The sequence below is a fragment of the Bacillus sp. DE0042 genome, from assembly GCF_007680225.1.
Classification (GTDB): domain Bacteria; phylum Bacillota; class Bacilli; order Bacillales; family Bacillaceae_G; genus Bacillus_A; species Bacillus_A wiedmannii.
On record NZ_VEJP01000010.1, the window covers coordinates 74,082 to 189,424 of the forward strand.

100 protein-coding genes and 2 pseudogenes (1 of these 102 only partly in view) are annotated in these 115,343 nt (G+C 35.3%); 68 read left to right on the forward strand and 34 right to left on the reverse strand.

The annotated features are described in order from the left end of the window. Positions 1-780, forward strand: partial view of a M4 family metallopeptidase gene (locus FS802_RS27110; RefSeq protein WP_000730372.1) — the 3' portion only. Its footprint begins 921 nt before the window's first position; the window shows 780 of its 1,701 coding nt (coding positions 922-1,701); the start codon falls outside the window, past its left edge; its stop codon occupies positions 778-780. 63 nt (positions 781-843) lie between these two features. Here FS802_RS27110 and FS802_RS27115 read toward each other — a convergent pair whose 3' ends face one another. Beyond that, positions 844-1,392, reverse strand: coding sequence for a TVP38/TMEM64 family protein (locus FS802_RS27115; protein ID WP_098654554.1), 549 nt, complete (start codon positions 1,390-1,392; stop codon positions 844-846). Between the two features lie 399 nt (positions 1,393-1,791). On the opposite strand from FS802_RS27115, the gene FS802_RS27120 reads away from it, so the two are divergent. Continuing rightward, positions 1,792-2,310: an RNase A-like domain-containing lipoprotein gene (locus FS802_RS27120; protein ID WP_064477118.1), complete on the forward strand. Its 519-nt coding sequence runs from the start codon at positions 1,792-1,794 to the stop codon at positions 2,308-2,310. A gap of 15 nt (positions 2,311-2,325) precedes the next feature. Then, entirely contained in the window at positions 2,326-2,598 is a 273-nt protein-coding gene (locus FS802_RS27125; RefSeq protein WP_000288799.1) for a hypothetical protein, read from the forward strand. Positions 2,599-2,637: 39 nt separating this feature from the next. Here the strand turns inward: FS802_RS27125 and FS802_RS27130 are convergent, their stop codons facing one another. From FS802_RS27130 to FS802_RS27140, 3 genes are all read right to left on the reverse strand, one after another. Next, positions 2,638-3,900 carry a VanW family protein gene (locus FS802_RS27130; RefSeq protein WP_098707818.1) on the reverse strand — a complete coding sequence of 421 codons (1,263 nt, stop codon included), beginning with the start codon at positions 3,898-3,900 and terminating at the stop codon, positions 2,638-2,640. Between the two features lie 234 nt (positions 3,901-4,134). After that, positions 4,135-5,151, reverse strand: coding sequence for an LCP family protein (locus tag FS802_RS27135; protein WP_282914420.1), 1,017 nt, complete (start codon positions 5,149-5,151; stop codon positions 4,135-4,137). Between the two features lie 185 nt (positions 5,152-5,336). Further along, positions 5,337-6,515 (reverse strand): NupC/NupG family nucleoside CNT transporter, encoded by a 1,179-nt coding sequence (locus FS802_RS27140; RefSeq protein WP_098654556.1) that lies wholly within the window; start codon positions 6,513-6,515, stop codon positions 5,337-5,339. Between the two features lie 91 nt (positions 6,516-6,606). Here FS802_RS27140 and gloA2 point away from each other — a divergent pair, with 91 nt between their 5' ends. From gloA2 to aspA, 3 genes are all read left to right on the forward strand, one after another. After that, positions 6,607-6,993 carry an SMU1112c/YaeR family gloxylase I-like metalloprotein gene (gene gloA2 / locus FS802_RS27145; RefSeq protein ID WP_001017670.1) on the forward strand — a complete coding sequence of 129 codons (387 nt, stop codon included), beginning with the start codon at positions 6,607-6,609 and terminating at the stop codon, positions 6,991-6,993. A 107-nt stretch (positions 6,994-7,100) separates the two neighbouring features. Next, entirely contained in the window at positions 7,101-8,399 is a 1,299-nt protein-coding gene (locus tag FS802_RS27150; RefSeq protein WP_098654557.1) for a hemolysin family protein, read from the forward strand. Positions 8,400-8,570: 171 nt separating this feature from the next. Beyond that, positions 8,571-10,004 carry an aspartate ammonia-lyase gene (aspA, locus tag FS802_RS27155; RefSeq protein WP_098654558.1) on the forward strand — a complete coding sequence of 478 codons (1,434 nt, stop codon included), beginning with the start codon at positions 8,571-8,573 and terminating at the stop codon, positions 10,002-10,004. A gap of 41 nt (positions 10,005-10,045) precedes the next feature. On the opposite strand, the gene FS802_RS27160 is transcribed toward aspA, so the two are convergent. Continuing rightward, complete coding sequence (locus tag FS802_RS27160; protein ID WP_000109124.1) at positions 10,046-11,665, reverse strand: L-lactate permease; 1,620 nt, start codon at positions 11,663-11,665, stop codon at positions 10,046-10,048. Between the two features lie 824 nt (positions 11,666-12,489). Between FS802_RS27160 and FS802_RS27165 the strand changes: the two genes are divergently transcribed. After that, positions 12,490-12,777 (forward strand): ArsR/SmtB family transcription factor, encoded by a 288-nt coding sequence (locus FS802_RS27165; protein WP_000081429.1) that lies wholly within the window; start codon positions 12,490-12,492, stop codon positions 12,775-12,777. A 191-nt stretch (positions 12,778-12,968) separates the two neighbouring features. After that, positions 12,969-13,148, forward strand: coding sequence for an acid-soluble spore protein H (locus FS802_RS27170; RefSeq protein WP_000382684.1), 180 nt, complete (start codon positions 12,969-12,971; stop codon positions 13,146-13,148). A gap of 38 nt (positions 13,149-13,186) precedes the next feature. On the opposite strand, the gene FS802_RS27175 is transcribed toward FS802_RS27170, so the two are convergent. Both FS802_RS27175 and FS802_RS27180 read right to left on the reverse strand, forming a co-directional pair. After that, positions 13,187-14,536, reverse strand: coding sequence for a peptide MFS transporter (locus FS802_RS27175; RefSeq protein ID WP_000338304.1), 1,350 nt, complete (start codon positions 14,534-14,536; stop codon positions 13,187-13,189). Positions 14,537-14,915: 379 nt separating this feature from the next. Further along, positions 14,916-15,881 carry an ABC transporter substrate-binding protein gene (locus tag FS802_RS27180; protein WP_000673897.1) on the reverse strand — a complete coding sequence of 322 codons (966 nt, stop codon included), beginning with the start codon at positions 15,879-15,881 and terminating at the stop codon, positions 14,916-14,918. Positions 15,882-16,053: 172 nt separating this feature from the next. On the opposite strand from FS802_RS27180, the gene FS802_RS27185 reads away from it, so the two are divergent. Genes FS802_RS27185 through FS802_RS27195 form a run of 3 tightly spaced genes read left to right on the forward strand, consistent with a single transcriptional unit; the run spans position 16,054 to position 18,947 of the window. Continuing rightward, positions 16,054-17,058 carry a FecCD family ABC transporter permease gene (locus tag FS802_RS27185; protein ID WP_000925204.1) on the forward strand — a complete coding sequence of 335 codons (1,005 nt, stop codon included), beginning with the start codon at positions 16,054-16,056 and terminating at the stop codon, positions 17,056-17,058. Further along, on the forward strand, positions 17,055-18,113 hold the full coding sequence (locus FS802_RS27190; protein ID WP_098707819.1) for a FecCD family ABC transporter permease: 1,059 nt from the start codon (positions 17,055-17,057) through the stop codon (positions 18,111-18,113). Before FS802_RS27185 ends, FS802_RS27190 begins: the two co-directional genes overlap by 4 nt. A gap of 12 nt (positions 18,114-18,125) precedes the next feature. Then, a complete protein-coding gene (locus FS802_RS27195) occupies positions 18,126-18,947 on the forward strand; it encodes an ABC transporter ATP-binding protein (RefSeq protein WP_001167945.1) in 822 nt (273 codons plus the stop codon). A gap of 32 nt (positions 18,948-18,979) precedes the next feature. Here the strand turns inward: FS802_RS27195 and FS802_RS27200 are convergent, their stop codons facing one another. Next, positions 18,980-19,711, reverse strand: a complete 732-nt coding sequence (locus FS802_RS27200; RefSeq protein WP_098202070.1) for a class I SAM-dependent DNA methyltransferase — start codon at positions 19,709-19,711, stop codon at positions 18,980-18,982. A gap of 213 nt (positions 19,712-19,924) precedes the next feature. Here FS802_RS27200 and FS802_RS27205 point away from each other — a divergent pair, with 213 nt between their 5' ends. The 3 genes from FS802_RS27205 to FS802_RS27215 are packed head-to-tail and all read left to right on the forward strand — an operon-like array spanning position 19,925 to position 22,606. After that, entirely contained in the window at positions 19,925-21,115 is a 1,191-nt protein-coding gene (locus FS802_RS27205) for a glycine C-acetyltransferase (protein ID WP_000095906.1), read from the forward strand. A 44-nt stretch (positions 21,116-21,159) separates the two neighbouring features. Continuing rightward, entirely contained in the window at positions 21,160-22,125 is a 966-nt protein-coding gene (locus FS802_RS27210) for an L-threonine 3-dehydrogenase (RefSeq protein WP_000723139.1), read from the forward strand. A gap of 58 nt (positions 22,126-22,183) precedes the next feature. Further along, on the forward strand, positions 22,184-22,606 hold the full coding sequence (locus FS802_RS27215) for an NUDIX hydrolase (protein WP_046953824.1): 423 nt from the start codon (positions 22,184-22,186) through the stop codon (positions 22,604-22,606). 37 nt (positions 22,607-22,643) lie between these two features. On the opposite strand, the gene FS802_RS27220 is transcribed toward FS802_RS27215, so the two are convergent. The 3 genes from FS802_RS27220 to FS802_RS27230 form a co-directional block, all read right to left on the reverse strand. Further along, the gene (locus FS802_RS27220; protein WP_098707820.1) at positions 22,644-24,527 is read right to left on the reverse strand and encodes a vWA domain-containing protein; all 1,884 of its coding nucleotides are present in this window, start codon (positions 24,525-24,527) and stop codon (positions 22,644-22,646) included. A gap of 3 nt (positions 24,528-24,530) precedes the next feature. Then, positions 24,531-25,424 (reverse strand): ATP-binding protein, encoded by an 894-nt coding sequence (locus FS802_RS27225; protein ID WP_000892965.1) that lies wholly within the window; start codon positions 25,422-25,424, stop codon positions 24,531-24,533. A 127-nt stretch (positions 25,425-25,551) separates the two neighbouring features. Next, positions 25,552-27,081, reverse strand: a complete 1,530-nt coding sequence (locus FS802_RS27230; RefSeq protein WP_000743019.1) for a cardiolipin synthase — start codon at positions 27,079-27,081, stop codon at positions 25,552-25,554. 386 nt (positions 27,082-27,467) lie between these two features. On the opposite strand from FS802_RS27230, the gene FS802_RS27235 reads away from it, so the two are divergent. Together FS802_RS27235 and FS802_RS27240 are read left to right on the forward strand one after the other, a co-directional pair. After that, entirely contained in the window at positions 27,468-27,803 is a 336-nt protein-coding gene (locus FS802_RS27235) for a hypothetical protein (protein ID WP_001106373.1), read from the forward strand. Between the two features lie 490 nt (positions 27,804-28,293). Further along, positions 28,294-29,997: a putative bifunctional diguanylate cyclase/phosphodiesterase gene (locus FS802_RS27240; protein ID WP_000893358.1), complete on the forward strand. Its 1,704-nt coding sequence runs from the start codon at positions 28,294-28,296 to the stop codon at positions 29,995-29,997. Between the two features lie 31 nt (positions 29,998-30,028). Here the strand turns inward: FS802_RS27240 and FS802_RS27245 are convergent, their stop codons facing one another. Continuing rightward, positions 30,029-31,426, reverse strand: a complete 1,398-nt coding sequence (locus FS802_RS27245; RefSeq protein WP_000448428.1) for an amino acid permease — start codon at positions 31,424-31,426, stop codon at positions 30,029-30,031. Between the two features lie 449 nt (positions 31,427-31,875). Here FS802_RS27245 and treR point away from each other — a divergent pair, with 449 nt between their 5' ends. From treR to treC, 3 genes are all read left to right on the forward strand, one after another. After that, positions 31,876-32,586, forward strand: a complete 711-nt coding sequence (gene treR / locus FS802_RS27250; protein ID WP_000987247.1) for a trehalose operon repressor — start codon at positions 31,876-31,878, stop codon at positions 32,584-32,586. A 140-nt stretch (positions 32,587-32,726) separates the two neighbouring features. After that, on the forward strand, positions 32,727-34,154 hold the full coding sequence (gene treP / locus FS802_RS27255; protein ID WP_144525614.1) for a PTS system trehalose-specific EIIBC component: 1,428 nt from the start codon (positions 32,727-32,729) through the stop codon (positions 34,152-34,154). 13 nt (positions 34,155-34,167) lie between these two features. Then, a complete protein-coding gene (treC, locus tag FS802_RS27260) occupies positions 34,168-35,829 on the forward strand; it encodes an alpha,alpha-phosphotrehalase (protein WP_098654564.1) in 1,662 nt (553 codons plus the stop codon). Positions 35,830-35,861: 32 nt separating this feature from the next. On the opposite strand, the gene gerKC is transcribed toward treC, so the two are convergent. The 3 genes from gerKC to gerKA are packed head-to-tail and all read right to left on the reverse strand — an operon-like array spanning position 35,862 to position 39,556. Then, the gene (gene gerKC / locus FS802_RS27265) at positions 35,862-36,986 is read right to left on the reverse strand and encodes a spore germination protein GerKC (RefSeq protein WP_000486842.1); all 1,125 of its coding nucleotides are present in this window, start codon (positions 36,984-36,986) and stop codon (positions 35,862-35,864) included. Continuing rightward, positions 36,967-38,073, reverse strand: a complete 1,107-nt coding sequence (locus tag FS802_RS27270; protein ID WP_000185782.1) for a GerAB/ArcD/ProY family transporter — start codon at positions 38,071-38,073, stop codon at positions 36,967-36,969. The genes gerKC and FS802_RS27270 overlap by 20 nt, the downstream gene beginning before the upstream one ends. Then, positions 38,054-39,556, reverse strand: coding sequence for a spore germination protein GerKA (gene gerKA / locus FS802_RS27275; protein WP_098654566.1), 1,503 nt, complete (start codon positions 39,554-39,556; stop codon positions 38,054-38,056). Before gerKA ends, FS802_RS27270 begins: the two co-directional genes overlap by 20 nt. Before the next feature lie 405 nt (positions 39,557-39,961). On the opposite strand from gerKA, the gene FS802_RS27280 reads away from it, so the two are divergent. The 16 genes and pseudogenes from FS802_RS27280 (at position 39,962) to FS802_RS27355 (ending at position 59,150) form a co-directional block, all read left to right on the forward strand. After that, positions 39,962-41,785, forward strand: a complete 1,824-nt coding sequence (locus tag FS802_RS27280; RefSeq protein WP_098707734.1) for a GAF domain-containing sensor histidine kinase — start codon at positions 39,962-39,964, stop codon at positions 41,783-41,785. A gap of 1 nt (position 41,786) precedes the next feature. After that, a complete protein-coding gene (locus FS802_RS27285) occupies positions 41,787-42,428 on the forward strand; it encodes a response regulator (protein ID WP_000590680.1) in 642 nt (213 codons plus the stop codon). Positions 42,429-42,818: 390 nt separating this feature from the next. After that, complete coding sequence (locus FS802_RS27290; protein WP_144525616.1) at positions 42,819-47,060, forward strand: S8 family serine peptidase; 4,242 nt, start codon at positions 42,819-42,821, stop codon at positions 47,058-47,060. 258 nt (positions 47,061-47,318) lie between these two features. Further along, positions 47,319-47,918 (forward strand): TasA family protein, encoded by a 600-nt coding sequence (locus tag FS802_RS27295; RefSeq protein ID WP_000023371.1) that lies wholly within the window; start codon positions 47,319-47,321, stop codon positions 47,916-47,918. A gap of 202 nt (positions 47,919-48,120) precedes the next feature. Beyond that, positions 48,121-48,807 (forward strand): CPBP family intramembrane glutamic endopeptidase, encoded by a 687-nt coding sequence (locus FS802_RS27300; RefSeq protein ID WP_144525645.1) that lies wholly within the window; start codon positions 48,121-48,123, stop codon positions 48,805-48,807. 23 nt (positions 48,808-48,830) lie between these two features. Continuing rightward, entirely contained in the window at positions 48,831-49,802 is a 972-nt protein-coding gene (locus FS802_RS27305; protein WP_144525618.1) for a phosphotransferase enzyme family protein, read from the forward strand. A 159-nt stretch (positions 49,803-49,961) separates the two neighbouring features. Beyond that, positions 49,962-51,422, forward strand: a complete 1,461-nt coding sequence (locus FS802_RS27310; protein WP_000387179.1) for an alanine/glycine:cation symporter family protein — start codon at positions 49,962-49,964, stop codon at positions 51,420-51,422. Continuing rightward, positions 51,367-52,287, forward strand: coding sequence for an amino acid ABC transporter ATP-binding protein (locus FS802_RS27315; RefSeq protein WP_144525620.1), 921 nt, complete (start codon positions 51,367-51,369; stop codon positions 52,285-52,287). The genes FS802_RS27310 and FS802_RS27315 overlap by 56 nt, the downstream gene beginning before the upstream one ends. 12 nt (positions 52,288-52,299) lie before the next feature. Then, positions 52,300-53,130 carry a glutamine ABC transporter substrate-binding protein GlnH gene (gene glnH, locus FS802_RS27320; RefSeq protein ID WP_144525622.1) on the forward strand — a complete coding sequence of 277 codons (831 nt, stop codon included), beginning with the start codon at positions 52,300-52,302 and terminating at the stop codon, positions 53,128-53,130. A gap of 97 nt (positions 53,131-53,227) precedes the next feature. Further along, positions 53,228-53,884: an amino acid ABC transporter permease gene (locus FS802_RS27325; protein WP_001112680.1), complete on the forward strand. Its 657-nt coding sequence runs from the start codon at positions 53,228-53,230 to the stop codon at positions 53,882-53,884. Further along, positions 53,885-54,529 carry an amino acid ABC transporter permease gene (locus tag FS802_RS27330; protein ID WP_000345967.1) on the forward strand — a complete coding sequence of 215 codons (645 nt, stop codon included), beginning with the start codon at positions 53,885-53,887 and terminating at the stop codon, positions 54,527-54,529. A gap of 204 nt (positions 54,530-54,733) precedes the next feature. Then, positions 54,734-56,152 carry an amino acid permease gene (locus FS802_RS27335; RefSeq protein ID WP_144525624.1) on the forward strand — a complete coding sequence of 473 codons (1,419 nt, stop codon included), beginning with the start codon at positions 54,734-54,736 and terminating at the stop codon, positions 56,150-56,152. Next, the gene (locus FS802_RS27340; protein WP_144525626.1) at positions 56,136-56,513 is read left to right on the forward strand and encodes an OsmC family protein; all 378 of its coding nucleotides are present in this window, start codon (positions 56,136-56,138) and stop codon (positions 56,511-56,513) included. The genes FS802_RS27335 and FS802_RS27340 overlap by 17 nt, the downstream gene beginning before the upstream one ends. 62 nt (positions 56,514-56,575) lie before the next feature. Next, a pseudogene (locus tag FS802_RS27345) lies at positions 56,576-57,011 on the forward strand (HIT family protein). 179 nt (positions 57,012-57,190) lie between these two features. Beyond that, on the forward strand, positions 57,191-57,748 hold the full coding sequence (locus FS802_RS27350; protein ID WP_098654574.1) for an RNA polymerase sigma factor: 558 nt from the start codon (positions 57,191-57,193) through the stop codon (positions 57,746-57,748). Continuing rightward, entirely contained in the window at positions 57,714-59,150 is a 1,437-nt protein-coding gene (locus tag FS802_RS27355) for a DUF4367 domain-containing protein (protein ID WP_098654575.1), read from the forward strand. The genes FS802_RS27350 and FS802_RS27355 overlap by 35 nt, the downstream gene beginning before the upstream one ends. A gap of 28 nt (positions 59,151-59,178) precedes the next feature. On the opposite strand, the gene FS802_RS27360 is transcribed toward FS802_RS27355, so the two are convergent. Continuing rightward, positions 59,179-60,132, reverse strand: a complete 954-nt coding sequence (locus FS802_RS27360; RefSeq protein ID WP_098654576.1) for a helix-turn-helix transcriptional regulator — start codon at positions 60,130-60,132, stop codon at positions 59,179-59,181. Between the two features lie 108 nt (positions 60,133-60,240). On the opposite strand from FS802_RS27360, the gene FS802_RS27365 reads away from it, so the two are divergent. Then, positions 60,241-60,765, forward strand: a complete 525-nt coding sequence (locus tag FS802_RS27365; protein ID WP_098707739.1) for a dihydrofolate reductase family protein — start codon at positions 60,241-60,243, stop codon at positions 60,763-60,765. A 186-nt stretch (positions 60,766-60,951) separates the two neighbouring features. After that, positions 60,952-61,374: an e9imm peptide gene (locus tag FS802_RS27370; RefSeq protein WP_098654578.1), complete on the forward strand. Its 423-nt coding sequence runs from the start codon at positions 60,952-60,954 to the stop codon at positions 61,372-61,374. 236 nt (positions 61,375-61,610) lie between these two features. Here the strand turns inward: FS802_RS27370 and FS802_RS27375 are convergent, their stop codons facing one another. Together FS802_RS27375 and FS802_RS27380 are read right to left on the reverse strand one after the other, a co-directional pair. Beyond that, positions 61,611-62,981, reverse strand: a complete 1,371-nt coding sequence (locus tag FS802_RS27375) for a sensor histidine kinase (protein WP_098654579.1) — start codon at positions 62,979-62,981, stop codon at positions 61,611-61,613. An 11-nt stretch (positions 62,982-62,992) separates the two neighbouring features. After that, positions 62,993-63,670 (reverse strand): response regulator transcription factor, encoded by a 678-nt coding sequence (locus FS802_RS27380; protein WP_098079410.1) that lies wholly within the window; start codon positions 63,668-63,670, stop codon positions 62,993-62,995. Between the two features lie 174 nt (positions 63,671-63,844). Here FS802_RS27380 and FS802_RS27385 point away from each other — a divergent pair, with 174 nt between their 5' ends. The 4 genes from FS802_RS27385 to FS802_RS27400 all read left to right on the forward strand — a co-directional run bounded on the left by FS802_RS27385 (position 63,845) and on the right by FS802_RS27400 (position 67,521). Beyond that, positions 63,845-65,092: a cell wall-binding repeat-containing protein gene (locus FS802_RS27385; RefSeq protein WP_144525628.1), complete on the forward strand. Its 1,248-nt coding sequence runs from the start codon at positions 63,845-63,847 to the stop codon at positions 65,090-65,092. A 155-nt stretch (positions 65,093-65,247) separates the two neighbouring features. Further along, the gene (locus tag FS802_RS27390) at positions 65,248-66,699 is read left to right on the forward strand and encodes a SulP family inorganic anion transporter (RefSeq protein ID WP_000487883.1); all 1,452 of its coding nucleotides are present in this window, start codon (positions 65,248-65,250) and stop codon (positions 66,697-66,699) included. A 65-nt stretch (positions 66,700-66,764) separates the two neighbouring features. Next, positions 66,765-67,187, forward strand: coding sequence for a universal stress protein (locus FS802_RS27395; protein WP_000277996.1), 423 nt, complete (start codon positions 66,765-66,767; stop codon positions 67,185-67,187). A gap of 208 nt (positions 67,188-67,395) precedes the next feature. Then, positions 67,396-67,521, forward strand: a complete 126-nt coding sequence (locus FS802_RS27400; protein WP_000453509.1) for a DUF4027 family protein — start codon at positions 67,396-67,398, stop codon at positions 67,519-67,521. A gap of 100 nt (positions 67,522-67,621) precedes the next feature. Here FS802_RS27400 and opp4A read toward each other — a convergent pair whose 3' ends face one another. The 6 genes from opp4A to glpT all read right to left on the reverse strand — a co-directional run bounded on the left by opp4A (position 67,622) and on the right by glpT (position 74,879). Further along, positions 67,622-69,397 (reverse strand): oligopeptide ABC transporter substrate-binding protein, encoded by a 1,776-nt coding sequence (opp4A, locus tag FS802_RS27405; protein ID WP_000182624.1) that lies wholly within the window; start codon positions 69,395-69,397, stop codon positions 67,622-67,624. 12 nt (positions 69,398-69,409) lie between these two features. After that, on the reverse strand, positions 69,410-70,315 hold the full coding sequence (locus tag FS802_RS27410) for an ABC transporter permease (protein WP_000880734.1): 906 nt from the start codon (positions 70,313-70,315) through the stop codon (positions 69,410-69,412). Between the two features lie 17 nt (positions 70,316-70,332). Further along, positions 70,333-71,298: an oligopeptide ABC transporter permease gene (gene opp4B / locus FS802_RS27415; protein WP_033657692.1), complete on the reverse strand. Its 966-nt coding sequence runs from the start codon at positions 71,296-71,298 to the stop codon at positions 70,333-70,335. A gap of 14 nt (positions 71,299-71,312) precedes the next feature. Continuing rightward, positions 71,313-72,239 carry an ABC transporter ATP-binding protein gene (locus tag FS802_RS27420; RefSeq protein ID WP_001196372.1) on the reverse strand — a complete coding sequence of 309 codons (927 nt, stop codon included), beginning with the start codon at positions 72,237-72,239 and terminating at the stop codon, positions 71,313-71,315. Continuing rightward, positions 72,226-73,245 (reverse strand): ABC transporter ATP-binding protein, encoded by a 1,020-nt coding sequence (locus tag FS802_RS27425; RefSeq protein ID WP_000795364.1) that lies wholly within the window; start codon positions 73,243-73,245, stop codon positions 72,226-72,228. The genes FS802_RS27420 and FS802_RS27425 overlap by 14 nt, the downstream gene beginning before the upstream one ends. A gap of 284 nt (positions 73,246-73,529) precedes the next feature. Beyond that, positions 73,530-74,879, reverse strand: coding sequence for a glycerol-3-phosphate transporter (glpT, locus tag FS802_RS27430; RefSeq protein WP_098654581.1), 1,350 nt, complete (start codon positions 74,877-74,879; stop codon positions 73,530-73,532). A 272-nt stretch (positions 74,880-75,151) separates the two neighbouring features. On the opposite strand from glpT, the gene FS802_RS27435 reads away from it, so the two are divergent. The 10 genes from FS802_RS27435 (at position 75,152) to inhA2 (ending at position 86,434) form a co-directional block, all read left to right on the forward strand. Further along, positions 75,152-75,610, forward strand: coding sequence for a MarR family winged helix-turn-helix transcriptional regulator (locus tag FS802_RS27435; RefSeq protein ID WP_001132358.1), 459 nt, complete (start codon positions 75,152-75,154; stop codon positions 75,608-75,610). A gap of 19 nt (positions 75,611-75,629) precedes the next feature. Beyond that, positions 75,630-77,243, forward strand: a complete 1,614-nt coding sequence (locus tag FS802_RS27440; RefSeq protein ID WP_098654582.1) for an MDR family MFS transporter — start codon at positions 75,630-75,632, stop codon at positions 77,241-77,243. Between the two features lie 137 nt (positions 77,244-77,380). Beyond that, positions 77,381-78,352, forward strand: coding sequence for a ribose operon transcriptional repressor RbsR (gene rbsR / locus FS802_RS27445; RefSeq protein WP_000104028.1), 972 nt, complete (start codon positions 77,381-77,383; stop codon positions 78,350-78,352). 13 nt (positions 78,353-78,365) lie between these two features. Further along, complete coding sequence (gene rbsK, locus FS802_RS27450; protein ID WP_144525630.1) at positions 78,366-79,262, forward strand: ribokinase; 897 nt, start codon at positions 78,366-78,368, stop codon at positions 79,260-79,262. Beyond that, complete coding sequence (rbsD, locus tag FS802_RS27455; protein ID WP_144525632.1) at positions 79,259-79,654, forward strand: D-ribose pyranase; 396 nt, start codon at positions 79,259-79,261, stop codon at positions 79,652-79,654. The genes rbsK and rbsD overlap by 4 nt, the downstream gene beginning before the upstream one ends. A gap of 18 nt (positions 79,655-79,672) precedes the next feature. After that, entirely contained in the window at positions 79,673-81,157 is a 1,485-nt protein-coding gene (rbsA, locus tag FS802_RS27460; protein WP_098654584.1) for a ribose ABC transporter ATP-binding protein RbsA, read from the forward strand. 2 nt (positions 81,158-81,159) lie between these two features. Then, positions 81,160-82,095 (forward strand): ABC transporter permease subunit, encoded by a 936-nt coding sequence (locus FS802_RS27465; protein WP_001074645.1) that lies wholly within the window; start codon positions 81,160-81,162, stop codon positions 82,093-82,095. A 14-nt stretch (positions 82,096-82,109) separates the two neighbouring features. Continuing rightward, entirely contained in the window at positions 82,110-83,036 is a 927-nt protein-coding gene (rbsB, locus tag FS802_RS27470; protein ID WP_000758981.1) for a ribose ABC transporter substrate-binding protein RbsB, read from the forward strand. A gap of 34 nt (positions 83,037-83,070) precedes the next feature. Then, positions 83,071-83,718 carry a fructose-6-phosphate aldolase gene (fsa, locus tag FS802_RS27475; protein ID WP_098654585.1) on the forward strand — a complete coding sequence of 216 codons (648 nt, stop codon included), beginning with the start codon at positions 83,071-83,073 and terminating at the stop codon, positions 83,716-83,718. Between the two features lie 316 nt (positions 83,719-84,034). Further along, positions 84,035-86,434 (forward strand): M6 family metalloprotease immune inhibitor InhA2, encoded by a 2,400-nt coding sequence (gene inhA2 / locus FS802_RS27480; protein WP_098654586.1) that lies wholly within the window; start codon positions 84,035-84,037, stop codon positions 86,432-86,434. 283 nt (positions 86,435-86,717) lie between these two features. Here inhA2 and FS802_RS27485 read toward each other — a convergent pair whose 3' ends face one another. Next, complete coding sequence (locus FS802_RS27485) at positions 86,718-87,896, reverse strand: MFS transporter (protein WP_098654587.1); 1,179 nt, start codon at positions 87,894-87,896, stop codon at positions 86,718-86,720. Between the two features lie 226 nt (positions 87,897-88,122). Here FS802_RS27485 and bdhA point away from each other — a divergent pair, with 226 nt between their 5' ends. The 6 genes from bdhA to FS802_RS27515 all read left to right on the forward strand — a co-directional run bounded on the left by bdhA (position 88,123) and on the right by FS802_RS27515 (position 94,411). Then, positions 88,123-89,175 (forward strand): (R,R)-butanediol dehydrogenase, encoded by a 1,053-nt coding sequence (gene bdhA, locus FS802_RS27490; RefSeq protein ID WP_000645835.1) that lies wholly within the window; start codon positions 88,123-88,125, stop codon positions 89,173-89,175. A 118-nt stretch (positions 89,176-89,293) separates the two neighbouring features. Continuing rightward, positions 89,294-89,638 carry a potassium channel family protein gene (locus FS802_RS27495; protein WP_000948235.1) on the forward strand — a complete coding sequence of 115 codons (345 nt, stop codon included), beginning with the start codon at positions 89,294-89,296 and terminating at the stop codon, positions 89,636-89,638. Positions 89,639-89,902: 264 nt separating this feature from the next. After that, positions 89,903-90,754 (forward strand): phospholipase CerA, encoded by an 852-nt coding sequence (gene cerA / locus FS802_RS27500; RefSeq protein ID WP_000731006.1) that lies wholly within the window; start codon positions 89,903-89,905, stop codon positions 90,752-90,754. Between the two features lie 72 nt (positions 90,755-90,826). After that, positions 90,827-91,828: a sphingomyelinase C gene (gene sph, locus FS802_RS27505; RefSeq protein ID WP_098654588.1), complete on the forward strand. Its 1,002-nt coding sequence runs from the start codon at positions 90,827-90,829 to the stop codon at positions 91,826-91,828. Positions 91,829-91,937: 109 nt separating this feature from the next. After that, positions 91,938-93,110 carry an amino acid deaminase/aldolase gene (locus FS802_RS27510; RefSeq protein ID WP_098654589.1) on the forward strand — a complete coding sequence of 391 codons (1,173 nt, stop codon included), beginning with the start codon at positions 91,938-91,940 and terminating at the stop codon, positions 93,108-93,110. After that, entirely contained in the window at positions 93,098-94,411 is a 1,314-nt protein-coding gene (locus FS802_RS27515) for a D-arabinono-1,4-lactone oxidase (protein ID WP_098654590.1), read from the forward strand. Before FS802_RS27510 ends, FS802_RS27515 begins: the two co-directional genes overlap by 13 nt. Positions 94,412-94,418: 7 nt before the next feature. Here FS802_RS27515 and FS802_RS27520 read toward each other — a convergent pair whose 3' ends face one another. Continuing rightward, the gene (locus tag FS802_RS27520) at positions 94,419-95,570 is read right to left on the reverse strand and encodes a VanZ family protein (protein WP_000128049.1); all 1,152 of its coding nucleotides are present in this window, start codon (positions 95,568-95,570) and stop codon (positions 94,419-94,421) included. Between the two features lie 172 nt (positions 95,571-95,742). Here FS802_RS27520 and FS802_RS27525 point away from each other — a divergent pair, with 172 nt between their 5' ends. Continuing rightward, on the forward strand, positions 95,743-95,946 hold the full coding sequence (locus tag FS802_RS27525; protein ID WP_001268332.1) for a hypothetical protein: 204 nt from the start codon (positions 95,743-95,745) through the stop codon (positions 95,944-95,946). Positions 95,947-96,065: 119 nt separating this feature from the next. Here FS802_RS27525 and FS802_RS27530 read toward each other — a convergent pair whose 3' ends face one another. After that, the gene (locus FS802_RS27530) at positions 96,066-96,878 is read right to left on the reverse strand and encodes an undecaprenyl-diphosphate phosphatase (protein ID WP_000434544.1); all 813 of its coding nucleotides are present in this window, start codon (positions 96,876-96,878) and stop codon (positions 96,066-96,068) included. A 134-nt stretch (positions 96,879-97,012) separates the two neighbouring features. After that, positions 97,013-97,516: pseudogene (locus tag FS802_RS32135) on the reverse strand (methyl-accepting chemotaxis protein); the annotation flags it as partial. A 661-nt stretch (positions 97,517-98,177) separates the two neighbouring features. On the opposite strand from FS802_RS32135, the gene FS802_RS27540 reads away from it, so the two are divergent. The 5 genes from FS802_RS27540 to FS802_RS27560 all read left to right on the forward strand — a co-directional run bounded on the left by FS802_RS27540 (position 98,178) and on the right by FS802_RS27560 (position 102,241). Beyond that, on the forward strand, positions 98,178-99,434 hold the full coding sequence (locus FS802_RS27540) for a 3D domain-containing protein (protein ID WP_144525634.1): 1,257 nt from the start codon (positions 98,178-98,180) through the stop codon (positions 99,432-99,434). 112 nt (positions 99,435-99,546) lie between these two features. Continuing rightward, entirely contained in the window at positions 99,547-99,765 is a 219-nt protein-coding gene (locus FS802_RS27545) for a helix-turn-helix transcriptional regulator (RefSeq protein ID WP_000154014.1), read from the forward strand. Next, a complete protein-coding gene (locus tag FS802_RS27550; protein ID WP_061675087.1) occupies positions 99,758-100,231 on the forward strand; it encodes a hypothetical protein in 474 nt (157 codons plus the stop codon). The genes FS802_RS27545 and FS802_RS27550 overlap by 8 nt, the downstream gene beginning before the upstream one ends. Before the next feature lie 116 nt (positions 100,232-100,347). Continuing rightward, positions 100,348-100,980 (forward strand): class A sortase, encoded by a 633-nt coding sequence (locus FS802_RS27555; RefSeq protein WP_001041721.1) that lies wholly within the window; start codon positions 100,348-100,350, stop codon positions 100,978-100,980. Positions 100,981-101,119: 139 nt separating this feature from the next. Beyond that, positions 101,120-102,241 (forward strand): YHYH domain-containing protein, encoded by a 1,122-nt coding sequence (locus FS802_RS27560; RefSeq protein WP_000813418.1) that lies wholly within the window; start codon positions 101,120-101,122, stop codon positions 102,239-102,241. A gap of 30 nt (positions 102,242-102,271) precedes the next feature. Here the strand turns inward: FS802_RS27560 and FS802_RS27565 are convergent, their stop codons facing one another. Further along, on the reverse strand, positions 102,272-103,657 hold the full coding sequence (locus FS802_RS27565) for a peptide MFS transporter (protein WP_000446267.1): 1,386 nt from the start codon (positions 103,655-103,657) through the stop codon (positions 102,272-102,274). A 252-nt stretch (positions 103,658-103,909) separates the two neighbouring features. Here FS802_RS27565 and brnQ1 point away from each other — a divergent pair, with 252 nt between their 5' ends. Both brnQ1 and FS802_RS27575 read left to right on the forward strand, forming a co-directional pair. Beyond that, positions 103,910-105,211 (forward strand): branched-chain amino acid transport system II carrier protein BrnQ1, encoded by a 1,302-nt coding sequence (brnQ1, locus tag FS802_RS27570; protein ID WP_098098648.1) that lies wholly within the window; start codon positions 103,910-103,912, stop codon positions 105,209-105,211. Between the two features lie 130 nt (positions 105,212-105,341). Further along, positions 105,342-107,063, forward strand: coding sequence for a DUF2339 domain-containing protein (locus FS802_RS27575; RefSeq protein ID WP_144525636.1), 1,722 nt, complete (start codon positions 105,342-105,344; stop codon positions 107,061-107,063). A gap of 35 nt (positions 107,064-107,098) precedes the next feature. Here the strand turns inward: FS802_RS27575 and FS802_RS27580 are convergent, their stop codons facing one another. After that, positions 107,099-108,646 (reverse strand): DNA-binding protein, encoded by a 1,548-nt coding sequence (locus FS802_RS27580; RefSeq protein WP_098654593.1) that lies wholly within the window; start codon positions 108,644-108,646, stop codon positions 107,099-107,101. A gap of 169 nt (positions 108,647-108,815) precedes the next feature. Next, positions 108,816-110,207, reverse strand: coding sequence for an amino acid permease (locus tag FS802_RS27585; protein WP_098654594.1), 1,392 nt, complete (start codon positions 110,205-110,207; stop codon positions 108,816-108,818). A 280-nt stretch (positions 110,208-110,487) separates the two neighbouring features. Between FS802_RS27585 and FS802_RS27590 the strand changes: the two genes are divergently transcribed. The 3 genes from FS802_RS27590 to FS802_RS27600 all read left to right on the forward strand — a co-directional run bounded on the left by FS802_RS27590 (position 110,488) and on the right by FS802_RS27600 (position 112,550). Further along, positions 110,488-111,780 (forward strand): NCS2 family permease, encoded by a 1,293-nt coding sequence (locus tag FS802_RS27590; RefSeq protein WP_098654595.1) that lies wholly within the window; start codon positions 110,488-110,490, stop codon positions 111,778-111,780. Positions 111,781-111,916: 136 nt separating this feature from the next. Then, the gene (locus FS802_RS27595) at positions 111,917-112,117 is read left to right on the forward strand and encodes a helix-turn-helix transcriptional regulator (RefSeq protein WP_000301181.1); all 201 of its coding nucleotides are present in this window, start codon (positions 111,917-111,919) and stop codon (positions 112,115-112,117) included. 4 nt (positions 112,118-112,121) lie between these two features. Next, positions 112,122-112,550: a hypothetical protein gene (locus FS802_RS27600; RefSeq protein WP_048562931.1), complete on the forward strand. Its 429-nt coding sequence runs from the start codon at positions 112,122-112,124 to the stop codon at positions 112,548-112,550. A gap of 39 nt (positions 112,551-112,589) precedes the next feature. On the opposite strand, the gene FS802_RS27605 is transcribed toward FS802_RS27600, so the two are convergent. From FS802_RS27605 to FS802_RS27615, 3 genes are read right to left on the reverse strand one after another with little or no spacing between them, the layout of a single operon-like run. Then, entirely contained in the window at positions 112,590-113,027 is a 438-nt protein-coding gene (locus FS802_RS27605) for a GNAT family N-acetyltransferase (RefSeq protein WP_098654596.1), read from the reverse strand. 14 nt (positions 113,028-113,041) lie between these two features. Next, the gene (locus FS802_RS27610; RefSeq protein WP_000926994.1) at positions 113,042-113,299 is read right to left on the reverse strand and encodes a DUF4022 family protein; all 258 of its coding nucleotides are present in this window, start codon (positions 113,297-113,299) and stop codon (positions 113,042-113,044) included. A 53-nt stretch (positions 113,300-113,352) separates the two neighbouring features. Continuing rightward, entirely contained in the window at positions 113,353-115,182 is a 1,830-nt protein-coding gene (locus FS802_RS27615; protein ID WP_000399985.1) for a monovalent cation:proton antiporter family protein, read from the reverse strand. Between the last annotated feature and the right edge of the window lie 161 nt (positions 115,183-115,343).

The window sequence follows — 115,343 nt, forward strand, 5'->3', positions numbered from 1 at the left end:
GCAGATAATGTTTTCAATGCAGCGTATGATGCAGCGGCAGTAGATGCTCATTACTATGCAGGTAAAACATATGATTACTATAAAGCTACATTTAATAGAAATTCTATTAATGATGCAGGAGCGCCGTTAAAATCAACAGTTCATTACGGAAGCAATTATAATAATGCATTCTGGAATGGCTCACAAATGGTATACGGAGATGGTGATGGTGTAACATTTACTTCATTATCTGGTGGAATTGATGTAATTGGTCACGAATTAACGCATGCTGTTACGGAAAACAGCTCTGATTTAATTTATCAAAATGAATCAGGAGCGCTAAATGAAGCAATTTCTGATATTTTTGGTACTTTAGTAGAATTCTATGATAACCGAAATCCAGATTGGGAGATTGGTGAAGATATTTATACGCCTGGTAAAGCGGGAGATGCGCTTCGTTCTATGAGTGATCCGGCGAAATATGGTGACCCAGACCATTATTCTAAGCGTTACACTGGTTCAAGTGATAACGGTGGAGTTCATACGAACAGTGGTATCATTAACAAACAAGCTTATTTATTAGCAAATGGCGGTACACATTCTGGTGTAACTGTAACTGGTATTGGTAAAGATAAGTTAGGTGCAATTTATTACCGTGCAAACACACAATATTTCACGCAATCTACTACATTTAGCCAAGCTCGTGCTGGTGCAGTACAAGCTGCAGCTGATTTATATGGTGCGACTTCTGCGGAAGTAGCAGCAGTGAAGCAATCATTTAGTGCTGTTGGTGTAAACTAAGGGTTTAAGAGAGTATTATTAATAAAATACTTCAAAAATAAAGAAGGAGCCTCTGCTCCTTCTTTATTTTTTTCTCCATTTTTTCCACAAATAAAACAATCCAACACCCCCCGCGATTGTTATAATCCACTTCGCTTCATTCGTTCCATTCATGACATGATAGGCAGAATATACTTCGATTAACAAAGCCGGTATTTTACCTATTGTGCTGGCAATACTGAAAGAGAGTAATGACATTCTTCCTAGAGCGGCAAACAAAGTAACGATACTTGATGGGATGAAAGGTATGAATCGAAACGATAGAACGAGTAGAAAGGCTTCTCTACCTTCTACATAAAGTAGGCGTTCTACCTTTGGATACTTATTTACTTTGTTGTGAGTGAATTTCTGAAGGCCTATACGATAAATATAAAACGAGATAATAGCCCCTAATGCCTCACCTGCGATCGAAATAATGGTCCCGTTTGTTACACCAAAGAGCTGTATGTTAATGGCGGTCAAAAAAATACTAGGGATAAAACCTAAAAGACTGATGATGATGTTAATTAAGATACTAAGTGGAATTGCGATTGAATAATAGTCTGTTAAGAAGTTTTGAATTGTTTCAGCCATTGTTTAAAATCCTTTATCTTTTTTTTGCATTACACCATATTTCCATTGTGTAGGCAAGTGCAAATTTACATAATGTAGGAAACTGTTGATAAAACAGCGTTTGTATACCTTGTATAGGTATTGGGTATACAAAATTAGGGGTATATTTTTTGGTTTTAAAAAAACCGAACAAATCCTGTATTTACAGTGTTTTTTCGGTTTTTTAAGTGGTGTTTTAAGTCGGGAAATAATCGTAAAAATATAGGGGTATATTTCGGAGAGGGTCCAAAATAGTAGTTTGATGAAATTAGGGTGGTAATATGGCAAAATTGATGAGGAATTTTAAAAATGTATATGTTTTTTCGTTGTGAAATTGACTTTTAGTGAAGTTACGATAATAATCATGGAAGAGGTGATATGATGAAACGAATAAGTAGTCTTCTCTTGAGTAGTTTATTGGCATTAATGCTGATCTTAAGTGGATGTGCAGGAAAAGAACAAAAAACAGAGAAACAAACAGGGAATCAATCGACATCAGTAGAAAAAATTAGTGATAATATTTTAGATGAAATGGAAGGGCCACCTAAAAATGGTCATACGATTGAAAGACATGTAGGAAAATCAGAAGAGGATTTGAAGAATCGCTTGAAGACAGATAAAGTATCAGCGGCAAGTACATACTATGATAAGGAAACAGCGACGAAAGCTGTAAAAGATAGTTTGAAGCAGCATGATAAGGAAATTCAAGATTGGTTAAAAAATTCTAAAGAGGCTCGTCTCGTATTAAATACAACTCATTCATTCCCAGTTGGAAAAACGGTAATAAAGAAAAATATGAATGTAAAAGACAAGTTAGTAAAAACTGTTACTGTTTTGGCGAGAGATAAGTCAGGAGATTTAGGATATAAGATCATTACTTCTTATCCATCTGATAAATAAGAAGGGGGAGTAAATATGTATACGACATTACAATATTTTCTCAAATCGTATTGTACGTTAAGTATCCATGAGGATGAAATAGTAGGCGTGATGGAAGAGTTTATAGAGCAAGAAGATGAAGAAATTGTTTTGAAATTACGCGATGAATTATTATATATGAAGAAAAAAAACGCTTGGGAAGAGGCGTGCGTATTAGCTGCGAAGCAAGGAAATCGCATGTGGTCTTTAGAAGAAACGAAAGACCATCTTGAAGCTTTTTTACTATTATTGCAAAAGAAAAAGGCGTGAATAGATCACGCCTTTTTTGTTTGCCAATTTGATGGTGTCTCATTGTGTTGGCGCACTTTTATATACGCTTTTTGAAATTTGTCCATTTGATACTACTTCACCGTTTTGTGTTACTTTTTTATACGTAACCGCTGTTATTTTATCACCAGTTCTACTAACTACTTGAGAAGAAACTTCAACATCTTTACCAGTATTTGTACCAAAAATGCGAGTAGTAATACTACCGCCATTTGAAAATGCTTGAATATAAATATGATTGCCTGTATTGTTTTTAAATTTTAAATCCGGACCATAATCTGCCACTGCTGCATCTTGCCCAAGTGGTAAATAATTTACGGGCATAGAATGATTGCTTCGAGAAACAATTCCTAAATCTGCTCTTAAAGCTGCGCTATATAAAGTGCTACTAACTTGGCAAACGCCTCCGCCTGCACTTTGTATAACTTTACCTTGTGAAAATACTGCTGCGGATTTATAACCATGGGCAGCATCTGTTACGCCGACACGGCCATTAAAACTAAACGTTTCATCAGGTGCGACGATAACTCCGCTTAAAGTATTAGCTGACTTATTTACGTTATAGGACTGGTTTCCATTCCGACCAGCCATTGGAGTTGAATATTCAGCAATTACTTCTTTAATCCCCATTTTCTGTATATCTTCTGTAGAACGCTCAGGTTTTAAGAGTGTAACTGGTAATGTAACGTCCGATGAGCCAGAAGTAATGGCCTGCTGCGTTAAATCAGTTAATTTTCCTTTATCAATTTTTTCTCCATTTTGACTTTGGCTAATATTTACTGTAGAGCCTTCAACACTTAATTCTGCATTAACAGGATTTTTTAATGTGTCATTATATTTATCCTTCATAAAGCTTTCATAAGCAGTTGTATTTAATTGAGCTGTTAATTTATAGTCACGTTTTAATTCACCGTTTTCGGCCTGCTTCCGCATTTGGTAACGATTCATTGCGTTTCCTTCTTGTTCTTTAAAGATTTTGTCGATAATATCTTTTTCTTTATAATTTATACCTAAATCTTTCCATGTGTAAGTTTGTTTATCATTTTGGAATATGTAGGTAAGAGATTTTTGATCTAATTCAGTTACCTTTTGATTAATAATTGCTTGAATATCTTTTTTATTTTTTCCATCGAGAGAAATACCTTCAAATGTAGTATTTGGTAATGCAGTAGTATCTAATTGATTATTTAGTTTGGATACATATTGATATCCACCAACACCGCCTACACAAAGTAATATGCCTCCAGTAATTGCAGAACCGATCAGTATTTTACTTAGCTTCATTTATTTCCCCCCAGAAATTTTTGTATAAATATATGTATTACATTTTTTGTATAAAAATGATGAAAATAACATTATGTATGTACTAGTATACTATTATTTCCACTATGTGTGTAATGTTTTTATAAAAAATGTTACACTGTTGTAATAATTGTCTCTTTTTGTCACAATATGTACGAGAAATATGTTGAAAATTATAATAAAAAGGCTGTCTAGAAAGATCTAGCAGCCTTTTTATTATAATTTTTTATGTTCATTTTTATTCGTAACACCGAGATGTTCTTGTAGTGTTGTCGAAATATTATTGACGCTTGTTTCATTTGGAACGTAATAATAAATACCACCTATATATTTATCAGTACCTTCTACTTGCATTTTGTCCATTTTTAAATTGGAATCCATTGAATTTTTGGCAATTGTCATCATATCATCAAAAGTTAAATTTGTTTTTAAGTCTTTATCGACGGCGTCTAATAGGCCACCGATTTTATTAATAGAATTAAGAGAAAGTGCTTTTGCAGCAATAGCTTCTAAAACAAGCTGTTGTCGTTGACCGCGCATATAATCACTGTCGATATGACGAGTTCTAGCTAGCGCTAATGCCTCTTCTCCATTTAAATGTTGACGTCCTTTTTTCAGATGAATAGCATCTGCTTCGTCTTTACTATTTTGTTCTGTAAACTCAACCGGAACATCGACAGTAATACCACCAAGAGAATCGACAATTTTGATAAATGATTTAAAGTTGAATTTTACATAGTAATCAACTGGAACATCTAAAAATTTCTCCACTGTATCAATTGTGCTATCCACACCACCGAATACGTGCGCATGTGTAATTTTATCGTATTTATCACGTGATTTAATGTAGACACGTGAGTCACGTGGAATACTGACAAGTTTAACAGATTTATCGTTTTTATTAATTGTTGCAAGTAATAGCGCATCCGTACGAGTTGCTTTTCCATAACTCTTGTCCCTAATATCACTTTCATCAACACCCATAATAAGTACGGAAATGTTGTCAGTCATAGGTTTCACAGCTTTTTCACGTTTGCTGGATTTATCCCCGCGGCCCAGTTCAGAATAGGCATTACTTAATACAGACTTTGCTTTACTGTATATATGGAAGGAGTAACCTCCTGCTCCAAGTGCTATAATCAGTAATGGAATAAGAAGGAACCAGAGTAGGCGTTTTTTCTTTGAGTGTCCTTTTTTGGCTCGGGTGTCTTTGTTCATATCGGATTTCATCATTTTTCTCCTTTAAAACTATCAAAGTGTATACATCTAGAAGCGCATTCAAACACATAAAAAATATTGTACGCTAAATAAAAGCGATTGTACATGTATAAAAAATAGATGTCTTGATTATTTATAAGACATCTATTCGTTATTGTATACAAAAGATAGGGATAAGAAAATGATAAAATTTTACCTAATTACAACATAATGCTTACGATAATTGCAGATAAAATGCTAACGAGGGTAGCTCCATATAGTAATTTAAGGCCAAATCTGGCAACGACGTTTCCTTGTTCTTCGTTTAACCCTTTTACTGCACCTGAAATAATGCCGATAGAAGAAAAGTTGGCAAAAGAAACGAGAAAAACAGAAATGATCCCCACTGTACGGGGAGAAAGGCTATTAGAAATTTTACTAAGGTCCATCATTGCTACAAATTCATTCGTTACAAGCTTTGTTGCCATAATGCTACCAGCTGTGACAATTTCAGAACTTGGTACACCGATAAGGAATGCAACAGGCGCAAATACGTAGCCGATTAATTGCTGGAAAGTAATGCCGAATATAATGAGGAATAGGTCATTAATGCAGCTAATTAATGCGACGAATCCGATGAGCATAGCGCCGACAACGATGGCTACGCGAAAGCCATCTAGAATGTATTCTCCAAGCATTTCAAAAAAGCTTTGCTTTTCGCCTTTAATTTCTAAAATATCTTCGTCATCTTTAACGTCGTAAGGATTGATGATGAGTACGATAATAAAACCACTAAATAAATTGAGAACGAGTGCGGTTACTACATATTTAGGCTCGATCATTGTCATATAGGCACCTACGATAGACATAGATACGGTTGACATGGCAGAAGCACAAAGTGTATAAAGACGGTGTTTTGGAATTTGAGCTAATTGCTTTTTAACTGTAATAAAAACTTCTGATTGGCCGACAATGGCAGAGGCGATAGCGTTGTAAGATTCTAATTTCCCAAGACCATTTATTTTGCTAAGGAAGTAACCGATCCAATGAATAAAAAATGGTAGTATTTTGAAATGTTGTAGTATACCAATTAAGACGGAAATGAAGACAATTGGTAATAATACAGTAAGGAAAAATGACATTTCACCTTTATTGGCAAGACCGCCAAATACAAAGTTTATACCATCAGCAGCATACTCGAGTAGCTTTGTAAACAGACTGGAAATGACCCGAATAAGTATGAGGCCGATTTCTGTATTTAATAATAAATAGGTTAAAATCAACTGTATAATAAGCATGATGAAAATTGGTTTAAATTTAATATGTTTCTTATTGTTGCTAGCAATATAAGCAAGGAAGAGAACAACGATAAGTCCCACGAAAAAAGTAATAAATTTCATAGTAAGCCCCCTAAAAGAGATATTCTGCTATATATGTTTTTCATTTCAAGGGAGAATATGCATCTTTGGTAAAGAAAGGAATAGAGAGAGCATGAATATATGTAGAGTGCACCACGTTGCAATTATTTGTTCGAATTATGAACTGTCAAAGGATTTTTATACTCGGATATTAGGTTTTAAAGCGATAAATGAAGTATATAGAAAAGAACGAGATTCTTATAAGTTAGATTTATGTGTAGGGGAAGAGTATCAAATTGAATTATTTTCATTTCCTAGTCCACCTGAGCGCCCAAGTTTTCCAGAAGCAGCTGGACTTAGACATTTAGCATTTGCTGTTACAAATATAGAAGAAGCTGTAAACCATTTAAAACAATGCGGTGTGGAGACTGAAGCGATACGTATGGATGAAATTACGGATAAAAAATTTGTCTTTTTCCAAGATCCTGATGGCTTGCCTTTAGAGTTGTATGAGGCTTGAAATTGGTGAATTTTATATAGGGTTGCTTTCAAATAAATGAAGAAACTAAAGTGAAACTTCTTTTTTAAAGGAGGTGTAACTTTAGCTAAGAAAGCTAAAGGACATATGTGGATATTTTAAAATTACTGATGGTAGCCATCCTTATTGCGTTAACAGCATTTTTTGTAGCTGTTGAGTTTGCAATTATTAAGGTACGTAGCAGTCGTATTGATCAACTCGTTAGTGAGAAACGACGAGGAGCATTGGCAGCTAAAAAAGTAACTTCGAATTTAGATGAGTATTTATCAGCATGTCAGTTAGGTATTACAATTACTGCTTTAGGGCTTGGGTGGTTAGGAGAGCCTACTATAAAACATATACTCGAGCCGTTGTTTTTAAAACTACACCTATCTCCTGCAATTGCAAGTACAGTTTCATTTATTATTGCCTTTGCAGCTATCACGTTTTTACATGTTGTCATTGGTGAACTTGCTCCGAAGACGCTCGCTATACAAAGGGCAGAGCAAGTTAGCTTATTATTATCGAAGCCAATTATTTACTTTTACCGAGTAATGTATCCGTTTATTTGGGCGTTAAATGGTTCTGCAAGGCTTGTGACAGGGTTATTCGGATTACATCCGGCTTCTGAACATGAAGTTGCTCATTCGGAGGAAGAATTACGATTAATCTTATCCGAGAGTTATGAGAGCGGAGAGATTAATCAAAGGGAATTTAAATATGTAAATAATATTTTTGAATTCGATAATAGAGTCGCAAAGGAAATTATGGTACCTCGTACGGAAGTTGTAGGTTTATATGAGGACGAACCATTTGAAACACATATTAAAATAATCGCACAAGAAAAGTACACGAGATATCCCGTATTTGGTGAAGATAAAGATGAGATTATTGGGATGGTTAATGTAAAGGATTTATTTATTCGTTATATGGATGGTAATCGAGACGAGGAGTGCTCGATTACGCCATATACAAGACCAGTTATTGAAGTGTTAGAAAATATTCCTATTCATGATTTGCTATTACAAATGCAAAGAAAACGAATTCCATTAGCTGTATTATATGATGAATATGGTGGTACAGCGGGGATCGTTACACTAGAAGATATTTTAGAAGAAATTGTTGGAGAAATCCGAGATGAATACGATGAAGATGAACACCCGCCTATAGAGCATATAAGTGAAGGGTGTAAAATCGTAGAGGGAAAAGTGCTTATTAGTGAAGTAAATGATTTATTTGGTATACACTTAATCGCTGATGATGTAGATACAATTGGTGGCTGGATTATGGTACAAAAGCAAATCGTTGCTGAAGGAGATAGTATTGAAGAACACGGCTTTTCTTTTAAAGTTCTTGAAAAGGATATGCATCAAATTAAACGAGTGGAAATAAAGAAGGTAGAAGAATGATTTTCTATAAATTTTTATAAAAGATATATATAGAAAAATAAATGTTTGCGCTTTCAAAAAAGGTGCTATATAGTGAAGGTGGATACTGAAAAATTCTTCTAAATGATACTCGTGTTTTTAGAGGCGAATTTTTTAGATAAGGATTTAGAATGAAAAGTATAGGTGATGAAAATGATAGCAACGAAGGATATACGTATAGAGAAAGATTTTTTAGGTGAAAAGGAAGTACCGAGTGTAGCTTATTATGGGGTACAAACATTACGTGCTGTAGAAAACTTCCCGATTACAGGATATCGCATTCATCCGTCACTCATTACGGCAATGGCAATTGTGAAAAAAGCGGCGGCACTTGCAAATATGGATACTGGTTACTTAGCTAAAGACATTGGATATGAAATTGCAGAAGCAGCGCAAGAAATTGTTGATGGAAAATTCCATGATCAATTTATCGTGGACCCAATCCAAGGCGGTGCTGGAACTTCTATTAATATGAATACAAATGAAGTAATCGCTAATCGAGCTTTAGAACGTATGGGATATGAAAAAGGCGAGTATGTGAAAATTAGCCCAAACACGCATGTGAACATGGCTCAATCAACGAATGATGCGTTTCCAACGGGAATTCATATTGCAGCTCTTATGATGTTAGAAGAACTTCTTATTACAATGGAAGAACTTCATGCTGCTTTCCGTGAAAAAGCAAAAGAGTTCGATCACGTCATTAAAATGGGGCGTACACATTTACAAGATGCTGTTCCGATTCGTCTTGGACAAGAATTTGAAGCGTATAGCCGAGTGCTTGAGCGTGATATAAAAAGAATTAAACAGTCTCGCCAACATTTATATGAAGTGAACATGGGGGCGACAGCTGTTGGTACGGGATTAAATGCAAACCCTACGTACATTGAACAAGTGGTTAAACACTTGCGAATATTTAGCGGCTTCCCACTTGTTGGTGCAGAGCATTTAGTTGATGCAACGCAAAACACAGATGCATACACAGAAGTATCTGCGGCATTAAAAGTATGTATGATGAATATGTCTAAAATTGCGAATGACCTTCGTATTATGGCATCTGGTCCACGTGTTGGATTGGCAGAAATTCAATTACCAGCTCGTCAACCAGGTTCATCTATTATGCCAGGTAAAGTAAATCCTGTTATGGCAGAAGTAATTAATCAAGTTGCTTTCCAAGTAATTGGTAATGATCATACAATTTGCTTAGCATCAGAAGCAGGCCAATTAGAGTTAAACGTAATGGAGCCTGTACTCGTATTTAATTTAATTCAGTCTATCAGTATTATGAATAACGGATTCCGTGTATTCCGTGAATATTGTATTAAAGGAATTACAGCAAATGAAGAATTGCTGAAGCAATATGTAGAGAAAAGTGTTGGAATTATTACAGCAGTTAACCCTCATATTGGTTATGAAGCAGCATCTCGTATTGCACGTGAAGCAATTGAAACAGGAAAATCTGTTAGGGAGCTATGTTTAGAACATGGTGTACTGACAGAAAAAGAATTGGATATTATTCTAGATCCGTTCGAAATGACGCATCCTGAAATTGCTGGTGCTTCTTTATTAAAGAATAAGAAGATGTAATATGAAAAAAACACCGATCCATTTGGATCGGTGTTTTTTTTTTAAAAGATATTAAATACAGCGTTTAATTGAAGTAAGCTAATGATAGCTAAGAAGATTAAACTGTATTTCATCGCTGTTTTAAATAGGGCAGATTCTTTACCAACTAGTCCAACTGCTGCACAAGCAACGGCTACAGATTGTGGTGAAACCATTTTTGCCATTGTACCACCTACTACGTTTAATGCAACAAGAGTAGAAGGAACGATATTTAATTGATCTGCAGTTACTGCTTGAAGCGGTGCGAATAATGAACCACTTGATACTACTGAACCTGTAATGAATACGCCAATCCATCCTAAGATTGGAGAAAGAACTGGGAATGCATTACCAGTAGAAGAGAATGCCAGTCCAAGTGTAGATGACATACCAGAGTAGTTCTCTACGTAAGCTAAAGCGATAACGCTACAGATTGTATATACTGGAGCTTTTAGTTCTTTCATTGTTTCTACTATTAATTCTTTAACCATTTTACCTTTTACGCGGTAAACGATAAGTGAAACAATAATTGCTAATACGATTGCAGTAGTTGTAGATGAGAATACATCAAACTTGAAAACAGCTGCGAAAGGTGTATCAGCTTTTGTAATTGGTGTAGTTTTCATAACAGCATTATGAAGACCAGGGAACTGAATGTTAAATACTAAGTTTGCTAGTGCGCCATCCGGAGCAAATAAAGCTTTAATTGGTTTTAAATTAAAGATTGTTACGAATGCAGTTAAGAATACGAATGGAGACCAAGCATATAAAATTTGATTGAATGTATGAGATTCTTGTTTTTCTTGTTTTTCTTCTGTAGAAGAAGATTTTGGTTGCCAAACACGTAAGAATAATGCTAGAGAAACCATACTTACAACGGCTGCGAAAATATTAGTAAGTTCTGCACCTAAGAAGTAAGTCACAAGGAACTGAGTAATAGCGAAAGAAAAACCACTTACAAGAATACCTTGCCAAGTTTCTTTAATACCTTTAATTCCATCAACCATTGAAACAAGTAAGAAAGGTAAAACAATACTAATGAATGGTAAAATAAGAACAGTTTGACGACCGATAGTTAATGCGTCTAGCTCAGTTAATTGTGCTGGTACTGTAACTGGGATACCCATAGCACCCATAGCACCACCAGCGATGTTAGCTACTAAACAAATACCTGCTGCTTTTAATGGATTAAAGCCCATACCTACAAGTAATGCAGCTGTAATAGCAACTGGAACCCCTAGACCAGCTGCGCCTTCTAAGAAAGCACCGAAAGAATAAGCGATTAATAATACTTGTAAACGTTGATCATTTGTAATGCTTGAAATACTATCACGAATAATGTTGAATTGCTCTGTTTTAACAGTTAATTTGTAAAGGAAAATTGCTGCGATAACGATAGTACAAATTGGATAAAATCCAGATAAAACACCGAATCCGGCAGATGCTACAGCTACAGTTGCTGGCATTTTATAAACGAATATAGCAAGAATAATAGCGACAATCACACTGTAAAGACCAGCCATGTAACTTTTCATTTTCAGTCCCATTAAACAAATGATGAAGCAAAAAATTGGAAGTGCTGCGATTAGTGCAGATAACCAAATATTGTTTAATGGGTCATAAATTTGTGTCCAAGTACTCATAATAATGACAACTCCTATCTATTTTATGTGAAGAAATTCACATTATTTGTGAAACAATTCACAATCAACTTACATGCTTAGTATATTCTCCTTCAACACTATTGTCAACGTAAAAAAGTATAATTATTCCATAATAGTATTAAAAGAAATGCTTTGTTCATAAAGTAGACAAAAAGCAAACGCCAATAGATTTGAGTTTGCTTTTTGAAGTTATTTCTATATTGTTTTATTTGTTCGTATATCATTAATCTTATATGTTAGATGACGTCTTTACATCAAGTATATAGGGTGTTGGAATACTTAAGCTTTGATAGGTGGTAACATGCTCGCCCGAGTTGATCTAGTAAGGTAGAGAAAGCAAATGCATTTAATAGGAAGTATTTCATCACAGTTCAAGCTATTGAATACGAATTTAAAAAGAAATAAGTTAATTTTTAATGTTAAAGTATCTCTTTTTACTGAAAATTCCTTTTAGCATAACAAAGAGGTTAAATATAACCCAAATACGTTACGAAAGGTTATCAATTATAGACGGTATTTTACAATATCATTACTGTACGTTGCAGTGAGGTGAAAATATAACAAAAAGCCTGATAAAACAACGTTTGTAAGCAAAGTATTCATAGCCCTTACTTTTGCTTTTTCATTATATCATATAGTATAATATTCAAAATCAGCAAGGAATTTTTCCTGAATTCTTTCCTGATAAAGGTGGAAAAAATTTTCAGCTTTATAGGTTGATAAAGTTATGTCGTAACAGGAAATATAAGAACAGATATATAAATAAATAAAAAGAAAATAAAAACGAAAATGAGGGGAACTTTATGAGCCAAAATCAATTCGAATGTCGTATTTCAGAAGAAGATGTACAAATGTTAAGAGCGTTAGCGCACCCGTTGCGTCTACGTCTAGTAATGGAACTAATGCAACGTGGAACTTGTAACGTAACACAATTACAGGAAGTATTAGAAATTCCACAATCAACGGTTTCACAACATTTAACGAAATTAAAACAAAATAAAGTAGTGCGCTTTGAAAGACGAGGGCTAGAAGTGTATTATCAAATTCATAATGATAAAGTAAGTGAAGTTGTAAAAACATTATTTTCTTAAAATTTGAATATTATGGAAAAAGACGTGTGGGATATACGTCTTTTTTTATTTGTCAGAAAGGTGATATGAGAGTAAATGTTAGCATGTAAGGAAGAAAAGGCTATCAATTAACATGTTGTTATATGGAATATATTCTAAAGGGAAAAGAAAAGATAGAAAGGAGTGTAGTAAGGAAAAGGAGGAATAGTAGTATGGATGTAAAACGTGTGAAACAAATCTTATCTTCTTCAAGTAGAATTGACGTTACATATGAGGGCGTACCAGTATGGATTGAGAGCTGTGACGAGCAGAGTGGAGTTGCTCAAGTGTATGATGTATCTAATCCTGGAGAAAGCGTTCACGTGAACGTGACGGCTTTAGAGGAGAATTAATAGAAAAGACGCTTCTAATTTTAGAAGCGTCTTTTTTATTATTCCATCATATGTGCAATTTTCTTAGAGAACATAAGAAGTACTAATCCTAGTACGATTACGATAACACCGATGCTTGCGAATACTTCTAAATATCCTAAAGATTGAGTGAAAGCAGCTAATTGTCCTGCTAAGAAGTTTGCACATCCAGTACCAGCTAACCATACACCCATTAATAAAGAAGCTAATTTAACAGGAGCGATTGCACTAACCATAGATAATCCGATTGGTGATAAGAATAATTCACCGATTGTGTGGAACATGTAAGTGAATACAATGAATAGTAAGTTTGCCTTCATTGTAATGTTACCTTCATCACTACCAGTTTTTAAAACAGCTAAAGTTAGAACTAAGTATCCAATACCTAGTAAAATCATACCTAGTGCCATTTTTGTTGGGATTTTTAAATCACCATTTTTTGTTTTTGAAAGCTTAATCCATAAAGCTGAAACAGGTAATGCTAGTAAGATAATGAATAGTGGGTTTACAGATTGGAACCAAGGTGTTGGAATTGTAAATCCACCAATTGTACGATCTACGAACTTATCTGTGTAAAGTGTTAAAGAACTACCAGCTTGTTCAAAGCCTGCCCAGAAGAATACAACGAAACAAGTTAAAATTAAAATTGCAGCTGTACGTTTTTTCTCTTGTGATGTTAAAGGTTTTTTCTCAATTACTTTTGCAGTTTTTTCTTTAGACTTTTTACCTACAACAGTTGTACCAATTGTTCCTAAGTAACGAGGTGCTAAGAAATTAAAAGCAACCTGTCCAATGATCATACCGATACAAGCTGTTAAGAATCCATATTTGTAATCTGTGAAGTAACCGCAAATGAATGGAGCGATAAGAGCTCCTAAGTTAATTCCCATGTAGAAGATAGTGAAAGCACTATCACGACGAGAATCGTTGTCGCTATATAATTGACCTAGTAAAGTCGAAATATTTGGTTTGAAGAATCCGTTACCGATAACTAATAATCCTAATCCTAAAAATAGTCCAGTTTTCGTATTCATTGAAAATAGTACAAAGTTACCAATTGCCATGATGATACCACCAATAGTAATGGCGTGTCGCTTCGTAATGAAATGGTCAGTTAACCAACCACCGATAATTGGTGTGAAGTATACTAACATTGTGAAAATACCGTATATTTGTACAGCAACTGCTTTATCAAATCCTAAACCGCCGCTTACTAAGCTCGTTGTTAAATAAAGAACTAATAAGCCACGCATTCCGTAATAACTAAATCTTTCCCATGCCTCTGTAAAGAACAACAAATATAATCCTGGTGGATGTTTTTTTGGTGATTGTTGCTCTCCAGCTTTGTCTAATTTTAAAGCTGCATCCATGTTTGTTTCCCCCTAATCCTGTATAACGGATATTTATGTAATTATTTTAATTCACAAAATATTTAGAAGTCAATAGAATTATATGGAAATAGAAAGAAAATTTCTAAAAAAATCTATTTTTCTTCAACCGTTACTGTATTTTTCCCTGAAAACTAGATAATAAGCGTTTTCAAATGTAATAATTGAATTCTAAAAGAAAATAAAATAGTGATTAATCAGAAAATTTAGATTAAAATATTTATTCTGATATAGAGAAAATATATTCTATTTACTTTTATAATATAACATATTGGGAATAAAAATACAAAATGAAATAATGTGACATTTAAGTGAATCAAAAAATAACCAGCTCCATAGAAGGGAGCTGGTTAGGGAAATATTATTTAACAAAGCGTTTTTCGATATCATCTAATAGTAGGTTAGCAGCCATTACACCACCGGCTGTATTCCAAATAACGTCGTCAACTTTGTATGCTTTACCGTTTTTCACTGCATTTAAATTTTTAAATAGAGGATCATTGATATATTCTTTTTCTAATTCAGAACCTTTTTTCTCGTTTCCTTTATCGAATGTGAAGTAGAATAATACATCGCCGTCCATTGCTGAAATACGTTCTTTAGATACGTTACGCTCTGCAAAGTCATCTTTATTTTGATCTCCAGGACGTTTAAATCCAAGTTCTTTTAAAATAACACCAGAGAATGTATCACCGTGATAAATACGAACATCACCAGGCATAAAGCGAACCATAGAGATTTCTTGATTTACTTTATCGCCTAGTTTAGTTTTTAAATCTTTCATACGTTTATCGTAATCAGCTAAAACCTTTTGACCTTCTTTTTCTTTATTTAATGCTTTTGCATAAAATTTGAAGTTATCTTTCCATTCACCACGTAGCGTTTCAGAGAACACAGTAGGTGCAATTGCCTTTAGTTGCTCGTACACTTTTTCGTGACGCATTTTGTTACCGATAATTAAGTCTGGTTTTAAGGAAGCGATTGTTTCCACGTTCACTTGCCCTTCATCACCAACAACCTTTACATCTTTCATTTTATCTTTAATATGTGGATACCATGGATCACCAGTCCAAGATTTCACAGCCCCAACTGGTTTTACACCTAACTCGAGTAAAGCTTCAGTGCCTTCATTTGTTAAAATAACTACACGTTTTGGACTAGCGGGAACTTCTGTTTTACCCATTGCATGTTCCACAGTAATCATTTCTTTTTTCGTATCTTCTTTTGATTCTTCTTTCGTATTTGATTTTCCACAAGCACTTAAAAGTAGTGAAAAGGCTAGTAAAAATACAAATACTGTAAACGATTTCTTTTGCACGAATTTCATTATGTACCCCCTACATACTGAGAAGTTTTTTCAATAGCAAGCATGATATTAAGCTTTTATCTTTTGATTGTCAATACATATCGATGAAAATAGTTCTCATTATCGTTGACAATGAGAATTAAGTTGAAATACACTTACAACGTATCATTATACATTGAAGGGGAAACGCTGCATGTTATTAAAAACAAATCAAGCAAAATGGATTGGGTTATTTGTTGGAATCATTGCAGTCATTATTTGTATTTGGGGAAGTATTATTTTCGGATATACAAATACGAGTTGGAAATTAGCATTAGATGCTTTTTTCCATTTTAATGGTTCCAATGAACATATTATTATTCAAAATGTGCGTCTACCAAGGGCACTAATTGCAGCTAGTGTTGGTGCTAGTTTAGCCATTGCTGGTTGTCTTATGCAAACTTTAACGAAGAATCCACTTGCTTCTCCAGATTTTATTGGATTAAATTCAGGCGCTGCGTTTTTCATAGTTGTAGCAATTGTGGTTTTTTCTGTTACATCATTGTCAGCTTTTACTTGGATTGCCTTTTTAGGGGCAGCAGTTGCTGCAATCCTTGTATTCGCTTCTAGTTCTTTAGGAAAAGAAGGGACAACGCCTCTTAAGTTAACATTAGCAGGGGTCGCAATTAGTGCGTTATTTTCATCATTAACACAAGGATTACTTGTGTTAAATGAAAAGGCGCTTGAAGAAGTATTATTTTGGCTTGCCGGATCTGTGCAAGGAAGAAAGTTAGAAATTTTACAATCTGTATTCCCATATTTATTAATAGGCTGGATCGCATCTATTATGATGGCAGGGAAAGTAAATACATTGATGATGGGGGAAGACGTCGCGAAGGGGCTTGGACAACGAACAATTTTAATGAAATCATTCGTGTTACTTATTATTGTCCTGTTGTCTGGTGGTTCAGTTGCAGTCGCTGGTCCGATTGGATTTATTGGTATTATTACTCCGCATTTTGCCAGATTTCTTGTTGGAGTAGATCACAGGTGGAGAGTACCATATAGCGGGTTGTTAGGTGCAATACTATTAATCTTAGCTGATATAGCAGCAAGATATGTCATTATGCCACAAGAAGTACCGGTAGGGGTTATGACAGCATTTATCGGGGCACCATTCTTTATTTATATTGCACGTAAGAGAGGGCTTAGCAAATGAAGAAGTATATTCCGTTTCGTATAGGAAAAGTCGGGCTCTCGTTTTTAATGTATAAACGAGCTTGTCTCGTCTTATTCAGTTTACTAGTTGTTTTAATAGGATTATTTTTTGCGAGTGCAGGTATGGGAGACATGAAAATTGCTCCTTATGATGTATGGCAAGCAATCACTGGAAATGGCGATGCGATGTCTAATATGGTTGTAAATAAGTTTCGTATGCCGCGTATTTTAATTGCCATCCTTGTAGGAATCGCACTTGCAGTAGCAGGATGTATTTTACAGGGTCTCGTTCGAAATCCACTGGCTTCTCCTGATATCATTGGGATTACAGGTGGTGCAAGTGTTGCAGTTGTATTATTTTTAGCTATATTTAGTGATAAAAATAATGCGCTAACCGTAAGCATTCATTATATGCCGTTAGCAGCCTTCGCTGGGGCAACGATTGTAGCGCTTTTTGTATATTTATTTGCATGGAGAAATGACGGATTATCACCGATTAGTCTTGTTTTAATTGGTGTTGGTTTTTGGGCATTAACAAAAGCGGCAACGACTTTGTTTATGTTGTTAGCGCCAATTTATCAAGCGAGTCAAGCGAATGTATGGATTACAGGTACTGTTTACGGTTCTTCATGGCAAAACGTTATGGTGCTTGCGCCGTGGGTTCTCATTTTAACGGTAATATCATTTATAGCTGCTAGACATTTAAATGCTCAAGAGCTAGGGGATGATATTGCGGTAGGACTTGGTGTTCCTTTAACGAAGTCACGCGTATTCATGTTATTACTGAGTACAGCTTTAATTGGTGGCGCAGTTGCCTTCGCCGGAGGAATTGGGTTTGTCGGTTTAATGGCACCTCATATTTCACGAAGACTAGTTGGTTCTTTATACGGTGCATTACTCCCAGTTGCGGCTATTGTTGGTGCAATTTTAGTACTTGCTGCAGATTTAATCGGGCGTACAGTTTTCACACCACTTGAAATTCCAGCAGGGGTATTTACATCAGCAATTGGTGCACCTTATTTTATTTATTTACTTTATAAAAGTCGGAATTCATAAAGGGAGATGAATATGCAAAAAGCATTGGAGACGAAACGTTTGACGCTGTCTTATGGTGAAGCAATTATTATTGATGAGTTGAATTTAGAAATTCCAAAAGGCGAAATTACAATATTTATCGGTTCTAACGGTTGTGGAAAATCAACTTTATTACGTTCACTAGCTAGATTATTAAAGCCAACAACTGGTGACATTTTGCTAGATAATCAAGCCATTCAAAGTATGCAAACGAAGCAAATCGCTCGTCAAATGGCAATTTTACCGCAAGGACCGCAAGCGCCAGAAGGGCTTACAGTATTGCAACTTGTAAAGCAAGGGCGTTATCCATATCAAACGTGGCTGAAGCAATGGTCAGAAAAAGATGAGGAAATGGTACAAAAAGCACTCGCAGCAACAGGTATGACAGAATTTGCTGAGCGTGATGTGCATGCTCTTTCAGGTGGACAACGACAACGTGCTTGGATTGCAATGACGCTTGCACAAGATACAGATATTATTTTACTGGATGAGCCTACTACATATTTAGATATGACTCACCAAATTGAAGTGCTAGATTTATTATTCGAATTAAATGAAACAGAACAAAGAACAATTGTTATGGTATTACACGATTTAAATTTAGCATGCCGTTATGCAGATAATATTGTAGCCATTCAAGATAAACAAATATATGCACAAGGTAAGCCGGAAGAAGTAGTAGATGAGAAGCTAGTACGTGATGTATTCCGAATGGAGTGTCAAATCAGTACGGATCCGTTATTTGGGACACCACTTTGCATCCCGCATGGAAAAGGAAGACGTGTACGTAAAGAGGTTGCCCAAGTAATGAGTTAAATAAAAAAGACGATGAGGATTCATCGTCTTTTTTATTTGCGGCAAGAAAATAAGAGGAAGAGGGGAATACGTAACCGACGTTCATATTCTTCGTCACTCTGAAAATAGGTTGGATTGGGTGTAGCTTCTTTTATGTTTGTAATTGTAAATCCAGCTTGTTGTAATAATGTAAAATATTCTTCCGTTGTACGATGATATTTAATAACTTCTTGATCAATCCACGGTTCAACGCGTTTTCCCATTTTAAAATAATCATCGACGAGCCAGCTCGTTCTTTTTCCGCTCGTTTGCAAGCTTTCAAATGAAGAGGTAATAACAGGATGTTGAACGCTAAAGGTAAAGGTTCCATTTGTTTTTAAAGTTAGGTATACATTTTGAAAAATGACATGAAGATGTTCAATATAATGTAAGGCGAGTCTAGATGTTACTAAATCAAAAGTAGAAGGAGGATATGTGTAGTCTTTGAAGTTTAAAAAATGGATGGTGCCATTTTTATTTTCTAGTTGTTTTGTAGCTTTTTCATACATAAGCTCAGAGCCTTCAATGCCAGTGTAAGAGTGGCAGTCTTTTTCTAATAATTCCTCGCCGAATTTAGCATCACCGCAGCCTAGATCGAGGATTTGCTTTCCTTTAACATCACCAATGAGTTGAAAGAAGGCTGGTTTTTCAAGTGACTCATTTGGGCTATTTTCTCGGTATCTTCGTTTCATATATTGTTCAAAAAATGCTTCGTGATTATATACATCAGATTCAGTAAATGCCATGATTGAAGCCCCCTTAAATATTTTTTTTATTCTACCAAATATGAAAAGTAAATGATAGATTTCTTGTAATGAATCATATATAATCTAAAATTGTAAGCGGTTACTTTAAACTATTTTTCTATAATAAATTCTGAAAACGTGTTAAGCTAGTAGAGGGATTATTAGAACTATTAAGACAATAATCCGCTTACATGAACGATGGGAGGCTTCACAATGTCTAGTAAAACACTTGCGAAATTTTTAGAAGAAAATTTAGAGGATTTAAAATCAAAGGGGCTTTATAACGTAATTGATCCGCTTGAGAGTTCAAATGGACCGATCATTACAATTGGCGGAAAAGAATATATTAACTTATCTTCAAACAACTATCTTGGATTAGCAACAGATAGCCGTTTGCAAGAAGCAGCAATTGGTGCAATTCATAAGTACGGCGTTGGAGCAGGAGCTGTTCGTACAATTAACGGTACTTTAGATTTGCATATTAAATTAGAAGAGACAATTGCAAAGTTTAAACATACAGAAGCAGCAATTGCTTATCAATCAGGATTTAACTGTAATATGGCAGCGATTTCAGCCGTTATGGATAAAAATGATGCGATTCTTTCAGACGAATTAAACCATGCTTCTATTATTGATGGTAGTCGTCTATCAAAAGCAAAAATTATTGTTTATAAACATTCTGATATGGAAGATTTACGCCAAAAAGCAATCGCGGCGAAAGAATCAGGTCTTTACAATAAATTAATGGTAATTACAGATGGTGTCTTCTCAATGGATGGAGATGTTGCAAAATTACCAGAAATTGTTGAGATTGCAGAAGAATTAGATTTAATGACATATGTAGACGATGCACACGGTTCAGGTGTACTTGGAAAAGGTGCAGGAACTGTAAAGCACTTCGGTCTATCTGATAAAGTTGATTTCCAAATTGGTACATTATCAAAAGCAATTGGGGTAATTGGTGGATATGTAGCAGGGAAACAAAACTTAATTGACTGGTTAAAAGTTCGTTCACGTCCATTCTTATTCTCTACAGCATTAACACCAGCTGATGCAGCTGCATGTATGCGATCAATTGAAATTTTAATGGAAAGCACAGAGTTACATGATCGTTTATGGGAAAATGGCCGCTATTTAAAACAAGGGTTAAAAGAACTTGGCTTTAACATCGGAGAAAGTGAAACGCCAATTACACCTTGTATTATTGGTGACGAAGTATTAACACAAGAATTTAGTAAACGTCTAAATGAAGAAGGCGTATATGCAAAATCTATCGTGTTCCCAACTGTAGCTAAAGGAACAGGACGCGTTCGTAATATGCCTACAGCAGCTCATACGAAGGAAATGTTAGATGAAGCAATTCGTAAGTATGAAAAAGTAGGGAAAGAAATGGGCATCATTTAAGTAACGACATCTTTTGAATAGCTTGCAAATGAGGAGTGGGGATAATGAAAAAAATTCTAGTAACCGGTTCTTTAGGGCAAATTGGTTCTGAACTAGTAATGAAACTTCGTGATGTATACGGTGCATCAAATGTTATTGCAACAGATATTCGTGAAACAGATAGTGAAGTAGTAACGTCTGGTCCATTTGAAACGTTAGATGTAACAGATGGACAAAAACTACATGATATTGCAAAGCGTAATGAAGTAGATACAATTATTCATTTAGCAGCTTTACTTTCAGCAACAGCAGAAAAAAATCCGTTATTTGCTTGGAATTTAAATATGGGCGGACTTGTAAATGCATTAGAAGCAGCTCGTGAATTAAACTGTAAGTTTTTCACGCCAAGTTCTATCGGTGCATTCGGTCCATCAACGCCGAAAGATAATACGCCACAAGATACAATTCAGCGTCCTACTACGATGTATGGGGTAAACAAAGTAGCAGGAGAATTACTATGTGATTATTATCATCAAAAGTTTGGCGTTGATACGCGCGGTGTACGTTTCCCAGGTTTAATTTCTTACGTAGCTCCTCCAGGAGGCGGAACAACTGACTATGCAGTTGAAATTTATTATGAGGCGATTAAAAAAGGCACATACACCTCATACATTGCAGAAGGAACATACATGGATATGATGTACATGCCAGATGCTTTACAAGCGATCATTTCATTAATGGAAGCTGATCCAAGTAAACTTGTGCATAGAAACGCATTTAATATTACAGCGATGAGCTTTGAGCCAGAGCAAATCGCAGCATCCATTCGTAAACACATCCCAACGTTTACAATGGATTACGCTGTAGATCCTGCTCGTCAAACAATCGCTGATAGCTGGCCAAACTCTATTGATGCAACAGCAGCAATGAAAGAGTGGGGCTTTAAAGCAGAATACGATTTAGACAAAATGACAACGGACATGTTGGCTAAGTTAAAAAAAAAGCTCACAGCTGAGTTAGTGATGAATTAATAGGAAGAGCTGATTCTTAGGAATTGGCTCTTCCTTATTTTCGAGGGAGAGAAGTCTTATGCAAAGAGTTGATGTCGTATATGCACTAATACATAATGAAGAAACAGATAAAATATTAATGGTACATAATGTAGAACAAAATGTTTGGTCATTGCCAGGCGGGGCTGTGGAAAAAGGTGAAATATTAGAGGAAGCACTAATAAGAGAAGTAAAAGAAGAGACAGGTTTAACTGCTGTGGCAGGTGGACTTGTTGCGATCAATGAAAAATTCTTTGAAGAATCAGGGAATCATGCGCTATTTTTTACATTCCGAGCAAATGTAGTGACAGGTGAACTTATTGCAGAAGATGAAGATGAAATTTCCGCAATAGAGTGGGTGGATCGAACAATCGCAAATGAACGATTCCCATTCTACGATGGCGGATTCGAGGCATTATTAGAAGTAGCTATTCCATACAAGTTTCAACCAGAAACAAAGTGATTGAAAGAAAAAACAGGAGCGCAAGGCTCCTGTTTTTCTATTCAATCGTCTTCAGTAGTAACTTTTTCAATAGTGGTTTAATCTTCAGACGTAAATCTTCAGCGTGATTTGCAACTAAGAAGTGATGATTGTAAATGTTCTTCATTAATTGATAAGTTGCTTCTTTTGCTTCGCCTTCTTCGATGAAGATTCCGATTACTTCCATACCACTTTTACGAGCAAGTTTGACAGCTTCATGCGTATCTAAAATACCGTCTTGTTGATAGTCTAGCGCAGAAGGCTCACCGTCTGTAAAGACAAGTAAGAATTTATGTTTTTCTGGTCTTTTTGCAAGCTTTTCAGAAACGATACGAATAATATATCCGTCACGGTTATCTTCTTCTTCGCGAAGCTGCATAATTTTTGGACCGACGTTTGGTAACGTTGAGTTTTTATACGTTACAACTTCATGGATAACGTTCGGCTTATCTTCAGGCTTAGCACTAGAAGCATCTTCCCAAAATCCGCTAATAGCGTGCGGGATTTTTAAAGATTTCAACGCTTCATGGAATAGGACCACACTCTTTTTCGTTTCTTCCATTTTGTTATACATAGAACCAGAGCAGTCCACTAGTAGTTGGAATGCAACGTCAAGTTCTTGTGATTCTTGTCCTTTTTTATAAAACATACGCGGCTGCTTTTCAGTATAAATACGAAGGAATTTCTTACGAAGTCTTCCGTAATATTTATCACTATTTGCATTCGTTTTATTTTCAATCGTTTTTTCGATAATTTTCTTTAATTCTTTTACATCTTTATTAACGACTGATTTGATAGCTTGGTAATCCTTTTTTTCATCAGAATTTGATTTGCGAGCTTCTTTAAATATATGAGAAGCACCAACGTTATACTTACCGTATGCACCCTCGTTTTGGCTAGAAGCGTGTGAAGCTCTTGCTTCTTCTGTATCAGCGCCATCAAAGTTGGATTGTGTACTCTTTTGAGAAGTACCCTGTACAGAACCAAGTGCTTGGTCGCCATCTTCTGATTCACGAGCAGTATCACCCATCATGTTTGTTTTTGTTCCGCTTTCTAATTCAAAGCGTAAAAAGTTCTCGTTTTCGTTATTTTTATTTTCACGATGCCATGTGGAGAAACTTTCATCCATTTTGTTTTTATTTTCATCGTCATCTATGAGCTGCGTATCATCATTTGCTAAATCTTCGACGCGACAGTTCTTTTCGTCTGCAATGACAGATAAATAAAGCGGAGCATGTCCGAAATAATTATTAAGCATATCACTTTCAAGAAGTTCCTCTAAGCGATAGCGAATTTTTTCAACGATATACATAATGTCTTCTGTATTACGAGCTTGGAATGTTTCATGCAAAATTGCTTCAATTTGCTCGAAATATTCATTATTAAACATTTCATATTTATCGCTCGTTAATGAAAGATAGCAGAGACAAAATAGACGATCACCGTGATAGTTACGAACACGATTGATTTCATTTTGTGAACCAAAGTAATTGCGATACATTTCTTTTCTTCTTTTAAAAACATGCTTTGTGCCAGGGCGTAAGTTTTTTACGATTTCCTCAACACGTAAATCTTCTAATAGAACAAATAATTGTGTTAAAAACTTTTTTAAGGGTGATTCTTGTAATTCAATCGCATAAGAACGAATTAAAGTCATGTCCGAGTAATGTTTATTACCAAGTGCTTTTAAAAACACTTCGCTTTTTAATCCGATTACTGTATCCTCTTCTTTTCGATCATCCCAAAAGTGACTAATGACAACCTTTTTTTCAATTTCGTCGTAGTATGCTTTATAGCCATACTCAAGGTAGGCATCGTCTTCTTTTAAAAGAGCATACATTAAGTTTTCCATTTGTAGAAACAGCGACGCATCAATTTTTTTGTCACTAAAAATTTGTCTCATGAATTATCCCTCAAAGAAATAACTTTCTGCTAATTCACGGACAGTCATTTGTTCTGTTTCATCGTTTAATTTTGCGATAATACTACGTTCAATTGCACGCATAACAGGGATATATACACCTAAATCACATGCGTCGATAATGCCACGAATACTTGCTGCTTCTTCACTTACACGTCCATCACGAGCTAAAGGCATAAGGTCGCTTGCAAATGCAACGAACTTTTCAATTGTTGCAACATCATTTAATTTTGATTCAGATAGTAATAGTTCTTTTAATGTGTCACCTTGAATGTATGGAACTTCAATAATAACGAAACGGTTTTTTAATGCTTCGTTTAGTTCACTTGTTCCAACGTAACCTTCATTAATTGCTGCAATTACACGATACTCGTCATCGCCATATACAACTTCTTGTGTAAATGGATTAGTAATCATTTTACGGTAATCTAATGCACCGTGAAGAAGTGGTAACGTTTCAGGTTTTGCCATATTGATTTCATCAATATATAGGAAATGACCGTTCTTCATTGCTTTCATAAGAGGGCCGTTAACGAATGTAACTTCAGATGCGCCATCTTTCGTTTGTAGTGTGTTGTATCCTAAAATACCTTCTACATCTAGGTCAACAGAACAGTTAATGCTATGCATTGGTTTTTGGAATAAAGAAGAAAGAGTTTCAGCCAGTACTGTTTTACCACTACCAGTCGGTCCTTTTAATAGAATGTTTTTGCCAAGAAGAAGCGCTGTAATAGCATCTTCAATAATGCTGTTATCAGATGCTTTATATATTTTCTTTCCAATTAAATGTGCATTTTCACCAGCTTCTTGTTTATTTTTTTCGTGAATGGTTGAGAGCTGTTGTTTTAAATCAGCATGTATATGAAATTGTTCTAACATGTATTTCCCACCTAACATTATTTTCATAAAGTAATACATCTTATGATAACTTGTTTTAATATGGTATGCAAAGAAAAGGAGAGAGGGGAAATGGAAAAGAAAAAGCAATCAATATTACATTGATTGCTTACAGTAAAGGAGAAATGAGTCGCATGAAAGACTCTAATATTCGTTTTTTGATACTTCTTTTTTGGAATGCGTTCCATTTAATTTCAGTGGAATGCTTAAAGTCGTCTTCAAAATCATGTTTAATATCATGAACGGTTTCTGATTCATATAGTACGCTAATAAGTTCATAATTTAATTCAAAGCTGCGTACGTCCATATTTGCCGTTCCAATTGTCGCGATTTTATCATCAACGAGTACAATTTTTGCATGCATAAAACCATCTTTATAACTATAAATGGAAGCACCAGCTTTTAAAAGCGGAGTGAAGTAGGACTGAGATGCTTGATCACTAATAATACTATCACTTTTACCAGGATATAAAATGCGTACATCTATGCCAGATATTGCACTTAAACGTAATAATGTTAAAGTTTCTTGATCTGGAATAAAGTAAGGTGTAGCGATCCAAATCGATTTTTTTGCAGATCCCATAACAGCTAATAATGTATTGCGAATGCTTTTATCATCTGAGCTAGGCCCGCTGGCTACAATTTGCACAGCACCTTCTGCACTTGAAATTTCTTTACCTGGGAAGTATTGTCTATTCATAAATTGATCCCAAGAATAAGTATTCAATCCACTAGAGGCATAGAGCCAATCTTCTAGAAAAATTGCTTGTAATTTATATAACGCTTTTCCTTCTATTTTTAAATGACTATCACGCCAAACGGGAAATTTTTTTGAACGGCCAAGATATTCATCACCGACGTTGAGTCCACCAGTAAAACCGATTTCTCCATCTACAATAACGATTTTTCGATGGTTACGATAATTGACAGTTTCAAGTAACCAAGCTGAAAAAATAGGGTCAAATTCTACAATTTCAATACCAGCTTCTTTCATAGGTTTTAAAAAGCGTCTTCTTAACGTATTACTTCCGAGTCCATCATAAAGAAAGCGTACAATAACACCAGATTTTGCTTTTTTTATTAACGCATCTCGAACTTTCGTACCAATCTCATCAGATTTATAAATATAGTATTGAATATGTATGTGATGTTTTGCTTGCTCGATAGCTTGCAAAATTTCTGAGAATGTTTGATCTCCATTTGTTAAAAGTTTTGTCGTCGTTCTATCTGCGGCAGGACCGCCTCCAAATTTTTGTACGACCTCTGTTAAATGTACAGAACGTTCATGTAAGGGGACTGTGAGTGATAATTCTAGTCGTCTTCCTTCTAATATTTCACGGAATAATTTTCTTTGTTCTTCTGAACGATGGAGATGTTTTTTCCTTCTCCAACGGCTACGACCGAAAATAGAGTATAAAAGCACACCTACAACAGGAAGAAGTGCTAATACTAAAAACCACGCTAAGGTGCTTTGAGGAGATCTATTTTCGATGAAAATAACGAATGAAATTCCTACGATTGTAATAGACCATAGGGCACCGACAAATGTATATAAAGAAATAAACGATGTATTTAATAGGAAAAGAACGATAGATATAATTGTAAATATTAATAGTAATTGAACGATAGGCTTCTTCATTTCTATAAAATTCCTCTAATCTTTCTTAAATATAGACTTCTTATATAAAAGGTATAATCCGACATTCTTATTATAAAGTGTTTTATTTTTTTTACAAAATATAGACATTTCCCCATGCTTTCCGCATTTGTCCTACATACAGTATATTGTTACGTTATTATCCTGCTATTTGCTGGTTAATAAACAGTGTAGGGGGGACAAAACATTTGTCCTTTATATAGGAACGGGGATAACCATATCATGGATTGGTAACAGGTGCATGATGAAGCCAAGGATATGGTTATTCGTATTATACGGATTCTTCTTATTATATAGGTTACTAACAAGGTCCGTACTATTCATACAATACCTATTAAGATGAGAAAATGGAAAAGGAGAGGGGAAACATGAATTATATAGAAAATAACGGATTGTATTATCGTCATAATCATGGCGGTCACCATCATAATGGCGGACATAACCACCACGGAGGGCACAATCACCATGATCATCACCATCATCATGGAGGTGGATGGGGCTGGGGTGGCGGCTCATGGGGCGGTGGATTTTTCCCAGGAAGTTTTGCTGGAGGCGTGTTAGGTGGACTTACAGCTGGCGCATTAACGGGTGCAGCAAGTGGAGGCTACTATCCAGCACCGTACCCAGTAACTTATCCAGCGCCATACCCAGCACCATATCCAACTCCATATCCGGGGTATCAGCAAATATCATATCCGTATTAAACTAAAAAAGAGGCTTTCCTCTTTTTTTAGTTTAATAAAGTATTTATAAAATATTTCCAAAATAAAGGTGAAAATATGTTAATATTTTATTATTGTAATTCAAAAACGTATATACTAATTTTAACTTTTATATTATTATCCGTGAATAGTTGTATAGTACGCTCGAAATTCTATTTCGCTAGTAAAGTAAAGAGGTTAGATATGAGCGGGATTAATAGGGAATAGGTGTTGTATAGAGCAAGCTATAAAGGAATGTAAGAGAATGAATAATGTATAATAAAGTAAGCTAATTATAGCGATAAGAAACTACTATTTATAATTGAAACGGTATTATATTGCTTTTTATTACAAATAATATTATGTTATTTTAATCGGCATATTTCAAAATGTGATGAATGCAAATAGCTATTATTAAGAAATGAAATATCTCTATTTCTATGAAGAGAAACAAGTTGTGTTTTAGTCAGATAGGAAGCAAGGAGAGATGCGCATGCTAGAACAAAGAGGTCATGCATTATATGACTCTTCATTGCGAGATTTAAAGTTAGCATTAGATGAGTCTTCAATTGTTGCGATTACAGACCGAAATGGTCTTATTACATATGTAAATGATAAGTTTTGTGAAATCTCCAAATATACACGAGAAGAGCTAATAGGGAAAGATCATCGTATTTTAAATTCAGGATATCACCCGAAAACATTTTTTCAAATTCTATGGAAGCGTATTTTGAACGGAAAAGTATGGAGAGGTGAGATTCGAAATCAAGCAAAAGATGGGACGTATTATTGGGTTAAAACAACAATTGTTCCATTTTTAAATGAAAAAGGAGAGCCGTATCAATTTATCGCGATCCGAAATGATATTAGTAGTAGGAAAGAAGCAGAACAGAGGTTGCGATTAAGTGAAAGTCGTTATAGGGAGCTTGCGTATCATGATGCTTTAACGAGTTTACCGAACCGATTGCAGCTAATAACAACTGTAAACGAGATGATTGCAGGAAAAAAAGAATTTGGTATGATTTACTTTGATTTGGATCGTTTTAAATTAGTAAACGATACGCTAGGTCATATGATAGGGGATTTACTTTTAAGCGAAGTTGCTTCACGGTTGCATTATGTGCTAGGAGAGAAAGACGTTCTGGCTAGGCTGGGTGGCGACGAATTTGTGCTGTTAACAAAAAATCATAAACAAGATGAAATGAGGCAGTTAGCAACATCTGTGCTGTCGTGTTTTCAGGCACCATTTATACTTGAAGGTCATGAAGTATACATTTCAGCTAGTCTAGGACTGTGCGCATATCCGCAAGACGGACAAGATGTAGAAACTCTATTGAAAAATTCGGATTTAGCCATGTATAGTGCGAAAGAACAAGGCAGAAATGCCGCGTGTTTCTTTACAGATGAGTTACGTGCGAAAATAAATCGTAGAATGAAAATTGAATTCGCTTTGCAAAAGGCAATCCGTGATGAAGAATTAGATGTGGTACTGCAGCCTATTATTGATTTGAAAACGAAGAAATATACCGGTATTGAGGCTTTAGCACGTTGTTCGACAGAAGAAGGGCCTATTTCGCCAGGCGAATTTATTCCAGTAGCTGAAGAATCTGGACTTATTATAAAATTAGGAGACTGGGTATTAGAAAAGTCATGTCGCTTGTTTAAAACATTGCCAGATTACGAAGAAGGACTAAGGTTATCTGTTAATTTATCCATACAACAATTAATGCAAAAGCGTTTTATTTTATCTGTACGTAGCATTTTAAGGAGAACTGGCTTTCCACCGAATCGTTTAATTTTGGAAGTAACGGAAAGTATCGCTGTTCGCCATTTTGATTATATTATTGCTACATTACAAGAATTAAGAAATATGGGTATTTTAATTGCTTTAGATGACTTTGGAACGGGTTATTCTTCCTTATACTATTTAAAGCAACTGCCACTGGATATAGTGAAAATTGATCGTAACTTTATTCGTGAATTTCATTATGATCACGCACAGCCAGAGCGAACGATTGTAAAATCTGTTATTGAAATTGCCCATAGCTTAAATTTAGCAGTAGTTGCTGAAGGGGTAGAAACAGTAGAGCAAGAAAGTTTATTACAATCTATGGGCTGTGATTACGTACAAGGATTTTATTATGCGACACCTTTATCTGTAGGAGAGTTAAAAGAAAAGTTAATTACAGATTTTTAATAAAAAAGAGAAGCGAGTAGCTTCTCTTTTTTTAATTCATTTTTTTCGAGTCTTTCATTAATACTGGATAAAGAATAAGACCTAATACAAACAATCCGATTCCTAAGAAGAACGTTTTTAAATCAGCAGTTCCTGTTTTGATAACCCAAATAGAGTAGACAAATGCTAGTGTAGTAATGATTCCATCCTTTATTCGAGAGCCAGGCATTATATCATACGTTTCTCCTGTAATAACCAATTTGAATTGGTACAGCGTGGAAACAAGGTATGGGATTAAATAAGCTAATGTTGCTACAACGATAGCGAAATTATAGGCTTCTGACACAGTGCCAGAAATCGTTGAGAATAAGAAAATTTGCGTCATCACATTTGTAATAAATAATGATTTTGAAGGACTACCTTTTTTATTTGTTTTCGCGAAAAACTTAGGGAAAAGTCCATTCTTGGCTGCCTGGTAAGGTACTTCTGAACTAACAACGATCCAGCCAACTGTAGATCCAAATAAAGATACAAGTGCAAGTAAAGCCATGATATAGGCACCTTTATTGCCAATTGCTAAATTTAATGCGTCTACTAATGGTTTTTGAGACTCTTTTAAAGCATCTTGCGAAAGAGCTCCCATTGTAAGTAAAGTAATTGACATGTAAATAAGAAGAGCGATAATCAACCCGAAAATAGTAGCTTTTTTTACATCGCGCTGAGATTTTGCACGGTTAGAAAGCATTACAGCAGATTCAATACCGATAAATGCCCAAAGTGTTGCGATAGCAGCTGAATTGATTTGTCCACCTAACGAAATTGATTGTCCTGCTTCATTCATAAATGTTTGACCGTCTCCGAAATTAGAGGCATTGAAAATGAATAATGTGATTACAATAAACATTGTAAATCCGATAATTTTTGCAATGGTAGCAAGAAGATTCATATTCCCAGCCTGGTCAATATTTTGAGAAAGAATATATTGAATTCCCCATAGCATAAGGCTACATACGAGGAAAGTTAGTCCTTTTCCGAGTTCTAGTGAAAATCCGTTCGTAGAAAAGAGAATTTGCTTACTTTGTAACACTGGAAAGAATGTTGATAAATATCCAGCAAAGGAAATAATAACAGATGCTGTTGCAGCCCAGTTCGCAGCCCAATATCCCCATGCCATACTATATCCTGCAACTTTACCCGCTTTTTTTGAAGGGAACATTGCTTGGGCGTAACTTTGTGGTCCAGCCTTTAATTCTGGCTTGCGAATTGCTAAATTTCCAAATACGAGTGCAATCATAAATACGCCAAGGCCTGTAATACTCCATGCGAGTGTAGAACCCATTGGACCTGATACATGTGCTAAATTTGCTGGGAGCATAAATACGCCACCGCCAACCATATTTCCGATCACAAAAGCTGTTAAAATCCATAATCCCCATTTTTTCGTTTCCATTTTTGTTAACTCCTTTGTAGTAAGTTTTACTTAAACATCATTTTTTACTAGCTTTTTGGCAATAAAAAAAGAGCCATGTAGATAAAAAATACCTACATGGCTCTTCGCCTAACGTAGGTACAACGGGAATAACCCTTGTACCTACGCGTAATTTTTCCGCTAGGTTTCAAGGGTTACGTATGATGATGATGTTTTTGTGCAAATGTAACTACAATTGTTGTATAAGTAAGCATAGTTCTTTGCTCCCTTTCTCCTCTGATTTTGAAGTTAGTATACTACATGTTTTTTTGAATGAAAAGAAAAATATAAAAATTTTTATAAAAATACGTTTTAGAGATTAAATATTTACCTGTATTTTTCCTATACTGGAAAATAAGTGAGAGATTGGCAGAAGAGTGTAGCATGGTATAATACATATAGAATTAGAAGGTGACAAGGGGCTATTGTAGATGATGAGTAAGTATGAACAAATTTATACAGAAATCAGTAAGTCTATTGATAATAAACAATTAAAAGAGGGGTGCAAAATCCCATCAGAAACAGAATTAATGAAGCAATATGAAGCAAGTCGAGGTACAGTCAGAAAAGCAGTAGATTTATTGCAAGAGCGTGGATATGTTCAAAAAATACATGGAAAAGGTGTTTTTGTTTTAAAGCGAAAAAACATTGAATTCAACTTTGGTGGTATTGTAAGTTTCCAAGAAGAAAATGAACGTTTAGGACGCCATTGTATTACAAAAGTCGTGGAAATAGAGAAAGTAAAAGCGACAAAAGAGGTTGCAAAGCTATTAAATGTGAAAGAGAAAACAGAAATAGATCATATTAAGCGCGTACGAAATATTGATGGAGAAAAAGTAATTTTGGATATCAATCATTTTGTATCGGAATATATTCCTGGATTAACGAGTGAAATTGCAGCGGAGTCCATTTATAAATACATTGAGAAAGAACTAGGGCTTCATATTAGTTACTCACAAAGGGTAATTGAAGTGCAGCCATGTACAGAGGACGATAGAAAGTATTTAGATTTAAATGGAACAGACTATGTTGTTGTTGTGAAAAACTTTACGCATTTCTATGATGGAAGTCAGTTCGAATATACAGAATCACGCCACCGCTTAGATATTTTTCATTTTTCGGATGTGGCGCGGAGAAAATAAGGAGATGGAACGAAATAACGTTTCATCTCTTTTTTTATAAAAAAATCACAAACTCATATATACGAGTGTTGACTAACTTATATATACGAGTTAATATGTAATTGTAAACGGTATCAAATAAAGAAAAGAGGGACGGGAATATGGGGAAAGACTATCGTAAAACAGCAGAGGAAGTGTTGCAGTATATTGGTGGGAAAGACAATATTGAACAAGCTGCGCACTGTGTAACGAGGCTCCGTATCGCTTTAAAAGATGAAAGTAAAATAGATAATGATAAATTACAGTCTGTTTCATTAGTGAAAGGAGCGTTTCATAACGCTGGGATATTTCAAATTGTAATTGGCCCAGGGGACGTAGATCGTGTATACGCTGAATTGATAACGCTTGCAGGTATGAAGGAAGCGACAGTAGCTGACGTGAAAGACTCTGGAAACCAAAAGTTAAATCCAGCTCAAAAGTTTGTAAAAGTATTTTCAGATGTATTTATGCCGATATTACCAGCGATCGTAACAGCTGGTTTACTAATGGGGATTAATAATCTATTGGGGGCAAAGGACTTATTTTTTGAAGGTAAAAATTTATTAGATGTGTATCCAAACTTAGGCGGGCTTTGGGATTTAATTAATATGATGGCGAATACAGCATTCGTATTCTTACCAGCACTTGTCGGTTGGTCAGCGACGAAGCGTTTTGGTGGTAGTCCGATATTAGGGATCGTTATGGGATTAATGCTTGTGCATCCAGCCTTATTAAACGCGTGGGATTATGGCAAAGCAGCGACTGGTTTAGATGGACAAAAGATTGAGTACTTCGATATTTTAGGATTATTTCAAATTGAAAAGGTAGGGTATCAAGGTCAAATCTTACCGGTTTTAGTAGCAGCATTTGTATTAAGTAAAGTGGAAATTTTCTTAAAGAAACATGTACCAAATGCAATTCAATTATTAGTTGTACCAATTACAACGATTGTCGTAACAGGTGTGTTAGCATTAGGGATTATTGGTCCGGTTACACGTCATATTGGAGATTTATTAACAGTTGGATTAGTAGGTATATATGAAACAGTACCAGTAGTTGGAGCGGTATTGTTTGGAACATTATATGCACCGCTCGTAATTACAGGTATGCATCATATGTTTATTGCAATTGACTTACAATTAATTGCACAGCACGGTGGTACATTCATTTGGCCAATGATTGCTCTTTCTAACATTGCGCAAGGTAGTGCAGCACTTGCGATGTTCTGGATTTCTAAAAACCAAAATGATAAAAGTATGGCATCGACATCAGCAATTTCAGCATATTTCGGTATTACAGAGCCAGCTATGTTTGGTGTAAACTTACGAAATAAATTCCCGTTCTATGCAGCGATTATAGGATCGGCTGTGGCAGCGATATTCATTACGTTAAATGGTGTATTAGCACCTGCTATCGGAATTGGTGGATTACCAGCATTTATTTCTATCATTCCGAGATCGATTCCAATATTTATTGTAGGAATGATTATCGCAGTTGTAATCCCATTTACGTTAACATGGTTATTTGCAAAACGAGTAAAACAGAAGTAGGAGGAAGTTAAACATGAAGGATTGGCATAAAAGTGTAGTTTATCAAATTTATCCGAAGAGCTTTAATAGCTATTACAATAAAGAAACCGGTGATATAAAAGGGGTTACAGAGAAACTAGATTATTTAAAAGAACTCGGAGTAGATTATATTTGGTTAACACCGATATACCAATCACCACAAAATGATAATGGATACGATGTAAGTGATTACTACAGTATTGATCCATCTTACGGAACGATGGAAGAGTTTGAAGAGCTTTTAGAAGAAGCAAAGGCACGTAATATTGAAATTATGCTTGATATCGTTGTAAATCATAGTTCGACGGAGCATAAGTGGTTTAAAGAAGCGAAGGAAGATAAAAATAGTCCATATCGTAATTACTATATTTGGCGTGATGAAAAAAATAATTGGCAATCTAAGTTTGGTGGGTCTGCTTGGAAATATGATGAGAAGACAGAGCAATATTTTTTACATCTATTTGATGAGACACAAGCTGATTTAAATTGGGAAAATAAAAAACTTCGTGAAGAAGTATATGATATGATGCGTTTTTGGCTTGATAAAGGGGTAACTGGATTCCGATTAGATGTTATTAATTTAATTTCAAAAGATCAGCAGTTCTTAAATGATGACGGAAGTATGGCGACAAGCGATGGCCGTAAATATTATACAGATGGCCCGCGCGTTCATGAATATTTACAAGAGATGAACCGAAATGTTTTTGAAGGGAAAGATGTAATTACAGTTGGAGAAATGTCATCTACGACAATTGATAATTGTATCAAATATTCAAACCCTGAGCGTAATGAATTAAGTATGACGTTTAGTTTCCATCATTTAAAAGTAGATTATCCGAATGGAGATAAGTGGACGCAAGCTAATTTTGATTTCATTAAATTAAAAGAGATTATTTCTAATTGGCAAATTGAAATGCAAAAGGGCGGAGGATGGAATGCGTTGTTCTGGTGTAATCATGACCAACCTCGTATTGTGTCACGCTTCGGTGATGATAGAAAGTACCGAAATGAATCTGCGAAAATGCTAGCGACAGCTATGCATATGTTGCAGGGCACACCTTACATTTATCAAGGCGAAGAAATCGGTATGACGAATCCTAAATTCGAGTCCATCGAGCAATATCGCGATGTGGAATCGTTAAATATATATGATATAAAGCTGGAAGAAGGATTATCAAAAGAAGATATTATCAGGATTTTAAAACAAAAATCTCGTGATAATTCCCGTACTCCGATGCAGTGGAATGAAGAGATGAACAGTGGTTTTACAACAAGTACACCTTGGATTTCAGTGGCTGAAAACTTTACAGAAATAAACGTAGAAAAAGCATTAGAAGATAAAGAGTCCGTATTTTATCATTATAAAAAGTTAATAGAACTTAGAAAAACGTATGATGTAATTACAGAAGGGAAATATGCTATTTTAGATGAAAATCATCTTAAGGTTTGGGCATATACACGTACTGTAAATGACGAGGTATTACTCGTTATCAATAACTTCTATGGAGAAGAAATAACGTACTCTGTACCAGCTCATGTTCAATTAGATGGAATGAAGCAAGAAGTACTACTGTCGAATTATAAAGATTCCAGCAAGGATATTACAAAACTTAACTTAAGACCATATGAATCAATTGTATATCGATATACGAAATAAAAAGGTTGTATGCCCGCGTGGCATACAACCTTTTATTTTAAGACACCACTATACAAAATGTTTACTTCTACTTCAGGTTTGAATTTTACTTTTGCATAATCTTTATTCCAATTTTTTTTCTTCCATAACTCAGGGTGATATGCGATAAGGTGTCTGCCGATACCGAAAGCATCACAATTTGCTTTTTGTAACCTGTTCGTTATTTGTTTTGCTTCTTTTGTAAGTTGTTTAGATAATTTTTCATTTAATTTTTTTCTTTCTTCCATTTTGTAAATATTATCTCTTGGAGCCTCAAGGGCTATAACTTTTAGTTGAAGCTTAATGTGAGCATATACATTTCCTTTTCTATCTGTTGTTATTTTTAAGTCTCGCTTTAACTTTCGATTACTAACTTCCATTGTTAAATAATCAGATGTCTTCTCTGATTCATCGCTAGTAAGTTTTTGGGTTATACGGGCACTTGTTCCCATTTTTCCGGTTAATAATACGAATAAAACAGATTGTTTCAAAGGTAAATGCCCAGTTAATTTATCATTGTTAAATAAAGCTAACCCGTTTGTAATTACTTCTTTTCCTTTTATTTTTATAGAAGGGAGGGTAAAGTCTTTACCGGGATCTAACATTTTTGTAGCAGCTGTTTCTAAAGTTTCTTTTGGAAATACACTCATATCTTCTAAGCTTTTCACTTTTTTCTTTAGAAAATCTCCAATTAGTAAATTTCCTACCTTCTTTTTTTCTAGTATCTCGGATGTTTCACCATCTACTGCAATAAGTTTTACTAAAGCAGTTGGGTTTGTTGGGTCCCGAAAGCTGACATCTAAATAGGGGAGTATACCTTTTTTTAGAATTTTGGTTCCTAGTAATTGAACACCATATTTAAAATAGCGAATATTCCCAGTCACATTTTTTTTTAGGGCATCGCTTGTATCCCTTATGTTATGCCCGTTTGCTGAATGTATTTCATTCTCGAATGAAGATTGCTCTCCGCTTGAACTTTTTACGAGTTCAAGCGTTTGCTGAAGTTTATTTTCTTCCGTAATATCATATCCAATGCTATAAGCTAATCTCGCTTCTCTTAATGGTTCTTGATCCCAACAGCCAGAAAGGAATGCACTAGTACATAATATAAAAAGTAATTTAACTCTTTTTTGGAACATACTGTTCTCCTTTCTTATTCCTTATTACTGAATAAAGTAGAAATAAAAGAGGGAGGACAACTATGAAAATATACGTGAACTTATCAGTAAAAGTTGCAATTACTTTTAATTCTTCAGGTGTATCTATAAATAGGGCTACACTAAAAGCAATAATACCAACGATTGGAACAGCCTTTTTATGATTAGCCAGATTGAAGATATGTCCAATTCCTATAGAAGCAGCACAGTAATAACTAGCAATAGAAGCTACAACAGTTATCATCCATATTGGGATGAATAGTAAATCGGTTCGGTCTATAATCCCAATATGTAGAGAACGCAATAAGTAAGCAACTGGCTCTGGAATAAGTTCAACTTGTTTTGGACTAAATACGATAAAGCAAATCCAAACAGTAAAAGTATAAAAAAGAGTTACAAATCCATTAGCGATAGAAATTGCTTTCAGTTTTGCCACAGAACTCCCGTTTACTTTTGGGAAAGCGATAAGAATAATCTCAAAACCATACATAGCTGTAATGGTTTCTTTTGATGCTTGAATAATATTCCACCATCCGGCTTCTGTAATTGGAAAAATGTAAGAAAAATCAGCTCGTGTAAGCCCTAGGGCAATTAAAAGAGCCATTGGTAAAATGAGAATAGAAGCCATGACGTAAAACCGTACGATGACTTTGAACGTATTATAAGCTATGTAACAACAAGCTATTGTAAATAGCATGAGGGTGGCATACCAAGGAGTTGCTTGTAATATCCAAACTTTAATGACATTACAAGCATTTAACATAACCGTCATACCGATAAGGGTAAAATAAAAAACATAAGCAAAACCTAATAGTTTTCCAAACTTATTCCCAAATAGCATACAAACACTTTCATACATATCTGCATCAGGAAATCGTTTTAAGAAAAGCCACATAAGTAAAATAATAAGTTGAATTGCAAGACCAGCGATGAGAGCAGAAATCCATCCGCCACCTTTCGCTATTGGGTGAAGACGGTTTGGTAGAGAAAGTATACCAACTCCGATTTGGCATTGAATAACGAAAAAGGTAAATTGAACAAGTGAAATTTTACTTTGCGTGTTTGTCACCGTTCTCATCCTCTCTCGTTACATGTTGTCGTTGCATTTTTTTCGGTTTTGAATCATGTGGTCGTTCCCAAAACGACCAAATTGGTAGTCGTACAAAAGAGTCTTTCATATCTTTTATCCGCATCGGAGCAACAGGAGAAAGATATGGGGTATGAAATGAATGTAACTGGCATAAATGAACGAAAGTTATAATAAGACCGAATGATATTCCTACATAGCCGAATATGGCAGCAAGGAGCATTAACGGAAAACGAAGAATCCGAACTGCGGAACTCATATCATTTGATGGAACAAGAAAAGATGAGATTGCAGTTAAAGCTACAACGATAATCATTGTATAAGAAACGAGACCGGCTTTTACAATTGCATCACCAATTACTAAACCACCTACAATACCGATTGTTTGTCCAACTCGGCTTGGCAAGCGAATACCAGCTTCCCGTAATAATTCAAAGATTAATTCCATTAAGAGAGCTTCAAAAATAGGAGGAAGTGGCACTTTTTCTAATGAAGCTTTAATCGTATAAACAAGTTCGAGCGGCAACACATCAGGATGAAAAGCAACTGTTGCGATATATATAGCGGGCAAGAGAAAGGCAATCAAGAAACTGACTAAGCGAATCATTCGGATGAAAGAACCGACAATCCAGCGGTTATTATAATCATCTGGTGATTGATAGAAAGCAAATAACGTAACAGGAACGATAAGTGCAGTTGGATCTCCATCAGATAAAATAGCAACTCGTCCTTCCATTAAATTTGCTGCGACTCTATCTGGACGCTCTGTATTTAATTGTTGCGGAAAGGGTGAGAAAGACGTATCCTCTATAAATTCTTGTATATATCCTGGAGGCATAAGTGCATCTGTCTTAATCGTTTCTAACCTTCTTTTTACTTCTGTAACTAGATCGTCATTAGCTATGTTTTGCATATAAGCAATTGCCACTTTCGTATGCATTTCTTCACCGAGTGTGAAATATTTAACGACGACATGTGGACTTTTTATGAGTTTACGAATAGAAGCTAAATTGGTTGCTAAATCTTCTACTAAACCAGTATGCGGTCCACGGACAATCCCTTCATTATCAGGTTCTGTTATATCTCTCTTTAAAGATAGAGCTGTTTCGAAAATACAAAAACTGTCGACGTGTTCATGAAAATATAAAGATTTACCTTGTAATAAAAGCTGCACACCATAATTTAAATTTGTTTCTTTTTTCATATTTAATGTGGAAAAAGCTTTATCTAAAGACAGATCCGATCGAGTTAATAATGGTTCAAGAGCTAATTGATGAATTAAATTTGGGTCTGCTAAAGATTCGATATATATAATTGTTCCTTTTCCATTTTGAAAAGGGATATCTAATTTTTTTATATCGTCCGAATGGGAAAGTTTGTTTTCAATGTAATTAATGTTCTCCGGAAGTGATGGAAACATATGCTTTTGATTTTTACTCTCTTGTTGTTCTTTAGGCTCTGTCATAATGTCCACCTCTTTTAGAATAAAGTCACTTCAGTTAATTTTTGTTGTTTGTGAGAAATTTATGCTTGGATTATTCGGGGGGGAGATTGAAAATTCTGTTTTTTATCTTCTATACTTAAAGAAAATGAAAATTAGGAGAATGGGAAGGAAGCGTATATTAGATTGGCGATATTAATATATATCTTTTGTACTATAGGAGGGTAAACCTAGCGGCACATATAATTACATCATTCGATGAATAGGAAATTTAAGAAAAGCGATTTATAATAATAGTATTGTGTCTTGCCTTTTTAGGTGCAGTACACAGCCGGTGATTGGCTAGTGGAGGTTCTTCCATTTTGCCAGTGCCGGTTTTTTATTGGATAATAGAGAAAATGAAGTTTTATAAAGAAAGAAGGGGTTGTTTTGAAGGATGTAAATTCTATTTTTATAAGAGAAAAGATTGCTAGTTCTTATCTTTATTTTATTTCTTTTCTTGGTTTGATTACTATAACTATATCTTTACTTGAAATTAAAATCCCTTCTCATTCAACAATACTAATATTGTTATTAATATTTATGGGGATTGCAGAGTATTTTCCTGTACGATTTTGGAGAGGAACGAGCTCGCTTACCTTTCCCATAATTTACGCTATGAGTTGGCAGTTTGGAATCCATATAACTATTATTGCTATTGTACTCGTAACGTTAATTATTCACCTGCATCGTCGTTCACCAATACAAAGAATGTTATTTAATAGTACTCAGCATGCGCTTAGCTTGATCTTGGCCGAATGGTTTTCAAATAAATGTATGCACTTATTAATTAACAATATAGATATGTCAGTTCTGTATGAAAATTTAATATCTTTGTTATTATTTTGCGTGTTTTTTTGTTTTTTCAACAACCGCTTTTACGATTTGTTAATGATACTCCTTCCACAGCCATATTCAATCTATCAGTGGTATAAAAAAACTGTAACGGTATTCCTTTGCGAAACTTTTGGTTTCTCTTATGCGGCCTTGATGCATGTATTAATTAGTACATATAGTGTGGAAGTAAATGAGATTACAGTACTTTTTTTCTTTTTTCCACTTGTAGCAATTTCAGTTATTAGCTCTTTTTCTGTACGGATAAGGATGGAGAAGGAACGATTATATGAGCTGTTTCTTATTACGACAGAAATTAGTCGTGGACTAACCGGAGGGAACCTGAAACATATTAAACAAGCACTTAAAGGTTTTTTTGGCATACAAGCATATGGAATATGGACAAAAGATGATGGAAACTGGAATCTTCTATTAAAAGATGGGAAAGTCCGTTTTGATATTTCTGATCATTCCGAAAAGTTTGAGGGAATCTCTAAAAATCTTGTGTTTAATGATTGGAAAACTGGTACGGCTCCTGGAGATGAAATATTTGATAGTGTCATACGCTCCCTTGTATATTTTCCTCTTATTGTAAATGATGAACTAGTCGGAATGTTTGTTGCAGGGAAAAGTAGAACTGCGGGTTTTTTCCCGGAAGATGTACAGTCTTTAGCTACGTTTTCTAATCAATTAGCTAACGTAGTTAAAACAAGGATATTGATTTCTGAACAGGAAAAAAGAATGATTTTAGAAGAAAGAAATAGAATCGCACGCGAAATTCACGATGGTATTGCGCAAACATTGGCAGGGGTGATATATCAACTAGAATCCGCGCAGAAAAAATATCGTGATAAACCAATAGATATGCAACAAATAGTAGAGAAAAGTATAAAAGATTTAAGAGGAAGCTTAGGAGAAGTTCGCTATTCTATTTATGCTTTAAAACCATATCCGACACAACAATTAGGGCTAAAGCAGGCGATAGCAAGTAAAATAAAGTCTTTAAAACAAGAATATGAACTAGATATTACATATCATGAAAGAGGTCATGCACGTGCGCTTAGCTTTTCAAAAGAAAGAGCTATTTTTGATACATTACAAGAGAGTTTGCAAAACATTGTAAAACATGCACAAGCAGACAAGACTGATGTTTTACTTAGCTATCAAAGTGAGCACGTGCTTTTAAGGGTTAAGGATAATGGGGTTGGTTTTTCACTATTTGAGTCTATGGTTAAAACGAAGAATGAGCCACATTATGGTATATTACATATGAATGAACAAGCTGAACAATTAGGGGCTACTTTACAGATTGATAGTTCTGTAGGGAAAGGGACAGAAATTACACTATTAATTCCAGATTCACAAACAAGGGGTGCGTAAAATGATTAAAATATTAGTAGTGGATGATCATGCTTTTTTACGAGACGCAATTCGGAGCATACTAGAGGATGAATCTGATATGAACGTGGTTGGAGAAGCTAGCTCTGGGGACGGAGTATTGGAAAAAGTAGAAGAATGCAGACCAGATTGTATTTTGATGGATATTAATCTTCCTGGGAAAAATGGTATTGAAGCTACAGAGTTGGTGAAAAAAAATTATCCGAATTGCCGAGTACTTGTGTTTACAATGTATGAGCATGATGAGTATTTAATGGATGCACTCCAAGCTGGTGCTGATGGGTATTTATTGAAAGATTCATCATCGGAGCAGGTAGTAGCAGCAATTCGGATGTTATATCGAGGCGATTCAGTTATTCATCCGCGTATGACTAAAAAATTAATTACATATCATCAGCAAAAAATGAAAGTAGAATCAAATGAAAATGAACTGACGGAACGTGAAAAGGAAATTCTCTTTGAATTAGTAAAAGGACTTAGTAATAAAGAAATTGCTGAAGCTCTGTATATTAGTGATAAAACAGTTAAAATTCACATCAATAAAATTTTTAAAAAACTAAATGTGAAAAGTCGGTCGCAAGCGGTGATTTATGCTGTTCGAAATCAATTGGTTCCGTTGGATTAAATAAGAGATGTTTAAAAGAACTATCGTGTTTCTTTATTCTATATTACAAAGAATAAAGAGCAAGATAGTTCTTTTGTACTATGTAGACATAGAATCATTAGAAAAAAGATACGCCTTTCGTTTAATTTTCAGAAAAGTTAGAATGTGGAATAATAAAAATAGAATTATTTCTTAAAGCTACTAATAATTCATGTTGTAAATCATTGTAGTTGGAAACAATTTATGGGGGCTTTTATAGAAAGAAGATTAGAAGTGTGGGGATGGCGGTAGTAGTGTTGGAGATTTTTGATCCTTTTAAATAGATCCAAGGTTGATAGAATTGCCAATGCTACATAGGAGCTCAGAAGATTTATTTTAGAAAAAATAATTTTAATAATAAGGAGATGCGCTATGAAGAAGGGGAAATTCGGAAGAATACTTATCGGAACGCTAACTGTTGGTATGTTAATGTCTCAAGGAATTCCATATAACGTATTGGCAGAAGAAGTAAATACATCTACTTTAACTGGAATTGATGATGCAAGTTCTATATTGAAAGGACTTACAAAGGAACAACGTAATGCTTTAAAAACATTAGATACAAAAACTGGTTTTGTTATTTCACCAGGCATTAATACAGCAAGTCCTGATAATGTGAATGTGATTGTAGAATTTAAGCAAGCACCTAGCAAAATCGAGATGTTAAAACAAGCAGCTAAAGGGAAAAAAATAGCTCTTTCAACTGCAGAACAAAAGGTGGAAGCATCGCATAAAGGATTTAAAACTGAGCTTGAACAGCTTCAAAAAAAGAAAGATAAGGGGCCGGATTTTAAAACTGCCAAAATAACAAGAGAATATAAGAATGCTTTTAATGGTGTGGCAATGTCGTTACCTGCGAATATGATCGAAGATTTAGTTCGCACTGGTATTGTTAAGCGTGTATGGGAAGATCGTGAGGTCAAAATTGATTTACCGAAAGAAACAGCTAAGACGGCTGCCGAACCCAAAATGGCAGATAGTGTACCACAAATTGGTGTGGACAAGCTGCATGATGAAAAAATAACAGGAAAAGGAATTAAGGTAGGTGTACTGGACACAGGTATTGATTATAACCACCCTGATTTAAAAGATGCTTATAAAGGGTATCGTGCAAAGCAAGGTGAAGATGCAAGCAAAATAGATCCGAACTCAATAAAAGGATGGGATTTTGTTAATAATGATGCTGATCCAATGGAGACAACGTATAAGGATTGGCAAAATTCTGGAGGATATCCTGAAATTTATGATGGAAGTGCATACTATACATCCCACGGTACTCATGTAGCTGGGACAATTGCTGCAGACAAAAAGAATAGTGTGGATTATGCAGTTACGGGAGTCGCTCCGGATGTAGATTTATATTCATATCGTGTATTAGGTCCATATGGAAGTGGACAAACAAGCGGTATTCTTGCTGCGATTGATAAAGCAGTGAAAGACGATATGGACGTTATCAATTTATCATTAGGTGCGTCTATTAATGATCCTTTATATCCTACTTCTATTGCAGTAAACAATGCGATGTTAGCTGGTGTTGTTACAGTAGTAGCGGCAGGTAATAGTGGTCCAGAAGAAGGCACCCTTGGATCACCTAGTGCAGCAGCACTTCCAATTACAGTAGGAGCAAGTGACGCTGCGATGACTATCCCGACATTTTCCGCCGATGCAGCTGATTTACATGTGGATAAAATGATGCTACTTGGAAAAAGCTTTACTGATAAGATTGAAGATTTGAAAGGTCAATCATTATCTGTTGTATATACAGGTCTTGGGAAAATAGATGATTTTAAAGGGAAAGATGTACAAGGAAAGTTAGCGCTCATCCAGCGCGGTGAGATTACATTCGATGAAAAAATTAAAAATGCTAAGGAAGCAGGTGCAAAGGCGGTAATTGTATATAACAATGTAGATGGTGAAATTACAAGTTACCTTGGGGAAAGTACTTCATCTATTCCATCGTTCCGCTTAACAAAGGCAGATGGTGAGAAATTGCAAGCAAAAGCTGTCCAAGGAGATGTCTCTTTAACATTTGGAGAACTGAGTAACACAAAAACAGAAGGAGATCACTTAGCTGATTTCAGCTCTCGCGGTCCTGCAAGTAAAACAGATGATATTAAGCCGGATATTGTAGCGCCAGGTGTTTCTATTTTCTCAACTGTTCCTGAATATATTAATGATCCAAAGGATGGAGAAAATTATCCGGTAGCGTATGGACGTATGTCAGGTACATCTATGGCAACTCCTCATACAGCGGGGGTGGCGGCACTCATTTTACAAGAACATCCAAACTATAGTCCGTTTGAAGTAAAAGAAGCGCTTATGAATACTGCAGTTGACTTAAAAGAGGCACGCTCTGTATTTGAGGTAGGATCAGGCCGAATTGATGCGTATCGTGCAGTTCATGCAGATACAGCTATCGAGGTTATCGATAAAACATCAAACGTTGTAAATGATGAAGAAGTAGAAATTGAAGAAAAAACAGGGTCTATTGCATTCGGGTATAAAAACCAATTGGGAAATGGACCTATTAAAGATAGTCGAAAAGTCTTAATTAAGAACAGCAATAAAACAGACGAGAAAGAGTTTAAATTAGAAGTAGAGTTTTCACCAACAAGTGTAGGTGTGCAAGATGCAGCGAAGAATGGTGTGAAGCTGAACGTACAAGATTCTATTAAAGTAGCTCCTAGTACATCAGGGGAAATTAGCCCTGAAATTATCATTCCAGAAAACGCTGAATTTGGTAGATATGAGGGATATATTCATATTTCAAATAAAAAAAATGAAAAAGAAGTATATCAAGTGCCATTTGCAGTTAAATTCACAGAAAAAGGAATTGAATCTGTAGATTTGCTGAGAGATGCAATGGCAACAGATACATCTAACTTCCATCCATTTATGGAAAGGCCGAGTTCACCGCTGACATTTAAATTGAACAGTCCACTTGAAACTATCGATGCAGTGGTGAAGGATCGAAAAACAGGAAAGGCATTAGGAATTGTGGGGACAATTAATGCTAGCAGTCTAACACCAAATATTGAATATATCATGTTCGATGGTATGGGTGGCTATGTATTCCCGTTTACAGGAGATCCAAATCATCCAATTGGAGACAAGCGAGTTACGTTGCCTGATGGAGATTACCAACTTGATTTCATTGGATATGACAAAGAAGGGAAACCTTATACAAAAGGAGATAGCGTAATTATTGATAATATCAAACCTGAAATGAAATTTACCGATGTAAAACCTGGCGTTCATGAGGTAAATGAATCTATGTTCAAAGAAGAAGATGGTCAGCGTGCATTATGGGTACATGGTAACATTTATGATTCTACGATAGATGTATTAAAGGCAAAAGGCCTTCAGTATGACCAAAAAACTAATGAAATTGTATATTACCAAAACTCTGCTTTTCCGTCAGGTTGGTTGAATACAATTCAAGCCAATGGTGATTTTAAATTTGGTTTACTTCCAGAGGAAATCAATGAACCGCTTAATTTAAGGTTATTTGGATATGATCTTGCAACTGCATCAAATATGGCAAATGGATTTAAAGATTATGTCTTTGTTAAAGAGGGAACGGAATACGCTGTCCCAAGCTATGACAAGGATAAAGTTAAACTAGGAGAAAAAATTTCATTAACTTTAAATCTTAATAATGTGAAACAACTTATGTCAGGTACATTTGAGATTCCTTATAGTAAACAGTTGTTTAAATTTGTAGATGTTAAACCAAATCCAGCACTTGCAGAATATGCAAAACAACATGGATTAAATATTAAATTAGAAGATCCAGTGATAAATGAAGAAGGAAACTGGGAAAACAAGGTGAAAGTTGGTGCATCTTTAGAAGGAACAGAATTTAAAGGTCTAGATGGAGACGCACCATTTGTAGATGTTACATTTGAGATGACGAGTGACGAGTATTTTAATAATTTAACAGCATTTGGAGTAGATAAATTCTCTTATACAAAAACAGGTGCATCAGAAGGCGTTGAGATTCCTGTGTTTAAAGATAAATCCTTTTCTATTATTTCGAAACATGCAATGGTTACAGGATATATTGGACCAGAAGCTTTCTTAACTGAAGAGGGGTATTTAGGTAAGAATGACTACACAAAACTAGGAGCAAAAGTGTATGCAGTTGGTAAGGATGGAAAGAAATATACAGGAACGGTTGATGATAATGGGCAATTTGAAATTCATAGTGTTCCAGTAAGTGATACAGAATATAATATTTTCGTAGAAATGCCAGGTCATTTAAATAGTAAATTAACTACAAAAATAGGGAAAATGCAGGATGGAGAATTAGTGGGACAAAACTTTAGAGCTGATATGGATGACAGCCTTGCAGGTGATGTAAACGGCGATAAAATGGTAGATATTCAAGATGCTAGAATAGCAGCTCTTTCATATGAAAAAGGAAAAGTGGCTGTAAAAGATGGAGATGTCAATCAAGATGGTGTTGTAAATGAAACAGATATTCGTTTTATTGAGAAGAATTTCTTGAAAAAAGGTCCAGATGCCAAAGAAAATCAGAAACCGAAAGAAAATGTAGGGCCAGTGACGTTAGATAAAATCTTACGTTCCATTGGATTAGAGCCAAAAAAATAAGTGGGCACAATTCTAGAGTAAACTAAGTGATAAAACAATGAGTATAGAATTAAATAGGATTTACTAACAATGGACCGGTAATGATTCGATGTAACATTACCGGCTATTCTTAAAGTGATAGTTATTTGTATACATGAAGTAAATAGTTTAACGTTGGTTAGGTTTCGTTATGGGGAATATTATTTGTTTAATTAGTATTGTTTGTGGGATGGAAATAAGGTTTGGAGTTTGAACTTTAAAAATAGGGGGACTTGTGAAATGAGTATTAAGAAAAAACTTGGTATGGGTGTTGTAACTGCAGGGCTTGGTTTATCTTTAATTGGCGGGGGGACATATGCGTATTTTAGTGATAAGGAAGTATCACAAAACACGTTTGCAGCGGGTACTTTAGATTTGAGTGTTAATCCTGAAGTTGTTATTAATGTCGACAATATTAAACCAGGTGATGAAATGGAACGCGGTTTTCAATTAGTTAACAAAGGAACTTTAGCGATAGGAGACGTGAAACTTCTTACAGATTATAGTGTAATCGATGCTAAAGGAGATAATGGAAGTGCTGATTTTGGTGATCATATCCGTGTCGATTTCTTATGGAATTTGGATAAAAATGAGGTTCCAATTTGGTCTACTACATTATCTGAATTAAAGGTAGCTACGCAAAACGGAAGTATTCCTGATCTTGTACAAAAAGGTGTTGTAGACCGAGAAGGAAATGGACTTGCTCCTGGTGATGATGATACTTTCTATGTAATGTTCACATTTGTAGATAGCAATGAAGAGCAAAATGTATTTCAAGGAGATTCATTAAAATTAAATTGGACTTTCAATTCAATGCAGACAAAAGGTGAAGAGAGATAAAGATAAAAATTGTATATAAGAATAAATTGATGAAGAATTGAGAAATAAAATTTTTAATAGTGTAAGGGTTGATTTAGTGAATCAACCTTTTTTGTGTTTTGAGAGAAAATTATGCTTGGATTATTTGAAAAAAAATAAGCTTGAAAGTTACGTTACGTCATCTTTTATACTTAAGGAAACAAGGAGTAGAGGGATGGTGTATATAATTTTGAAAAGTATGTGGGGATGGAAAGAAATTTTATATTTATTTGTGTTTGTATTTATTATTGTTCCAGTAACTGTTGAATCTCTTTTTTATGACTATGCTTTAAAAATAATAGGGAACTCATTATATGCTGGAGTATTAATGGGATTTATAATGGCAGTGATATTTACTACTGTAGTTTATCTTTTTTGTATAAAAAGATATAAGCTCTCGTGGAGAGATATTGGAATTTGGAAGCTTTCATGGAAAGATTTCTTATGGACATTTGGAGCGGTTATTTTCTTAATTGTAGTTAGTATTGCTGTATTAATGATAATGGAGAAAATGGGTATTTCTTTTGAAAATAGTAAAACGGAAACGGTCCAAAATGATAAATCAATATATTCATTCTGTATCGCGGTAATTGGAGCAGCAGTTATATCACCAATCTATGAAGAGATTTTGTATCGAGGGGTTTTTTATACGTTTTTTCGTGATAAATATGGTATATGGGGCGGAGTGCTTATAAGTTCCATAATATTTACCGTTGTTCATATTCCAACATATAACACATTACCAGTGAATTTTTTTAGTGGAGTAGTATTTGCGTGGTTATATGAGAAAACAAATTCTATTTTATCAGCTATGATTGCCCACGCATTATTCAATTTTATAGCAGTACTTCTCACATTTATGTCGAATTAAGAAGATATATAGGAGGGATACATATGGAAATAGCTGTAGAACGTGTTTTTACAAAAGAGGTTTTAGCAAGAGCAGCAAAGGCATTTCATGTAACAGTGGAAGAAAAGCCACTTGGAGATTTTGAAAATTATATTTTTAAGGCAAAGGGTGATAGTGGTGAAGATTACGTATTACGTTTAACGCACTCTTCTCATCGTTCTAAAAAAGAAGTTGAAGCTGAACTAGATTTTTTACGATATGTTGCGGAGCATGGGGCAAAGGTAGCAGGACCTCTTTATTCAAAATCTCAAAATCTTGTAGAAGAAATTGGAGCGGAAGATAGCACTTTCTTTTTTGCATCTTTATTTACATATGCAAAAGGTGAACAAGTAAAAGGAAAAGAATCGCCTTATTGGGGAGATGCTTATTTTGAAGCATGGGGAAAAGCGATTGGTCAACTGCACCGCTTAACAATGAACTACCCTAAAACAGATTATCGTGATACGTGGGAAGAAGACGAAAGTGGGATTGTTAATGAATTAGAAGATGATCAAGTGAAAAAGATTGCAGCGGTATTAATGGATGAAATAAAGGCTCTTCCAATTGAAAGAGAAACGTTCGGCCTTATGCACGGTGATATCCATCCCGGTAATTTTCATTATGATGGTAAAGAGCTAACAATCTTTGATTTTGATGATGCGGCTTATAATTACTTTATACATGATTTAGCGATGGTTCTCTATTACTCTGTTCTATTTACACCGTGGACAGCGGAAGAGAAGACAGACTTTGCTCGTAAACAGCTACAAGTGTTACGAAAAGGCTATGAGTATGAGCACAGACTAGCGAATAGTTGGTATGAATCGTTACCGTTGTTTTTACGTCTACGTGATGTTGGTTTATACGGTACACTTCAAAAGAAGTTTAAGGGGAAAGATATGCCAGATAACTTCCGGAAATTATCGGAAGAATTATATGAAAGAATTATAAGCAAAGAAGCAATTGTGAATATATAATACATTTTGTTCAAAACAAAGTATATAAAATAAATATATACTTTGTTTTTTTATACAAAAATATGTTTGTTTTATTAAAATAATATTGTTATAGATTAGGTATACACTTATAATTTTATATATATTCTGAATATTCTTTATAAAGAAGGAGGGGGAATGTTGGAAGCTTTCGTGAATTGGTTAAATAATATTGTTTGGAGTCCAGCACTTGTTTATTTATGTTTAGGAGTAGGTTTATATTTTTCCATTCGAACGAGGTTTTTACAAGTAAGGCACGTAGGCGAAATGGTTAAGCTGACATTTCAAGGTGAAAAATCAGAGGCTGGTGTTTCTTCATTCCAAGCGTTAGCACTTTCGTTATCAGGGCGCGTTGGGACAGGGAATATAGCTGGGGTAGCAACAGCGGTTGCATTTGGTGGACCAGGAGCTGTATTTTGGATGTGGGCAGTGGCCTTTTTAGGGGCAGGATCAGCTTATGTAGAATCTACATTAGCACAAATATATAAGACGAAACATCAAGGACAGTTTCGTGGTGGACCTGCTTATTACATTGAAAAAGGTTTAGGTGTGAAATGGTATGCATTAGTATTCGTTGCAGCGACAATTCTTGCAACGGGGCTTTTACTACCAGGTGTGCAAGCAAATAGTATTGCTGTAAGTTTAGAAACAGCTTTTGGAATTAACACTACCGTATCAGGGGCTGTATTAGTTGTTGTATTAGCTCTTATCATCTTCGGTGGAGTAAAGCGAATTGTTAACGTGGCACAAGTTGTCGTACCGTTTATGGCAGTTGGTTATATTTTAGTAGCTTGCGTTATTGTTGCTATGAATATTGAAAAGTTGCCAGAAGCATTTATGTTAATTATAAGAAGTGCTTTTGCATTAGAGGCGGCTTTCGGTGGTATTATCGGTTTAGCAATTTCTTGGGGAGTAAAACGTGGTATTTATTCCAATGAAGCAGGGCAAGGAACTGGACCACATGCAGCAGCTGCTGCGGAAGTATCACATCCAGCTAAACAAGGTTTAGTGCAAGCATTTTCCGTTTACATTGATACATTATTTGTTTGTTCAGCAACAGCATTTATGATGATTATTACAGGCATGTATAACGTATTTGATGCAAGCGGAAAAAACTTTATCGTAAATAAATTAAATGGTGCTCAGCCAGGACCGGGATATACACAAGCTGCGGTAGAATCTGTTTTCCCTGGATTTGGAAACGGTTTCGTTGCAATCTCGTTACTATTCTTTGCATTTACAACAATTATGGCGTATTACTACATTGCAGAAACGAATATTGCGTACTTAAATCGTGATAAAGACCGTCCTTGGCTGTCTATGGTACTAAAGTTTGTATTTTTAGGAGCTGTATTCTACGGCTGTATAAAAACAGCAGCAACGGCGTGGGCTTTAGGTGACATCGGTGTAGGAATTATGGCATGGGTAAATATCATTGCGATTTTATTATTACAAAAACCTGCATTAGTTGCATTAAAGGATTATGAAAAGCAGAAAAAAGAAGGAAAAGATCCAGTATTCGATCCAGGGCCATTAGGAATTAAAAATGCTGATTTCTGGGAGCATGAATACGGAAAAGATAAGAAAGAAGAAGTATCTTAATAGAATAGAAATGAAGAAGCAAAGGAAAATCCCTTTGCTTTTTTTTATGGACAAAATGAGGTTGGAAGTTATTTTTTTGCCTATTTTTGAATATAAAAAGAATGTACATGCTTTGTTAAGGGAAGGGGGGAGTATGTTGATAGAGTTTCGTAATGTAAATAAATATTATGGTACCTTTCAAGTTTTAAAAGATATTAATGTACAAGTGAAAAAAGGTGAAGTGGTAGTAGTTGTTGGGCCGTCCGGATCAGGAAAAAGTACGTTGCTACGGTGTATAAATCAGTTAGAGACAATTACAGATGGAGCGTTAATTGTACAAGATACGGAAGTACACAATGCAAAAACAGATATGAATGAATTACGCCGAAATATTGGAATGGTCTTTCAACATTTTTATTTATATCCACATAAAACGGTTCTTCAAAATATTACACTAGCACCGATTAAAGTAAATAAAGTTTCAAAAGAGGAAGCTGAGCAAACAGCGATGTTTTATTTAGAGAAAGTAGGAATTCCGGAGAAGGCTAGTGTATACCCCCATCAATTATCCGGAGGACAACAGCAAAGGGTAGCAATTGCTAGGGGGCTCGCAATGCAGCCGGAAATTATGCTATTTGATGAGCCTACGTCTGCTCTTGATCCAGAGATGATCGGGGAAGTACTTGATGTTATGAAGACGCTAGCTAAAGAAGGGATGACGATGGTCGTTGTAACGCATGAAATGGGATTCGCGCGAGAAGTAGCAGATCGGATTTTTTTTATGGATGATGGTCAAATTATTGAAGATACAACACCGGCGCAATTTTTTGCAAGTCCTGAACAAGAAAGAGCTCGTCTATTTTTAAGAAGAGTGTTAAATCATTAAAGGGGGAGTTTTATGCTTAAAATGAAAAAGTTGTTTACGTTAATCGTATTTTCATGTTTATTCGTACTTGTCGTTGCTGGATGCGGAAGTAAAAAAGATGAGACGAAAGAAACGAATACGAAACAAGGCGGGGCTGTTGAGCAGATTAAAAAGCGCGGGAAACTAGTAGTTGGGGTGAAGAATGATACGAACTTATTTGGCTTGAAAAATCCTTCGACAGGACAGGTAGAAGGGTTTGATGTTGATATCGCAAAGGCGCTTGCGAAAAAAATCTTTGGAGATGAAAAGAAATTAGAATTAAAAGAAGTAACGTCTAAAACGCGTATTCCACTACTGAAAAATGGTGATATTGATGCAATTATCGCGACAATGACAATTACGGAAGAACGTAAAAAAGAAGTAGATTTTTCAGATGTATATTTTAAAGCAGGGCAATCGTTACTTGTGAAAAAAGGAAGCGATATTAAAAGTATTGATGATGTGAAAAAGGGTGTGAAAGTGTTAGCGGTAAAAGGTTCAACGTCTACAAATAATATTCGTCAAAAATCACCAGAATCGACTGTATTAGAATTTGAAAATTACAGTGAGGCATTTACAGCGTTAAAAGCAGGGAAAGGCGATGTATTAACGACAGATAATGCAATTCTTTACGGCATGGCAAAACAAGATTCGAATTATGAAGTTATAGGGAAAATTTTCACGGATGAGCCGTACGGAATTGCAGTGCAAAAAGGTGCAGATGATTTAACGAAAGAGATTAATAGCTTGCTAAAAGATATGAAGGCGAACGGGGAGTACGACAAATTGTATGAGAAATGGATTGGGCAAAAACAAGAGAAGTAAAGTGATAGTTTCATTAATGGAGCTTTATTCTCATTGATAAATAGTAAGAGGATGAGGGATGCTCATCCTCTTCTTGTAAAGAAAGAGGGGAGAATATGTGCCTGATTTTTCTATATTGACGAATAACATTGATATGTATTTAGAGGGCTTTAAGTATACAGTTATGTCTAGTGTAATTGCGTTAATAGGCAGCTTTATTTTGGGAGTAATTTTGGCTGTAATGCGCATTGCACCTATTCGTATTTTAAATTGGTTGGGAACGGCTTTTGTAGAGTTTGTAAGAAATATTCCACTCGTATTAATTGCATTTATATTTTATTTCGCTTTACCTGTAATAGGAATTACTTTAAATGGTTTTGTAGCAGGAACAGTTACGCTTACCGTATATACTGCAGCGTTTATTGCGGAAGTCATTCGCGCTGGTATTTTATCAGTTGCAAAAGGTCAAATGGAAGCAGCGCGTTCCTCAGGATTAACGTATGTACAGGGGATGTATTATGTTGTTTTACCCCAGGCGATGAAAATCGTAATCCCTCCTCTAGGAAATCAATTTCTCAATTTAGTAAAAAACTCTTCCATACTCGGAATTATCGCTGGTACCGATTTGATGTATCAAGGAGATTTAATTTCAACGAAGACATTTGTTACGTTCGACGTTTATATATTTGTCGGGATATTTTATTTAATATTAACAATTCCGCTCAGTATGCTAGTGCGTTATTTAGAAAAACGCTTAGCAAAGGAGGCGGTGTAAATGGATTTTAAGGGAGCAATTACAGGAGATCATATTCTGTTTTTATTAAAAGGATTACTTATAACGTTAGAGGTAGCGCTCGTAGCAATTGTACTCAGCTTTATTATTGGTAGTATAATAGGGATATTGCGCTACATGAAAATCCCTGTCGTCTCACAAGTATTAGGAATTATCGTTGAAGTGATTCGAAACTTACCACTACTTTTAATTATATTTTTCACATATTTTGCGCTTCCAGAAGTAGGCTTGAAATTAGAGATTATAACAGCTGTAATTGTTGCTTTAACAATATTTGAAGCAGCAATGATATCTGAAATTGTTCGAAGTGGTCTATTATCGATTGAAAAAGGACAGATTGAGGCCGCAAGATCTTCAGGATTAACGTATGTTCAAGCACTGTGGCATATCATTTTACCACAAGCATTAAGAAGAATGGTCCCGCCGCTTGTCAGTCAGTTTATTTCATTGCTGAAAGATACATCATTAGCAGTTGGTATATCACTGCCAGAGCTTATGCATAATGCTCAAATTATTAGCGGGCAGAATGTAAATTATATGATTCCAACGTTTATAGTAGTAGCTTGTATGTACTTTATCGTAAATTATAGTTTATCAATTTTATCGAGAAGATTAGAACTTCGTTAACCTTTACAATATATGTAAAGGTTTTCCCTTGTTTCTCCTTATTTTCCTCTAATTAGAATCTAAATCTCAAAATAATTCGTTTTTTTATATTGTTTTATCAGAAAAGTTTTAATTTTATATAGAAATTGTAATCGCTTTCGTGTATATTTTTATTATCAGAAAATTTTAACAAGATATAGGGGTATCGGTAGGGGGAGGATTTAGATGCAGCAACCAACGAATGAGAAATTACATCGTACGATGAAGAGTAGGCATTTATTTATGATCGCACTAGGTGGTGTAATCGGGACTGGTTTTTTCTTAGGTTCAGGTTACACCATTAATCAGGCTGGACCAGGGGGAGCCATCCTTTCCTATTTAGTGGGCGGATTTATTATGTATTTAACAATGCTTTGTCTCGGAGAGTTAACGGTAGCGATGCCGGTTTCAGGTTCTTTCCAAAAGTATGCGACGAAGTTTATTGGGCCAGGAACGGGCTTTATGATTGGCTGGCTATATTGGCTTGGCTGGGCAGTGACAGTAGGACTAGAATTAACGTCAATCGGTTTAATGATGAAAAGATGGTTTCCGAATATTGATGTTTGGGTATGGTGTCTCGTATTCGGCGTTATTTTATATGCTTCAAACGCAATTTCGGCGAAAAGTTATGCTGAATTAGAATTTTGGTTCTCTAGTATTAAAGTAGTGACAATTCTTGCGTTTGTTGTTCTTGGTGGTGGTGCATTATTAGGGTTTATATCATATGACGGAAAAGAAGCAGCACCTCTTTTCTCTAACTTTGTAAGCGATGGTGGATTATTCCCGAATGGACTAGCTGCAGTATTACTTACGATGATTACGGTTAACTTCTCATTCCAAGGAACAGAGTTAATCGGGATTGCAGCGGGCGAAAGTGAAAATCCAGAAAAAACAATTCCACGTGCAATTCGTAATACAGTATGGCGCATTATGTTATTCTTCATTTTAACAATGACAATTTTAGTAGGGTTAATTTCTTGGAAAGAAGCAGGGGTAATTGAAAGTCCATTCGTAGTCGTATTTGATAAAATCGGTATTCCATACGCAGCTGATATTATGAACTTCGTTATTATTACAGCGTTACTATCTGTAGCGAATTCAGGATTATATGCGGCAACTCGTATATTATGGTCACTTGCAAATGAAGGAATGGCACCAACATCTTTCAAGAAAGTAAATAAACGAGGTATTCCAATTACAGCGCTAGTCGTAACAATTGCGGTAGCAGGGTTATCTTTATTCACAAGCTTCCTTGCAGAAGATACAGTATACATGTACTTATTATCTATAGCTGGTTTATCCGCTGTTTCGAGTTGGATCATTATTGCTCTATCTCAACTTCGCTTTAGAAGTCAGTATATAAAAGGTGGAGGAAAGTTAGAGGATTTAAAGTATAGAACACCGTTATATCCAATTGTTCCTATTTTAGCTTTAATTACAAATAGCATCGTTGTTATTAGTTTAGCGTTTATTCCAGAACAAAGAATGGCGTTATACTGTGGTATTCCATTTATCATTTTCTGCTATATATATTATTATATGAGTAAGAAACGGAAGAAACCGATGAAAGTGGAGATGGAAGCGAAGTATGAAAATAAAAATTAAGTATGATGGTATAGAGGCAGATTTATCGTATGGTCCATTAGCGATTGGAAAAGAAAATGGGTATTCACCGTTACAATTACTCGTTTCTTCTATCGCAGGATGTAGTGCAATTGTCTTTCAAACAATTTTAGAAAAGAAACGTATTACATACGATACGTTTACAATTGAAACTGAAATTGGTAGAAGTGAAGCTTTATCCAAACCAGTTGAAAGTGTTCATTTGCACTATAAAATTAAAGCCCAAAACATTACAGAAGAGCAGTTGGACAAGGCGCTGCAACTTGCGGTGAAAAATTGTACGATTGTTCAATCGGTAAAAGATAGTATAAAAATTACGGAAACAATTGAACTAATAAAGTGAAACATAAAAACGTGAGAATACGGCTCTCACGTTTTTATGTTTTAGAGAGAGGAGAAAGTGTAATGGAATGTTTAGGATGTAAATTAGCCAACGAAGAAGAAATTATATATAGAATATATGAAGATGACTATGTAACATGTTTTTTAGATCATGAACCTTTTTATCCAGGTCATACTTTTAATTGTGCCAAAGCAGCATGTTGTAGAAGTGGACGAATTAGATGATATTGTAGCAAAATCCATTATGGATGCTTCTAAGCTTATTGCAAAAGCGATTAAGCTATTATATAAACCAGATGGCGTTACAATTTGTCAAAATGGTGGAATCTTTAATGAGTTAACGCATTATCATATGCATGTCGTACCGAGATATAAAGAGCGCTCGTTTGCCGAGTTTTATACGGTACAATTAGGAGAAAAGAAGAATTATAACTTGGAAGAGACCAAGCATTTGTTACAAGAAGCGATAGAGCAAATACCGCCTACTGAAAAGGCGTAAGAGGGGTGTTCTTAAGGGAACAGTCAGGAAAATTTTAATATTAAAAAGCCCAATTTCTCAGTTAAAATAGAGAGATTGGGCTTTTATTTATTCTATTATTAAATTTTATCTATAAAGGAATTTTGTAGTGTCACAAAGTATATCGCCCATTCGTTATATAGAGTGAGAGGAGGAATTATATGAAAGTTACAAACAACGATTATGAAAAGATGGAAGAGCTATATGAGTTGTACGAACAAAAAATTTATTATGTAGCGTATTCTATTTTAAATAATATTCAGCAGGCTGAAGATGCGGTTCAAGAGACGTTTATTACTCTTTATAAGAACTTGGAAAAGCTCCATAGCTTGAGCACTGAAGAGCTTAAACGCTACATTTTGAGGGTCGCGAAAAACAAGGCGATTGATAGTTACCGGAAAAATAAACGACATGAAACATTTTTAGAAGAATATGAAAGAGAATCAATAGAAGCAGTAGATGAAAATATTGAAGAGTGGGAAAAACGTAAAATGTCTGAGGTTCAAATTGATACATTGCTAACAGAATTAAGTGAATCTAACAGACAAGTGTTTAAGTATAAAGTCTTCTATAACTTAACGTATCAAGAAATTTCAAGTGTTATGGGAATAACCGAGGCTAATGCCCGCAAGCAGTTTGAACGCGCTCGAAAACGAGTCCAAAATATGATAGGAGGTATACAACATGACGAATTCAAAGAACTCCAAAGAAATATATGAACTTGCTGAAAAAATTGCTTTAGATGATTTTGATAAACTCGAAGAACAACATGAATTTTCACATACATATACGCGCAAAAAGAAATTGTTTATGGAGGAAATGAAGTTGAAAGATGGACAACCGCAGAAAAAGCGTAAAAAACATCGTATGTTAATCGCTGCTGCTTGTTTATTGATTGGTATGCCGACAACAGTTTTTGGTGCAGTAAAAGTCTACAATATGATTGTTCAAAAACAAAATTACGAAGTAAATGTTTCAGTAACAAATAAGGACTCGAAAAAGGCTGACAAGTGGTATAAATTGAAAATCGATAAATTACCAGAAAATATGGAGGCAATTGATGACTCTGCTATGAAATATTCATTTAAAGATAACGACGCAAATGGAGGCTTTTCATTTGCTCTTTGGAGAGTAGGGGAAAATGCGGACTTTCAAACTTTATATTCAAAAAGCTACGAAGAAAAAGAGATAAGTGGCAAGAAAGCAGTAATTGTTCATAAAGAAACTGGAAACAACAATGTAATGTTTGATAGGAAGGTCTTTCTCTTTTTTGAGAAAGAAGGGATTATGTTAGAAAGTTTTATTGGATCAGATGTAAATGAAGAACAAATGATGGATGTGTTAGGGAACATTTCACTTGAGCCTACGTCAAAAGAAAAGGCAGCACATATAACAGATTATGATAAAAAGTATTTTAGCGAAGCGGATGAACCTAAAAAAAATAAGGTGATTCCTTTGAAAAAAGATAGTAAACGACTATTTCACATAGGACAAAAGGTTCCAGTAACGATATCTATGGATAACAGCCAAATTGAATATGTGATAGAAAAAGTTGAAGTCTTTGATTCAATTAAAGATTTTAAACAAGAGAACTTTAATGAATTTGGCTTAGGGATATTAAGCAAGAAGAAGGCTTTAGATCACACGGGAAAATTGCTATCGTACAGACGGGATGTATATAAATTAGGGAATGGTAAAGATTCAATTGATACATTAGTAGATTCAAAATTAGTTAATGTTAAATTTGTCTACCTGACAACAACAGTGAAAAATATAGGTAAACAGGCGACAGAAGAAATCTATATGCATCCATCCATAAAGCAGCTTAAATTTGAAGGGAATGCATGGAAATACGCGAAAGAAGAGGGAATGGACGCAACGCGTATTATGACGGGAGAAGTTGATTATTTAGAGCCTCACGGAGATGGGAAAAGCTTTTATAATATTGGCAGTATCCGACCAGGAAAAACGGTAAAAGTTAAATTAGGTTATTTTGTAGATGAGGATAAACTAGATTCAATCTTCCTGGATGCTTTCCATTACAGAGGGAATGGAAGTACTGAAAATATGAATGCGTCATATCGTTGGTGGATTGATATTCGTCAACAGTCAAAACAATAGGAACAAATACACAAAAAGCTGCTTATATCTAGCAGCTTTTTTCGTCTTCATACATATGTAAAACTTCTTTCGCACGTATACGTAAACTATCTATCAATTCTTTTGGCTCTAAAACTCGTGCATCTTTTCCAAGTCTATAAAATAAAGGGGTAATAAAATTGATTTCACCTTTATCAATTGTTGAATGTATATATCCTGTCCCGTCTTCGTTTACTACCACGAATTCTTCAAGGTAAGGAACGCTTTTACATTGGCGTACGCCTTCAGTCGTTAATAAAACATGTAACTGGGTAGGAATGTGCACTACGTTAGAGCTCGAGTCGAACCATTCTTCTAAATTCATGAACGTATTTTTATTTTCTTCTGTTGATAATATAGAAAGAATACGATCAACGCGATACAGTAATACTTTTTTTCTGCTGAAGTCATAGGATGGTAAGTACCATAGCCCATCATGAGCGTATACACCGATAGGATGAACGTGTTTTGTTTTTATCCCCGATTTAGATTCGTATTGAAAGTGTAAATTTTTATTTTCAATAGCCGCAGTTAACACTTCGTTTAAAAGTGGTGTCTCAATTGTTCTCTTCGGATTCCAAAAAGTGATATAAGAACGTATTTTATCAACTTTCGCTTTCGCATCATGTTGTAGAGAACTATACAGTTTATGTGTAACGGAATTGATTTCTGCGTTGAAGGGCAAGTCTTGGTAGTAGCTTAAAGATTGAAATGCAAAAAAGATGGATACTGCTTCTTCTTCCGTAAATAAAATAGGGGGAATGACTTTATTCGTTAATACTTTATAGCCCCCGTTACGACCTTGTTCTGCGTAAATGGGTAATCCCATATCACTTAAATCTAAAATGTATCTATGGACAGTACGAACGGAAATATTAAATTCATCAGCTATTTCCTGAGCTGTAAATGTTCTTTTCGCAGAAGCGAATATAAGAATGTCTAGTAAACGTTTTGCTTTTGACAACTATCTCACTCGTTTCTTTTTTTAACATGACATGAATTGTCATGTTTTAAGGTTAGTATAGTGTGTATAAGGTCATTTTATAAATATACGTTGCAAGGAGGAAAAGAGATGTCACGTGAAGTTGTTTTATTTATAGCCGCTAGTTTGGATGGATATATTGCGAAAGAAAATGATGATTTAGAGTGGTTAATGGAAACCGAAGGAGAGGGAGATAACGGTTATACAGAAATGTATGAAACGATTGATACAATAATTATGGGGAAAAGAACGTACGATTATGTAGTAGAACATACAGAAACATTCCCCTACTTAGATAAAGCATGTTATGTTTTTTCTCGTTCAGAAAAAGGCTCAGACGGAAACGTTGAGTTTATAAATGAAGATGTAGCGGAGTTTACTAAAAGGTTAAAAGCACAAGAAGGATCTAAAATATGGATGGTCGGTGGAGGGAGTTTACTGAAAGAGTTCTTTAAGAATAATCTAATTGATGAATATATCGTTACGATTACACCGCATATATTAGGTTCTGGAGTTCCGTTATTTCAAGACAAGAATCCAGAAATTAATTTAACTCTAACGAATACGAAACGTTTTGGGCAATTTGTAAATTTATATTATAAGGAAAAGAAATAGCATACTAATGAACGGACCAAATTACATCTGATTTTAGTTATAGTAAGGTTTATCTGTCCTTAACATATCAATTAGTATAAGGGATAACATATTGATTTGGATAATTCAAAAGGAAAATTGTAATTTTATGTTGAAATGAACATGGAAAGTATAAAGAAATGTACTTAGATTACTAAGGTGGTTGTCTTGAACAAAGGGAGTGAAGAATTGGATGAAAAGAAACTATTAAAATTAGTTTTAGAAATTCAAGAGCTACAAGATTTTGGGGAAGATTTTGAACATAAACTCATTGTATTTGAAAATAGTGTTCCTTATCCAAATGCAAAAGAATTATTTTTTGCTGATTACGGTGCAGAATATATTGTAAAAATAGCTATTAATCATAAAAATATAAAATTAGGTGAGTTAAATAAAGAGGAGTTAGTTACCTTGGTTCAAAAACTTATGGATACGGAAGGAGAAGAATGGGAACAGGCAATTTGGTTGGACATGGTTGAATCGTCTGTTATTGACCCTAAAATAGGTGATTATATTTTCTGGAGCGATGACGAATTAACCGCCAGAGAAATTATAGATAAAGCATTGGCTTATAAACCATTAAAATTATAAAGTGTGTTGCTTTAAGTAGAATTAAAGGTTTATTTTAGAATAAATTGTATAAAATTAAGAGGTTTAGAAATTTGTTTAAGTTTTGTCTTTAATTTGATTTAAGCTAAAGGAGAATTTAGTTCAATAAGACAATAAAAGACGCCTAGAGTTTTTGAACTCTGGGCGTTTTCATATGCTAATTATGATGTGATTTTGTAAATCAAAACTGAACTTGTTAATTGATGATAGTTGTATTTCTATATAGATGGCAATGAAATAATAAAGCAAGACCCATGATTGACTTCGCTCGTTACAGTAATATTCCCGCCGTGTAGTTCTACAATTTCTTTCACGATAGATAGTCCTAAACCTGTTCCGCCTGTAGCTCGTGATCTTGCTTTATCAACTCGATAAAAACGGTCGAAAATGTGAGGAAGGTCTTCAGGCGGAATACCTTCGCCTTCATCTTCAATTGTAATGGAGATACTTTTATGTTCTTCTGTAACAGAAATGTTTATATGAGAATGTTCTTTTGAATGTCTATAAGCGTTATTTAAAATGTTTATTATAACTTGTTCAAATCGCTGTTCATCTAAGTTTACTACTAGTGTAGGAGGACAAGAAAAAGAAACTGTAATGTATCTTTCTTTATACATGGCGTTTACTTTTTCGGCTATGCGAGTAAGGAAGGTGTGTAAATGTACTTCCTTTACTTGAATAGAAAAGTTATGTTGTTCCATTTGTGCAAGTGAAAATAAATCTTGAACTAAGTTCGTAATATAATCAGACTCATCTTTTATAATAGATAAATATCGCAAACGTTGCTCAGGAGATGTGGTTTCTTTTAAAGCAATGTCAGCATAACCTCTTACGTATGTTAACGGTGTTCGTAATTCATGAGCAACACTTGCTAGAAATTCACTTCGCTCTGTTTTCATATAATGTAAATCATTAGCAAGCGTTTGAATAGATGAGGCTAGTTCACCAATTTCGTCATTTCGAGTAGTTGTTAACGAAACAGACAAATCGCCTTTACTCATTTTTTCAGTGGCATGTTTCATGTGTAACAATGGTTTTGTTAACAACCGTGATAAGAGAAAGATGGTGATGGCTGTTAATAGAAACGTAATGACTCCGGCAATAATGAATTGTCTTGTTAGCCCGTTAACCATTTCCTCGATTGATTCTGTTCCGAGAAACATATATACGTAGCCTTCTGTTTTGCCTGCCACTATAATGGGGCTAACTGTACATATATAATTAGATGTTTTCCAATGATTTTCTATAATTGCTCCGTCATGATCTGTCCGTGTTTGCATTTTTTCGATATGCTTTTTTATCGTAGTATTTATTTTGTTGGATTTAGCCAGTACTTCTTTATTTGCATTTGTAATAACGACAGTGGTTTCGGCTTCAGATTCCATTAGGGCAACATGGGAGATTGTTTGCTTATCAAAATACTTTTCAAGGACATCTCGGTGACTATTTCCACGCTTTAATAAAGCTGTCATTTCTTCATTTACTCTATTGTTGACAAGACTATAATAAAGCAAGACAAATAGAACACTTTCGATTAAAAGTGTAACAATTAAAAAATAAAATCCGAGTTGAATAGATATTCGCTTCATCGTTTTGCTCCTTAATCTACAGTATCAACCCATCGATAGCCGACTCCGTAAACAGTTTTTAAATGGTGATCAATAGGGAAATTTACTTTTCGTAATTTATCACGCAAATTACGAATATGTGAATCGACTGTTCTATCTTCTGTATTTGTATTTAATCCCCAAATTCGTTCAATGAGCTGATCGCGGCTTAATACGTAGTTCACATGACGTAAAAATAATCCGAGTAAAGAGAATTCGATTGGAGTGAGAAGAAGTTCTTCATTATAGACAGAAACGAAATGCTTTGCCTCATCCCATAAAATGCCGTGATATTGGATTTGCGCGTGTTGATTCGTTCGCCTTAAAACAGCTTCAATTCTTGCGAAAAGCTCTTCTTCATGGAAAGGTTTCGTTACATAATCATCCGCTCCAAGTTTTAACCCTTGGATGACATCTACCGTTTGATCACGAGCCGTTACCATAATGATGGGAACGTTACTAAAGGATCGAATTCTTTTGCACGTTTCCCACCCATCCATCTTTGGCATCATAATATCGAGTAAAACAAATTTGAAGTTTCGATTTTCTATATGTGAAATAGCTTCTTCCCCGGATACTGCACATACGCAGTTGTATCCGATTGGAGTAAGATAAAGCGTTAATAATTCAAGCATTCTCGGCTCATCATCTACGAGTAGTATATCGACCATAGAGTACCTCCGCATTTATAGTTATTAATTAAATTGTAAGTCAAAATCATGAAGAAATGGTGCAGATTATCATGCATCTGCATAATTTCTTCAGAATTGCTTGTTATTGTAAAGTTGAAATTTCATTTTAGGTAATCATATTGGCTCGAAAACGATTCATACGGAGGCGGTATAGTGAAAAAGATGACCCGAATCTTTGGGATAACAATAATTGCGGCGGCTGGTCTTGCGGCGTGTGGGCAGACGAACACAGATCATAAAAATCATGAATCTACAAAAGAGAAGAAAACAGAGCAAAAGGAAATGAAAATGAATCAGGAGGTAACTGCGCCGAAAGAAATGAACGAAGGTGCATCGAATGATTTATTAACGACAAGTTTAAAAAATGTAACGAGATTAAACACAAACGATCCACTGCAAATGGCAGTAGTAACTTCGCAAACGATATGGCCAGCAACGCATAAAGAGAATCAGCCAGGCGCTGTTATTTTAGTGCCAGTAAACGAGTGGCAATTAGGTATTGCGAGCGCGGATCTTATTCACCATCCGAATAACGGGCCAATTTTATTTATAGAAAAAGAAAAGGTACCCGAAATGACGTTAAAAGAAATAAAACGATTAAATCCGCTCGGAACGAAAGATGGAACACAAATTATGTTGATGGGGGATGTAGGTCCATCTATCCTTGAGCAATTAAAAGCATATAAAGTAAAGCAAATAAAAGAAACGGATCCAGCTAAATTTGCTAAAGATGTGGATAAAGAATATGCCGATATAACAGGTAGCTATCCAAATAGTGTTATTATCGGTTCGTCTGAAGAAGAAGGGCGTTTATATACAACACCAGCTGTAAATTGGATTTCTCATATGCCAGAACCGCTTTTATATACAGAAAAAGATAAAGTGCCAGAAGCGACGATAGAGGCATTAAAGATGAGAAAAGATAAAGCGAATATATATGTATTAGGACCAGAAAAAATCATTTCAAAAGCAGTAGAAAAAGAGTTAAGTAAATACGGAAAAGTAACGCGTATTAGTGGAGAGACTCCAACAGAAAATTCGGTTGCATTTGCGAAGTTTAAAGATGAAAAAACGAAATTTGGATGGGGGTTTACAAAACCAGGTCACGGTTTATCATTTGTTTCAAGCAAAACACCAGACTTAGCAGTTGCAGGGGCACCATTTTCACATATGGGTAAACACGCACCTGTTGTATTGTTAGAAGAAGGGAAAGCTTCACAGCCAGTGTATGAATTCCTTGCTAGTATTCAGCCGAAGTTTAAAGATGACCCAACACTTGGACCGTATAACCACGGCTTCTTATTAGGAAGTACGAGTGATATTTCATTTGAAACACAAGGTATACTGGATGAAAGGTTAGAGAGTGTTCAGGAAAGTGGTCAAGGGCACGGTGGACATTAATGAAATGAGAAAAGACGCTATGAAGGTAGCGTCTTTTTTTAGGAAACTTTTACATAGCGCAAAATCCTCTACTCGTTATATAATAGCCTTCGTGCAGTCGGCCTAGGTTTTCTTATGGAGAAAATCAAATGATAAAAGAGTAGAGGAGTGGTATTTTGTTTCAAACGATAAAAAATGACTGGTTCTCCAATGTGAAAGGGGATGTGCTGTCAGGAATTGTTGTTGCTTTAGCGTTAATTCCTGAAGCGATTGCTTTCTCAGTTATTGCAGGCGTGGATCCGACCGTTGGGTTATACGCAGCCTTTTGTATTGCAGTTACCATTTCATTTGTTGGCGGACGAACTGGGATGATTTCAGCTGCAACAGGTGCAATGGCATTATTAATGGTCACGCTCGTGAAAGATCACGGTTTGCAATACTTATTTGCTACAACAATATTAACCGGTATTGTCCAAATTATTTTTGGCGTGTTCAAACTGAGCTCATTTATGAAGTTTGTACCTAAATCTGTTATGAGTGGTTTTTTAAATTCACTTGGAATTTTAGTTTTTACAGCGCAATTACCACATTTTAAACATGCAACTTGGCAAATGTATGCACTTGTCGCATTAGGACTTGTAATTATATATGTATTTCCACGTATTACGACGGCTGTACCGTCTACACTTATTTCTATTATTATTGTGACAAGTATTGCACTTATGAGCGGATTGCAGTTAAAAACAGTAGGAGATATGGGAAGCTTGCCGAAAGAATTACCGTTCTTTAGCATTCCTGACGTACCTTTTACACTTGAGACGTTAGGGATTATTTTACCGTACGCAGTTATGCTTGCAATTATCGGTTTACTAGAGTCATTATTAACAGCTTCAGTTTTAGATGATATGACGCATACGGAAAGTAATAAACATAAAGAAGCACGTGGGCAAGGTATTGCAAATATTGTGGCTGGTTTCTTCGGAGGAATGGCAGGGTGTGCAATGATTGGACAATCTGTTATTAATATTAAATCAGGTGGACGAGGTCGTTTATCCACATTTGTAGCGGGCGGATTTTTAATCGTATTACTATTTGTTTTAGGTGACTATGTCGTTCATATTCCAATGGCAGCTTTAGTTGCAGTAATGATTATGGTTTCAATCGGAACATTTGATTGGAACTCTGTAACAACGATTCATAAAGTACCAAAAGGAAATGCGTTTGTTATGATCGTAACAGTTGTGATTGTCTTAATTACACATAATTTAGCATTAGGTGTAATTATTGGAACAGTAATTAGTGCGGTTTTATTTGCATTCAATATGGCAAAGATTCACGTGAAACATTTATATATTGAAAATAAGAAAATATACGAAATTCATGGTCAACTTTTCTTTGCATCTACAGCAGACTTTATAAATAATTTTTCATTCAATGAAGATGTAGAAGAAATTGAGTTGAACTTTACTTATGCGCATATATGGGATGATTCAGCAGTAGCTGCAATTGATAAAGTTATCATGAAGTATGAACAAAGTGGCGTGAAAGTAAGTATAACGGGATTAAATGAACGAAGCTCGAAGATTATTTCAAATTTAGCTACTTATAATAAAAGAATTGCTAGTTAGAAGCCTCCTTTTTAGGGGGCTTTATTATATAATACGGGTAGGATAACGAAAAGGGGATTCAGCATATGTACAAACAAATTATATTAGCATGTGACGGTTCTGAACATGCACTTCGAGCAGCGGAACATGCAACATATATTGCGAAATGTAGCGAAGAAACAAATGTTGAAGTTGTGTACGTAGTAGATAATAGAACGGCAAAATCAGATATTATACAAGGTCAAACAGATCTAGAAACAATATCGGCTAGTCGAAAAGATAAATTAAAAGAGATTGAAGGTTTATTAAAGAAAGAGAACATTTCTTATAAAATTACGATATTACATGGCGATCCAGGAGATACGATTGTTCAATATGTAAATACAGGAGACATAGATCTTGTTATCGCTGGAAGTAGAGGATTAAATACACTGCAAGAGATGGTGCTTGGTAGTGTAAGTCATAAAATAGCAAAACGAGTGAAATGCCCAGTGATGATTATTAAATAAATTGAGTGATATACTCTGTAGTGTAAGCAGGACTTTGATATAATTCAAGGTCCTTTTTGGCGTATAAAAGGGGAAGGTATGGACATACTAGATACATAAGTTTTAGAAAATGTTAACTTACAAATTTGTAAGTTTGTTGTCAGAAAAATCGATGTTATGAAATTTTTCCCATTGGTAAAATAAGAGTATCAAAGGGGAGATAGGGAGGATGGAAGTAATGAAATCATTGCAAAATTTATCATATAGTCAAGGGGTAAGCTTAATTTGTTTAGGCGGATTTGCTGCATCTGTTACGTTAGCTATTTTAATAAAGATGGTTCATCAAATCTTTTAATTTTAGAGTAGGGAAGGAATTGGTTGTTATTAATAGCAAGAGAAGTATTATAAATAAAAAATAGCTCCTAGCATGTATCTTAGTGCTAGGAGCTATTTTCTTATTTCTCTGTTTCTGCTTTATCGCTTGTTACGCTAACTTTACCCCACTTGTATTGATCTTCTGGTGTATATTTATAATCTTTTACGCGATTATTTACACCTTTTAAGTCAAATTTATAATGAAGTGGAATTAATGGTACTTCGTCATGAACTAATTTTTGCCATTTATCGTAGACATCTTTACGGTACTTTTCATCAGCAGCTTCTGGAGAAATACCTTGTTTTAATAATTCTGTGTTTTTGTCAGTAGCCCAACGTGGGTAATTGAACGCTGCATCTTTAGCCCAAATACCAGAAGGATCTGGGTCAGATCCAGTTCCCCAAGCTGCCGCGAAAAGATCAACTTTTGGATCATCTTTTTTAATCATATCGTAGAATGAGTTAAATTCATGTAAGCGACCATCAAGAAGCTCTACTTTTAGGCCGATGTCTTTCCAAGATTGAATAAAGAATTTTGCAAGTGGTTCACTTACATCGCTACCACTCATTGATAAGAAATTAGCTTTAAATTCTTTACCATTCGGATCTTCACGGAATCCATCTCCGTTCGTATCTTTATAGCCAGCTTCATCTAATAATTTTTTAGCTTTCTCTATATCTTTATCATAGGCACCAGCTTTATTGTTATGATATTTTGGTAGAGATGGTGGAATTGGTGAGTTAGCCGGATAACGTAGGCCGTGATATAATTTTTCACCAATTTCTTTTCGATCGATAGCATACGCCATTGCTTGACGTACACGAACATCTTTAAATTTCTCCTTATCCATCACTACTTCTTCTTTTTCTTTATCCATATGGCCTAATTTAAAACCGATATAGCTATAGTATAAATCAGTTTTACCGACTAATTGTGCATTTTTTAATTTACTTACATTTGGATACTGATCCGCACTTACTTCAGCAATGTCAATATCACCATTTTTTAAGGACGCGTTAACAACGGAAGGGTTAACAACTTTTAAAACCATACTTTTTAGTTTTGGTTTTCCGCCATAATAATCATCAAAACGTTCAAATTCAACGGCTTCACCTGGCGTAATTTTCTTCACTTTAAAAGGCCCGAAACCAATTGGGTTTTTACGAATTTTATCAGATTCTGCTAATTTATCGATTGGTACATCTCCTAAGTATTTCTTATGAAGAGGATATGTCCAAAGTCCAGTTTTCACTGAAGGATTCGGTTCTTTAAATGTAATCGAAATTGTTTTTGGATCCGTTACCTTTATACCCGAAATTTTTTCGGCTTTTCCATTATGGTAATCTTCCATACCTTCAATCATTTGCATTTGAGTGTCATAGCGAGAACCAGCATATTGTTTGTTACCAATTACTAGATAAGAGTATTCTAAATCCTCAGCGGTAACAGGGTTTCCATCATGCCATTTTACATTATCTTTGATTTTTAATGTAATTGTCTTTTTATCTTTAGAAATTTCATATGTAGCAGCGCCATCATTCGTGTATTCCCAGTTTTCGTCATTTGATAATAAAGATTCATCGAAAATTGTAATGACTTGGTTATCAGGATCTCCTTCATATACAGCGAAGTTCAAAAGTCCTTCAAATGGTGTGTTAGAAACAAGACCATATGTTAATGAACCATCTTTAATTTCCTTTTTATCATTTTTAACAGATGCACTAAATTTATTTGTATCTACTTTTTTTGTGCTGCTCGTTTTTTCACTACCACCACTGCCCCCACATGCTGAAAGTAGTAATGTTGAAACGGCAAGTGTACTTAATACTTTGAAAAATTTTGGCTTATTTGTCATTTCTTCCACCCCTTATCCTTTTCTTTGTCTTGCGTCGGCCGAGCGGCGTAGCGCTTGACCAATAAAATTTATACACAGCATCAATGTTAAAATCATGACTGATGCGGGTAACCAAATCCACCATTTTTCTTGTAATACATCTGGATTTCTAGCATAACTAACAAGTGTACCAAGGCTTGGTGTACTTTCTGGTAGACCAAATCCTAAGAAAGTTAGACCAGATTCAATACCGATGTTTCCAGCAAGATTTAATGTAACGCTAACAATGATAATTGAACTTAAGTTAGGTAGTACTTGGAAAAGAATGATTTTCCAGTTTGGTGTTCCTAAAGTTTTAGATGCAGAGACATAATCTAGTTCTTTTTCAGTTAATACTTTTGAGCGAATTAATCTGGCCTTTCCTGTCCATAAGAACACGCTCATAATTAAAATGAAAGTAAAAATATTGAATGTAGGAACAAGTGTAATAAATACAATTACAAGCATTAAAAATGGTAAAACCATAACAAAGTCGATAATGCGCATAATGATATTATCAATAGCTCCTCCAAAATACCCGGCAATTAATCCAATTGAAAGACCAATTAAACAAGAAAGAATAGTAATTGCTAATCCAATTGTAAAAGAGTTCCGTGTACCAATAATAAGTTGGCCGAAAATATCGCGTCCTCCATAATCTGTTCCTAACCAATGTTCAGCAGAGGGGGGAGCATAAATAGCGAATAAATCAACTCGTACAATATCTTCTTGTTTCATAATAAAAGATGTTGCGTAGACTGCTAGTAATAAGATTGCTAGGAAAATAAGTGAAAACATTGCTAATTTATCTTTACGAAGTTCTCGCCACATAATAGAGAAACCAGAAGGGCTTTTTTCGTAATGAATAACTTCAGTTTGTTTTTCAGGGTTTGCTAACATAACGTCATCTCCTTTCTTTAATCAATACGAATACGTGGATCGACGATGCTTAGAATAATATCTGAAAGGAGAGTTCCAAGTAACGTTGCAAATCCAGTAAACATAACGAGTGCAGTTATTACACTAAAATCACGTTGAGAGATAGATTGTATAAATAGTTGTCCAATTCCTGGATAGCTAAAAATACTTTCTAAAAAGATGGCACCGCCAACTAATCCTGTAATTTCATAGCCTAAGAAGGCTGCAATTGGTAAGAATGAATTTCGTAAAATATGTCTAGAATAGATTTTTGATTCTGGAACACCTTTTGCTCTTACTGTACGAACAAAATCTTTATGTTTCGTATCAATAATTTCGCTTCGTAAATATTGAACAGTACCAACTGTTGCGATTAATGCCCCGGATAAAGCTGGTAGTAGCATGTGATTCAATTTGCTTAAATAGTAAGCAAATGTACCTGTTGCAACTTGAGGATCTACGCTACCGCCGGTTGGGAATATTGCAAACTTAAATCCGAATAGGAAGAGCATAACTAGTGCAAATATAAATAGTGGTGTAGCAAAACCTAGATAGTTGTAAAGGGTAATGAGTCGATCAGCCCATGTATCATTCCAACGCCCACTTATAACTCCCAGTGGTATGGCAATTAAATAAGTAAGAATAAGAATGACAAGTGCTAAAGATACTGTATTTCCAAGTCGTTCTCCAATTAAATCGGTTACTTTCATTTTATGTGCATAGGAAATACCAAAGTCACCTTGGGCTGCATTTTTAATCCAGCGAACATATTGTGTTGGAACTGGGTCATTTAATCCAAGCTTTTCACGTTGTTCTTCAATCACTTTTGGATCCGCTTTTGGATTCATTGCTTTGCCAGTTAAGGCATCGCCTGGCATTGCCTTAGCTAGTAGAAAGACAAGTACACTTAACACGAATAATTGCGGGATCATCACTAAAAATCTCCGTAATATAAACTTCCACATGTTTTATCACTCCCTTATGGTAATGCCACCCGGTGCGTTGGCGAGATTGCTTTTAAGTCATAAGCACGACCGTTTTCATTGAAATAATTTTCGTATGATTTCTCGTATTCAGAGCTTACTTGTTGACGGAGCTTACGCTGTCTCTCTCTGTTTTCAGGACGAATATCAGGAATTGCTGATATTAGGCGCTTCGTATAAATATGTTGCGGATTACTATAAATTTCTGCACTAGTTGCTTCTTCGACGATGCGTCCGCGATACATAACACCGATACGGTCACACATATGACGAATTACACCTAAATCATGACTAATGAATAAGTATGTTAGTCCGAGCTCAGCTTGTAAATCTTGCAAGAAGTTTAATACTTGTGCTTGTACAGAGACATCAAGCGCAGATACTGGCTCATCAGCAATAATAAGCTTAGGTTTTAATGTAAGAGCGCGTGCAATACCAATCCGCTGCCTTTGCCCGCCGGAAAATTCATGTGGATATTTATAAATTGACTCTGGATTTAGACCAACTTTATCAAGATATTCTTGAACCGCTCTACGTTCTTCATCAGGTGAGAGCTTCTCAAAATTTCGAAGAGGCTCAGCAATAATGTCGAGAACACGTTTCTTCGGATTTAATGATGAATAAGGATCTTGGAAAATCATTTGAATATCTTTTCGTTGTTCACGTAGCTCAGAGCGACTTAATTTTGTTAAATCTCTATTATTAAAATGAATGCTACCCTCTGTTGCTTTCGTTAAATGCATAATTGCTTTACCCGTTGTTGATTTGCCACTTCCTGATTCACCAACGATCCCATATGTTTCACCCGGTTGTAATTCAAAACTTACACCATCGACAGCACGCACGTAATCTAATGTGCGGCCGAAGAAGCCACCTTTAATTGGAAAATGTACTTTTAAATCTTCTACTTTAAGCAGTGCCATGAGTTACGTCATCTCCTTTCTTATCTTGGAAGTTGAAATGCTTGTAGCAAGTACAACGTACCCAATGGTCTGGTTTTACTTCATGTAAAATTGGATTTTCCTCGTGTTGATCAGGTCTAATCCATGGAATTCGAGCTTGGAAGCGACAACCTGTGCGAGGAAGCTTCGCTAACGAAGGAACCACCCCTTGAATTACATGCAATTTTTCTTTTTCACCATACGCAGATGGAATGGAGTTTAATAGAGAACGAGTATATGGGTGAAGAGGATTGTTAAAAATCTCTTCAACTTTTCCTGTCTCTACAACTTGTCCAGCGTACATAACGACGATACGATCGGCTGTTTCTGCGACAACACTTAAATCATGAGTAATTAAAATGATGCCCATTTTCGTTTGTTCTTGAATAGATTTTAGTAAGTCTAAAATTTGTGCTTGGATGGTTACGTCAAGAGCCGTTGTTGGCTCATCCGCAATAATGAGTGCTGGGTTACAAGCAATTGCAATTGCGATAACAATTCTTTGTCTCATTCCGCCAGATAATTCGTGTGGGTATTGTTTATATGTAAGTTCTGGTTTTGGAATACCAACTTGATGAAGTAGTTCTAAGGTGCGTTCTTTTTTTTCAACTTTTGAAAGGCTTGTGTGGTAGTCTAAGTTTTCTTCGATTTGTTTTCCAACTGTCATGAGAGGATCGAGTGCTGTAAGAGGTTCTTGGAAAATCATACCGATGTTTGATCCGCGTACTTTATTCATCTCTGCGGCTGACATAGTTAGTAAATCCTTATCTCTATAGTTAAGCTGCCCTTGTAATTTTGTATTTGCTTCATTATGCAATCGCATAATAGAAAGGGCAAGTGCACTTTTTCCGCAACCTGATTCACCAACTATCGCGACAATTTCATTTTCATGGACAGTTAACGAAACATCATCTACTGCTGCATGATAGTGATCTTGTATGCGAAAGGAAGTCTGTAAGTTTTCAATGCGAAGAAGTGGATTCTTCATGGCTATCCCTCCATCTTTTCAGAAAAGACTAAATATTTTGTATGTTGTTGTTATTTTAATATAAAATGACAATGTTTGACAAGCATAATTTGAGAAAATATTCAAAAATCTTTTTATACAAAAATTGAATGCAGTTGTATTAGTAGTTGAGGTGTTTTGGAAGCGCTAACATATATGTGAGAGGGAAATAAATCTTTTGTAAGAAAAAAGTATTATATGTAGAAAAAAGAGAGGTGTTCTGGAAAGAACAGTCTCTCTTTTTTTGATAAGAATAATATTAGTACTTAAGCTTGTTTTGGTTTTGCAGATCCTGTCTTTAAAGTAAGAGCAAGGAAGAACATTGCAAGTACACAAGATACAAGTAATAAGATGAATCCGCCATCCCATCCGAATGCATCGACGATAAAGCCCATAGCTGCGCTAGCAAAAGTAGCTCCACCTAGGTAACCGAAGAACCCAGTTAAACCAGCTGCAGTTCCAGCAGCTTTTTTTGGTGCTAAGTCTAGTGCGTGTAGGCCGATTAACATAACAGGTCCATAAATTAAAAATCCAATTGCGACAAGTGCGATACTATCAATCATTGGATTACCAGGAGGATTTAGCCAGTAAACAAGAACGGCGATAAATACACCAACCATAAATAAAATACCAGCAGGTGCGCGGCGCCCTTTAAACAGTTTATCACTCATCCATCCGCAAAGAAGTGTACCTGGAATACCAGCCCATTCGTATAGAGCATAAGCTGTGCGAGAGCTACTATGAGTAAAACTTTTTTCCTCTACTAAATAAGTAGGAGCCCAGTCTACAACGCCGTAACGTACGAAATAAACGAAAACGTTCGCAATAGCGATGTACCATAAAAATTTATTGTTTAGTACGTATGTAAATAAAATTTCTTTTACTGAAAGTTCGCGTTCTCGATCTTTTACTTTTTCATCTGCTGGATATTCTCCAGTATGTTCTTCAATAGAAGGTAATCCACAAGATTGAGGTGTATCTCTCATCGTAATTAATACATAAATACCAACTAAAATTGAAAGAATACCTGGGAAGTAAAAAATACTATGCCAGTCATTTGCAAAGAAATATAACCCTAATGTTACAAGAGAAGGCATAAGTGCGCCACCGACATTATGAGCGACGTTCCAAATAGACATTTTTGTACCACGTTCACTAATAGAGAACCAGTGAACCATCGTACGACCACAAGGAGGCCAGCCCATACCTTGTACCCATCCATTTAAAAACTGAAGGACAAACATAAGTATAATGCTCGTTGTAATGAAAGAAAATGAGCCGAAAATAATATTAATGATACCTGATAAAAATAGCCCAGCTGCTAAAAAATAGCGAGGATTACAACGGTCGGATACGATACCCATAAGAAATTTACTTAATCCGTAAGCGATAGAAACTGCTGAAAGGATAACCCCAAGTTCCCCTTTACTAAAGCCTTGTTCGATTAAGTATGGCATCGCTAGTGAAAAGTTTTTTCGAACAAAGTAGTAACCTGCGTAGCCGATGAAGATACCTAAGAATACTTGTAAACGTAATTTACGGTATTCGCTATCAACGCGATCAGCTGGTAAGCGTTCCGCGTGGGGCGCAGGCTTAAATAATTGTGTGAAAAACATAAAATGAAAATCCTCCCCTAATGAATTCGAAATGTTGTAAGTCAGAGAGAATATAAAAAGGCCATGAAATATAAAAAAGTTTCCTTTTTTATGATTCATAGCCGTATACTCCGATTCTCCGTGACTGTCAATATTAACTTCGTCGAAAATTATACAACTTTGTGACAGAAATGTAAACGTTTTTATAAATAAAAAGTGTTGACGGATTTTGTTCGTGGTATTAATATTTAAATACATTAAATATTTTATTGCTTAAATAAGAGGTGGATAACATGCCAAATGATATGACGCATATCGATAAAATTCAAGCTCTTGCCTTTTCGATTGGAAAGAAAATGCAGACGGAGTTATTAGAACAAATGCAAGCAACAGGACTTACACCACCGCAGTTTTATATTTTAAAGATTTTAGATCATTACGGTGCTTCAAGAGCGACAAAATTAGCAAAAAAGATGTATGTAAAGCCTAGTGCAATTACAGTGATGATTGATCGCCTAATTGACCAAGAGCTTGTAGAACGCTATCACGACAAAGATGACCGTCGTGTTGTCATCATTGAGTTAACAAAAAAGGGGAAAGCTAGAGTAGAAGAGGCAATGACCGCTCGTAATGAGCATATTGCAAAATATTTCTCACATTTAGAATTACAAGAAAGAGAAGATTTGTTACGCCTCTTTGAGAAGTTAGAAACAATTATTTGCGGGACACAAGAGAAAAAAGAGAATAACTAAGAGGAATTGAGGAGATTACATGGAGCAACAAGAAAACATAAATAGAAAGTTGCTGTTAATTGGTTTAATAATCGCGATGCTATTTGCTGCATTAGATGGAACCATTGTTGGTACAGCAATGCCGCGTATCGTCGGTGAACTAGGCGGATTAAGCTTAATGACATGGTTAACAACAGCTTATATGTTAACATCAACGACAGTTGTACCAATTGCAGGTAAATTAGCGGATTTACTTGGCCGTCGTAACGTATATATTACAGGGCTAGTTATCTTTATGGTTGGTTCGGCGTTATGTGGTATGGCAAATGGTATGACGGAATTAATTATTTTCCGTGGTATTCAAGGTCTTGGTGGCGGTATTATGATGCCAATGGCTATGATTATTATCGGAGATATGTTTACGGGAAAAGAACGTGCGAAATGGCAAGGTATTTTTGGTGCGTTATACGGTCTTGCTTCTGTAATTGGACCACAAGTGGGTGGCTGGATTGTAGACGCAGTGAACTGGAGATGGGTATTCTACATTAACTTACCAGTTGGTATTTTAGCAACAATCTTTATTGCAATGGGATTAAAGTCACATAAACAAACAGGACCGATCAAAATTGATATTGCTGGAATCTTTACGATGATTCTCGGTGTTGTAAGTTTATTACTTGCATTAACGTTTGGCGGAAAAGATTATGCATGGGGTTCTTGGCAAATTATCTGTTTATTTGCATTAGCTCTAATTGGTATTGTTAGCTTTGTTATCGTTGAAACGAAAGCAGAAGAACCAATTTTACCGATGCATTTCTTTAAAAATCGCACGTTTACAATACTGAATGCGATTGGTTTCTTTATGAGTATCGGAATGTTCGGTGCGATTATGTTCGTACCATTCTTCATGCAAGGAATTGTAGGAGTAAGTGCTGCTGAATCAGGAACAATCATGACACCGATGATGATTACAATGATTGTTATGAGTATTATTGGTGGTCAACTTGTATTAAAAGTTGGTGTGAAACCACAAATTATTACAGGGATGCTTATTATGGCTGGTGGTTTCTGGTTATTAACAACGATGGATATGCACACGACTAAACTTACTGCTACTTTTTATATGAGTATTATCGGTTTAGGAATGGGTCTTGTTATGCCGACATTAACATTAGCGTTACAAGAAAGTTTCCCGAAAAAAGATCTTGGAGTCGTAACATCATCAAGTCAGTTCTTCCGTCAAATCGGTGGAACATTTGGTATTACAATTTTAGGGTCAATCATGAATAACACTTCAGGTACAACATTAACAAATAAATTAGTACCTGTATTAGATACGTTCCCGAAAGAAGCGGGACAAATGGTAACGAAATTTAAAGATATGATTCATACAGACCCACAAGGTTTATATTCGATGCTATTTAGTCCAGAAGCATTAAAACAAATGCCAGAAGCATTCGCTAACAGCATTGTACCAATTTTGAAAAACTCCTTAGTAGACTCACTTCATACTGTATTCCTAACAGGATTAGTATTCATTGTAGTGGGTGCTATCTTTACGATTTTCTTACAGAAGATTAAACTATCAGATCGTAAAAAAGACGCTGAAGAGCCTTCTGCACAGGAAAAAGAACAAACTGTATCATATTCGTAATGAAAAAGCATCGCCTTATGGCGGTGCTTTTTTGAGTATAACCTTAAAAGCTTTTTTGTGAGAAATGATTGACGTATTTCTAGAAATACGTTATATTATTTTCTGTAAACGGTTACATGAAATGGAGAGGAAAGAGAATGAGTACGATTAAAGACGTTGCAAAATTAGCGGGAGTATCTGTTGCGACCGTTTCCAGAGTGTTAAATAAAAATGGATATGTTCATGAAGATACATTAAAGAAAGTAGAGCGAGCAATTGAGATGCTAGATTATAAACCTAGTACAGTAGCGCGTTCACTGTATAATAAAAAATCTCGTTTAATTGGCTTAGTTGTTCCAAATATCGTGAATCCATTCTTTCCAGAAGTTGCACGTGCCGTAGAAGATGTAGCGCATAAGCAGGGATACACAGTTGTCCTTTGTAACTCTGATGAGAGTTTAGAGAAAGAAAAGCAATATATTGATGTACTTAGGCAAAATAATGTGGATGGATTTATTGTAGCAACAAATCCACAAAATAGTGTTAATTACATGAAGTTGTCTGTTCCAGTTGTTGCAATTGACCGTATGTTTAATGAGCGTATTCCTACTGTATATGCAGATAACTATGCAGGGAGTCAGGCTGCGACAAAGTTATTAATAGATAAAGGCTGTAAACATATTGCGCATATTCGCGGACCGCGTGACGTAAGCACGGCTAATGAGCGTTTTGAAGGTTTTGTAGACGTTATTACGCAAAATAATCTTTCTTATATGATTGCAGAGAGTACATTTGATCCAGCTAATAGTGAGCGTGTAGCGGTGGAATTATTAGAAGAATACCCACATATTGATGGAATTGTTGCTGGAAATGATTTAATTGCAATAGGTATTGTAAAGGCTGCACTTCAAAAGGGGATTTCTATTCCGGATAATTTACAAATTATCGGATTCGATGGAATTTCTTTAACAGAAATGATGTATCCATCTATTACAACTGTTGCACAGCCAATTTATGAAATGGGGAAAATTGCAACAGAGCTGTTGTTAGAGCAGATGGAAGGAAACGTATTAGAAGAGAAACACTATCGTTTACCGATTGAAATTATAGAACGAAATACAACGAAGTAAGGAGATGAAACAGATGCCAAATATTGCAGTAGTAGGTAGTATTTCAATGGACTTAGTGGCTGTTTCAAAAAAACGTCCGAAAGCAGGAGAAACAGTAATTGGTGAAGCATTTCATACAATCCCGGGAGGGAAAGGAGCCAATCAAGCGGTTGCTGCAGCTAGATTAGGCGCAAATGTAGCGATGGTTGGAGCGGTAGGAAACGATAATTATGGAACTGTAGTTAGGAGCAATTTAGAGAACGAACGCGTTTTTATCGACTATGTGGTACCGGTTACAGATACAGCGACAGGAATTGCTCATATCGTTTTAGCAGAAGAGGATAACAGTATTGTTGTCGTGCAAGGGGCGAATGCTCTTGTAAATGAGTCGGTTGTAGATCGTTCAAAAGATCTTCTTATAAAAGCAGATATGGTTGTTCTTCAACTAGAGATTCCACTTGAAACAGTAAAATATGTATTGGCTATTTGTGAGGAGCATAATATTCCAGTTATGTTAAATCCAGCGCCAGCACAAGTGTTATCAGAAGATATTTTAGAAAAGGCAACTTATATTACGCCAAATGAACATGAGTGCCGCATCGTATTAGATGATTTCACATCAGCAATTGAAGATTTACTGGCTAAATATCCAAATAAACTATTGATGACAGAAGGTTCTAAAGGTGTTCGTTTCCATAATGGTACGGAGATTGTGCATGTTCCTAGCATCGCTGTTGATGTAGTAGATACGACTGGAGCTGGTGATACATTCAATGGTGCATTAGCAGTTGCGCTTTCTGAAGGAGAAACACTTCAAAAAGCAATTCGTTTTGCGAATATTGCTGGTGGCCTTTCTGTAACGAAACTTGGAGCACAGGGCGGTATGCCAACGAGAGATAGAGTACGTGAAGTGCAGGTGATTGTCGGATGAAAAAGCACGGTGTATTAAACAGTGAGATTGCATCAGTCCTTGCTTCACTTGGGCATACAGATACAATTGTAATCGCAGACTGCGGGTTACCAATTCCTGACGGAGTAAAACGAATTGATTTAGCAGTTGAGATTGGAAAACCTAGATTTTTAGACGTATTGCAAGTGGTAGCCGATGATATGGCAATTGAAAAAGTAACGTTAGCAGAAGAAGTCATTAACAATAATGCGGAAGTAAATAAAGAGATCGAGCTGAAATTAATAGAGCCAGCGTTTGAATATGTATCGCATGAACAATTTAAAGAGCACACGAAGAAAGCGAAGGCGATTATTCGTACAGGAGAGGCTACTCCTTATGCCAATGTAATTTTACATGCAGGCGTGATTTTTTAATAAAAGGAAGTGATGGGAATGCGTATTGAAATGAAAAATATTTCAAAGGCGTTCAATGGCAATCCTGTTTTGAAGAATGCACAGTTTAAGATTGAAACAGGGGAAGTCCATGCATTGATGGGGGAAAATGGAGCGGGTAAATCAACGCTCATGAAGATTTTAACAGGTGTATACAAAAAAGATGGTGGAACAGTCACGATTGATGGACAAGAACGAACTTTTAAAAATGCGAAAGAAGCAGAAGAGTATGGTATTGCATTTATACATCAAGAATTGAACATATTATCGAACTTAACAGTAGCTGAAAATATGTTTCTCGGTAAAGAGTTAATGTATGGGAAGACAGGTGTTTTACGTACGCGTCAAATGAACGCGATTGCGCAGCAGCAACTAGCGGAGTTAGGGTTACATGTAAAAGGCGCTATGTTGGCAGGAGAGTTATCGGTTGGACAACAGCAAATTATCGAAATTGCGAAAGCGTTAATGACAAACGCGAGTGTTATTATTATGGATGAACCTACAGCTGCATTAACAGATCGTGAAATTGAAACGTTGTTTACTGTCATTAATAAATTACGTAAAGAAGGCGTTTCGTTCGTTTATATCTCACACCGAATGGAAGAAATTTTTTCAATATGTGATGCCATTACGATTTTACGTGATGGGGAATACGTAGGAAAGAGACTTATTCCGGAAACATCATTTGATGAAGTAGTGAGTATGATGGTGGGGCGCAGCATTGGTGAACGTTACCCAGAGCGAAATAGTCAAATTGGCGATGTCATTTTTGAGATGCGTAACGGAACGAAAAAAGGGAAGTTTGAAAATATTTCGTTTCAAGTGAGAAAAGGTGAAACCCTTGGTGTTGCTGGCTTGATGGGAGCTGGCCGTACAGATATTATGAAAGCGATATTTGGATACGAACCTTTAGATTCTGGCCAAATTTTTATAAATGGACAAGAAGTAAAGATTGATAGTCCGATAGATGCGATTAGACAAAGAATAGCTTTTATTACAGAGGATAGAAAATCTGAAGGGTTAGTTTTAGATTTCTCAATTCGAGAAAATTTAGCTTTACCGAATTTAGAAAGTCTTTCAAAGGGAAGTGTCTTAAGTAACGAACTAGAACAACAGTTTACAGCGGATATGATGAAACTTCTTAATGTGAAAGCAGCTAGTGGAGAGCAAGCGGTGAAATCTCTTTCTGGTGGAAATCAGCAAAAGGTTGTTATTGCAAAATGGCTAGGTATCCACCCGCAGCTACTCATTTTAGATGAGCCAACAAGGGGTGTAGATGTTGGAGCGAAAAAAGAAATTTACTCTATTATGAATAAGCTTACTGAGCAAGGAGATGCCGTTATTATGGTATCATCTGAGCTTCCAGAAGTTTTAGGAATGAGTGATCGCGTTCTTGTTATTCATGAAGGAAAAGTCGGCGGCATTTTAGAGAAAGATGAGGCATCACAAGAGTCTATTATGGCACTAGCTACAGGGGGAGAGTAAGGATGGCTAAGAAGGGGAATGTATTACAACAACTTGGTTCTTTAATCGGTTTAGTATTAATTATCGTCGTAATTACAGCTTTAAATCCAGCATTTATTGAGATTCCAAATCTATTTAATATACTGCGTCAAGTATCGATTAATGCGCTTATTGCATTCGGAATGACCTTTGTAATTTTAACAGGGGGTATTGACTTATCGGTAGGTTCTATTTTAGCATTATCAAGTGCACTTGTTGCTGGAATGATGGCAAGTGGCATGGACCCGTTCCTTGCGATGGCAGTTGGATTATTAGCTGGTCTTGTAATGGGGATTGTAAACGGTATCATCATAGCGAAGGGAAAAGTAGCTCCATTTATTGCAACTTTAGCAACAATGACTATTTTTCGCGGGTTGACGCTTGTTTATATGGACGGACGTCCGATCACTGGTCTTGGTGATCATTTAATGTTCCAAATGTTTGGCCGCGGTTATTTTCTCGGTATTCCGGTACCAGCTGTTACAATGATGGTCGCTTTCGCAGTACTGTACTTCATTTTGAAGAAAACGACATTTGGTCGCCGTACATTTGCAATTGGTGGAAATGAAGAAGCAGCAGCATTATCAGGTATTAATGTTACGAGAATTAAAGTAATGATTTACGGTCTTTCCGGAATTTTGGCAGCGCTTGCAGGTATTGTCTTAACATCACGACTAGATTCTGCACAGCCAACTGCAGGTACTTCTTACGAATTAGATGCAATTGCAGCAGTTGTATTAGGTGGAACAAGTCTTTCTGGGGGAAGAGGATGGATTGTTGGTACATTCATCGGTGTACTAATTATCGGTGTACTAAATAACGGTTTAAATTTATTAGGTGTATCTTCTTTCTTCCAACAAGTTGTAAAAGGACTTGTAATCTTACTAGCTGTATTAATTGATCGTCGAAAAGAAGCGTAATGGAGGGACAGTTCATGAAGAAATGGTTACTTATACTCGTTGCATGTATTATGGTCATTACTGCTGGTTGTTCAATGGAACCACCAGAATGGGCAAAGGATTCTAGCGATAAAGGTCGAAATAAAACTATTAAAGTTGGATTCTCTGTTTCAACTTTAAACAATCCTTTTTTTGTAACTTTGAAAAAGGGTGCAGAAAAGAAAGCGAAAGATAGCGGCATCGAGTTGATTGCTGTTGATGCACAAAATGATGCAGCAAAGCAAACGAACGATGTTGAAGATTTAATTCAAAAAGGTGTCGATGTAGTTGTTATTAATCCGACCGATTCAGATGCTGTTGCTTCAGCAGTAAGTGCGGCAAATGCAGCGAATGTCCCTGTTATTACAGTAGACCGCGTCGCAAATTCAGGTAAAGTTGTTTCTCACATTGCCTCTAATAATATTGAAGGTGGTCAAATGGCTAGTGATTACATTCGTGAATTAGTTGGCGGGGGAGCAAACGTTGCTGAATTAGAAGGAATCCCTGGCTCTTCTGCTGCTCGCGAGCGTGGGAAAGGATTCCATAACGTAGCGGATAAGTCTTTAAAAGTAGTTGCAAAACAAGCGGCTGATTTTGATAGAGCTAAAGGATTATCTGTTATGGAAAACATTTTGCAAGCAAATGGTGATATTAAAGCTGTGTTTGCGCATAACGACGAAATGGCATTAGGGGCACTTGAAGCATTGAAGTCTGCTGGAAAAACGGATGTAGTCGTTGTTGGGTTTGATGCAACAGAAGATGCTGTAAAAGCGGTTAAAGATGGGCGTATGGCTGCAACAGTTGCTCAAAAACCGGAATTAATCGGAGAGAAGGCGATGCAAACAGCAAAAGAGATCACGCAAGGTAAAAAAGTGGACAAATCTATTCCGATTGAATTAGAGCTTATTAAGAAAAATAAATAAATATAAAATGAAAATTAGGAAGGAAGAATAATAAATGAAATTCTTTATTGATACAGCAAACATTAATGAAATTAAAGAGGCAAATGCATTAGGCGTAGTAGCTGGAGTAACGACAAACCCATCACTTGTAGCAAAAGAAGGCGTAGATTTCCACGAGCGTATTCGTGAAATTTGCAGCTTTATAGAAGGACCTGTAAGCGCAGAAGTAATTAGCTTAGAAGCTGATAAAATGATTGAAGAAGGAAAAGAATTAGCGAAAATTGCTCCAAACGTTGTTGTAAAAGTTCCAATGACAACAGAAGGTTTAAAAGCAGTAAAAGCATTCTCTGACTTAGGAATTCGTACAAATGTTACATTAGTATTCTCAGCAGTTCAAGCATTACTTGCAGCTCGTGCTGGTGCAACATACGTTTCACCATTCTTAGGTCGCTTAGACGATATCGGTCATAACGGTATGGACCTAATCCGCCAAATCGCAGAAATCTTTGCAATTCACGGCATTGAAACAGAAATCATTGCAGCATCTGTACGTCACAGTGTTCACGTAACAGATGCAGCATTAAACGGTTCACATATTGCAACAATCCCAGCAAACGTAATTGCTTCACTAGTGAAACATCCATTAACAGATCAAGGAATTGAGAAATTCTTAACTGATTGGGAAAAAACACAAGAGAAATAATAGAAAATCGAGAATCCTAGTTTAATTGACTAGGGTTCTTTTTTGGTTAAAAGAATTTTCATGCAATTTTGCATATTGTCTTTTAAATTTGTTATATAAGCTATTTAATATATATCAAATCACTTTTTATTTTTCATATTTCGACATAAAAAGGTAGAGGTTCTGACCAGAAAACTGGAGGGGCATGATTCTATAACAGAAAGCTTAACGTTTATAGAATTATGCCTTTTTATATAGGGAGGGCAGAAAGTAGGGATTTCGATTTAAATGCACTAATTTATCTGAATTTTAAGTTTTATAAAAGGAGAGAAATAGAATGAGAAGAAAAGCGCCATTTAAAGTGTTATCATCTTTAGCAATTGCGGCAATTATCGGATGCACATCTGTAATGAGTACTCCGCTAGCATACGCAGAAACGCCAGCAAAAGAGAAAGACAATGTATCTACAACACCAATTGATTACAATTTAATTCAAGAAGATCGTTTAGCGGAAGCGTTGAAAGAAAGAGGAACAATTAATCCAGCATCTTCTAAAGAAGAGACGAAAAAGGCTGTAGAAAAGTACATTGAAAAGAAACAAGGCGATCAGGCAAATAAAGAAATTCTTCCAGCGGATACTGCTAAAGAGGCATCTGATTATGTGAAAAAAGTAAAAGAAAAGAAAATGGAAGAAAAGGAGAAAGTAAAGAAACCTGAAAAAAATGTGAGTCCTGAGCAAAAACCAGAACCAAATAAAAAACAATTGAATGGACAAGTCCCAACGTCTAAAGCAAAGCAAGCGCCATATAATGGACCGGTTCGAAATGATAAAGTATTAGTATTACTCGTTGAATTTAGTGATTATAAACATAATAATATTGATCAAACGCCAGGGTATATGTATTCGAAAGACTTTAGTAGAGAGCATTATCAAAAAATGTTATTTGGTAATGAACCATACACGTTATTTGATGGTTCGAAAGTAAAAACATTTAAACAATATTATGAAGAGCAGTCTGGTGGAAGTTATACGACAGATGGATATGTAACGGAGTGGCTAACTGTTCCAGGAAAAGCGGCTGATTATGGTGCTGATGGTAGCAGTGGTCACGATAATAAAGGACCAAAAGGCGCACGTGATTTAGTGAAAGAAGCTTTACATGCAGCCGCTGAGAAAGGGTTAGATTTATCTCAATTTGACCAATTCGATAGATATGATACAAATGGTGATGGGAATCCAAATGAACCTGACGGTGTAATTGATCATTTAATGGTAATCCACGCTGGCGTTGGTCAAGAAGCTGGTGGCGGTAAATTAGGGGATGATGCAATTTGGTCACATCGTTCAAAATTAGCAATAGATCCAGTAGCGGTTGAAGGTACAAAATCAAAGGTAGATTACTTTGGTGGAAAAGTAGCGGCGCATGATTATACAATTGAACCAGAAGATGGAGCAGTAGGTGTATTTGCGCATGAATTTGGACATGATCTTGGCTTACCAGATGAATATGACACGAAATATACTGGAACTGGTTCACCGGTCGAAGCGTGGTCATTAATGAGTGGAGGTAGTTGGACAGGGAAAATTGCAGGAACAGAGCCAACTAGTTTCTCACCACAAAATAAAGACTTCTTACAAAAGAATATGGGTGGCAACTGGGCAAAAATTTTAGAAGTAGATTACGATAAAATTAAGCGTGGAGTAGGAGTTCCTACATATATTGATCAAAGTGTTACGAAATCCAATCGTCCAGGCGTTGTACGTGTTAACTTACCAGGTAAAAGTGTTGAAACGATTAAACCGGAGTTTGGAAAGCATGCATATTATAGTACAAGAGGAGATGATATGCATACAACACTAGAGACACCATTCTTTGATTTAACAAAAGGAACAAATGCAAAATTCGATTATAAAGCAAATTATGAGTTAGAAGCAGAGTGCGATTTTGTCGAAGTGCATGCAGTAACAGAAGATGGAACGAAAACGTTAATTGATAGACTTGGAGAAAAAGTAGTCCAAGAAGATAAAGATACAACAGATGGAAAATGGATGGATAAATCATATGATTTAAGTCAATTTAAAGGGAAAAAAGTGAGACTGCAATTCGATTATATTACAGATCCGGCTGTAACATATAAAGGTTTCGCGATGGATAATGTAAATGTAACTGTTGATGGACAAGTTGTATTTTCTGATGATACAGAAGGACAGGCTAAAATGAATTTAAATGGTTTTGTTGTTTCTGATGGTACAGAAAAGAAAGCTCATTATTACTACTTAGAGTGGAGAAACTATGCGGGATCAGATAATGGATTAAAGGCAGGAAAAGGTCCAGTGTATAATACAGGTCTTGTCGTTTGGTATGCAGATGATAGCTTCAAAGATAACTGGGTTGGGGTGCATCCAGGTGAAGGATTCCTTGGTGTTGTGGATTCGCATCCAGAGGCATTTGTTGGGAATTTAAATGGAAGACCAACTTACGGTAATACAGGTATGCAAATTGCAGATGCTGCATTTTCATTTGATCAAACACCAGCATGGAGTGCAAATTCATTAACACGTGGACAGTTTAACTATTCTGGATTACAAGGTGTTACAACATTTGATGATTCAAAAGTATATAGTAACAAACAAATTGCAGATGCAGGAAGAAAAGTTCCAAACCTTGGACTTAAATTCCAAGTTGTTGGACAGGCAGAGGATAAATCGGCAGGCGCTGTTTGGATTAAACGTTAATAACATAAAAGCACATTCTTCATATGAAGAGTGTGCTTTTCAATTTGTACAGTAAGTTATTATTTTAGCTTATGTAATACAAGTGTCTGTTCATATGTAGTGTATCAAATTATGTGGGGAAAGGAAATATTTCCGAGGAAATTGTCGAAGTATCGTTGGTATTTATACACTTTTTTTGTAAAAGAAGAAATGTAGTGTTGCCTTTACAGTTTAACTTATTTACATTGTTACTTGGCTATACACAAAAGTAATATATACGGCAATAAAAGAGACAATGATGGAATTAACCCATCATTGTCTTTTTTACTTTGCTGTTTGCTTTACTTTTTATTTTGCTTCTTACATAAATCATTCCAGCGAATGTTAATAAGAATGCAGTTCCGATAACGAAGCTGATGCTAGGGGATGCCCCGATTGCACCAACTGTAAAGGATCCAGCAACAACTCCTAATGAGAAGAAAGCATAAAACAATCCGAATGCTTTTCCGCGCTTATCATCTGTCGTATTTTCAACAAGTAATGCATTTATCGATGGGAAAAGGATAGCGAATCCAATGCCATAAATCATCATAACGATAAAGAGCATACCTTTTGTTGCGAATAATCCAAGTAAAGATAACGCGAATGCCATTACTGCAATCCCAATTAGCATGAGTTTTGAACGATTAAATCGATCGTAAATACGGTTTGTTGGTAGCAAGAAGAAGAGGATAGCGGTAATTCCGAATATACTTAACATCATGCCTGTTGTAGATGCTTTAAGCGCTAATGCCTCAACTTTCACTGGTAGCATATAAGTGACAATTCCTTGTGAGAACATTAGTGTGAAAGCACCAATATATGCTTGCAATAACGGTTCTGATTTCAATAGTTCAATCATATCTTCTTTGTTCATCATTTGTGTTCTTGAGGTATCTTTTCTTGATACGTTATTTGGTAAGAAGAATAGAGATACGATTGTACCAAGGACCATTAAAATAGAAATGGTGATGAACACCCACTCTATACCAGCAGTTGCTTTCATAATTCCACTGAAAGCCGGTCCTACAATTGCCGCTGTTCCAACAGCAGCACCAGATAGAGCCATTGCCTTACCTTGTCTTGCTGAATTTGTTTGTTTTGATAAAAACGTAAAGGCAGCAGGAATTAAAAATCCGTCACTAAAGCCGTGCATAAAGCGCACAACTAATAGTTGTTCACCACTTTGAACAACGGTGTATAACAAGACTATGAAACTCGTAAGTCCCATGCTTATATAAAGTATTTTTTTTGCACCAAATTTATCGACAGCAGCGCCAGCAATAATATTACCGATCATATTAGCGAATGAGTACATACCGACAACTAGCCCAATAATAAGAGGAGATCCTCCAAGACTTTGAGCGAACGTACTCATAATAGGTAATTGTGAAAATGTATCTAGAAACGCTACGATAACAATAAAGTAAATAAAATATTTCAAGCGATATTCACCTCTCCTCTGCTATTATGGCATAATGCTAATTTCAACCGCAATGAAATTAGCATTAACAGATGTGGAAAAAAGTACAAAGTGACAAAATATTGAACGTTATTTGTTAAAATTTAGTGGAAATGAGATTGTTTTTTTGAAATATATGGATAGAAGTATTATAATAGATTGGTAAACTTCACCAGGTTAAGTATATACGTAGAGAGGGATGTATAAAATGAAAGCATTACTTTGGCATAATCAACGCGATGTACGAGTAGAAGAAGTACCAGAACCAACTGTAAGACCAGGAGCAGTTAAGATTAAAGTGAAATGGTGTGGTATCTGCGGAACAGACTTGCATGAATATTTAGCAGGACCTATTTTTATTCCAACAGAAGAGCACCCATTAACACACGTAAAAGCACCGGTTATTTTAGGTCATGAGTTTAGTGGTGAGGTAGTTGAAATCGGTGAAGGCGTTACTTCTCATAAAGTGGGAGATCGCGTCGTTGTAGAACCAATTTATTCTTGTGGTAAATGTGAAGCTTGTAAACATGGACATTACAATGTTTGTGAACAACTTGTTTTCCACGGTCTTGGCGGAGAAGGCGGCGGTTTCTCTGAATATACAGTAGTACCAGAAGATATGGTCCACCATATTCCTGATGAAATGACGTATGAACAAGGTGCACTTGTAGAACCAGCGGCGGTAGCAGTTCATGCAGTACGTCAAAGTAAATTAAAAGAAGGGGAAGCTGTAGCAGTATTTGGTTGTGGTCCAATTGGACTTCTTGTCATTCAAGCAGCTAAAGCAGCAGGAGCAACTCCTGTTATTGCAGTAGAACTTTCTAAAGAACGTCAAGAGTTAGCAAAATTAGCAGGTGCGGATTATGTATTAAATCCAGCTACTCAAGATGTACTAGCAGAAATTCGTAACTTAACAAGTGGTTTAGGTGTAAATGTGAGCTTTGAAGTAACAGGTGTCGAAGTAGTACTTCGTCAAGCGATTGAAAGTACAAGCTTTGAAGGACAAACTGTAATTGTTAGTGTGTGGGAAAAAGATGCGACAATTACGCCAAACAACCTTGTACTAAAAGAAAAAGAAGTTATCGGTATTCTTGGATACCGTCATATTTTCCCAGCTGTTATTAAATTAATTAGCTCTGGCCAAATTCAAGCAGAGAAATTAATTACGAAAAAAATCACAGTAGATCAAGTTGTTGAAGAAGGATTTGAAGCACTTGTAAAAGATAAAACACAAGTGAAAATTCTTGTTTCACCTAAATAATAGAGAATAGTAAAAAGTAGCCCTTTTCTAGAAATAGAAGAGGGCTACTTTTTTTCTATACAGAAAGGTGATAGACTTTCCTTTAACTACAGGTATTTTGTTTGGAAGGGGTAGTCTAATGCTTTCATTTATGTTGACATTGAAACGGATGCTAAAAGCTTGTTTACGAGCGTGGAAAGATAAAGAATTTCAAGTATTATTCGTATTAACATTTTTAACATTAACATCTGGTACAATTTTTTATAGTACAGTTGAAGGATTACGTCCTCTTGACGCTTTATATTTTAGTGTGGTCACGTTGACGACTGTTGGTGATGGGGATTTTAGTCCGCAAACTGATTTCGGAAAGATATTTACAATCTTATACATATTTATTGGGATTGGATTAGTGTTTGGATTTATTCATAAGTTGGCAGTTAATGTACAACTGCCAAGTATATTATCGAATAGAAAAAAAGAGTAAAGCATGTGGATGCTTTACTCTTTTTTTACATTAGTTTAGACAATCATTTGCAGTAGATTAACAATACTTTATTACAATATAAGTGCATTCATTCATTATATTCACTATGTATAAAGTTATAATGATATGAACATTTACATATTTTAATTTATTGATAGAAATTTCATGAAAGGTGGGATATTCTAGTCATAGGTTAACCGGACGATATCATAGGATCCTAACAAAAAGTTTACAATAATTCAATTATAAAATGGAGGATTTCAGATGAAAAAGAAAGTACTTGCTTTAGCAGCAGCTATTACATTAGTAGCGCCGTTACAAAGTGTTGCATTTGCTCATGAAAACGATGGAGGAAGTAAAATAAAAATAGTTCATCGCTGGTCTGCTGAAGATAAACATAAAGAAGGCGTAAACTCTCATTTATGGATTGTAAACCGTGCCATTGATATTATGTCTCGCAATACAACACTTGTAAAACAAGATCGAGTTGCACAATTAAATGAATGGCGTACGGAATTAGAAAATGGTATTTATGCTGCTGACTATGAAAATCCTTATTATGATAATAGCACATTTGCTTCACATTTCTATGATCCAGACAATGGAAAAACATATATTCCATTTGCAAAGCAGGCAAAAGAAACTGGCGCTAAATATTTTAAATTAGCTGGTGAATCATATAAAAATAAAGATATGAAACAAGCATTCTTCTATTTAGGACTATCTCTTCATTATTTAGGAGATGTAAACCAACCGATGCATGCGGCAAACTTTACAAATCTTTCGTACCCACAAGGATTCCATTCTAAATATGAAAACTTTGTAGATACGATAAAAGATAATTATAAAGTAACGGATGGAAATGGATATTGGAACTGGAAAGGTACAAATCCAGAAGATTGGATTCACGGAGCGGCAGTAGCAGCGAAACAAGATTACGCTGGCATTGTAAATGATAATACGAAAGATTGGTTCGTAAAAGCAGCTGTATCACAAGAATATGCAGATAAATGGCGCGCTGAAGTTACACCAATGACAGGTAAGCGATTAATGGATGCACAACGTGTTACTGCCGGATACATTCAGCTTTGGTTTGATACGTACGGAGATCGTTAAGTATTAAAAAAAGGTCAAATCTCACAATAGAGTATTTGGCCTTTTTATAACTAATACATGGAGGTATGAAGCGTGAAAGGAAAATTGCTAAAAGGTGTACTTAGCTTTGGGATTGGTTTAGGAGTTTTATACGGAGGATCTTCAGCTCAAGCAGAAACATCTACAAATCAAAATAATACTTTGAAAGTGATGACGCATAACGTGTATATGCTATCAACAAATTTATATCCGAACTGGGGACAAAGTGATCGTGCTGATTTAATTGGGGCGGCAGATTATATAAAGAATCAAGACGTTGTTATATTAAATGAAGTGTTTGATAATAGCGCATCAGATCGTTTGTTAGGGAATTTGAAGAAAGAATATCCAAATCAAACAGCGGTATTAGGTCGTAGTAACGGAAATGAATGGGATAAAACGTTAGGTAGCTATTCATCTTCAACTCCTGAAGATGGGGGCGTTGCAATCGTGAGTAAATGGCCGATCGTTGAAAAGATTCAATATGTATTTGCAAAAGGATGCGGGCCAGATAATTTATCGAATAAAGGATTTGTATACACGAAAATTAAGAAAAATGATCGTTTCGTTCATGTAATTGGGACGCATTTGCAGGCTGAAGATAGTATGTGCGGAAAAACTTCACCTGCATCTGTACGTACAAACCAGCTAAAAGAAATTCAAGATTTTATAAAAAATAAGAATATACCAAATGACGAGTACGTCCTATTTGGTGGTGATATGAACGTGAATAAAATAAATGCAGAGAACAATAGTGACTCAGAGTACGCATCTATGTTTAAAACATTGCACGCTTCTATTCCATCTTATACAGGACATACAGCAACTTGGGATGCGACGACAAACAGTATTGCGAAATACAATTATCCAGATGCATCTGCTGAACATTTAGATTATATTATTGCAAGTAAAGATCATGCGAATCCATCATTTATAGAGAATAAAGTATTACAACCGAAATCTCCAAAGTGGTCTGTTACATCATGGCTCAAAAAATATACGTATGATGATTATTCTGATCATTATCCAGTAGAGGCAACTATTTCTATGAAATAGTCCTAAAAAAGTTTCTTCTTAAATAGGAAGAAACTTTTTTATTTTGTAGAGGAAATTTAAACTTTCTTTCCAATATGTATAAGACATATAGAGAAGAGGAGAGAAAAATGTGGATCGAGGAATTTTTAAAGAGGTTCCATTACCGTGTGCGTTTTTGGATGAAGTGGCTTTAGATAGAAATATTCAATCGATTATAGAATTAAGTGGGAATAAGAAGATTCGTATAGCGAGTAAATCGTTACGTTCTGTTCCAGTTATGCAAAAGATTTTAGCTACAAATGATCGATTTCAAGGTATTATGTGTTTTTCACCTAGAGAGGCTTTGTTTTTAATTGAACAAGGATTCAATGATTTATTGCTCGGATATCCTGCTTATGATAAAAGGGCTTTACACGAAATAAGTTTGCTAACAAAGCAAGGCCTCATTATAACTTGTATGGTGGATTGTGAAGACCATATTGTTTATCTAGAAAAAATTGCTGAGGAGTCTAAAGGGTGTTTTCGTGTTTGTTTGGATATTGATATGAGTAGTCGTTTTTTTCAATTTCATTTTGGGGTAAACAGATCACCGGTAAAAGATGTGCAAGGTGCTTTGAAAATAGTAAAAAGGGTGAAAGAATCATCATTTTTAATACTAGATGGTGTAATGGGATATGAAGCTCAAATTGCTGGGGTAGGAGATCACATACCGAATCAAAGAGTGAAAAGTAAAGTGATTTCGTATTTGAAGAAGAAATCGGTGTTAGAAGTTAAAGAAAGAAGAGGACATATCGTAAAAGAAATACAAAATCTAGGTATTGAACTAAGGTTTGTAAATGGGGGAGGCACAGGAAGTATAAAAACAACTGAGCAAGATAATTCAGTTTCAGAGATTACAATAGGTTCTGCTTTTTACGCTCCGAAACTGTTTGATTATTATAAAGAGGTCAAATTTCATCCAGCTGTCGGATTTGCCTTACCAGTTGTGCGGAAATCAGCCCCGTTTATTTACACTTGTCTAGGCGGTGGATATATTGCCTCAGGCGCAATTGGGAAAGATAAAGAACCTGAGGTTTGGAGGCCAAATGGTGCAAAATTGTTAGCTTTAGAAGGTGCTGGCGAGGTACAAACACCGATTTTTTATAACGGCGAGGAACAAGTAGAGATAGGAGATTCTATCTTGCTTCGCCATAGTAAAGCTGGAGAATTAAGTGAGCGGTTTCCTTTTTTATATCGTGTGAAAGAAGGAGAGATTGTTGGGGAGTATTCAACATATCGGGGGGATGGTCAATGCTTTCTATAAAGGGACAAAAATGGAGAAATTGGACAGGGAATGTAGAAGGAACACCGCATTATACGATGTATCCAGAAAGTATACAAGATGTAGTAGAAGTTGTGGAGCTTGCTCGAAAAAAAGGGAAGAAAATTCGTGTTGTCGGATCAGGACACTCGTTTACACCTCTTGTGAAAACGGAAGAAATTTTAGTTTCTTTAGATGAATTGAAAGGTATTTTGGATATTGATGCAGAGAAGATGGTTGCCGAAGTATGGGCAGGAACAAAGTTACATGATTTGGGGAAGTTACTTGAAGAAAAAGGTTATGCACAAGAAAATTTAGGGGATATTGATTCGCAATCGATTGCAGGAGCGATTAGTACAGGGACTCATGGAACGGGTATTGCCTTTGGAAGTTTATCAACACAAGTTATAGAGATTACCGCAGTTTTATCTACAGGTGAGAGTATAGTTTGTTCGGAAACTGAGAATGTGGAATATTGGAGAGCCTTTCAGTTGTCGCTTGGAATGTTAGGTATCATTGTAAAAATAAAATTGAAGGTTATTCCAGCCTATTCACTCGTTTATAAAAGTGAAAAACAGTCATTATCTACTGTAATGAACAAGCTAGAAGAATATAAGAAGAATCGCCATTTTGAATTTTTCGTTTTTCCTTATTCAGATGAAGTGCAAGTGAAATTTACAAACGAAACAACGGGTAAAAAAAGTGATTTGAAATGGCATAAACTAAAGGTAGAGTTGCTTGAAAATAAGATGTTTTCTTTGTTATCTAAAGGATGTAAATGGTTTCCTTCTATAAGTAAAGGAGTAAGTCGATTATCGGCTAAAGCTGTACCGAATACAAAAATAATCGGCCCGAGTTATGAAGTGTTTGCTACATCGCGTGCGGTTCCATTTTATGAAATGGAGTATAGCGTTCCTTCAAAGTATATGCGGACCGTTATAGAAGAAATTTCAAGCCTTATTGAAAAGAAAAAGTATAAAGTGCACTTCCCAATTGAATGCCGTTATGTGAAAAGGGATGACATATGGCTCAGTCCAGCGTATGGAAGAGATTCAGCGTATATAGCTGTTCATATGTATAAAGGTATGAAGTATGCTGCTTATTTTGGTGAGGTGGAGAAAATTTTTCTAAAGTATGAGGGACGCCCGCATTGGGGAAAAATGCATACGTTAACGTACGAAAAATTACAAAATATATATCCAGAATTGCATTCGTTTCTAAAGGTGAGGAAGTTATTAGATGAAGCAGAAATGTTTTCAAACCCTTACACAGAAAAATTATTTACGATTATGAAAAAAAGCTGACAAAGTATTACTTGTCAGCTTTTTTTAGTATGATTGCATTTCTTGTTTGACTAATTCGCTCGTAAAATAGTAACTTATCACGACTAAATACATGTAATAAAACATGAATAATAAATAGACCGTTAATTACGAGTTGGAATAATAATATAACTACTAATACTAAAGGCTCTTTAAGATTTAAGATAGAGCTACTAGAAAGAATATAATTGATTCCACCTAAAACGAAATAGAATATACCGTAACGGATGAATAGTTCCTTCAACGTAATACGATCTGATTTCCCTTTCACGTAAATACGAAGCAATGCTTTACCAATTGTCTTTCCATTCGTAAAGTATGGAATGATAATAAAGTAAATAAAGATCGAACACGTTATGAAAATGAGTTCGTATATGTTCGTGTAAGATTGAATATTAGAAACAAAGAAGGAATTTCCTTTGTTTTTAATGACAGGTACAACGATAGATAAGAAAATCCAATCAATTTGCATCGCGATAAAACGACGAACGAATCCGACTGGTTTTGTTTCCAAATCAATATGACTATCTAATTCGTTTGCTTTCGGAAGGAAGTACGTAAATATTGGTGCAATGATAAAGCCAATTACGCCGCCTAATGTATTTAAAAACAGATCGTCTATATCAAATAAGCGGTAGGCACAATTATATATACCGTATAGTCCAGTCACTTGTGTTAGCTCGAAAAAGAGTGAAAGACAAAAAGAAATACAAATTGTTTGTAAGAAACTACGTCGGAAATAATAACGTAAGTAAATACCAAATGGAACGGTTAATAGAACGTTAAATGCTACTTGTAAAAACGCAGATTCTTTTAATAGGTAGAAATAAGTAGCTGGTTTCGTTAAAATTGCCGAGGTATGATTACTAATTTCTTGTATGAAATAAAATGGTGATAGTTGCATATGTTGCGTATTAGCCGGTTGTAGGCTACAAGTATCATATGTTTGTGGTAACGGCAAAATCACAAGAAAATAGGCATTTAATAAGTAAAGTAATAATGAGTATAAAATAAATGAACGCCATTTATTTAAATAACCATACTTTCGGTAGTTAAATATTAAAAAAGGTATTAAGAGAAACATTGCTAAAATAGGAAATAAAATAAATGCTGTTTTTACTGGAAATAAATACGCAGTCAAAATGAAGCTCCTTTCATTGAAAATTCGTTTATCATTATAACGTTAAAAGAGCCTAAAAACAAAATTAAAATATTTCGAAATAGAAAAAATTTCAAATTTAAACGGGATTAAGTTATGATGAATTTAATATAAGGATATTTTGATTATTATAAGTTGAGAGAGGGTACAAGATATGCGATATGAGCTTTTTTCTGTAAGTGGGGATCATATTACAACTTTTGAAAGTGCATGGCGTTTTCAGGAGGGAGAACAGATTTTTGTTCATGATGATCAAACAAAACGAAATTTTATTATTATCCGCCTAACGCATGATGTATTTCAACAAAATAAACATGTTATTCGTTTGTATTGTCAAGAAAAGAAAGTATACGCATAAAAGGGGGCCCCCTCTTACTGTACAGAAAGGTAAGAGGGGTTTTATCATTATAAAGATATAAAAAAGCGAGTCATCCTAGTTTAATAGAATGACTCGTTTTTCGATTTGTAAGTTGAACTTTATAAGAAAATAAGAGTAAGTACACCTACGATAATGCAATAGAAAGAGAAATATTTTAAATTTCCTTTTGCCATAATGTTCATAAACCATTTTAAAGAAATATACGTCATGATAAATGTTGCGATAAATGCAACGACATATGGTACGAATAATGTGTCTAGATTTGGATCTTTTGCAATGTCTGTAATACTTAGTAATAAACCACCTAAGCTAACAGGGATATATAGTAAGAATGAGAAACGAAGAGCTGTTTCTTGCTTCATACCAAGTAACATCGCTGCGACGATTGTTGCACCTGATCGGCTTATTCCAGGAATTAGTGCGCAAGCTTGTGCTAATCCGACGATGATTGCATCTTTCATAGAAAGGTCGCCATCATTTTTACGCCCACGCAAGTTTCTAATAATCCAAAGGCCGACAGCAGTAATAAGGAGGGAAATCCCAACCATCTTCACACCTTTTAAGTACTGATCGATGTAATCTTTAAATAAAACACCAATAACACCTGCTGGAATGGTCGCAATAACAAGATAAATAATAAAGAAGAAATCTGATTTTGCGTCTTCTGCTCTTGTGAATATATAAGATAGACCATTCTTCGTTAGACGAATTAAATCATTTCTATAAATAAGTAATACAGCTAATAATGAAGCTGAATTAACAAGTAGTTCGAAGCTAAACCCTTCTATTTTTAGTCCTAGCAAATGCTGTGCTAAAACGAGGTGACCGCTTGAAGAAATCGGAATTGGTTCTGTTAGTCCTTGGAACAGACCAAGAATTAAATATTTTAAAATGTAATGAAATTGTTCCATAAAAACCTCCTTGTTTATTAGTCGAAAGAAACAACTTGTTCATTATAACAAAGATACGGATGAATATTGAGAAGGAATAAATATTCGAAATATAATAAAAACCCCTTATAGCGCGCTATAAGGGGTTTTTATTATTAATGAGAAGCCGCTGTTTCTTGAAGACCTTTAGTCAATTGAACATCGACTTTTTCGGCATCATGAATGTGGTTCATAATAGTAGTATTTAATTTTTGGAACATTTGTTGTGTATTAGCGAATTCTCGTAATATATCATCATTACAAGATTTTTGGTTTTCGATAGCTTTAATAACATTTGTAGCACCATTTTGTAACGTTTGAATCATAATTAAAATATTTTCAATTCTAGCGTTTGTATCGGCACTCATTTCTACACCTTCATCGACTAAATGTAAATTATCTTTTGTGTTATCGTATGCTTTTTCAATTTCTTCTTGAATTTTTTTCGTTAAGTTGCCGATGTTTTTTGTACTTTCCGCTGTACTTTCCGCTAGCTTTCTTACTTCATTAGCAACGACAGCGAATCCTTTACCGTGCTCTCCAGCGCGCGCAGCTTCAATGCTCGCATTTAAAGCAAGTAAATTCGTTTGTGCTGCAATGTTTTGAATGACTTCTACAATTTGCTCGATTTCTTTTGAACGTTCACTTAAATGATTCATACTGTTAGACGTACGCTGAGATTGTTCACCTAATTTGTTAATTACAATAAGTAAACGGTGAACAGATTCTTTTCCTTCATTAGAACAGTCAATAATTTCTTCAATAGATTGAATTAAGCTTTGTTCTTTTTGTAACATTTCGTTATTCAATTCATTGGAATGTGTAGTACGCGTTGAAACATTTTCGAAACATGAGTTTAATTGTTGAACTAAATTTTGAAGTGTATGGTGTTGATTATTTACAAGTTGATGCTCTTGAACGACGTTTTGCACACGGTCGTGAATAGAAGAAATGATTTCTTGTTTTTCAATATCTTTTTGTTTTAATTCTGCTTCTAATTCCTGTATACGATTTTCTAATTGATCAATTTTATGTTGGAGTGATTTCTTTTGAGTAAACATATATTTATTTCAACCGCCTTTAGAAGTTATATTTTCTCTATATTTGGATTTTAGCATCTTTTATAATTTTTAAATATAGGAATTGTTAAATATTTAAGAATCTATTACATTTTATGCATAATTCCCTTTTTTTCGTCATGAAAAATAAACTGTATTTAATGGTATTGTAAACAAACTGTAAAATAAATCATGTATAACTGTATAAGAAGGGAGTCGGATTATGAACTATTTTAAGCGAATCAGTAGTCTAGTATTAGCAGGCATTATCGGTCTTTCTAGTACAGTCGCTGTAAAAGCAGAGTCAAACGACGAGAAACTTAACAACATGCAACAGCAATTGCAGCAAAACGATGCAGATATGCAAAAGAAAGAGCAAGAGAAGCAAGCTGTTAGTAAAGAAATTCAAGGTATCGAAAACGAACTACATAATTTAAATAATACAATTGCAAAAAATAAAGAGGATCAAGCTGCTATTCAACGTAAAATCGATGAAACACATAAGCAGATTGAGCAAAAAAAGAATGAAATTGTCGTTTTAGAGGATAAAGTCCTTGCTCGTAAGGATATTATGAGAAAACGTATGGTTTCTGTTCAAAACAGTTCAAATACAAGTTTAGTAGTAGAAGTTGTAGTAGAGTCAAAAAACTTTGCAGATTTCTTACAACGTATGAACGCAGTTTCTACTATTCTAGAAGCAGATAAAGAAATTTTACGTCTACAAGAACAAGATCTTCGTCAAATTGAAGAAGATAAGAAAACAATTGATGAAAAAGAAGCATCTTTAGTAGTAGACAAACAAAAATTAGCAAAAGCACAAGCTGAGTTGCAAGATAACTTGAAAAAGCGTCAAGATAACTTACAAACAGTTCAAGCTAAATATAATGCGGTTGCAAGCCAACTTAATTTAGCAGCAGACGAAAAAGCTAAAATCGAATCAAATATGAAAGCAGTTCAAGAAACAATTGCTCGTGAGCAAGAAGCAGCAAGAATTGCTGCAGAAGAGCGTGCAAAAGCAGAAGCAGCTGCAAAGGCTGAGCAAGAAGCTTTAGCTAAGGCACAGGCTGCAATTGCTGAAAAACAAAAGCAAGAAAAAGCTAGTAAACCAGCTGAACCTGTAGCGAAAAATACAGTAACAGAGTCTAAACCTGATACGAAACCAGCTCAAGGTGGAAAAGAATTTTACGTAACAGCAACTGCTTATACAGCTGATCCATCTGAAAACGGCTATAAACCGGGTGAAACTGTAAAATCTAGGTTAGGACATAATTTAACTGCAAATCCAAACATGAAATTAATTGCTGTAGATCCATCTGTTATCCCACTAGGTTCTACTGTATATGTAGAAGGATATGGAACAGCAATTGCTGGAGATACTGGTAGTGCAATAAAAGGGCATATCATTGATCTATTAATGCCAAACTCAGCTCAAGCTAATGAGTGGGGTAGAAGAACAGTTAAAGTTAAAATTTTAAATTAATATGTAATCCAACTTTACAATACGTAAAGTTGGATTTTTTTATAAAAATAATGTTAAGTTAAGTTTACATTTTGTTAAGGAAAGCATACAATGAAATTGAGAGGTGGTAAAATTGACCATTTTAAATAGAGTGAAGGAGTTAAGAGCTCGCTTTAATTTTTCCCAAAGTGTATTAGCAGAAAAGGTTGGAGTGACGAGACAAACAATCGCTGCAATTGAAAAAGGTGATTATGTTCCTTCTTTGTTATTAGCGTTGACGATTTGCGATGTATTCCAGTTAAAGATGGAAGATGTGTTTGTTTTAAATAAGGAGGGGAAAGAGGATGAATAGACTCGTATTTTCTTATATGCTAAATGTACTTTTAATGGTATTAGCAGGTTGGGCGTTTATTGAGTTGTATTATTTTACTATTGAAGTCGCTAATTTTATTCAAACGGAGAGAGTACCATCTGAAATTTCACTGAGTTTAATGCCGCTAGGATTACTTTTAATATTTGGTATTGTATCGACTGTTCTTTATAAAATTCAAAAGAAAAAATATAAAGAGCTCTCGTATTGGATGTTTCCACTATTATTTCCTCAAGAGGATGAGCGAGAAAAGGCAATTACAGAAAAGGCTTGTCGTACTACATTTATGTCACTATGGTACGTGTTACCTTGTGCGGTTGGTTTTTTAACTCTTTCTCCAATTGCTAATCTATATGTTCCTGCATATCCAATATATATTGCATTTAGTATTTTCTTTATTCAAATGACGATTTTTCACGTATCCTTATATCGAAATAAAATCGCTTAAAAATAAACCTTCTTGCACGTGCGAGAAGGTTTATTTCTAGCTTACACTTGTACATATAGCAATATTATCTTATCATTTTATATAGAGTAAGATTTTGTAAGGGAAAGGAATTGTATATGAATAAGCAAAGAATTTATAGTATAGTAGCAATCCTTCTATTTGTTGTAGGTGGTGTGTTAATCGGAAAGCCATTTTATGATGGATATCAGGCTGAAAAGAAACAGACTGAAAATGTACAGGCTGTTCAAAAGATGGATTATGAAAAACATGAGACGGAATTTGTAGATGCTTCGAAAATTAATCAGCCAGACTTAGCAGAAGTAGCGAATGCATCATTAGATAAGAAACAAGTAATTGGTCGTATTTCGATCCCGAGTGTTTCATTAGAACTTCCTGTTTTAAAATCTTCTACTGAGAAAAACCTATTATCAGGTGCAGCAACAGTAAAAGAAAATCAAGTAATGGGAAAAGGGAACTATGCATTAGCAGGACATAATATGTCTAAAAAAGGTGTTTTATTTAGTGATATAGCTTCTTTGAAAAAAGGCGATAAAATTTATTTGTATGATAATGAAAACGAATATGAGTATGCGGTTACTGGTGTATCTGAAGTAACTCCTGATAAGTGGGAAGTTGTAGAGGATCATGGGAAAGATGAGATAACGCTTATTACATGTGTATCTGTGAAAGATAATTCTAAGCGTTACGTTGTTGCTGGTGATTTAGTAGGAACGAAGGCGAAGAAGTAAAAAAGAAGGTCAACTCTTTAAAGAGTTGACCTTCTTTTTTACTAATGTTGAGAAATAATAGAATATTTTAGTTGGTATTTAAGTATTTTTCTATTTATGTATAATAAAGTTAGAATTCAAGATTTTGGGAGGAACAAGAGTGAAACAACAGGTGAAGAAACTTCTTTTAACAACAAGTGTAGCGTTATTGGTAGCTCCAATTTCAGCCTATGCGCATCCAGGGCGTACAGATGCTAATGGGGGACATACGTGTCGTACAAATTGTGAAAAATGGGGATTACAGTACGGGGAATATCATTATCACAATAAGCCAGCTTCTAGTAGTGGTGCAACGAGTTCAGCTCCTAGCCCAAATAATAATGGTGCTGTAGAAGCTGAAAGACAAGTAGAAGCGCAGCGCAATACTGAAGCTGAAAAACAACGTGCCGCAGAGGCGCAGCGTAAAGCTGAAGAAGAGAGACAACGTGTAGCGGAGGAACAAAGAAAAGCAGAGGAAGAGAGACAACGTGTAGCTGAAGAACAAAGAAAAGCAGAAGAGGCACGTAAGCGAGAGGAAGCACAGCGTCAAGCTGATATGGAAAAAGGGCAGCTTGAGGGACAAAAAAGTGGAGAGACTGATTTTAAAGCAGGGAAAAATGATGCGGAATCACATTTAGCTGGAAAATCAGATACATATAAAGAAGCATTCAAAACTGCATATGCTGCATCTTGGTCTTTAGAAGAACAGAAGAAAACGTATTTTGAAAAAGGAAAAGAGCAAGGTTTAGCACAAGAGACGATGGAAGATAGTCAAATTGCTCCGGAGTTTAAACCGAACTTTGCAGAAGGTTTCCAAGTAGGGAATAAAGAAAGAACAGAAAAAATTGAAAAAGAGCAAGCTGAACTAGGGGAAAAGGCAGGTAAGGAACTAGCTGGAAAGAAACCTGGAAATAGAGAGAAAGATGTGTATGTGAAGGCGTATGAAACAGCTTATGAAAAGGGCTATAAGTCTACAAAAAAAGCAGTAGAAAAGGCTGGCTATAAGTATGCATTTGAAAACTATGATTTGAAAATTCCTGCTAAGTATGAAAAAAATGAATCGTTAAAGAAATGGTTTATTGAAGGATTTAAATCAAATAAAAAAGCAGCAGAAATTAGAGAAGAAGGATATAAAAAAGGAGACAGTTGGCTTGCATTCTTCTATAAGAATTTTGTGCCAAGTGAATATAAAGAACATAAAGAGCTGTACGAACAAGCGATAGAAAAAGGTAAGAATGCATAAAAAAAGATGAGGGGAATCCCTCATCTTTTTTTATTCCATCCATTTCACTAATCTCTTAGAAATTAATAATAAAACAAAACCTAACACAATTGCTGCAGCTCCGATTACTGTAAATACTTCAGCATACCCAAGTGAAGTTGTGAAGCTTGCTAGTTGTCCACCTAAAATGTTGGCGATTCCTGAGCTTGCTAACCATACTCCCATTAATAAAGAAGCAAGTTTTACTGGGGCAAGTGCACTAACCATTGATAGTCCAACAGGTGATAAGAATAGCTCACCTAACGTATGGAAAAGATACGTAAAGACGATAAATAGTAAGTTTGCTTTTTCTGTAATGTTATGTTCATCACTACCTGTTTTTAATGTAGCGATAACGAGAATGATATAACCGATACCAAGCAAGATCATACCAAGTCCCATTTTTGTTGGGATTTTTAAATCCCCGCGCTTGCGAGTTGCAAGTTTTGCCCATAATGCTGAAATGACTGGAGCAAGTAAAATAATAAATAATGGATTGACCGATTGGAACCAAGATGTTGGAACTTCCCATCCGAACACAGAGCGGTCTACAAATTTGTTTGTATATAATGTTAACGAACTACCAGCTTGTTCAAAGCCAGCCCAGAAAAAGACAACAAAGCATGTTAAAATGACGATAACTGCGGTACGTTGTTTTTCTTTTTTTGTTAACGGTGTATCTCCAACTGTTGGTTGTCCATCAGCTGTTTGCAAATCGCGAGTTGGTTTTTTACCGATATCACCAAGGTAGCGATTTGATAATGTTGTAAATAAAATTTGTCCAATAATCATTCCGATTGAAGCTGCTAAGAAACCGTAACGGAATCCATAATGTACAACGCCATCAATTGTTGTTTTGAATAAATTTTCTGATAAAAATCCACAAACGAGTGGAGCTAAAAATGATCCGACGTTAATACCCATATAGAAAATGGTAAATGCACTATCACGTTTTGGATCATTCTCTTCGTATAATTCTCCCACAAGTGTAGAGATATTCGGTTTAAAGAATCCATTACCGATAATAATAAGCGCTAATCCGAGGTATAGGCCTAATTGGTTTTGCAAGGCAAATAGTGTAAGGTTACCGAGTGCCATTGTTATACCACCAATTGTGATGGCTTTTCGTCTACCTAGAAAACGGTCTGTTAAGTATCCACCAATCAATGGTGTGAAATAACAAGCTCCAGTATAAAATCCGTAAATAGAGAGTGCCCATGCGGGACTAAACCCAAGACCACCGCTTACTAAAGCTGTCGTTAAATATAATGTTAATAATCCTCGTAATCCATAGTAACTAAATCTTTCCCACATTTCTGTAAAGAAGAGTAAGTATAAACCTGGAGGATGTTTCTTTTTTCTTTGTTGTTCTCTTTCTAGTTGTATCGTTGATTCCATGTTATTTTCCTCCTGACACAAACAAAAACAAAGTTAATAATTTTGTACATTTAATATTTTACCTTATTAACTATTATAAGTCAATAAAGGTTGATTTTTCAGAAGAAATTGGAAAAGAGGGATAGCTATAGAATGGGTGTTTCTTTTATGTTAGACTATGGACTATGTTTTCTTTGTTAGGAAGCGGATTATTGCACTTTTTTATATGTGAAATTGATTTCATAAAAGATGAAATTAAAGAAGGAGAAACAAATGAAATTGTTACAGAAAAAAGAAATTTTACTGATTAGCCTTATGTTATTCTCGATGTTCTTTGGAGCGGGGAATCTTATATTCCCACCTTTCCTTGGGTATGAAGCAGGAGAACATGTGTGGATTTCATTAATAGGATTTATTATATCAGCAACAGGTCTTCCTATATTGGGTGTTATCGCTATTGCGAAAGCGGGAAGCTTTCAAACGTTAGCGGGTAGGGTTCATTCTTCATTCGCCATTATTTTCCCATGTATCGTGTATTTATTTATTGGACCAGGTCTTGGTATACCACGTGCAGGAAGTTTAGCTTTTGAAATGGGACCAGGTCAGTTCTTCACAGAATCGGGAAGTGTAGTTTTATTATGTTACACGGTTATTTTCTTTAGTATTGTGTACTGGTTAAGTTTATCACCGTCTAAATTAATGGGGTTGTTCGGAAAAGTTTTAACACCGTTATTATTAGGTATGATTGCCCTTATTTTTATAAAGAGTATGTTTACATCAGTTGGCAGTGTGAAAGAGGCTGCTGGAAACTATGGACAAGCTCCTATGTTCCAAGGCTTTTTAGATGGATATTTAACGATGGATGCGCTAGCCGCTTTAATTTTTGGGATTGTTATTGCAAATGCTCTTCGTGCAAAAGGTGTTGAAGATGATAAAGGTTTAGCGAAATATATGAGTATTGCTGGAATTGGTGCAGGACTATTATTATCTATTATTTATGTCATACTTGGATATGTTGGTTCAATTAGCGGTTCGTTAGGTACATTTGATAATGGGGCGAACGTGTTAGCGCAAGTTATGACTACATTATTTGGACAAGGCGGAGTCGTTTTATTAGGTCTTATTTTTACGATCGCGTGTTTATGTGTGTCAATCGGACTTGTTACGTCTTGTAGTCAATTTTTCGCAAGTGCATTTCCGAAAGTAGCGTATAAAGTTTGGGCATTTATATTAAGTTTTGTTAGTATGATTTTAGCTAATTTAGGATTAACACAAATTTTAAAAGTATCAGTACCGATTCTTGGGTTTATTTATCCAGTTGCATTAACGCTTATTATTCTAGGGTTATTCCATAAATATATTGGAAAGTATGCATACGTATATGCAGTAACTGTTGGGATTGTAGCGGTATTTAGTGCAATCGATATTTTCAATAAAAATGTAATGATGAATCAGTGGACATCAATATTGAAATACATTCCGTTTTATACAGAAGGTGTTGGATGGATTGTTCCAGCTATTATAGGTGTTTGTATTGGCGTTATAGTTAGTATTGTTCTAAATAAGAATAAATGAGTAAAAAGGTGTTTTCCTATTTCGGAAGACACCTTTTTTGGAAAAATAGTATTGAAAATGAATAGACTAAGAGTATGATAAAGGTAATTGGTAATATATAGGTTTTGAATAGATGATGAGGGGGGAGCGTATGAAGGAGGATTTAAATAAGAAAATAGAAGCGCTAGAAACGGCAATTGAAACGATTCAAGAAGCGCTTTTTGAATTGAAAGCAAAACAAAGAGAAATAGAAGTAGAAAATGCTCAGCAACATGTTAGTAAAGAAAAGAAAGAATATATTGAAACGGTAATGGAGGAAAAGCAAAAAGAAGAAGTAGTTACAATAAAGGAGCCCGTGCAAGAACGTGAGGTAAAACAAGTAGATATATCTGCATTTAAACCAGAACCATTTAATATTATTAAGTTTTGCCAAACTTGGTTACCACGCATATTTGTTGGCATTATGTTACTTGGAGTAATCTGGTTATTTAAAGCAGGGGTAGATGCTGGATTATTAACACCTGCAATACGAATTGTGTTTGGTATTGTCCTATCAATCGGTTTTTATTATATAGGTGATATTCAAATTAAACGAGAGCGGCAAGCGTTGGGTTTAGTATTAGCAGGAGGAAGTATTACGGGTATAGTTTTAACGACATTTGCGGCGCATTATTTATATGGATTTATTCCAGCAAGTGTTGCGTTTGTATGTAATATTGCATGGGTCATTTTAGGTATTTATGTAGCGAAGAGGTATCAATCGGAATATCTTACTATATTCGTAGCCGTAGGAGCGTTCTTCGTGCCATTCTTATTAAATAGTACGACTCCTAATCCTTATATTTTCTTTGGATATGAGACAATACTAACACTTAGCTTATTATGGTATGCTTTGAAAAATCGTTATCAGTATTTATATATGATTTCTTATGCTGTTGCTGCTATTGTCCTTTTTGTTTTCTTTGCTATTATGTCAATGTTAGTAGAGGATTTGCAAATACAGTTAACGGTTGTTTATGGTTTGATTCACTTACTATTATTTTGGCATATGTTTACGGAGAGAAGTTTTATATTAGAGCCACGTTTGGCGATATTTAGTGCGAATGCAGTTTTCTTTATATTAGCCATTTCAAAAATACCTGAATTTACAACATGGGGATTAATGATTAGTGCACTCGTGCACGCTATTATGTTCGTGTTTGAATATAGGAAGAATCGACATTCTAAATTTACAAATCTTTTATTTGGTTTCGCAATGGGTGCATTTAGTTTAGCGATTTTATATGAGTATAGTTTAGTGAATGCAGCGATTGTATTATTATTACAAGGTTTCCTCGGTATGGTGACTGCTATTAAAGTAAAACAACAGATGAAATTGTATGTTAGTGCGACGATTTACGCGATTGGAATGATACAGACTATTTTTAGTCCGTTTGATCATTTCATTTCAGCTGGGTTTGTTGCCCATATTATTTTAATAGGTACATTTTATTACTGCATGAAACAAGCGAAAGATGTGTTAAGGAGCTTTGGAAAATATGTTTATTCTATAACGCTCTATTGGTTTATGGTTATCGTATTTATTGCAATTACTAGAGTCGGTGAAGTGCTGTCTACAGATGGAAGTATAATAAGCGTATCTGTATCGTTATTATGGATGGTATATGCATTATTTGCCGTTTGGCTTGGACGGAATAAAAATATGAATGAAATATTGTATGCCGGCTTAGTCGTGTTAGTCGTAACGATAGGGAAGCTATTCCTTCTGGACTTACCAGAAGTATCGATGATGATCAGGGCTGTGTTATTCTTAATTGTAGGAAGTATAGGTATCGTTATTTCAAGAATGTTTTTCTCGAAAGAAGAGAAGTGAGAAGAAGGCAATCCGCATGCGGATTGCCTTTTTCATTATTTCTTATCAATTATTACAGCTTCATTGTATTTCGCTGTCGTATTTTGGCGTAGACGAAGAGTTGCTTGTCCAGCAGTATTTGGATTGATTTGTACATTTACAATCTTCTCAGCAGAACCTAAGCTGTTTGTTGTGAAAGAGAATGCACTACTATATCCAAAAGCAGATGGCCAAGAACCATTTGTATTTTGAACTTTTGCTACTTGTGTACCGCCAGTAGTGAATATACCTAAAGAGTAATTAGTGTATGTTGTGTTTGGTAATAAGTTATTTACTTGGATTTTTATTTGGAACACTTCATTGTTTGGTAGAGTGCTAGGGTGTGTAACTACGTAGTCGTTTGCTGTTACAGCACCGTTATAACCGTATGAACCTGGTTTAAAAGTATTTGTATTAAACCATTGATAACCTGCATTTGGCGCACTCCAAGGTTCAGGTTGTGGCTCAGTTGATAAGTTTGGTTGTTCAAATGTTTGTAAAGTGGTAGGTAAATCAAGTTGTAAACCATTTACTTGATCTAAACTTGTAAATGTTTCTTTATTCGATAGCCAATTTACGATGTTTTCTAGTAAGATAGCATCGTTTTCTTCTTTATATCCATCGTAAGTTTTCTTTGTTTGGCCAGAATCTTCACGAACATATTTTGGCGATGCATCTTCAACGGGAGAAGAGTCACCGATAAAAGCAGCTTTTCCAAGTCCTACTTTAGCGATAGCGGCATAAGGACCCTCTGCAACACCACCGCCGTTATAAACACCGCTATCAACAGCGTTATTCCATTTTGATGGGTTTTCTGGAAGATAAACAAGTCCCTTTGCTAGTTTTGGATTTGTAATAGCTAGAGTAGAACCAGCATGCATTGCTACAGATGAAACACCTTTTGTAATTCCGAATGATTGTTCAGGTGACACAATATTTTTAGCGGAAACATCACCGATTGCATTGTAACGGAAGCGAATACCGAAGTTGTCAGATAGCCAATCAGAGCTTTCTACTCCTTGCATAGCTTGTGAATTTATTTCTTCGCTAGACATTCCTTTTGCAGGATTATCCCATGCACCGCGTCTATATCCATTAAATACTTCAGAAGAGTCCCAGCGATTTTTATTACGATCTGCATTATAATGGTCAGCGATAAAGAAAATACTTCCGCCATTTTTCACATATTGTAACATTGCATCTTGTTCAGATTTCTTGTAAGGAATATTAGCTTCTGGAACGATAAATACATTGTAGTCTTTTAAATCTTCGTACGTAAACGGTGTTGATTTACGAAGTTCTTTTACATGATATCCGTTTTGGGCAATACCGTTTCCAAAATCAGAAAAGCCACCATCAATAACCCAGTCAGCGGTCCCGGCCGTTTGACCGTGTGTATTATCGAATAATACTTTCTTCCCGCTATTTTGATTTACAACTTTTGCAGCAATTTCAGGAGCTGGGTCTACTGAGCTTTCGGCATAAGTAGACGGAAGGAATGAAGCTCCTATACTTAGTGTAATTGCTGTTGCTAAAGAAAATGTAATCCATTTTTTATTCTTCATAGAAGAATCCCCCTAATAAAAATATTTGCTTTAATAATGTAATCTATTTTTTTCAGGAAAGAAAGATAGAAAATATTAAATAGTGTAAAGATAACGTTAATTTAATTGAGAAATATTTGTGTGAATAATGAAAAATCTCTTCCTAATGAATTAGGAAGAGATTTTGGGTTTAACTAATTTTTGAATTAGGTGTTTCATCAATTTTATGGAACCCTTTCATGTAATACACGATAGCTAAACCAATAAGCCAAATAGGACCAACAATCAATGCAATTCTTGTATCTTCTGAATACGCCATTATACCTAATACTAGTGCAAGGAAAGCGAGTGAGAAATATGAACTTAATGGATGTAAAGGCATTTTATATGTTAGCTTGTCCTTTTTATCAGTTTGCAAACCTTTACGGAATTTAATTTGAGCGATTAAAATGATGCCCCAAGTCCAAATTGCCCCGAAAGTTGAAATACTAGTCAGCCATGTAAACACTTTTGCGGGCACAAGATAGTTTAATATAACACCAACGAGTAAAACGATAGCTGTTGCTACAATTCCTTGACTCGGAATACCGTTTTTATTTAAACGACCAAATCTTTCAGGTGCTTTCTTTTGCTGAGCTAATGTAAATAGCATACGGCCTGTACTAAATAAACCACCATTACAAGAAGAAAGAGCTGCTGTTAATACGACAAAGTTAATAATCCCTGCTGCTTTTGCGATACCGATTTGCTGGAATGTTAATACGAATGGACTTCCTTTTTCACCAAGTTCATTCCATGGATAAATTGCCATCATAACGAATAGAGCCCCAACGTAGAACAGTAATATTCTCCAAAATACGTTATCGATTGCTTTTGCGAGTGTTTTTTTCGGATTTTGAGCTTCACCCGCTGTAACACCGATTAATTCAACGCCTAAATAAGCGAATAACACCATTTGTAAAGAGAGTAGTAACCCAGAAAAACCATTTGGGAACCAGCCACCATGTGACCAAAGGTTTGAAATACCAGTAGCGATACCACCGTTTCCGAATCCGAATAAAATAATACCAGCTCCAATAATTATCATACAGATAATTGTGACAATTTTGATGAGAGCAAACCAAAATTCAAGTTCTCCAAATACTTTTACGGATAAGAAGTTGAAAGCACTCATTAATAATAGAGCGAGTAAAGCCCAAGTCCAGCGCGGGATATCTGGGAACCAGTATTGCATGTAAATGCCAGCCGCTGTAATTTCAGCCATACAAGTAACAACCCATAAGAACCAGTAGTTCCAACCGGTAATGTAGCCAGCTAGTGGTCCAAGGTAATCATAAGCATATTTACTAAAAGAACCGGCAACAGGTTGTTCAATTGCCATTTCTCCGAGTGCTCGCATAATGAAAAAAATAACGAGTCCGGCGATCATATAACCTAGTAGAATAGAAGGGCCAGCTAGCTTAATAGCAGAAGCGGATCCTAAAAATAGTCCAACGCCAATAGCGGAGCCGAGCGACATTAAAGTAATATGTCGTTCTTTTAAACCACGGTTTAAAGTTTCAGATTTGTTTGTGTGCTGCATAAGAAGAATCCCCCTTGTAGAGTGAACGATATTTGAATGCGTTTACTAAATATTTAACTATTTCAAATTATAAAACATTTCTATCTGTTATGCTACAAAAATAAACATGATTAACTGTACTACATCTGTACTTGTCAGACTTAAACTTAAAATTCGAACTATTAGTGAATATATTGACTCTTCTTTTTATTGATTGTTAAGATTAAGTATTATATTTTCTCACATACTAGTAAGAAAAGAATATGTGATAATAATTCAGATGTAGGAAGGGTACATAACCATGTTTCAATTACAAAAATATAACACTTCTGTGAAGCAAGAGCTTTTAGCTGGCATCACAACTTTTTTTACATTTGCGTATATTCTTGTCATCAATCCGAAAATATTATCTGATGCAGGTGTACCATTTGATCAAGCTTTTACAGCAACTATTATTGCGACTGTTATAGGGACGCTATGTATGGCGTTTTTAGCTAACTATCCAATTGTTATTGCTCCAGCTATGGGAATGAATGCGTATTTTGCTTATTCTGTTGTTCAACAGGCAGAGGGGATTACATATGTCATTGCGTTTTCAGCAGTATTTGTAACAGGTATCATTTTTCTTTTATTATCTTTCACTTCATTTAGGCAAAAGCTAATTGTCGCAATTCCTGATAGTTTAAAACATGCAATTGCAGGTGGAATTGGACTATTTATTGCTTTTATTGGATTACGCCTTTCTGGAATTATCGTTGATCATCCATCTAATTTAGTTACGATTGGTGATTTTCATTCTCCAGCCGTTATTTTAACTTTAATTGGTTTAATATTAGCGGCGGTATTAATGGCATTACGTGTGAGTGGTGCATTATTTATTAGTATGATTGTGACAGGAGTTATCGCCTTCTTTACAGGGCAACTGAAGTTTACGGATAAAATTGTTGCGATGCCTCATTTACCAGAGGGAATTATCGTTTCAAACCCAATCAACGCCTTTTCAGATGTAATTGAATACGGATTATATGGTGTTGTATTTTCATTTTTACTTGTACTGTTATTTGATACAACAGGTGCACTACTCGGTTTAATTAAACAAGCAGGCTTAATTACAGATAATACAGAGAAACGTTTTGGTAAAGCGTTTATTGCAGATGCAATTGGCGGGACTACAGGCTCTATATTTGGAACAAGCCCAACAGCAGCGACGATTGAATCATCAGCTGGTATTGCTGCAGGTGGTAAAACAGGATTAACAGGTATTGTAGTTGTCGGTCTAACGATTATAACGGCATTCTTCAGCCCTGTGATTGCTTCTTTATCAAGTGTAGCCGCTATTACAGCTCCTTCATTAATTATTGTAGGTAGTTTAATGGCGCAAAGTCTTCGTGATATTAATTGGAGTGAATTTGAAGATGCATTACCAGCATTTTTAATTTTCGTTGGTATTCCGTTAACGTCTAGCATTGCGAATGGAATTGCAATTGGATTTTTAGTGTATCCAGTCTTAAAAATTGTGAAAGGGAAAGCGATGGAAGTACATCCGTTACTATACTTATTTACAATTTTATTTGGATGTCATTTATTCTTATAATATAGATATAGGAAAGGGGCTTCTTATGAGAGGCTCCTTTTTTGTGTATAATAAGGTGAAAATCAAATTAATGGAGTAAAATATAAATTACTTAATGGAATATATATGTTACAATATAGGTGGAGGAGGAACATGAATGGCTGTAAGTAAAATAAAAGTCGCGCGTGTTCAGTTAGATTTAACGCAGCAACAATTAGCAGAAAAAGTAGGCGTTACAAGGCAAACGATTAGTTTAATTGAGAAGGGGAAATACAACCCGTCTTTAGATTTATGTTTGAAAATTTGTTATGCGGTAGACAAAACATTGAATGATTTATTTTGGGAGGAAGAGGAGTGAGGGGATGAGAATGGTGAAAGATGAACGTTTAATGATTGAGGGGCTAAAACATATTAGACTCGTTTTCATCTTACAAAATATCGTCATACTAGGTATTGTTTTTTATCGCTACGTTTTGCAAGATGCAGGATATGAAAGTGTTTCAGATTTATTAATGGTATTTATGTGCGGGATCGTAGTCATTAACTTCTTAAATTTAAAACATTCTGTAGAGGCATATGAGCATACAGGTGGAGTATCACGGAGCTATTTTATGAAATTATTATTTATTCCAGTAGGTATTGTTATTGGAATTTTAGCTATTTGTATCATTGTAACACCAGATATTTCTATAAAGGAAATTAGTATGACAGGACTTATTATGTTTGCTTGTTTTTTAGTTCCTAGTTTGTTTATATACATATATATGAGAAAAATAAAAAGTGAAGATTGAAATATAAGAAAAGCTTTCCCATATTGCGGAAAGCTTTTCTTATATTCTTTTATACAGTACTTTATGAAGGCCAATCGGTTCAATTTCAAAGATTTCACCATGTTCCTGGAAGCCTAAGCGCTTGTAATAGTCAGCTACAGTAATTCGTCCATTACACCATAATATGTTTGCTTGGCGTTCTTGCAAGACTTGTTCCGCCTTCTGAATTAAGGAGCTTCCAGCACGTTTGTTTCGAAATTCAGGTAATGTGGCCATTCCTCGTAGACGATAATGAACATCTGCTAGTAAGTCAGGGTATATCTCTTTTGAGAAGGAAGCGATACTAATTAGTTCATCGTTTATAAATGCGCCTAAGTGAAAGGTGTCTGTTTCATAGTCGGAAGAGTATTTACAATCTGCTAATGTTTGATTCGGGCGTAAAATTTTTTGACGTAATACGTAAGTTTCAGATCCCTCAATATTTTTCACGGTAATCATATTAACATCCTTTCTTATAAGGCGTTTTCTGTTAGTTGTATAAAGAAATAGGCAGGTGCGGCGAAAAGTCCGAGTATGCTAGCAGTTCCGAGAAGGAGTGAAAGTAAGAGGCAAGAGTATTTTATTCCATTCGATTTTTTCCATCCGTAACTACAAATTTCAATGCTAACACCGATGAGAATAATGGCAACGAGTATTTCCGCCAATAATAAAAGAGCTAAAGTTACAATAGACATAATGTGATCCATCCTCATAATATGTGATAGTAACATTTTACCATATAAAATGGAAAAAAATGCCCCTCAATTATGTGAGGGGCATTTTTCTATTCTAATATGCTTTTTAGTGTATCGATATGTTCTTTTGAGCCAGTTACAAGTAATGTATCGCCGTGTTGTAGGCTTGTATCACCATGTGGGATTAATGCTTTATTTCCACGATAAATTTGAATGACGAGTACATCGCCTAAAAATGGAAGGCGACGAAGTGCAACGCCGTTATATTTATTACTCCGTAGTTCCACTTCACGGACTGTTTCGTTTGCTGTTGTAATTAAGCGAACGAGACTCGGTTTATCAATTAGTGCACGTAATAGAATACGTGTAGAGTTAATTGTTGAGAATACGGCGATATGTTCTTGCGTTGCTTTTTCTTGTAGAAGTGGATCTTCTACACTTGCAATAACATGTTCAACCCCTAGCTCTTTTGCATGTTCTGCTAATAATAAGTTTTGTTCATCATCGCTTGTTGCAACAACAACGCGGTCTGCATGAAATGCTGTTTGTTCAGTTAATGAAGCGATTGTGATGTCATCTAATTTTACGATAGGGAAGTCATGTGATTTCGCTTCCTCATCATTTATTTTATTTTGACGCATCATATATAGTGTTACGTCATAATCTTCTCGTTTTAAATCAAGTGATAACGGAAGGGTAATTCTGCTTGCGCCAATAATAGAAACTTTTGGTTTTGGTGTTTCTACTTTTGGGAACATTTTTTTAAATAATATAGGTGCAAAAATACAAGTAATAACTGCGCTTAAAATAAGGGAAGCAGATAAACTTGGACTGATGATTCCTAGTTTTTCACCAATTTGTGCAGCTGCAATAACTAAAGAAAGTGTCGATGTTAATAAGATGGCACTTCCTAGTACGATATTACGTGGATACCATTTTCGTAAGACGAGTGATGGTAACAGTTTTGAGATAAAGAGTCCTACAATTAAAATTGGGATCATTAGCATGCTAGAAGGTTCTTTAAAAATAGACCAAACTTCTAGATTCACACCAACCATTACGAAGAAAATAGGGATGAAGAAACCGTAGCCGATGGAATCCAGTTTTTCAACCATATCTTCATTTGGTGATAATAACGATACGAGTACCCCTGCTAAGAAGGCACCTAAAATATTTTCAGCTCCAACAGATTCAGATAACCCAACTAATATTAAGATGAGTGCAAAAACAGCTCGTGTATCAATTTGTACACTACCAGCTTTTAAGCTATCTAAGTATGGAATGTTTTTAAAGCGTTTTGCAACGAAGTAAATAACAATACCAGCGCCGAATAGAAGAAGAAGGAGCCACATGCTTTGGCCGCTTTCGGAATTTAATCCGACGAATACAGCGAGTAAAATCATTGTAACTAAATCTGCAATAACAGCGACTAATAAAATGATTTGTCCGATTGCCGTTTTTCCTAAGTTATTCTCTTTTAATGTTGGTACAACAACACCTAAAGAAATAGTTGAAATAATTAAAGTCATAAACATTGCATTATCCACGAATCCTAGCCATACGAACAGTAATGATAGGGCATAAGATAAGATGAAAATAAATAAGAAGATAATGCTTGCTGCTTGGAATGTGTTTGGTTCGTTTGTCGTATTCTTTTTCCCTTTTTGTTTAAAGATAGAAAAATCAATTTCTAAACCGCTTAAGAACATTAAGAAGATAAATCCTAGTGTCGATAAGACTTGAAGCCACATATCTGGCTCAATAATATTAAACCCACTTTTACCTACAAAGATTCCTGCAATGATTTCTGCAACAACGACAGGAAGTGCTTTTAATTTAAAGCGTTGTAACAAAAGGGGAACGAAAAACGCGATTGCAACGACAACCATAAGTGATAGAACAGAAGTATGATGTTCCATTGCGTTCTCTCCCTTCAAATAAATATAGTACTTATTTAGCCATATAATAGGTAGAAAAGCAACGCATATGGATTCGATTTCATAAAGAAAGAGTTTTCTTAAGATTTGTCATAATAAGTATATTTTTCATGATTCTGTTTTTAATTCCGTAATGTGGATGT

Coding starts and splice junctions, on each gene's coding strand:
- FS802_RS27115 (WP_098654554.1), bottom strand. CDS start 1,392: ATGGCTGAAACAATTCAAAACTTCTTAACAGACTATTATTCAATCGCA.
- FS802_RS27120 (WP_064477118.1), top strand. CDS start 1,792: ATGAAACGAATAAGTAGTCTTCTCTTGAGTAGTTTATTGGCATTAATG.
- FS802_RS27125 (WP_000288799.1), top strand. CDS start 2,326: ATGTATACGACATTACAATATTTTCTCAAATCGTATTGTACGTTAAGT.
- FS802_RS27130 (WP_098707818.1), bottom strand. CDS start 3,900: ATGAAGCTAAGTAAAATACTGATCGGTTCTGCAATTACTGGAGGCATA.
- FS802_RS27135 (WP_282914420.1), bottom strand. CDS start 5,151: ATGATGAAATCCGATATGAACAAAGACACCCGAGCCAAAAAAGGACAC.
- FS802_RS27140 (WP_098654556.1), bottom strand. CDS start 6,515: ATGAAATTTATTACTTTTTTCGTGGGACTTATCGTTGTTCTCTTCCTT.
- gloA2 (WP_001017670.1), top strand. CDS start 6,607: ATGAATATATGTAGAGTGCACCACGTTGCAATTATTTGTTCGAATTAT.
- aspA (WP_098654558.1), top strand. CDS start 8,571: ATGATAGCAACGAAGGATATACGTATAGAGAAAGATTTTTTAGGTGAA.
- FS802_RS27160 (WP_000109124.1), bottom strand. CDS start 11,665: ATGAGTACTTGGACACAAATTTATGACCCATTAAACAATATTTGGTTA.
- FS802_RS27165 (WP_000081429.1), top strand. CDS start 12,490: ATGAGCCAAAATCAATTCGAATGTCGTATTTCAGAAGAAGATGTACAA.
- FS802_RS27170 (WP_000382684.1), top strand. CDS start 12,969: ATGGATGTAAAACGTGTGAAACAAATCTTATCTTCTTCAAGTAGAATT.
- FS802_RS27175 (WP_000338304.1), bottom strand. CDS start 14,536: ATGGATGCAGCTTTAAAATTAGACAAAGCTGGAGAGCAACAATCACCA.
- FS802_RS27180 (WP_000673897.1), bottom strand. CDS start 15,881: ATGAAATTCGTGCAAAAGAAATCGTTTACAGTATTTGTATTTTTACTA.
- FS802_RS27185 (WP_000925204.1), top strand. CDS start 16,054: ATGTTATTAAAAACAAATCAAGCAAAATGGATTGGGTTATTTGTTGGA.
- FS802_RS27190 (WP_098707819.1), top strand. CDS start 17,055: ATGAAGAAGTATATTCCGTTTCGTATAGGAAAAGTCGGGCTCTCGTTT.
- FS802_RS27195 (WP_001167945.1), top strand. CDS start 18,126: ATGCAAAAAGCATTGGAGACGAAACGTTTGACGCTGTCTTATGGTGAA.
- FS802_RS27200 (WP_098202070.1), bottom strand. CDS start 19,711: ATGGCATTTACTGAATCTGATGTATATAATCACGAAGCATTTTTTGAA.
- FS802_RS27205 (WP_000095906.1), top strand. CDS start 19,925: ATGTCTAGTAAAACACTTGCGAAATTTTTAGAAGAAAATTTAGAGGAT.
- FS802_RS27210 (WP_000723139.1), top strand. CDS start 21,160: ATGAAAAAAATTCTAGTAACCGGTTCTTTAGGGCAAATTGGTTCTGAA.
- FS802_RS27215 (WP_046953824.1), top strand. CDS start 22,184: ATGCAAAGAGTTGATGTCGTATATGCACTAATACATAATGAAGAAACA.
- FS802_RS27220 (WP_098707820.1), bottom strand. CDS start 24,527: ATGAGACAAATTTTTAGTGACAAAAAAATTGATGCGTCGCTGTTTCTA.
- FS802_RS27225 (WP_000892965.1), bottom strand. CDS start 25,424: ATGTTAGAACAATTTCATATACATGCTGATTTAAAACAACAGCTCTCA.
- FS802_RS27230 (WP_000743019.1), bottom strand. CDS start 27,081: ATGAAGAAGCCTATCGTTCAATTACTATTAATATTTACAATTATATCT.
- FS802_RS27235 (WP_001106373.1), top strand. CDS start 27,468: ATGAATTATATAGAAAATAACGGATTGTATTATCGTCATAATCATGGC.
- FS802_RS27240 (WP_000893358.1), top strand. CDS start 28,294: ATGCTAGAACAAAGAGGTCATGCATTATATGACTCTTCATTGCGAGAT.
- FS802_RS27245 (WP_000448428.1), bottom strand. CDS start 31,426: ATGGAAACGAAAAAATGGGGATTATGGATTTTAACAGCTTTTGTGATC.
- treR (WP_000987247.1), top strand. CDS start 31,876: ATGATGAGTAAGTATGAACAAATTTATACAGAAATCAGTAAGTCTATT.
- treP (WP_144525614.1), top strand. CDS start 32,727: ATGGGGAAAGACTATCGTAAAACAGCAGAGGAAGTGTTGCAGTATATT.
- treC (WP_098654564.1), top strand. CDS start 34,168: ATGAAGGATTGGCATAAAAGTGTAGTTTATCAAATTTATCCGAAGAGC.
- gerKC (WP_000486842.1), bottom strand. CDS start 36,986: ATGTTCCAAAAAAGAGTTAAATTACTTTTTATATTATGTACTAGTGCA.
- gerKA (WP_098654566.1), bottom strand. CDS start 39,556: ATGACAGAGCCTAAAGAACAACAAGAGAGTAAAAATCAAAAGCATATG.
- FS802_RS27285 (WP_000590680.1), top strand. CDS start 41,787: ATGATTAAAATATTAGTAGTGGATGATCATGCTTTTTTACGAGACGCA.
- FS802_RS27290 (WP_144525616.1), top strand. CDS start 42,819: ATGAAGAAGGGGAAATTCGGAAGAATACTTATCGGAACGCTAACTGTT.
- FS802_RS27295 (WP_000023371.1), top strand. CDS start 47,319: ATGAGTATTAAGAAAAAACTTGGTATGGGTGTTGTAACTGCAGGGCTT.
- FS802_RS27305 (WP_144525618.1), top strand. CDS start 48,831: ATGGAAATAGCTGTAGAACGTGTTTTTACAAAAGAGGTTTTAGCAAGA.
- FS802_RS27315 (WP_144525620.1), top strand. CDS start 51,367: ATGCTGATTTCTGGGAGCATGAATACGGAAAAGATAAGAAAGAAGAAG.
- glnH (WP_144525622.1), top strand. CDS start 52,300: ATGCTTAAAATGAAAAAGTTGTTTACGTTAATCGTATTTTCATGTTTA.
- FS802_RS27330 (WP_000345967.1), top strand. CDS start 53,885: ATGGATTTTAAGGGAGCAATTACAGGAGATCATATTCTGTTTTTATTA.
- FS802_RS27335 (WP_144525624.1), top strand. CDS start 54,734: ATGCAGCAACCAACGAATGAGAAATTACATCGTACGATGAAGAGTAGG.
- FS802_RS27340 (WP_144525626.1), top strand. CDS start 56,136: ATGAAAATAAAAATTAAGTATGATGGTATAGAGGCAGATTTATCGTAT.
- FS802_RS27350 (WP_098654574.1), top strand. CDS start 57,191: ATGAAAGTTACAAACAACGATTATGAAAAGATGGAAGAGCTATATGAG.
- FS802_RS27355 (WP_098654575.1), top strand. CDS start 57,714: ATGACGAATTCAAAGAACTCCAAAGAAATATATGAACTTGCTGAAAAA.
- FS802_RS27365 (WP_098707739.1), top strand. CDS start 60,241: ATGTCACGTGAAGTTGTTTTATTTATAGCCGCTAGTTTGGATGGATAT.
- FS802_RS27375 (WP_098654579.1), bottom strand. CDS start 62,981: ATGAAGCGAATATCTATTCAACTCGGATTTTATTTTTTAATTGTTACA.
- FS802_RS27380 (WP_098079410.1), bottom strand. CDS start 63,670: ATGGTCGATATACTACTCGTAGATGATGAGCCGAGAATGCTTGAATTA.
- FS802_RS27395 (WP_000277996.1), top strand. CDS start 66,765: ATGTACAAACAAATTATATTAGCATGTGACGGTTCTGAACATGCACTT.
- FS802_RS27400 (WP_000453509.1), top strand. CDS start 67,396: ATGGAAGTAATGAAATCATTGCAAAATTTATCATATAGTCAAGGGGTA.
- opp4A (WP_000182624.1), bottom strand. CDS start 69,397: ATGACAAATAAGCCAAAATTTTTCAAAGTATTAAGTACACTTGCCGTT.
- FS802_RS27410 (WP_000880734.1), bottom strand. CDS start 70,315: ATGTTAGCAAACCCTGAAAAACAAACTGAAGTTATTCATTACGAAAAA.
- opp4B (WP_033657692.1), bottom strand. CDS start 71,298: ATGTGGAAGTTTATATTACGGAGATTTTTAGTGATGATCCCGCAATTA.
- FS802_RS27420 (WP_001196372.1), bottom strand. CDS start 72,239: ATGGCACTGCTTAAAGTAGAAGATTTAAAAGTACATTTTCCAATTAAA.
- FS802_RS27425 (WP_000795364.1), bottom strand. CDS start 73,245: ATGAAGAATCCACTTCTTCGCATTGAAAACTTACAGACTTCCTTTCGC.
- glpT (WP_098654581.1), bottom strand. CDS start 74,879: ATGTTTTTCACACAATTATTTAAGCCTGCGCCCCACGCGGAACGCTTA.
- FS802_RS27435 (WP_001132358.1), top strand. CDS start 75,152: ATGCCAAATGATATGACGCATATCGATAAAATTCAAGCTCTTGCCTTT.
- FS802_RS27440 (WP_098654582.1), top strand. CDS start 75,630: ATGGAGCAACAAGAAAACATAAATAGAAAGTTGCTGTTAATTGGTTTA.
- rbsR (WP_000104028.1), top strand. CDS start 77,381: ATGAGTACGATTAAAGACGTTGCAAAATTAGCGGGAGTATCTGTTGCG.
- rbsK (WP_144525630.1), top strand. CDS start 78,366: ATGCCAAATATTGCAGTAGTAGGTAGTATTTCAATGGACTTAGTGGCT.
- rbsD (WP_144525632.1), top strand. CDS start 79,259: ATGAAAAAGCACGGTGTATTAAACAGTGAGATTGCATCAGTCCTTGCT.
- rbsA (WP_098654584.1), top strand. CDS start 79,673: ATGCGTATTGAAATGAAAAATATTTCAAAGGCGTTCAATGGCAATCCT.
- FS802_RS27465 (WP_001074645.1), top strand. CDS start 81,160: ATGGCTAAGAAGGGGAATGTATTACAACAACTTGGTTCTTTAATCGGT.
- rbsB (WP_000758981.1), top strand. CDS start 82,110: ATGAAGAAATGGTTACTTATACTCGTTGCATGTATTATGGTCATTACT.
- fsa (WP_098654585.1), top strand. CDS start 83,071: ATGAAATTCTTTATTGATACAGCAAACATTAATGAAATTAAAGAGGCA.
- inhA2 (WP_098654586.1), top strand. CDS start 84,035: ATGAGAAGAAAAGCGCCATTTAAAGTGTTATCATCTTTAGCAATTGCG.
- bdhA (WP_000645835.1), top strand. CDS start 88,123: ATGAAAGCATTACTTTGGCATAATCAACGCGATGTACGAGTAGAAGAA.
- FS802_RS27495 (WP_000948235.1), top strand. CDS start 89,294: ATGCTTTCATTTATGTTGACATTGAAACGGATGCTAAAAGCTTGTTTA.
- cerA (WP_000731006.1), top strand. CDS start 89,903: ATGAAAAAGAAAGTACTTGCTTTAGCAGCAGCTATTACATTAGTAGCG.
- FS802_RS27515 (WP_098654590.1), top strand. CDS start 93,098: ATGCTTTCTATAAAGGGACAAAAATGGAGAAATTGGACAGGGAATGTA.
- FS802_RS27525 (WP_001268332.1), top strand. CDS start 95,743: ATGCGATATGAGCTTTTTTCTGTAAGTGGGGATCATATTACAACTTTT.
- FS802_RS27530 (WP_000434544.1), bottom strand. CDS start 96,878: ATGGAACAATTTCATTACATTTTAAAATATTTAATTCTTGGTCTGTTC.
- FS802_RS27540 (WP_144525634.1), top strand. CDS start 98,178: ATGAACTATTTTAAGCGAATCAGTAGTCTAGTATTAGCAGGCATTATC.
- FS802_RS27550 (WP_061675087.1), top strand. CDS start 99,758: ATGAATAGACTCGTATTTTCTTATATGCTAAATGTACTTTTAATGGTA.
- FS802_RS27555 (WP_001041721.1), top strand. CDS start 100,348: ATGAATAAGCAAAGAATTTATAGTATAGTAGCAATCCTTCTATTTGTT.
- FS802_RS27565 (WP_000446267.1), bottom strand. CDS start 103,657: ATGGAATCAACGATACAACTAGAAAGAGAACAACAAAGAAAAAAGAAA.
- brnQ1 (WP_098098648.1), top strand. CDS start 103,910: ATGAAATTGTTACAGAAAAAAGAAATTTTACTGATTAGCCTTATGTTA.
- FS802_RS27575 (WP_144525636.1), top strand. CDS start 105,342: ATGAAGGAGGATTTAAATAAGAAAATAGAAGCGCTAGAAACGGCAATT.
- FS802_RS27580 (WP_098654593.1), bottom strand. CDS start 108,646: ATGAAGAATAAAAAATGGATTACATTTTCTTTAGCAACAGCAATTACA.
- FS802_RS27585 (WP_098654594.1), bottom strand. CDS start 110,207: ATGCAGCACACAAACAAATCTGAAACTTTAAACCGTGGTTTAAAAGAA.
- FS802_RS27590 (WP_098654595.1), top strand. CDS start 110,488: ATGTTTCAATTACAAAAATATAACACTTCTGTGAAGCAAGAGCTTTTA.
- FS802_RS27595 (WP_000301181.1), top strand. CDS start 111,917: ATGGCTGTAAGTAAAATAAAAGTCGCGCGTGTTCAGTTAGATTTAACG.
- FS802_RS27600 (WP_048562931.1), top strand. CDS start 112,122: ATGAGAATGGTGAAAGATGAACGTTTAATGATTGAGGGGCTAAAACAT.
- FS802_RS27605 (WP_098654596.1), bottom strand. CDS start 113,027: ATGATTACCGTGAAAAATATTGAGGGATCTGAAACTTACGTATTACGT.
- FS802_RS27610 (WP_000926994.1), bottom strand. CDS start 113,299: ATGTTACTATCACATATTATGAGGATGGATCACATTATGTCTATTGTA.
- FS802_RS27615 (WP_000399985.1), bottom strand. CDS start 115,182: ATGGAACATCATACTTCTGTTCTATCACTTATGGTTGTCGTTGCAATC.